Below are 99,494 nucleotides of genomic sequence, written 5' to 3' on the forward strand. Positions count from 1 at the left end.
ACTACAACGCGGGCAACCGCAACGCGGGCCACTACAACGCGGGCAACCGCAACGCGGGCGATTTCAATAGCTGCAATTATTCTTCTGGTACGTTCTGCTCGGAGGAGCCTCCGTTCCTCCTCTTCAACAAAGTCAGCCCGATCAGCCGTGACGAACTATACTGGCATCCTGGCTTCCGTGTCGCACGTCAGTTGCGCGTCGTGGACGATGAAGGCAAAGGCATCGACTATAAGCAGGCGTGGGCGAACCTCTGGTCCGGTCTGTCGAACAGGGATATGATCGCGGTTCAGTCGTTACCGAACTTCGATGCCGACGTGTTCGAGACGATCACGGGGCTGCGCGTATGATCGGCGGATCACGTAAACCACGCAAGCTCGAAAGTCGGTTACGTAGCCACTTGATACAAATCGTTCATCTCCAACCTGAGTGCGAGGTGTGCGGCGTCCGTATGGACCCGCATTTCCTCCGGCCATGGAACGATCGGCAAACGTGTGGGTTCTGCATTTCGACATACTCAGCCGAGGTGACGACACATGAAGACTACGAATACGCCCACTAGAGATTTGGAAGCGGATCTCGCGATCTGCGAGGCTGCGACGCCGGGCAATTGGGAGACGGATGGATTCTCGGTCTTTACCGAAATGAAACCAGACTATTCGGGTGGGTACAGCATCTTTCATTCGCATGAGGGTCCTAATCGCGAGAACGATTGCGAGTTCGCTTCCGCTGCCCGCGCAGGTTGGCCGTATGCGATTCGGCGGGCGATGGAAGCCGAGAACGAGATCGATCGGCTGCGGAATGAGCTGAACATGCTTCAAGAGCAATTACAACAGCAACACCGTAGCGCTTGCTACGACTAATCATACATCAGGAGGCACGATCATCATGTCCGTACAAATTATCGTAAGTGGCGATACCGCCGAAGAAGCACTCATCAAAATTGCAGCACTAGCCAATGGCTTGAAGACCGGCCAATTGGAGCCCGTCGCTATTCCTGCCGCTGAGCCCGAAAAGCCGAAACGACCGCGCCAGTCGAAACCGGAAGAAGTGAAGCAGCCTGAGCCCCCGGTCGTTGAGCCTGAGGAAGAAAATGACGATGACTATCTCGGCGAAGAGCCATTAGCCGAACCGATTCCGACTGATGTCCAGCTCCGCGAGATCGCGAAGTCGAAGAGTGACGCTGACACAGCTGCACGTGCGGCGATTAAGGCCCTGCTGACGAAGTACGGGGTCGCGAATATCACAGGTGTACCAGAGGCCAAGCGCATCGCATTTAAGCGGGAACTGGAAGCTCTATGAAAAACGGATTCGAAATCAGGGGCAATGTTGCCGCCATCCTTCTGCATCGAAACGATGGAGCCATTTTTGAAACCACCATTGATTTTAATGATCTTGAGAAGGCGGCAGAATTTCCGAACACCTGGTATGCAAGTTGGAATCCCCCAACACAGTCCTTCTATGTGTACGGTAAATTGCCAGCAGTCAGTGGTCGCCGTCAAACTGTTCAGCTCCATAGATGGCTAGCTGGCGCAAGTCATACTCAGCAAGTCGATCATATCAATTTGGATACACTTGACAATCGACGTTCGAACTTACGACTCGCGTCGCCTGCTGAGAATGCTCAAAACAAAAAAGTCCAACGTCGAAATAACAAATCTGGTTACCGGGGAGTTTCTTGGTGTAGCACTAATCAGAAATGGATTGCGCAGGTAATGGTCGGGCGTAAAAACAAGTTTATAGGTTATTTCAGCAATAAGCACGAAGCTGGTAAAAAAGTTGCGTCCGCGCGAGCAACACTCATGCCTTTTTCTAGGGAGGCGCTATGAGCCATCATTCGGAACGTAAACATGCTCTTCTTGGGGCATCTAAAGCAGGTCAATGGCTGGCATGTCCGCCGAGTGCCCGGCTGCAAGAGGGGATCGAGGAGAAGCGCAGCGAGTACGCCGACGAGGGTACACTCGCGCACGAGCTGGCGGAGGTCAAACTCCGCCGGCGGCTCCTTCCATGTAATTCAGCGGAACGGAAGCGCCTTGAAGCCAAGCTGAAAGAGATCCACGCCGACACTCGATATGGTCCCGAGATGGAGAACGCCGTCCAGGATTACGTCGAGATCGTCGAGGAGCGGTTCATGGCAGCCAAAGCACGCAGCTCCGACGCCGTGATTCTGTTGGAGGAACGTCTCGATTTCAGCGAATGGGTGCCTGACGGATTCGGGACCGGCGACGTCGTGCTGATTGCCGATGGCATTATGGAGATCATTGATTTAAAAATGGGTAAAGGCGTCCCGGTCAGCGCTACAGGAAACCCGCAGATGCGGCTGTACGCGCTCGGCGCGATTAACGGGTACAGCTTCCTCTACGACATTCGAGAGGTGCATATGACGATCGTGCAGCCTCGTCTCGATAGCGTGAGTACGGATACGATTTCTACCGACGGGCTGCTAGAGTGGGCCGATTCAATTGTTCGCCCGGCGGCTGCGCTGGCCGATGCCGGCGAAGGCGAGTTCAAGTCGGGAGACCATTGCCGTTGGTGCAAGGTCAAGGCAACCTGCAGGGCACGTGCCGACGCGAATATGGCTTCGCTAGCTGATGAATTCCGTAATCCGGCATTGCTGTCGCTGGAGGAGGTTGGAGCGATTCTCTTTGTCGCTCAGCAGCTTAAAACGTGGGCGAACGACGTCGAGGAGTACGCCTTCGAGCAGGCAAAAGCCGGGCGACGTGTTCCGCAGTGGAAGCTGGTAGAGGGGCGTAGCAATCGAGCCATAACGGATAAGGAAGCCGCAAAGACGAAACTGATCGAGGCCGGCTACGGCTTGGACAAGATCATGAAACCGCAGGAAATGCAAGGGATCACCGAGCTTGAAACGAAGATTGTTGGTAAAAAGCTGTTCGGCACTCTCATGGACGGACTGATTACGAAGCCGCCGGGCAAGCCGGTTCTAGTACCGGAGACCGATCCGAGGCAAGAACTGAACAGCGTTTCTTCTGATTTCGCTAACGAAAATTTTGATACCTAAAGGAGCAATCACATCATGGCAAACGACAACACGACAACGAAATTGGTAACGGGTAAGGTACGGCTCAGCTACGCGAAGGTCTGGGAAGCGGAGCCGGATGACTTCGGAAATCTGTGGTACAGCACGGCGATCCTGATCCCGAAAGAGGACAAAGCAACGCTGGCGAAGTACAAAACGATTATTGACGCGCTCAAAGAGCAGGCAAAAGCTAAGTACGGCGGTAAGCTGCCGAAAGACTTCCACACGCCGCTTCGCGACGGTGACGAAGAAGCGGAAGACAAAGGCGAAGCCTACGTCGGACACTACTTCTTCAACGCCAAATCGAAAAACAAGCCCGGTATCGCGAAGCCAATCGGCAAGGATACGGAAGGCAAAACGAAGTTTCAGGAGATCACCGACACCACGGAAGTTTATTCCGGCGTCTATGCGAAGGTATCCGTAAACTTCTATTTGTTTGACACGAAAGGCAATAAAGGCATCGCCGCGGGCTTAAACAACATCGTGAAAGTGCAGGACGGTGAATCGCTCGGCGGTCGCGCCAGTGTGAAGGATGATTTCGCGAACGAAGAGTTCGACGATGCGGATGATGTCGAGGACGACGATTTCTTGGGTTAATTGCTGCTAAAGGGGATTCAGAAGGATCCCCTTTTCTTATCCAAGGGAGGGAGTAAGCAATGACCATTCTCCGTATCGACGTCGAAACTTTTTCATCCATCGACTTAAAGACCTGCGGCATGCACCGCTACATCGAGTCGCCAGACTTCGAGATCCTACTGTTCGCCTTCGCTTACGACAACGAGCCCGTGCGTGTAATCGACCTTACCGCGTTCGAGGATCTACCAGACTACATCATTCACGACCTCACCGATCCGGGAGTCATCAAAACGGCATTTAATGCCGTTTTCGAACGCGGGACGATTTCGAAGCACTTCGGCATCACCTGCGACCCGGTCCAGTGGAGATGTACAGCTGTTCACGCGCTGGCACTCGGTCTGCCGGGATACCTCGAAGGAGTGGCCGAAGTGCTAAAGCTGGAAGCCCAGAAGGACACCAAGGGTAAAGCGCTGATCAAGTATTTCAGCGTCCCGTGTAAGCCGTCGAAGGCCAACGGGCAGCGTACCCGCAACCACCCGCATCATGAGCCGGAGAAGTGGGCCGAGTACATCGAGTATAACCGGCAGGACGTTGTCGTCGAGCGGGAGATCGCGAAGAAGCTGGAGCGCTTCCCGGTGCCGGCGCATGAGTGGAAGCTGTGGGCACTCGACCAGCGGATCAACGATCGCGGCGTCCGGCTGGATCCGGTTCTCGTACAGGCGGCTATCGAGTGTGCGGGGTTGTACACGGAGCGCCTGATCGCGGCGGCGAAGGAGCTGACCGGGCTCGACAATCCAAATAGCTTAACCCAAGTCAAGGCTTGGCTTGCTGAGAAAGGGCTCGAGACGCCGGAAGGATTAGGGAAGGACCTCATGCCTGTACTGATGGACGCCGCTCCCTGCGATGATACGAGACAGATGCTGGAGTTTCGCCAGGAGATGGGTAAGACCAGCAACAGCAAATACGATGCCATGGCGAGGGCGATATGCTCGGATGACCGGGTGCGCGGGATTCTCCAATTTTGCGGGGCGAATCGGACATGGCGCTGGGCCGGCCGGAATGTGCAGATGCATAACTTGCCGCAGAACCATCTCGATGACTTGGCTCTTGCGCGGGAGACGCTTAGAAGTGGTGATTATGAAATGCTGGAGCTGCTTTATGGTCCGCCGCCTTTCGTCCTCTCTCAGCTCGTGCGTACCGCGTTAATCCCTTCTGATGGCTGCCGATTCATTGTCTCGGATTTCAGCGCCATCGAGGCTCGCGTCATTGCGTGGCTGGCTGACGAGCATTGGGTGCTCGACGTATTTAGAGGGCACGGGCGAATATATGAAGCAACAGCGTCCCGCATGTTCTGCATCCCGTTCGAGACGATCGTCAAAGGGCACGAGAATTACAAATATCGGGTGCCGGGTAAGGTAGCTACGCTCGCCTGTGGATTCGGTGGCGGAGTGGCGGCGCTGGAGAAGATGGATAAGAAAAAAGAAATTCCAGCTGAACAGTACGATTCACTCGTCAAGCAGTGGCGTCAAGCGAATCCGAACATTCGTAAGCTCTGGTATGCAACGGAAGAAGCCGCCATGAAAGCTGTTCGCGAGAAGACGACCGTCAAGCTAGCCCATGGCGTCCGGTATCGGTACGAAGCCGGCATATTGTTCGCTGACTTGCCGAGCGGCCATAGTCTGGCCTATCCGCAAGCCGCGATCAAGTATGATGCAAAATTCGACAAGGATGGTCTTGTGTTCTACGCGCAAGACGACCGGAACCAGTGGTCGCAGCAGCGGACATGGGGCGGGACGCTCGTCGAGAATCTGATACAGGCGATTGCCCGGGATTGTCTGGCGGAGAGCTTGATGCGTCTGGATAAAGCGGGATACGAGATTGTATTGCACGTACACGATGAAGCAGTGCTGGACGTACCCTGGGGGACCGGATCCGTGGAGCATGTGACGGAGATTATGAGTCGTCCGATTGATTGGGCGCCAGGGCTCCCGCTCTCTGCGGCCGGGTTCGAAACGGAATTCTATATGAAGGATTGATGGAGATGAGCCACTATTTTTATATAACGCCTGAGGAGTACGCTCGTGCTGCGGAGATTGGTGTCGATAATCAAACTCTGGATCGACGCGTCCGTGAAATGGGATGGAAAAAGGAACGTGCCATTACTACACCGATTCGTTCGCTCGATAAGGGGCGGAGCTATTGGCGGAAAGTAGCCGAACAGAACGGAATATCGTTTTCAGCCTTCCATTCGCGTCTATCGCGCGGGTGGAGCGCCGAAGAGGCAGCAACCAAACCGAAGGAGTCCCAAGAGGACATAAGATCGCACGCCCTGCAAGCCATGGAAAGGGTAAGAGTACATCCGGAAAAGTACCTCAGAATGGCCGAGCAAAATGGGATCCCCTACCATACTTTTCACACTCGCGTGAAGAATCTTGGTTGGGATTACGATCGCGCAGCGTCGGAACCGGTATGGTCGAAGAAGCAAGCAGGACACAAAGGGGCGAAGGCTCTACGCGATCGTGAAGGGGATTGGGCGGCTCAGATTTTTGGAAAACGGCAACTCAAATCATGAGTAAGGGAGCGTATCGAAAACCATGAAAACTAAAACTAAAATCAAAATGTTCATCTCAATCGCCCTGGTCGTTCTACTGGTAGCGTGTTCGGAAGCAGATACCGTGTCGAACAATATTTCAAAAGCCGCTGATTCGTTTGAAGTTCAACGCAGAATTATCTTCTTTAACGGGATTACGGATAAGTATTTGCTCACTATTGAGGGCCTTTGTTCGCTTGGAAATAATGATCAACCAGGAAGGCTATCGGTTACATGTAAGGTGGGTCCAACCGTGTATAAGAAACATTTTCTTGGCTTAAGCGACAACGTGAGTTTCCTAGTAGAGCAAACGGATGCTGTGAAAGCCGATCCGTTTCACTATCGCATTTTGTTCCGACCGGAGTCGATTATTCCCGATATTGATTTGCAAGTATCAAAATGAATAGACCTTTGCATCACGGAAAGGAGTAGATTTCATGCAATTTGTACAACCAATTCGGGATACAGAGAAAATCGAGCAGATGAAGAAGGCGCTGCTCACTAGATCTAAACGCGATTGGTTCATCTTCGTGTTCGGCATCAATACCGGCCTGCGGATAGGTGACATTCTTCGGCTTCACGTCAAAGACATCCGCAACCGGACGCACGTCAGCCTGATCGAAGGCAAGACGCGCAAAAAGAAATGGGTTCCGATCAATGCGGATCTGAAACGGATCATTGACGATTACACGGCAGGTATGAAACCCAACGACCCATTGTTCAAGTCATATCGGACTAAGCAGAACCTGGGGCGCGTTCAGGTGTATCGAATCCTTAACATGGCTGCTGCCGAATGCGGCCTAGAGGAAATCGGCACTCATACCCTGCGCAAGACGTTCGGCTACCACTTCTACCAGAAAACGCATGATGTTGCGATGCTTCAAAACATATTCAATCATGCTTATCCTTCGCTGACCATGCGGTATATCGGCATAAACCAGGACATGATCGATGAAGCGGTCAGTGAATTCACACTATGACATGTGCCCACTCACTTAAACCGCATGACTTACCGTTGCAAAGAAATGCGCTTCGGGTTGAGATTATGACGCCCGATCATCGATGTGCGATGTTGCCGAAAACCGATCAGTACGGTCGAACTATTGATATTTTCAGATGGGTTTTTTCTGGTGGGGATCCTACAGCGGCAGCTCATCCGTGTGTTGGCGGAGACAGTCCGCGTTGCCCTCGTAATGTAGCAGCAGAAGATTCGTTCATGAATGACGGCAAGAGAGGGCCGTGTCCGAATTGTCAGACTTTCAACCGTCGCATAGGATACGGACCAGTCACATGCAGGGATTGCGGCTATCTATTCAACCTGATTAGTGATGTGAACATCTGAATAACGAAGGACATGAGGAGGTTGAAGGAAATGTTGACACGTGAACAAATTATGGCGATGAAGCCTGGTCCTGAGATGGATCAGATCGTGAACAAAAAGCTATTCGGGTTTACTGTACGTGCACATAGAGACATTGCCAAACTCGGACTGCCATTTGATCGGTCGGACTTTTTACCCTCTTCGTTTTTGCCGAACGCCTGGGAAGTGGTTAAAAAGGTTCACGAAACGATCGGTCCTATGATATTGAGTAACAATGATTATCGCGGATGGTACTCTTGTGGATTTTATCTTGACGATGTAACGATTGTCGAAACGGAAGCAGAGACAGCGCCTCTTGCGATTTGCAGGGCTTTTCTTTTAGCTGATTTGGAACGGAGCGAACGTCAAAGCGAAGAAATTGAGGAGCAAGACTGAATATTTAGTTGCGTGAGGGAGGTAGCCCCGATGTGCAGTAGCAACACGTGCAAGTGCGGCAGACAACTTTGTGACCTCTGTAGGAAGGTACGAGCAACAAAGGTCATGAAAAACAAGCTCAACGGCAACAGACTGAACTGCTGTGACGGCTGCTATAAGGAAGTCTGGGATCAAAAAGCCCTATAACAAAGCAGGTGATTCAATGTTCGAACTAGACATTTCATTCGGCAAGCACCGCGCCGACACATCATGGAAACCTGAATACCTGAGCTGGGATGAGTTCGTCGAGCGACTGCGCAAGGTCCGCCGGACGCCGGAGACGATGGCCCAGTACGACGCGATGAGTGTCCCGAATAAGGGCAAAGCAAAAGACGGGTCCGCCTTCGTCGGCGGGCTCATCCGGGGCGGCCGGCGCAAAAAGGAGAACGTCGACTCGCGCAGTCTGGTCACGCTCGACGCAGACTTCGCCGACGACGGCTTCCTATGGGCCGTAGAGCTCGTTCTGGGCGGTACGGCATACGCGATCTACTCCACACACAGCAGCCGGCCGGGTAAGCTCAAATACCGCCTGATTGTCCCTCTTAATCGCCCGCTCAGTCCGGACGAATACGCCGCCGTCGCCCGCAAGCTGGCGGAGCTGATCGGCATGTCCTACTTCGACAAGACGACGTTCGATGTGCAGCGGCTCATGTACATGCCGAGTTGTAGCAAGGACGCCGAGCCGCTGCTGGAGGTTTGCGAAGGCGACGCGCTGGACGCTGACGCTATGCTGACCACTTATGACGACTGGCAGGACGTGGCTGCATGGCCGCGCCATCCAGACGAGGCGAAGGCACTCCGCGTGGCCGCTACGAAGGCACAAGACCCGCGAGAGAAACGCGGCACGATTGGCCTGCTCTGCAGGGCGTACGACATCGAGACCGGCATCGACACGTTTCTAGCTGACATCTATACGTCTGGCACGATGCCGAACCGGTACACCTACATTCACGGATCAAGCGCTAATGGTTTGGAGGTCTACCTGGAGCAGGACCTCGCCTTCTCGCACCAGGACAGCGACCCCGTCGCTGACGGCAGGACCTACAACCTGTTCGACCTCGTTCGGGTACACAAGTTCGGCCATCTAGACGAACGAGTCAAAGAGTTCACGCCAGACGCCAAGAAGCCGAGTCACATGGCAACGGAGGCCTGGGCGATCAGGCTGCCGGAGGTAAAGCGGCTGGCCGGGGCTGAGATGCAAGCCGACTTCGCAAGCGAGTCGTTTGATGATGACGGCACCGATGACCCGGAGGATGACTCTTGGCTGGATGAGCTGGAACGACATCCTAAGACGAGCAAGGCCCTCCCGACGGCGAAGAACGTGGAGCTGATCCTCTCACATGGCATATTTCATGGCGTACTGGCATATGACGCGTTTGGGAATACGGAAGTGATCCGGCGCCCGCTGCCGTGGCGAAGTAGTGAGCGGCCGAACAGACCCTACGAGCCGTGGCTCGGTGCGGATGATAAGCGAATGCTGCATTGGTTCCAAAAGGCCTACGAGATCCGTGGCGCAGCCATGATCCAGAACGCTTTTACGGAGGTCGTCCACATGAACAAATTCCACCCGATTAAGTCTTACGTTGAGTCTCATACGTGGGACGGCAAGGGGCGCGTGGATAATCTATTCGTACTCTATCTCGGCGCTGATGACAGCCATTACGTGCGTCAAGCGACCCGGAAGATGCTGGTAGCTGCCGTCGCCCGACTCTATCAACCCGGAGTCAAATTCGACGAAATGCTCGTTCTGGTAGGTCCGCAGGGGGCCGGGAAGAGCTCCATTCTAGCGAAGCTGGGGCGCGAGTGGTTCAGTGATTCCTTACGGACGTTCGAAAATAAGGAAGCTGGGGAGCATTTACAGGCCGGATGGATCTTCGAAATTGGTGAGCTGTCGGCGCTGAAGAAGTCCGAAGTCGACGAGGTGAAGGCGTTTTTGTCAAAGACTGAGGACCGTTATCGGGTGGCCTACGATCGGCAGGTTTCTGAATTCCCGCGCAAATGCGTCTTTTTCGGCACGACGAACACACGGGATTTTCTTCGGGACGAAACCGGAAATCGGCGATTCTGGCCGGTCGATGTGGACCCTTCACGGGCGCAGCGTAGCCACTGGGACCATCTCACAGATTACGAGGTTAGCCAAATCTGGGCGGAGGCTTTGCACCTGTTCAGGGCGGGGGAGCCGCTAGCGCTGGATCAGGAGGCCGCTGAGGCGGCACGACGGCAGCAGGCTGAGCACTTGGAAATCGATCCGCGAGAAGGCATCATCCAGGAGTGGCTAGATAAAGAGCACACGGATGAATTCGGGAGCGAACCGTACCTGTTGAACAGAGTGTGTGCGGCAATGATTTGGGCGGAATGCCTAGGCGGCAAATCAGGAGGCGCGATTCCGAAATGGGAAGGGCGCGCCATTTGTGACATCATGCGACGCATGCCAGGGTGGTGTGAACTCGAAAACCGGGCACGTGTCGGTGAATATGGTGTTCAGAAGGTGTTCCAAAGAGCGAAATCTTAACACAACATGACCCAACATTGCCAACACCCACATGTTGCTACTGTTGCGTCATGTTGCTTCAAAAAACCGGTCTAGCACAACACCAAAAACCGCACAGTATCAAGCATTTCAAGCTGTATGTTGCTAATGTTGCATCAAATATCATATTTAAGATAAATAAGAAATTAACCTATATATAGCCTATAAGAATATAGGTTAAACGCATATACGTCTATACGCGCGATATGTGAACACAACAACACGAAGGGGGCGTCAGCATATGCGCGAGTCAACGCTGGAACGACGTTTGGTGCGAGAGGTCAAACGGATCGGCGGGGTGGCCCCCAAGTGGACGAGTCCGGGGAATGGTGGTGTGCCTGATCGACTTGTCATCCTGCCGAACGGTCGGACTGTCTTCGTCGAGATGAAGGCACCGGGCAAAAGCCTTACACCACTTCAGGAACGATGGGCGCAAATTCTGCGAGGGCTGGGGCACCGGGTCTACAAGCTAGATAGTATCGAGTCGATTGATAAATTCATAGCGGAAGTGAGCGCCGATGAGAATTGAGAAACGTGGTCGAGGTTCGGTTATGATCGTCAGCTGCGCATTCTGTCAATCTGAAATAGTGAGACCAGCTTATTCTCGTTATCTTGAGGCGAAGCGACATTTTTGCAATCGAACATGTAATTTGAAAATGATGAACAGTGAACTGAATCCTACGCGAATGCGGTATGAAACTCGGTTAAAACTTCAAAAAGCGCGTTTCGGAAAAGGTTCCGGGAAGTCGTACCCGAAACTATTTGGCCGGCACATGCACCGAGTGATTGCCGAAATGAAAATGGGGCGTAGGTTAAAGCCAGGCGAGGTAGTTCATCACAAGGATGAAAACAAGCGGAATGCGAGCCCGGGCAATCTGGAGGTATTTGAATCCCAGCGTGAACATGCCCGTTGGCACGCCTGCAAGAATCGAGGTGATGCCCAATGAAGTACATCCCGCACCAGTATCAGACGTTCGCGACTCAGCGAATAATTGATCAGCCGTTTATCGGCCTTTGGCTCGAGATGGGCTTAGGTTAGCAAAACGGTTAGCACCCTGACCGCGATTGACTTGCTGCTGAATGACTACTTCGACGCCAGCCGCGTACTGGTCATAGCACCACTTCGGGTAGCTGAGGATACGTGGGCACGCGAAGTCCAGAAATGGGATCACCTGAAGCACCTACGGATCAGCAAGGTGTTGGGCAACGCGGACACGAGGAGAATGGCACTAGCCGCGCCGGCAGATATCTACGTGATTAACCGGGAGAATGTACCTTGGCTCGTTGCTGAGCTAGGTAGGAAATGGAACTTCGACACGATCGTGATCGACGAGTCTAGCAGTTTCAAGAATCCGAATTCACAGCGGTTCCGTGCCCTTCGCCGTGTTCGCCCACTGGTTAAGCGAATGGTGCAGCTGACAGGCACGCCAGCCCCGAACGGACTGCTGGACATCTGGGCGCCGATCTACCTGCTTGATCGCGGCGAGCGGCTGCACCAGACGTTGACGGCTTACAGGGACCAGTACTTCCACACGATCACCAAGGACTCGATTAGCAGCTACCGGCAAAAGAAAGAGTCAGAAGGCCATATTTACAAGGCCATTGCAGACATTACCGTGAGCATGAAGGCCGAGGACTGGCTGGAGCTCCCAGAGCGAATCGACCGGATCGTAAAAGTGCCGCTTAGTCATGAAGCACAGGCGTTGTACAAGAAACTGGAAAGAGAGCTGCTGCTACCGTATGCAGACGCCGACGTTGTGGCGACCACCGCAGCCGTCTTGAGCAATAAGCTGCTGCAGATGGCCTCCGGCGCCGTGTACGACGAAGAGCGCGGCGTCAAGTTGATCCATGATGCCAAACTTGGCGCGTTGGAGGATCTGATCGAAGCGGCACAAGGGAAACCGGTTATGGTGTTTTATAACTTCAAGCACAGCCTTGATCGGATCATGCAGCGATTTCCCCAAGCACGGATACTGCGGAAAGGCAAAGATGGGAACGAAGATATTCGAGCTTGGAATAACAACGAGATTCCGCTATTGCCTCTACATCCGAAGTCAGCTGGACACGGTCTCAATCTACAAGAGTCAAATTGCCAGTTCGTCGTCTGGTATGACCAGATTTGGAGCCTGGAGGAGTTCCAGCAGGCGAATGCCCGTGTCCACAGACAGGGCCAAACACGACGTATCTTCGTGAAACGGCTGGTGGCCGAAGGGACGATGGACGAGGACGCGGTCGAGGTTTTGGAGAAGAAAGCCGCAGGACAGAATGCATTGATGGACGCTGTGAAAGCCCGCATCGAGAGAATAACATCAGGAGGCTGATGGACGGATGAAAGTATGCAAAGTACCCGGCTGTTGTGAGTGGGCGACGCGGACGTGGGCGACCGTGCCGCTGTGTCAAGCCCACCGCGATGCGATCGAGCGAGAGCACGTGAAATACTATTGGGGGCACATCACCGCGGACAACCGGGTCACCTACAAACTGATTTGGCGGTATACGCCTTGGTATAGACTCGAGGAGCGGAGGCGATCGCGTGACTTGGGTCGATAAGCTACTACGGGAATACGGAGCCGGCAAGAGTCAGTTGGTCGCCTATCGCCGGAGGTTGGAGGAGCGGAAGCAGGTCGCGGCGTCGGATGAGCTGGACCAGGAAATCGAGACGGTGTCGGGCATGGTCTCAGACCTGAGTTACGGGATGGAGTACATGCGGACGGGGCGTCGGCCGGGGGCTGTGCGGGGCTACGACTCAGCAGACGCGTACAGGTATGCCGAGCTACAGGACATGGACCTGTTACCAGCGCTGGACCTGCATGCCCCGGAGCCGGTGATCTCTGACGAGCAGAAACTGAAGCTAGTGCGCGAGCTGCTGAAGTTGTCGAAGCGTGAGCGAGAATGCTTCCTGCTGCATGCGGTTCAGGGTAAGAGCTGGGCGGAGGTCGCGACCGAATTAAACCTTTCGAAGAACTCCGTCCAGAAGTACATCGAGAGAGCGAGAACCAAGGTGAGACAAGCGATTTGAGCGATTTTGTCGTGCGGTTGTCGTGCGATTTGGCATTAATAATAAGGGGATCTATTCCGACTCCGGACACGCGGTAGGCCGCAACAATTAGCCGGGCGATGTCGGATAGACCCAACATACAGTGAGTCGTCCTTAACAGGGCGGCTCTTTGTCATTCAAACCGAGAGAGGGATGATCATGGATGCCAGACTTTACCTTACGAGACACGCCTACGAGAGATATCGACAGCGGGTAGGCGCTATTAACCGACGAAAGCTTCAGCAGCGTTGTCAAACGGCGGTTCTGTGTAACCTGTACCAGTACGGCGAGGGCGTGATCAAGCTATACGGCGTCTGGTGGGGCTGCGCACTAAAGGGTCAGGATATTACGCTAACGACCTGCTATGGTCGACAGGATCATGACATGATTGCAGCGAGAAGAGCAATAGGAGGCGAGGTGCGATGAAATGGCCGAACACAAGTTAACCGAGCTGCAGAAGAGATTCGGCGATGAGTACCTTGTCGACCTGAATGCCACTGCGGCGTACAGGCGAGCAGGGTACAAGGGTAAAGGCAATGTGGCGGAAGTTAACGCGAGTCGATTACTCAGCAATGCTAAGGTTCAGGAGTACATCCAGACGCGCCAGAAGGCCCGCGAGAAGCGGACTGAGATTACTCAGGACATGGTGCTGCAGCGTTGGTGGGCAATAGCGAACGCAGATCCGAACGAGCTGATTTATCACCGTCGTGTGTGTTGCCGGCATTGCTTCGGTGTCGATCACGCCTTCCAGTGGATCGACGAGGAAGAGTATAAACGGGCAGTCGAGTCCGCTCGTTTCGTGGCGAAGCAGAACAAGCAGAAGCCGGTTATCCCTTTGAACATTGGTGGTTATGGCTTCGACCCGACAATCCGGCCACATCCGAAATGTCCCGCTTGCTACGGCGAGGGGCACGGCGACGTGAAAGTGATGGACACTCGTGACCTGACGCCAGAAGTCCGGATGTTATATGCAGGTGTCAAGGTGTCCAAGGAAGGTATCGAGGTTAAGATGCGAGATCAGGACAAAGCGTTAGAAAATGTGGCGCGGCACCTGGGTATGTTCAAGGATCGATTGGAGTTAGAAGGCGGCATAACTGTAAAAAAACTGGAAGATTTACTGTGATTTTATGCAGGATATTCACGGTTTACGCAGTAAGAGCTGCATGAGTATACGGATTAATGCAAGATTATCCAGCAGCACAACATACAGCGCAATGTTCTGCACCGAGACACAACATGCAGACATGTGCACAAAATGTAGATTTTATACGGTATGTCTGGAGGTGATCTGATTGGACCCAACTTTAGCATTCTACAATGTTCGCCACACGGTTGCAGCACATCTCAAACGATCTAATCATCGGGTGAAACCCGCTCGAATTACTGTCACACCTGACGTTTACAGAGCGACTCTGGACTCAGAAGAATACAGAGGGATGATGCCGTTCGTGCGAGAAACGGTCACGTTCATGAATATCCCGTTTGAGATGGATCCGAAGCAGGCGGAGGATGTGCTCGTGCATGACCCCGCATAGTATTACCTGCCAGCGCATTATCGACCGCCGTAAAGAGCTGTGGGAGCAGGACGGCAGCATCGAGCGTGACCGCGAGTACCGCGACGCTGTAGCACAATACATTCTCGATCACGAACACATCCGTCAGGAGATTCTGGAGTATCCGGAGCGCCTGATCGAGATGTGTTTTGTCATTGTCGACAAAGACAAAAATGTCGTCCCGTTCTTTCTCAACGAGGTGCAGCTCGACTTCGTCGCACGGCTCAACCGAGCGATTAAGGATTACAAGCAGGGTAAGCGGCTGCAGCTCAAGTTTTTGATCCTGAAAGGCCGGCAGCAGGGCTTTACGTCGTTCATCACGGCTTATCAACTCGCCTGCACAATTACGCGGAAAAACTTCGAGGGCTTCACAGCTGCCGATGAGGACGGCAACAGTAGTGCCATCTTCGAGAACAAGGCCAAGCACCTATACAACCTGCTTCCGACCGCCGTGAAACCCACCGAAAAGTACAACAACCGCAAGCAGCTGCTATTCGAGAAGCTGCACAGCTCGTGGGAGGTCAAGACAGCCAGCCGCAACATGGGCCGTTCCCGGACGATAAACTTCTTCCACGGCTCCGAGGCGGCGTTCTGGCGCGACGGCATCACGGGCACACAGGCCGGCATCGGCGAGGCGCTGACGAAGGACTCCATCCAGATCTACGAGTCCACAGCACATGGCTACAACGAGTACAAGGAGCTATGGGATAGTGGCTCGTGGGATAACTGCTTCTACGAGTGGTGGCGAACGCCGGAGTACGCGGTCAGCTTCGAGAGTGAGGAGCGCGCGGAGTGGTTCAAAGCTGAAGTGGCGACCGGGAAGCCGCGGAAAGACGAGAAGCAAGCCAGTATTGCGTGGATCTGGAAGCGATGTTACTGGCTGATTCACACGATCAAGCTGACATGGCCGCAGGTCTACTGGTACTACCTGAAATGGGCCGGCTACCTCGACAAAGATCTGATCAAGCAGGAGTATCCCTGCAGCGCGCTCGAGGCGTTCCTGGCGTCCGGTCGCTGCGTGTTTGACCAGGAAGCAATCGTAATGCGCGTCGAGGTGTTGAAACGCCTGTACGAGGCCAATCCGCCCCGCAGAGGACGCTTCCGGTTCAAGTGGAACGATCCGAAGACACACGACCGCATCCTGGACGAGTCGATCGAGTGGGTGGACGACCCGAACGGCTGCATCACGATCTACGAGGAGCGCAAAGAGCGTTACCCGTACGTGATTGGCGGCGATACAAAGGGTGAGGGTCGAGACAAGTTCGCTGCTACGGCGATCAACAACATCACGGGTAAGCGTGTCGCGACGCTCCACCTGCAGGCGACGAACAGCAAGCCTTTCACATGGCAAGTGTATTGCCTTGGAAGACACCTGAACGACGCCCTAATCGGCATCGAAATGAACTTCAACACCGCGCCGATCGAGGAGCTCAGCCGTTTGAAATATCCGAAGCAGTACATGCGGGAGCAATACGACAAGATATCCAAGCAGGTGCAGCTCAGGTATGGCTGGAAGACGGACGGCAACACGCGACCGCTGATCATCGACAAGGAGATCGACTTGATCGAGAACAATATCGAGCTGTTTACGGATCTGACGTTCTTCAGCGAGTGCCTGACTTTCGTGTACGACGAAGACGGGCGTCCGGACGCAGATTCCGGTAAGCACGACGACGTGCTGATCAGCGACATGATTGCGAACGAGATCCGCTCGCAGCAGTCATTTGAGCTGCTGGAAGAGGTTGTCGAACGTAAGCGGCGGGGGTTCCCGTTCCAAGACAAGGATTCTGACGAGGAGGTGTATGCGGATTGGAGCTGATTGAGTCCATGGAGCGAATAGCGGCGCTCCTAGGTACACCCGGACTGGAGCCGGAAACAGCCAAGCTGCTGAATGAGACGCTGCGCAGCATGATTCAGGACTACAGCAGCCGCGGCCCGAAGCCTGTACCGCCTGAAGGAAATCAAGCCTTTATCCATCCTAGCGTGTTCGCGGAATGGCTGAACGGGGCGCAAGCGGCAGAGAGAGGAGATGGTTAACGTTTGGCTACGATGCGAAATATCGAGTCGATCACGCGTGATGCAGAGGATACGACCACCAAATACAAAGACGGACTAAACTATCACAAGCAAGTCGGCTATCAAGTTGAATGGCCGATGTATGAACGCTTCAAGGCGGGGGACCAGTGGCCGACGGCAACAGAGAAGACCCGATCCTTGCCTCGTCCAGTTTTCAACATTATCGACCTGATCGAGTCGCTGAAGGTCTCTACCGTGATGAACGAACAAATCATGATGCGGTACAGCACCCAGGACAGTGGCGATGACCTTTCACTCGAGGCGGCTGACGTGTTCACCCGATACAGCGAGACCGTGTGGGAGGACATCAAGCAGAACGAGCTGAACGAGGAGATGCTCGAGATCGCGGCCAACGTCGGAACCGGCATCCTGCACTATTACTGGGACAGCAACTACACGGGCGGCAACAAGATCAAGTTCGCCGGTCGGATGTGCGGGGAAGTGCTGGATCCGATTAACGTGTTTTTCGGCAATCCTCAGGAGCGCAACGTCCAGAAGCAGCCATATGTCATCATCTCGTACCGGGATATGCTCTGGAACGTCCGCAAAGAGGCCCAGCAGAACGGCCTCAGCAAAACACTACGGTCGTTCATCAACGGGGACGAGGCTAAGGTAGACGAGGGCTACGACTCGGCACAGGTTGAGGTGTCAGGCACGGAGAAGGTGACGGTCCTGCTCCATTACTACAAAGAGGGTGACCGGGTTTTCTTCAAGAAAGTGGCTTCCGGCATCACCTTCAAGCAGGCTACCGACACGAATATGTCGCTGTACCCGCTCGCCGTTTTGCAATGGAAGCGGAGACGGAAGTCGATTCACGGCGTAGGCGACACGAAAGGGCTTATCCCGAACCAGCGCGCCATTAACTTCCTGATCGCCATGTCGATCCTGTCCGCGCAGCTGACAGGCTGGCCGAAGCTGGCGATTGACCCGCAGCGCGTGGTCAAGAGTAAAATCACGAATACGCCTGGCGAAGTGGTCGAGGTGAAGGACGCAGCCACACTCGGGATAAATAACGCGATTCAGTTCCTCAACCCCGGGCAGATCAGCGGCCACGTGAACGACCTGGTCGGTCAGATCGTCGATTTGACTCGCTCCATGACCAGTGCGAACGAGGCGTCCACCGGTGAGGCACCGGGCGCGAACATGTCGGCAGCGGCGATCATTCAGCTACAGAAGGCGAATGGGGTGCCGATCGAGTCCGTCAAACGGCGATTTTACCAGTGCATGGAGGACGTCGGCCGCATCTGGGAAGAGTTTTTCAAGGTGAAGTACAACATGACTCGCGAGGTCAAGGTTAAGGACGACGAGGGCGAGGATGCGTTCACCGACTTCCACGGCACGAAATACGCGGACACGGATCTCAGCTTGAAGATAGACGTAGGGCCATCGTCGCAGTACTCCGAAGCGCTCATGATGGCGAGTTTGGACAACTTCCTTGAGAGGCAATATATCTCGTTCGACCAGTATCTCAAGTACGCGCCAAGCAATGTCGTGCCGTTCAAAGAGCGGTTGATACGGGAGATGGAGAAGATTCGGGCAGAGCAAGCAGCGCAAACGGTGACCGATCCGATTTCAGCCATACCGCCGGAGCAGCAAGCGAAGTTCGCTCAGCTGCCGCCCGATCAGCAGCAACGAATATTACAACAAGCCCGACAAATGGGCCAAGGAGGAATGGGTAATGCCGGAGTGGGATAGCACTGGCAAGCCGAAGCGCCAAGTATTGGCGGTTGACGGAGGTCCGATCGACATTAGCGCCGATCAGATGGAGCCCGGATCGGTTAGTACAAGCCAATTAGCAGCTAAGGCGGTGACGCTGGCTAAAGCATTGGTGTTCGTTTCGGCTGAGCAGACCGGTACAGGCTCGGCTCAGAACGTGGCTCACGGTTTGGCCGTAGTGCCGGCAGCAGTACTCGTAGTGCCTACAGACCTTACACCGTCTACGGTTGGTCAATATTCCGTCGTCGAGGGTACGCACACGAACACGAATGTCGTGTTAACCGTAACCACAGGCAAGAAGTTCAAAGTACTGGCGTGGGGGTGATCGTGTGGGCTACTGGAACGCACAAGGAAATTGGGTATCCGGTCCGACGCTGATCCTAACCGGACCGGGCGGAACAGCTGAAGTCGGCGATGTGCTGACCGGGGAGACCTTCACCAACGGAGACGGCCCTCAGACAGGCACGATGCCGAATAACGGCTCGCTTGGAACGATCACACCAACAACGACGAGCCAGAACATTCCCGCAGGGTACACGTCGGGCGGCACCGTCGCTGGAGACGCGGAGCTGTTGCCGGAAAACATCAAAGAGGGTGTCACTATATTCGGCGTCCTCGGCACTTACACGGGAGCCTAACAGGCCCTTCGCAGAGCAGCGTCGGGCCTAACTTTTACAATCTTCGGCGTTGATGGTGGAGTTGCGCCGCCCACCAGGAGGAATTGAATATGTTCACATGGATGCTGCCCCTCTTCGACCAAGAAGGGGTTATTGGTGCTGCTTCAGGAGCAGCAGAATCGTCGGCGCCGCCTAGCGTTGCGGCAGGAGCTGAGACTCCGGGAGCAGGGACCGCCCCTGCGCCAGCTCCGACGTCAGGAACTACACCCGCTCCGGCGGCTTCTCCGGACGTTACGCAGCAAGAGTCGTTTGCGGCTCGGCTGAAAGAGGAGCGCACGAAGCTCGAAGCTGACTACGCACCTCATAAGGCGACCGCGACCCGGTTGGAGAAGATCGCCAAGAATGCAGGCTTCAAGAATACCACGGAGTATCTCGCGGCCCTGGACAGCCACGTCACCGCTACGCTCGCGGAGGCAGAAGCCGAACGTCTTGGAGTGGATCAGGAGACGTACAACAAGTTCTTCGCCCCTGTGCATAGTGAGCTCGAGTCAACGAAGTCGCAGTTGCAGAAGCTCCAGCAAGCTGAGATTCACAGGCAGATCAAGGCGGACTACGAGGGCTTGAAGCAGCAGTATGGAGCTGATTTCGAGAGCATCCAAGACAAGGTCTTCGACCTGGCGGAGCAGCGGGGTTTGCCGCTCGTTGACGCCTTCAAGCTGCTTTCCTTCGACACGCGAGTGTCCTCGGCCAAGTTGGAGGGACAAGCTGCAGCCGTCGCAGCCATCAAGCAGAATGCGCAATCTTCGACCGGAGCTGCGGGCGGGGATGCACCTGACCAACGATTTGACTTCACAAAACTTACGCCTGATCAACGTCAGGCCTACTACGAAAAAGCGAAGCGCGGGGAACTAAAGAGCCTTCGCTAAGGAGGACTAGTCCATGTTCGATACACTTTTCACCGGATCTCGATTCGGCGCGGCCATTCGTGAGCCGCTTTACTTCCCAACGGATACGCAGACGTACACCAACGCCGGCGCAGGCTCGAACCAACTGCCGGAGGAGAACGCCACGTTCTACAAAACGGCGATGCTCGATCGGCTGCTTCCTGACCTGCACTACATGAAGTACGGCGAGAAGAAGCGAATCCCGCGCCGGAGCGGCGCGTCGGCCCAATGGCGCCGCCTGAACAGCTTGGCCGTTGTTACCACGCAAATGACTGAGGGCGTAACGCCTGACGGAGTTAACCTCGACATCACGCCAGTTACTGCAACCGTCAAGGAATACGGTAACTGGACGAAGATCTCCGAATACCTGGACTTGGTCGGTATCGATCCGATCCTGACGGAAACGTCCGAGCTGATGGGCGAGAATGCCGCTGAGTCGATGGACACGATCGTGCGCGACGTCGTCAACGCTGGCACGAATGTCCTGTACGCGAACGGTCAAACCGCGCGCGAGGATCTGGTCCAGAATACGGACAAGATCAACGGTTCCGATATCATCAAAGCCCGTACCATTATGAAGCGCAACAAGGTCAAGCCGATCAAGCTGCCTGACGGATCTATGGGCTACCTCATGTTCATCCATCCGGATGTCGGTGCAGATCTCATGCGTACCGATGATTGGAAGGCGCAGAACACCTACGTCAGCGTCGATAACCGCAAATCTGGCGACTTCGGCAAGATGTACGGGGTTTACTTCCTCGAATCCGTGAACAATGCGATCGTGGAGGAAGCCGGAGCCGACGACGCCAACGTGTACCTGAACTGCATCATCGGCAAAGGCGCGTATGGCGTGCCGGATATCGAGGGCTCTGGCTCCCCCGACATCATCGTTCACGGTGCAGGCTCCGCCGGCACAGCCGATCCGCTGAATCAATTCAACACAGTCGGTTGGAAAACGACTTTCACTACTACCCGTTTGCAAGAGCTGGCTATTCTGCGCTACGAGTGCACCGCGACACAAATCTAATCCAGGCGGGGCCTTCGGGCCCCTTCCTGATATAAACGGAGGTTAAGGAAATGAGTGACGACGCAATTGTGAACGTGGAAAGTGGTAAGGCATCGCGGCGATCAGGTAAAGCTTTAACGACAGAACAGAAGACGACTCTCGCTAAGCTCCAGGCACGGAAGAAGAAGACCATTCTTATTCCGGAAGATCCAATGAATCCAGACGATTTAGTCGTCCCTGTAGCGGTAAATGGTGTGATCTACACGATCCCGCGGGGCAAGGAGTACGATGTGCCGGACACCATCTATAACATTTGGAAAGAATCATACGAGAAGACGCTGGCCGCGCGGCGCCGAATCGTCGTTCGCGAAGATCGCAATTTAGTTGTTCGATAATCGGAGGTGAGCTGTATGATACTCGGCGATATTGTGGAAGAGATTTTAGAGAAGGTCGGTAATGGCCCAGGGCGGGACGTCTCGATGCGATCCATCGTTCGGAAGGTGGACACCAAGCACAAAGAGATTCACCGCCTGTACGGCAATAACAGCGACGACATGGCCGTGCTTGATATCTTGGAAGGTATCGCCGAGTATCCGCTCCCTTGCGCTCAAGGAAACATCACAAGCGTGTACGTGAACGATGTGCGCATCCCATTCCGTGCGCGCAATGACTACACAATGGTCACCTATTACTACTTGATCGATCAATCTATAGGGCTTTATTTGTACGGCAACCTGCTGCCTTCGCAGGCGTGGGAGCAGGGGTTGAAGATTTTCCACAAGCACGTGCCTGCAACACTAACCGTTAACGACTTGAATGCAGAACCTGACTTAGAAGAGACGTACCATATGCTGCTCGTGTATGGAGTTTTAATAGATATCGCCGAGCCATCGATAGCCGGCAAATACGAGAAAGCTTACCGGGAGCTGCTGGCGGACTACATCCAAGCGACAAGGGACCCGGAATCTAATGCGATTAGTGAGGTGTTCTCCCTATGACTGTACGGTATTTTCCGCCAGAGTTCCCTAGTGTGCAGTTCGATCCGATCCCGCAGCAAGCACAAATCACGTACGAGGACTATAAGAAGATCAAGGGATTCGAGGACGTCGGATATTTCCTGATTAGCTATGTCGTGAACGGTGGCGTAGCCACGGCCAACGTTACCCGGAACGATCAGATCGATGTGACGGATATCGTAGTTTCGTTGAACAACGACATTATGGCTCGCACCGGTACGAGCTTTCGGACACGCACTGCCAGCACCGCATACTATTTGGACTTTACCAAAGATGGGGATTGGTCCTGGGGGACGGCACACGCTGAAGGAACCGTGAATGTTGACTATCTGGCCGTGGCGGAAGTAACAACCGATAGCAATAAGAACATCGACGACATAATCGATCGAGCGGATCCGCGAGGGGGGTTCCGTCTCGGCGAAGATTACCCATTGCCGGATCTTGTTGCATTTGAGGCGGAAACAGAACAGAAGTTCAGTGAAGTCGACTCGGAGATACTGGACCTGCAAGCCGATAGCGCGGGGCAACTAGCTAGAATCGAATCAATCGAATCGGATGTCGAAACCCTTGAAACGAGTAAGGCTGATCAGTCGCAGGTTGACAGTTTGGCAACGACGAAGGTCGGAACCGGGGTGCTTGCGTCGATGGAGGACCTAGGCAACGATGTAAAAGAAGCGATGACGGGCGGTAGTGTTGCTGTCGTAGGCAGAGGGAGCGTTACTAATATTACGGTGGGTGAAAGCCAAATCACGGCTAATAAGCTTACTAAAGTTATAACTATTAATAAAACTGACATGGAGATTCTGGAGAGCGGTAAATATGTGAATACGGATGGTACATATACCACCTCCGCTAGTTTCAATGTTCGAAGATATCGGATTCCTGATGACTGCAAGAGGATCGTATTTAATGGTTCGAGTGATCTTATCCCAAATGGCATTTTGCTGTATGACGATACAACAAAGCAAACATTCCCCATAAACGCAAACTATAACACCCATTACTGTTACGTGCTGCTCAATGAGCAGATCGCAACGTCGAATGGCATTACGTCATTAACATTGACGTTTTGCGAAAAAGGGTACAAGGAGCCGGCTAAGTTTGATGTTGTAGGCAAGGCCGAGCTTGTCGGTAATGGTTACGTGAAGGATAATACCGTAACCTTTAACCGCGGATTCAGCCGATATAAGATTCCGCTAAGCAGCAGCTACCGATACCAAGCAACTCTATCGGCCATTACCGGATTTATGGGGTGCTTCTACACAAGCGGGGACTCGTATATCGGTAATGTCACTGTGTCAAGCGGCTATCTAGTCGTACCAGACAACGCTGCTTACGTGGTGCTCAACCTTATCGGAACGGATGAGGTGTATGCGATACCGAGGGAGTACGAAGCCGCGCAAGTATATGCTGACTGCGTAAACAAGCCATATGTATTCAGCGGGAAGACGAGTCTATGGTTTGGCGACAGCATTACGGCAGGGTACACTTCCGGAGTGACCATAACGGCCAACGGATTCCCGAAATTGTTCTCGAACAAGGTCGGGATGACGTTTACTAATGAGGGCGTAGGTGGAGCGCTATTTACGAGTGGATACAACGTGGTAGAGACGATTCCTACCACGATTGAGAGTACCACTCTGAACACAGACTTTGTTTTCATTGCTGGCGGAACAAACGATTTCGGGTTAGGTGCGGATATAGAGGATTTCGAACAGACGATATCTGATCTATGTGATTACTTGGAAGCCAATTACAGCGGCGAAGTGATCTTCATTACCCCGATTAATCGGGTAACTCCGAGCAATAATGAAGTTGCTCCACTTGACGCGTACCGGAATATAATTGCCGAATACGCGTGCATGTACGGTTTTTCCGTCGTTGACGGAAGCAACTTTAATTTCCCTCTTGAAAGCGGAGTGTACAAAACGGCAGTCATGAATGACGGATTGCACCCCACGGAAGACGGATACAAGGTGTATGCGAAAAATCTAGCAACGGTTCTGTGCTAAGAGAGGTGACTCATGCTAATCCAAGAGATCATCACCGAAGCCGATATCCTCGTCCCAAACGAAGTCACGACAGCCGACAAGGTTGTCGTGCTGAACGCGCTGAACCAAGACTTCTTCAACATCGTGAAGATCCCAAAGATCGTGCGCTTCAATGCCGTCCAGGGACAGGCGGGGTACACGCTCGCAACGGACGTCCGTGAGAAGAACATTGATCTGGTCATGGTCGGGCTGCTGAAGTACAGGAACCTGGACAATGAAGTTGTCAACCCGACGCAGAACGTGTTCACCTTCGAAGATACAGACCACGAACTTACGCTATCCCCTGCACCCTATCAAACAGGCCTGCAGGGGATTGTTCGCTCTCACCGGATCGCGACCACGACGTTCACGACCGGCGGCGTTGGCACGCAGACGCCGGACGCCCCGACGGAGTACCACTGGACGTTCGTGCCGGCGCTGGCTTCCTTCCTAGCCTACTCGCAGGACGACGCGGGCAAGGGTGGGAACTACGAGACGCAGTACAAAGCAGGCTGGAGCGTGGCGGCTCAAAACTATCAGAAGGAGGGAGGCACGTGAAGCCGATCCGCTATCCGCAGGTCAAGGCGCAGCCTCTCTCCGGCATGCTGCCGCCACAGTCGATCCGGGAGTTTCGCGGCGTGAACAGTTTTGATCCCTATTCGATTGCTGAGAACTATTTCACGGACATGCTGAACATGACGAGCGACGATTACCCAACGGCATCCGTTCGTCCAGGCTACACCGTGTTGGGGAGCGCAATCGGTACGAAGGTGCTGGGGATGGGGGTCTGGAAAGACACAGAGTTGCATGCGGTATTCCAGGACGGCACATGGAGGAAGTGGAGCGGAAGCGCATGGAGTACACTCAAGTCCGGGCTGAATACTACCGCCATGTGGAGTTTTACAAATTTTCAAGGAAACTTAACAGATGTAAACTTGGTCGGCTGCAATGGGGTTGACGGTTTGCACCGGTACGACGGCTCTACGGTTCAGACTTTTGGTGACGCACCTACCAATATTAACTACATTACAACCTACCAGAATCGACTATGGGGAGCGTCCGGTAAAGAACTACATGCATGCAAACTCGATCAACCTGCCAGTTGGAACGATTTCGGCGGTACAGACGAGGACAGTTTCGCAAAAGACATGGAGAGCACACGCGGCGAGAATATCAACATGCTATCAGGCAGCCTGAGCAAATTAACAATTGGCATGCCGAATAGTTTGCATGAGTTGTACGGGGGGCTTCCATCCGACTTCACTGTTCGGCTTATTACGGAGCGCGAAGGGACGGCTAATAACCGTGCGGCAGTTGTACAGGAATCGTCCCTGCGGTTCATGCACCAGACGGGGTTATTCGAGTATTTAAGCGGCGGAATGTATCCCGAGAAAGACTTTGCGGATATTGTGGAAGGCTTTTTCCGAGGTAGCATTTCGGCGAACGCGGTGACCGGTACGGACAACTTGAAACTATATTTTTACGATGGGACCAGTCAGATTCTAGTGTATGACCCGCGTACAGGTATACAAGCATGGTCGATTTGGAACGGCTTTACCCCCACCTGCTTTACCGTGTTTCAACACAAACTGTATATAGGTGATGCTTCGGGTCGAGTGTTGAGGTTGGGAGGAGCCGCGGACGACGCGGGAACACCTATTACATGGTCGGCGGTAACTAAGCCATATACGAATCCCTCTGCTGCTCAGCGACAGCGTTGGATTAAATTGTGGGCAATGATGGAGTTGGTCTCGGGTAGCACTGTGAACGTGTCTTTGTCTAAAACCGCTGATGGTTCAGACTGGGAGTTAGTCCATACGGTAACCGGAACAGGGACGCAGATTCAACGGATTCTGCTTCCGATCCCGTCCAACTTCGCACTAGCCAATATGATTCGCGTGAAATTTGAAGGAACCGGTTGGGCGAGGCTGCATGAGCTGACACGACAAGTTCGGCAGTTGCCTCTACACTAAGGAGGATATCATATGGGTCTCTGGCAAGGACAACAAGTTTCACGGCCGCCGACGATTCCGCATTTTGTCGAAGCGTCACCGGAAATGGTCGCCATCTACAAGTATGTGAAGGAAATGGCGAATGTCATGACGGCCATGAAAAATGACTTGGAGTTCGCGATAAACGGCCATTTGGATGCGAAGAATATCCGGGCCAACAGCATCGAGGCGAAGAACATCAAAGCCGGAACGATCACAGGTAATGAGATTGCCGCAGGAGCTATCACGGCGGATAAGATTGATGTCAACCAGTTGTCGGCGATTGCGGCTGACCTGGGGACGATTATGGCGGGAACTATAACAACTAACGCTACGATCAACGTAGGAACAGACGCAAGGATCGGTAATGTCCTTTACCTCAATGAGACAGATGGAACGAGTCAAAAGGGCATTGTCTTTTCGGATGCCTTAAGTGATAGTGTTAGCTTAGAAGCCCTACAAGGCGATTTAGAAATCCGAGTAGATGGATTTATCACCTTCACAATAGGAAGTCCGTTCGGTCTCGTAGTAAATAAAAAGGTAGTAGCGCCTACATTTTCAGCGACTGTAAGGATGGATATAAATGGTGAAACTGTTGCGACTGTAACAGAGCTGTTAACTGGACTCGCCGGCAAAGCAGATATTTTCAGTGGTTATACAGGGAGTTTTATTTCCGGATCACAAACAGTTAATGTTTCAAATGGAATTATCACTAGCGTGGTTTAATTCGTGGTATAATATCCCAAAATGCATGGAGGGATATTATGAGAAAATATCTGATTGGATTAGTGGCAGGAGTCTGTTTAACGATAACAGCTACTTCTTACGCAGACGACATCTCTGATCTGATAGGTAAAAAAATTGAGAATACATTTCCAGTGTATGTTAATTTGAAAGAGGTTGAAGCTAAGGCTGTTGTTATCGATGGAACATCATATCTCCCAGTGAGGTCTATAGGCAATGCTATAGGCTACGAAGTTTTTTTCGATGAAACAAAAAGAGTCGTAGCGCTAAATTACGCATCAGTAAAGAGGTCACTTGAAGATATCCGAAGCAATGTTGAGTCTTTGAAAAATACCAACGAAAGAAGTAAAGCGTCAATTAAATCGATTGATGAACGTTTACTTACAGATGAAAATTTGAAGGAAGAGGATAAAAATATTCTGCTGGAAAATAAACAAAGATATGAAAAATCGGTTTTTATTAATGAAGTTATGATTAACAAGATGCAGCAACAGATTGATGACGAACTTTTATTAGAAGAAGCGAAAAAGAATAGAGCATTGGAACAAAAATGAAGCATGAAATAGAAAAATCGCCGAAGCAATAAGCACCATCAGAAAGGAGTCCTCCAAGTGAGGGCTCTTTTATTTTTACCAAGGAGCGTGAAGACATGGCTCAGAAAATCGGGTACCGACAAGCGTTGCGAGACGCGGGCTATAAGGATGAGGAGATTGGGTACGATCCCGCCGGACGTGTAACTTTGCAGGGGAAGACCTTTGCCTACGCCACGCCGGAAGCTGATGGCAGCACGTATGCGCCGGATCAGAATGCTTTCGGTCAAGCGCTACGATCGTTCCGGCAGAACGAGCTACAAACGCAAGCCGGGCAAACGCTCGGGACCCTACAGCAGGCTGCCGCAGCCCCGGCCCGCACGTTCTCGGCACCCGCTCCGTTTCAATACAACAAGGACGCGGATCCTAACTACGCAGCGGCGCTCTCTGAAGCGCGACAGAATATCACACAGCAGCAGTCAGATACGAACGCGAAGCTTCGCGCAAGCGGTCAGGGGAAGTCCTCGTATTCCGATACAGTTGCACACCAGATCGGTGCCAAGGAAATGGCGCGAGTTGCTACTACCGTTCTACCGGCACTGATTGACCAGGCGTATAGGCAATACAGCGACAATGCGAACCGTCAAATGCAGGTGGACCAGGCGAACTACGGTGCTGAGCAAGACCGCTTCTCAAACCTGGCAGGCATCCTATCGGCAACAAGCGGGCAGTATCAGCAAGGCTTCGAGAACGACCGTGCGCTGTCACAGGACGCCTTACGAAATAAGGAATCGAATCTCAATGCGGCAGCTACCGTCGGCCAGCAGATGGGCCGGGTGCTCCAACCGACGCAGGATTGGGGCCTGCTCTACGATCAGCCTGGTGCTCCGCTGAATATGGATGCCCAGCAGCAAGCAATTGCGCAGCAGCAGTACATTCAGAAGTTCAATGAGGATGTGCGGCAATTCGGGCTACAATACGCCCTCCAAGCAGCCGATCAGGCCTTCGGCCAGAACATCGAGCAGCAGAGACTCGGCTTAGCCCAAGACGATAACAACCGGCAATGGACCGCGCTCAACTACGAAATGTCTCAGCCGAATACCGCGAAGTATAGTGGCTTGAACGCGAACCAAGTACTTAGCGCTGTTCGCAATAACTACACGACGCCGGTCTTGGACAAGTTTGGTACTACCCGAGTAGGGGACGAGCTTACCACGGATCCGAACCGGCGCTACCAGATGTTCCTGGATGTTATTGACTCCGGATTACCGAGCGACGCGGAGACGAATCAGGTGTTGACACTGCTTGGTCTTACAAAGCAAGAGATAGAAGGGTATAAGGCGCGGGCCATGAAAGAGTTTGGGGGGTAAACCTATGTCAGAGTATGATGTTATCCGTAAGCGAAAGCAGACAGGTCAAGGGGAGTACGACGTTATCCGGAACCGGAAAGTGGCCCCTAAACCGACATTGCAGCAGCGTATTGATTCCGGAGCGCTACCGCCTGTCAGCATACGTCAATCCCCTATCCTCTCGGCTGCACCTGCACCTGCACCTGCACCTGCTACCCCGCCGCCTGTGCCGAAGGTTGAAGCACCCGGTTTCCTTTCGCCGTTCAAAAGTATCGTAAATCGGCCCAAGCAGGTCGCACAGAAGGCGCTCGACATCGTAGGGCGCCCGTCCGAGATTCTGGCCGAGTATCTCACACCAGACGCGCCACTCATCGGCGGACCAGAAGCCGGTAAAAATGCGAGGGAATCATTTTTGGAACGAACCGGACAACAGCCGGCAACAGGGATCGCTGAGAAAGGTTTCGGTTTGATTGGCTCCAGCCTCCATCCGTTAACCGGCGCGGCCCCGTTGCGTTTAGAGCGTGCAGCGGCGAACATCGTTCAGCGTTTCCTTCCTCGACTAGGGGGGAGCTTACCGGGACGGATTACGCGCGGCGCTCTGACCGAAGCTGCAGCTGAAGCACCGCTCGCAGCGGGGCAAGAGTTGGCAACCGGCAGCGGGGACCTGAGCGAAGCCGCAGAGCAAGCGGCAATTGGCGGGGCTTTAGGTGCTGGCATTGGCGGTGCTATCCCCGCGATCGGTAGGCTCAAGAGCATAATCAAAAAGAAGCCATCTGCGACATCGCCGATTGCGCCGACTCCAGCTGTTCAGCAACCACTCCCACAGGTGGCAGAAGCTGCTGTTCCTCAGATCATGCCGGTTACACCACCTGCCAAGCCTGCTCCGACTCCAATCAAAGCAAGGCGAGCAGAGAAGCCTGCTCCACCTAAGAAAGAGCCAACCCGGCTCTACGACCTGGTACGCTCCAAGGGGCACGCCGAGGTGACACCGGAGACGGTCGCGCAGACGTATAACTCAAAAAACTGGTATCATGGTACCGGCACAGACAAATTGACGAAAGAGACTCTGGATCCGTTCGTGGGATCGCATGAGTCTCTTTTTGGTCAGGGTGTGTATTTGACGGATAACCCAACTATTGCGGAAGGGTACGCAGGCAGCCGCAGCAAACGCTCCAAGACGCCTACCGTGTATGAGACCAATGTCAATATGAACCGGGTGCTTGATCTCGAGAAGCTGATTACGCCAGATGTGGCTGACGCCATTCTAAAAGCAGCTAAGCCTCTGGATTACTACGATGACGGTTATATTTACGGTGTCATCCGTGAGGAAATAGAGAAACTTGGGGCTACGCCGGAAAAGGTCATCCAGAAATTGCGGAGTGAAATAGCGGACCTCTCGCAAGAGCAGATGGTTTCGTCGAATGAATTCGTCGAGAACTTCCAAGACTTAGCCATCAATCTTAAAAAAGCTGGATACGATGGGTTGACTCACACCGGAGGCACACGGACAGGCAATGACGCGCATCGCGTCCTGATCCTGCTCGATCCACAGGACACCCAAGGGGCTGGCATAGGGCAAGTGTCGAAGCTGGACAAGTACGTCAAGCCTGAGCCTCCTGCGAAGCGTCCTGTCACTCCTACGGTGTTTGCTAATGCGAAAGCCAGGCAAGCGCCACCGGTGACGTCTCCGGTCGCTCCCCCGGAGGTTCCACCAGTTGCAGATACATCCGCTATGGACGTGTTGAAGAATGCCGGTCAAGTCGCGAAAGAGACGATTCAAGAGATCGGCGATGTGATGACTGGCGGGAGGAATTCCGGTATTTCTCCGTTCCGACGCACGAATCCTTACTCGAACCTGAAGACGGACACCAAGAGTCAACTTGTGTCGCGCTCCAAGCGGGAGCCTAAGCCGACAGGGGGGCGAAAACTGGACTGGTACACCGATCTAGTCGATGACGTTTATCGGCTGAAGGAAGCGGACCAGATCGCGGAAAGGGCGAATAAAGCTCCGCTGAAACAATCGGAGAGCGCCTACGAACTCGCGCTTGCCAGCCGGTACAGCGATCAAATATCCAAGCAGAACCTTACTGACAAGCTGGTGGATGCAAAAGGGAACGTTGTCAGCGGTTCGCTGAAGGATGCGCTGTCCGACTTGGAACCCGGCAAGATGGTGGACTTCGAGGACTATCTACTAAACCGTCACGCGATTACCCGGATGGAGGATCGCGGCGAGAAGGTGTTCGATGACAAACTGGAATGGACGCCGGACATCGGGCGGGAAAAGGTAGCCGCATATGAGGCGGCCAATCCTAAATTCGCGGAGATGGCCGACAAGGTCTACGAGTTTCAAAACAATATGGTTCAGCATTGGCTCGTGGATACGGGAATCATCACTCAGAAAACAGCCGACGCCTGGAGAGAGGCCAATCCGTATTACGTCCCTAACAAACGGTATTTCACGGAGCTGGAGAAGCAGAAGGGTGGACGCGGGCTGACGAAGCGCGGCTATGCCGGCCAAGCTGTGCCCGTACGGAAGTACGAGAAAGGCGGATCGCAACGTAAGGTAATCAGCCCGATCGAGTCCATGATTGAGAACGTGGATGCCTTCGTCAAGGCCGCCAAGCGGAATCAATCCATGCAGGCCCTTGTCCGTAATGTGAAACAGCATCCAGATGAATTCGAGGGGCTCTTAGAAATCGTGGAGCCGCCGAAAAAGCTAGATGATGTTGCTGACATCGACCTATCGAGCGCGGAGGGCCTGGAGGATGTCCTCGCACGACTGGAACAAGACTTTTCCCACGCCATGCAAACAACGCGGAAAGATCGCGACAACATCGTGCGCGTGCTGATGGACGGTGAGCCGGCTCACCTGAAGATCAACGACAAGGGTCTGCTTCAAGCCGTTACGGCCATGGGACCGGATCAGGTAGGCAAAGTGTTCGGTGCCATCGGGAAAGTCACGAATTTCATGAAGACGCTGACGACGGGAGTCAATCCAATTTTCGTCTTCACTCGGAGCCTGCTGCGCGACATTCCGCAGGCTTATATTGCGTCGAAGTCGACGAACAATCCGATTGAGTTCGGAGCAGACTTGTTCGAAGCTGCCTGGTCGATCATGGCGAACAAGGAGTTGTACAAGCAATTCAAGCGGATGGGCGGCGGGCACACCGCGTCCGTGGCGGCTGACCGGAATTTGCTCGCGCAGAGCAAACGTAAGATTCTTCCCGCGAAAGGCGGTCGCCTGGCCGGAGCCGTACCGCGAAGCTATGACTTCCTGCAAAACGTTTTGAACGCAACCGAGAGCGCGACCAGGTTAGGCGAGTTTAAGCGACTCGGCAAGAGCGGGGACGTTGACGATCGGCTGCTCGGCTTGTTCGAGTCGCAGGAGGTGGCGACCAACTTCAAGCGCCGCGGCCGGCTGACCCGCGAGCTGGATGCGCTGTTCCCGTATTTCAACGCAGCTGTGCAGGGGCTCGATAAGTTCGTGCGGACGTATAAGGACAATCCGAAGGCGGCGACGGTGAAGTCCTTCCTGGCCGTCACGATTCCGACGATGGTCGCCTACGCTTTCAACTACGACAATCCGGATTATCAGAAGCTCAGTAATGCGACCAAAGACAACTTCATCCTGATCCCGCGCGGAGATGGTACGTTCGTCCGGATCGCGAAGCCGAAGGAGATCGGGACCGTGTTCAGCGACATCCCCGAGCGGCTTTTGCGGCAATTCTTTCAACAGGATCCGGACGCTTTCCGGAAGTTTGCCAACCAGCTGCGCGAGACGTTCACGCTTCCCGGTATCAATGGGGCGATACAAGGCTTCGGACAAGAGGGCATAACCGGAGCGCTCTCGGGTTTCGTGGGTGACAGCATAGCCGGTCCTGTTGTTGGTGCCGCCATGAATGAGAATTGGGCCGGAAGTCCGATCGTTCCAGGTTATTTGCAGAACGCATCACCGAAGCTGCAATATGATTCGAAGACAAGCGCTCCTGCGAAAATTGCAGGCAAGCTGACAGGGACATCCCCGATGAAACTGGACTACGTCGCGAAGCAGTACCTGGGCGGCGTTGGGCAAATCGGCATACCGGCACTCAGCGCTGGAGGCGGGACCGGGGTTGCGTTGGAGCGACAAGTCACGGCAGATCCCGTTTACTCCAACGACATCATGGACAAGTTTTATTCCGCCAAGGAGAAGTTAGACCGGGCGAAGGCCGATGCGAACATTAGCGGTGACCTTCCAAAATGGTACAACGACGGTCAGCGTAAGCAGTACGATCGCGTTTCGGATGCCATCGGCGCAATGCGGAAGAGAATGCGCGAGATCGAAGAGGACTTGAGCATTCCGGCTGCCCGAAAGCGCGAGCAGCTCCGACAACTGCGAGAACAGATGAATCAGCTCGCAGAGCGAGTCATCTCGACCAGTCCAATTAATAAATAGGCCGGCAAGGCCATAGGAGGAGATCGCCATCAAAACTCTAATATCCACGATCACAACGGCAGCCGCAGCATCAAGCGGTAAGGAGGCGGCGCTAGGCGGATGGGCAGCGGCAGCTGGTGTAACCCTCTCCGCAGCGCTAGGCGGCTGGGACAAGGCGCTGCAAGTGCTGCTGACGCTCATGGTGGCTGACTACATCACTGGCGTCTTGGGGGCGTTCAAGACCAAGACCGTTAACAGCGATACGATGTACTGGGGCGGGATCCGAAAGGTGACCGTCCTTTTTGTTATCGGTTTAGCGGCTCTCATTGACGGTTGGGTGCAGCCAGGCGTGCCGATCTTTAGGACGGCGGCCATCTATTTCTACGCTGGCCGCGAGGGTTTAAGTGTCATTGAAAACCTCGGGACACTCGGCACGCCGCTGCCGGCTAAGCTACGGCAGTACCTGGAGCAGTTGCAGGATAAGGGAGGAGGCAACGGAGGATGACGATTTGGAACGAAGCCATCATACCGATTAACCCGTTCAGCCGCCCGGGCACGAAGCGGCAGCTGACGCGAAACATCGTATGGCACTACACGGGCAACCCAGGCGCGACCGCTCGGGGACACTATGGCTACCTCGGCCAGACGTTAGCCCGACAGGATCCATTTGACGACAAGGCAGACACGTACGCATCGGCACACCTCTTTATCGATCCTACGGAGTCGCTGCTCATCATCCCGCTTGATGAGGTCGCCTATCACGCCTCACAGGCCAACCCGTACAGCGTGGGCGTGGAGTTGTGCATTGAGCCCGATTGGAGCTTTCACCCGGCGACCTATGAGCGGGCCGTGCAGGTCGGTGTAGAGCTGTGCCGACTGTACGGCCTGACACCGGCCGATTTTATGCGGCATTACGATGTGACGCGCAAGGTCTGCCCGAAGCGTTGGGTCGAGCATCCGGAGGAGTGGGAAGCGTTTAAGGCCGAAGTTGGTCGGAGATTGAAAAATAAAGGAGGAGCCAAAGTGCCAGACTGGACAGATCAACAATGGAACGAATTCACGGCCGCGCTGCAGCGTCTGTATGAAAAGAGTGTTAAGAGTGAGTTGGATCGGCCAGTACTTGCCGATTACACTTTCGTCGAGAAGGCGTATAAGCGTGAATTGACACAGGACGAAACGCTATGGTTGCTGGGCGTGATGTTCGCCCGGTCGCAGCGAGTTTAGCAAAAAGCCCCGTTGGCCTATCTGGCTGGCGGGGCTTTTATTCTTATTAGGCGGATTTATTTGCGTCCATCGCGGTAGTCTTCAATTTGCTTGTACGTCCAGATCGGTCCGCTTGCAAGCTGGCTCAGCGGTGCCGGGAATGATCCGCGCTGAATGTAAGTGCTGACTTTCCGTTTATCCCACCCAAGAATCTCGGCAGCTTCGGCTAACCCGACAAGAGGAGGGATAACCTTGCCCGCACTCTCTGGACGCTTCTTCCCCTTTGTGTCAAAAAAGTTTTGAAGGAAGCCGATTACCTCAAGAGCGAATTTCTCATTCGCGATCCGACTTGCAAACTCTTCGTCGTTCGCCGTTTTGATTTTCACCTCGTCGTATCCCTTGTAGAATAAGTCCTTCCCAAGCTTCACAGTCCAGTACTGCCAAGGAGTTTTCCCGTCTGGTTGAAACCCCTTGTGCTCGATTGCGGTGTACTCAGTGATAGTCATATTGATCATCCTTTCGTTTTGTATGTTATTATCATACAACCGATGTATGATAAAGTCAACATAATTATTTCTTGATTAATTATTAACTGTTCGTATAAAATAAGAACAAATGTTCCTATATAAATACGAACGGAGATGGTACTCAAAATGAGCAAGTTGGATGGTAACGAGCGGTGGAAATCGAAGATGATGCTAACCGAGCACCAAGAGCAATACGATTCGAGAAATGTAGAAAAGGTCTCAAGCGTGCCGACGGAGGAAGAGTACCATATGATCCGTGATTACGTACTCTTGCCTCATATGCTGACGATGGTACAGAAAGGCGTAGACGAGCTTCAGGGCTCAACTGGTGTCCTCAAGAAGTTGCACCTCGTTACTAGTAAACTGGTCATGGATCGCATAAGTAAGGATATCTATGACCTAAGACGGGAAATGAGCCGCAGGAACATCAAGGTGCTCCAGGATGATCAGGTCGATCTGGTGGTGTATTACAAATATATTTGCCGTGGTTACGAAAATAAAATGGGCTTTGTTCGAGAAGTGATGAGAGCCGAGATAAGCAAAAGGTTCACCGCCTATATCCAAGGCATTATTGAGCAATTGAAGGTCACGAAGGAGACGCGGAAAGCAAAATAGGCTCGATTGCCTGGATACCTGATTCGCCAAAACCTCTTAAGATTCTTCGAAGGATTCGACAAGCAGCTCCGTCGAAAGTGTTTGGAGAGGTGAAAGGGATGCTACGGGAAGGGTACGAATGCAAACTCAAAGTTATATTGGCTGAAACCGGTATTCGCCAGAAAGCTCTATGCGAACCGACAGGATTGAAGCCGCCGGCTATTAGTGCGATCGTGAACGGAGATTCGGATCCACACGTAACAACAGCGCTAATAATTGCCGAAATCGTCGGCAGGCCAATTCAAGAAATTTGGTTAAAACAAATTAATTCGAAATAAATGAACTATTTTCCGGTTATCCTCATACACTGTACTATCAACCGATAAGGAGATGGTGCAGATGCAAGACCGTCAAACCGTTTACCGCATCCGCTACACGCTGGACGGACGTCCCAAGGCCGTGTACGCCACGCAGGAGCGGGTGAGCGACCCGAGGAGGCAAACCCTTGCCGCGTGGTACGTCGTCGTGCTTGGCGCTCTGGCGTGCGTAGGGTGGTGGCTGTTGTGGATCTGAGCGACAGCCCGATTATCAACCGCCTCGCCCAGCTTCGTGTCGCTCAAAAGGCGCGTGGGCTTGATCCGGTCCAGCTGCAGGAGCTTAAACTGTGTTTGGACTGGATCGTCAACTATTGCTGGCGGCAGGCGATGCTCAAGAACTTGTCGCTCATGGCTTCGATGACTAATGACGCAGATTGGCTGCATGAGATTTGCCGCGACATGGACAATCTCGGAACGACAAAAAAGCCGGGCCACATGGGCACCGACTAAGGAGAATAGCTCCATATTGTATGTTTAAAAATAGAAAATAATACTAATTTCATATTGATTATGGGAAGTTATGGTCTTATCATGATCTTACACACCATGTCATATCTACCAAAATTCCGACAATATATTGTTAGAGAGAGGTGGTTTATAGAGGAAAGACACGAGAACCTATAGGTTCCGATATCTTGCAGGAGTGCGGAAGTAATCCGCGCCTGCTTCTTCTCTAATCTTCGATCCAGTCATTAAGCTGATCCATCCCAACATTCAATATCATCGCGAATGTGTATAGAGCTTCCGGTGACATTTCCTTCTCATCTCGGCAGAAGTAAGATATCATACGCGGCGACCATCCACGATCAGGTTTCTCCTCAGTCCAACCTGATCGACGTGATAGTTCAGCTTGACTCATTTTTCGTTTACTAAGCCAAAATTGAAGCAGGCTCCTCCCTTGGGAGTAAGCCACGTCAAATCTCCTTTAAATAAATGATGCAATGAGGCTGTTTTCTCCATTATACACAAAGGATGGGGTAATGATAATGGATATCATAAAATGGCTAGAACCTTCAATTAATAGTAGCGTCGATGACGTCACTGCTCTTTGCGACAAAGAAAGAGAAGAAGTCGACAAGGAGTTTAGGGAATTGTGCAATCTAGTTGTTTGCAGATATCCCGATGTAGCGGGTGATATGATTGAACTAAGCGATTTATATTTCGATAGGCGCGGCATCGTCAGTAAATCATACAGATCGGGTTTCTTTGACGGACTTACGATCTCAAATATTAATACGCCGAAAAGGACAGACTGAAACAAGAAACCAAGCAGACGATTATACGTAGCTTGGTTTCTTGTTTTCCCCACACATTACCCACATTCAATGTGAACTATGATAAACTAAAGCGAACGGATAATTTGAAAAAATCCTTAATTTATAAGGGAAAGGGGACTACGTTGAATGGGCATGAACTTAGAATTCAATTCCGTTTGCAAATTCAAATCGGACCAGGAGCTGTACGAATTGCTGGAATACGGCCGGGGCAAAATGATGAAAAGCGGCTTCCGCGTGTTCCCGACGGGGCAGAAGGTCATCGCCTACACCCCGCAGAACAAGGCGATTGCTATCGTCAAGATCGTAGCCTCGATTGCGGAGATCAATTTCCAAGGCGAAGAAGTGACGCAGGTGGAGATGGTGCTTATCCGTCGGTTGACCGACGAAGAAGCGAGAGTGCAGACCGAGCTGGCGCAGGAAATGTTTTTCGGCGAGCAGCAGTAAACCAAAGATCATTACCGGCTATGAAGACGAATCACCTGCCCGAACGGACAGGTGATTTTTTTTCGTGCGAAAGATGATGGCGGACTAGAACAAATCCATGATATAGGGTAGTCGGCTCGATCGGGCTTCGTTCAAGCGGTCAACGGTCTCCGGCCGGCCCTGCAGCCTTCCCAGCTCGTACATGCGGGTCGGGGACTGGCAACCGATCAGGATCGTGGACAAGGTTTGGATATCGCAATGAAGAGACTCGCTGTCCGAGTCCGGCCCAGCAGTCGAACCTGCTGGAGCATTGGGCTGAATTCGAATCACATGCGCCTTCTCTTCAGCACTCAACTGCACCTGGAAGATGCCTTCGTTCCAAGGAGCGTACCGATCCGAGATATGGAAGACGAACTGCTCCGCCTTGCCGGATGCTTTCCACGGATATTCCCTTAAGAAGCGTTCCGCATCCACAATGCGAAACATGAAGTTCGTCCTCACGGTCCGTTCACCGGTCTGGTCTGGAAACCGGAAGAAAAGCGGACTGTCCGCAGGCGCCTTGAACTCGACTCCGTGGATAGTGGAATCATGATGGCGAATAAACTGCCACAAGCCTCTCTCCGCTTCCTCGTCCAGCGTTACCAGTTCATGAATCTGCATCCACTTGTCCTTGAAGCTGTATAACATATATCCGCGCGGGCCGTTCCCGTATGCACTTTCATACAGGGCTATGGTGCCGGGCGTGCGCTTTAGCAAATGATGGCGGACCCAGCTTTCGTCGCGGATCAGAATTCCGTTATATCGTTTGGCGTAAGCATCGTAAACCTCTAGCATAGCTTGAAGGCCATCCGTGTCAGCCTTTTCGCCGGTATAAACTCTTCTCACTCGCCCCCCGGCCTCCGGCAGCTTCGGAAGAGCGGCTGTCTCCATACAGCACACTTGCATTTCAGAGAAATAGTCCCATCCATATTTCCGATAGAACGAGCTCAAGAAAGGATTCAGCAGCGACACCGTCTGGCCTGCTTCCTTCATTACCAAGAGCGCATGCTCCAATAACCGGCCCACCATGCCCTGTCTGCGGTACTCCGGATAATTCGCCACTTGTGCGATTCCGCCCATCGGGAAAGGGCGGCCTTCGATATAGACTTGCAGCGGGAGTACGGTCAGCACGGCTGCCAGGTTGCTCTCCACATAGTAGCCCCATACCTGCTCACGCTTGAACTTGACGCTTCGATCCCGGTACTGATCGTTCGTGAAGGTGACGGTGAAGGCCGTCTGCACCAGATCCAAATAAGCATCCAGCTCGTCCGGGGTTAATGGTCTGATCATTGGATGTTGTCCCACCTATCTGTCTATTCTTTAACCGAACCGATCATTACGCCTTTTACAAAATGCTTCTGCATAAACGGATAGACCAAAAGGATCGGTACGACCGCCACGATAATCATGGCGTACTTCAATTGCACGATGTACATGGATGCATCGGCATCCAGCACTCCCTGCAGCATTTCGTTGGAGCCGCGGACGACGATCTTCATCAGATACAGGGACAACGGCTGCAGCTTGGCGTCCGGCAAGTAGAGCAAAGCCGGGAAATAGCTGTTCCAATGGGACACCGCGTAGAACAGGCCGAGTACCGCCACGATTGGCTTGGACAACGGAAGCACGATACGGAATAATACCAGCAAATCGTTTGCGCCATCCATCTTGGCCGACTCGAACAGCTCCTCCGGAATTCCCTGAAGGAATGTACGCGCCACTATGATCAGAAAGGCGCTCGCCGCCGTTGGCAGCAGAATCGCCCAAGGGGTGTTGTAAAGTCCCAACTCCTTGATCAATATGAAGTTCGGGATCAGGCCGCCGCTGAAGAACATCGTAAGCACGATCATCATCATGATCGGCTTGCGCATGCCAAAGCTCCTTCTCGCTAACGGATAGGCGGCAGTAAGCGTAAGCGCTATATTGATTAGCGTTCCGGCACCTGTGTAGTACAGGGTATTCGCATAAGATCGCAGCACGTCAGGATTCTCGAAGACCCGCCGATAAGCTTCCAGTGAAAAACCTCTGGGCCACAGCCATACGGATTGGTCGATAGCGTGGATCGGATTGCTGATCGACATGCTGGCGACATAGACAAACGGATAGCAGGTTATCGCAATCACCATCCACATGATGGCGTACAGCACAAGATCCGCTACCCTCTCGCCCGGAGATCGGCGATATTGCAACATGGCGGTCCCTCCATTACCACAAGGAAGAGTCGGTAACCTTGCGGCTAATTGTGTTGGCGGCTAACAGCAGTACGAGATTGATCAGGTTGTTGAACAGGCCGACGGCAGCCGCGAAGCTGAATTCGGCGTTAATGATGCCTTTCCGGTATACATAGGTGGAGATGATGTCAGCTGTTTCGTAGGTGGTCGGATTGTACAGCAGGATCACTTTCTCGAAACCAACATCCATCAATTGGCCCACATTGAGAATCAAGAGAATAATGATGGTCGGCATCAGGGCGGGCAGCGTGATATAAAGTATCTTGTGCAGCCGCCGCGCTCCGTCCATCTCAGCGGCTTCGTACAGCTGCGGGTTGATGCCCGCAATGGCCGCCAAGTAGATGATCGAGCCCCAGCCGAACGACTGCCATACGCCGGAGGAGACATAGATCGTCCGAAACCAATCCGGCTCATTGAGGAAAATGATGGGCTCGAAGCCTAGCACGCGAACCAGCATGTTGACGATCCCGTTCTCCGAAGTGAAGTTAACGATCATGCCCGCCGTCACCACAATAGAGATGAAGTGAGGCAGGTAGCTGACCGTCTGGACTACCTTCTTGAACAGCTTCTCCCGCAGCTCGTTCAGCAGCAGGGCGAATAAGATTGGAGCGGGAAACCCCCAGAGCAGCGAGTACAGGCTTAGAAGAAAAGTATTGCGAAGCAGTCTCCAGAAGTAAATGGAGTGAAAAAACTGATCGAAATATTGAAAGCCTACCCAAGGGCTGCCCCAGATGCCTTTCAACGGTTGAAATTTCTTGAACGCGATGATGACGCCGTACATGGGCACATAATGAAAAAGAATAAAGTACAGAACAGTCGGCAGGATAATGAGCAGTAAATATCGGTCCCGCTTGAGAGCTTTGAGCAATGTGACGACTCCCTCCCGCGTTCGGAAATGAAGGGAACGGCAGCCGCCGGTCATGGGGGCGGACACCGTTCCCGATACGCTTTATTTTTGCTTGAATCGGTCGTACTGCTTCTGTTTCACGGCAATAATCTGATCGATGCCCATCGATTTGAGCGTTGATTTGAATTTATCCCAATTGATAGGCTCCTGACCGGTAATGAACTTGGCCATCATTTCGTCTACATAGGTGTTGATGTCGGTCTGGAGCGAACCAATCTGCTCCATCTCGCTTATAGACGGCATGGCGAACGGGTTAGCATCAGTCAGATAGGGCTCCACTTTTTTGGCTAGATCGGCTACCGGCGACACCTTGATCTGAGCCTGCGGCAGCTTGGAGGTGAAGCCTTTGTCATTTGTCAGCCATACCGTTGTCGGCATAGCCCCAATGCTGCGGAGCGCAATATCCAAACTCAGGCCGTCCGGATTTTTGGTTACCCAATCGCTCAGAGCCGGCTCGCCGTTTACGATGCTGTAGCTCTTGCCCTCGATGCCGAAGGAGAGGATCCGATTGCCTTCCTCGCTGGCATAAATGTAGTCCAGCCACTGGATCGCCACCTCGGGATTTTTCGAGTCCTTGGAGATGCCGTGCCAGCCGTCGAACGGTCCGTAGCGTTCGTAATTGCCCTTGTATCCCGGCCCGCTCGGCGGCAGCGTCATCGTCCAATTGACGGAGGCAAGACCAGCCTCTTTCTGAAGCGAATTGTAGCGGTTGACGTTGTTCAGCGATCGGATGGAAGCACCGGCTATATTTTTGGTGACTTTGGCCAGTATATCGTTCCGCGTGTCCGTCATGAACGACTTATTGATCAGCCCTTCCGCATACAGCTTGTTCAGCCAAGTGACCAGCTGCTTCATACGATCGTCCAGAAATTCATATTGCACCTTGCCCTTATCGTCCGGGAAAAAACCAGCGCTGAAAAATAAATGGAGTCCCAGCGCACTGCCGAAGGGATACAGGCCGCGCAAGGTGAAGTTGGGCAGGAACACCTCATCCTTGATCCCGTTGCCGTTCGCATCTTTTTCCTGGAACGTCTTTAGTGCAATGTACCAGTCGTCCAGCGTCTTCGGCTCCGACAAGCCGTATTTGTCCAGCCAATCCTTGCGAATGAACAAGCCGTACGGGTCGGTCTGGGCATACCCCTTAACGATGTTTGGCAGCGCATACATTTTGCCGTCCGACGATTTCATCAAACTATGCAAGTCCGGGTTTTCCTTGAGAAATTTCTCGATGTTAGGAGCGTATTTTTTGATGAGATCGTCGAGCGGCATGAGCAGGCCGTTCCCCGCCAGTTTCACGGGATCGGGATCAGGCAAGCTGAAAATATCGGGCAAATCCGAAGCGGCGGCCAGCTTGACTTGGATCGCTTGTTTGTATTGGTCCGCAACGGCTACTTCCCATTTGATCTTCACTCCGGTCCGTTTCTCGATTTCTTGCCATACCGGCAAATTCTGCGTGTAGCTGGCCGGCTCGTACAAGTTGTCGTACGTGGCGTACCTGAGGGTGACAGAGCCGTTTGGAATCGGCAGCATCGGTTTGTCGTTGGCCTGCTGTTTGTCCGTTCCTCCGGTATCCGTTCCAACCGAGGAGCAACCGGTTACAAGAGTTGTAAAGCTGATTGCTCCGCATAAGGCCCATACAGTCCATTTTTTTGGCATAGTTTGGAATTGACCTCCTTTTATGGGTATGATTTGTGAGATTTACGTTCTTCTCGACTTTATGGTACTGTAGAGGAAAAAGGGTTTCTTATGATTCCTTGCTGATTTGTGAAGGCGTTTTATGATTTATTGCTATTCAGCCTCATGTAGGGAGGGCGGCGAAGCGGTTTGAAGAAAATGGATTTCGAATGGTTGTTCGATCATTTTTATATTTCCAAGGTTAAGCTGCTCGGTCGCAAAAATATTCCCTGCCATCGACATGAAAGTTACGAGATGTATTATCTCTCTTCCGGCCAAAGGACATTCTATATCGGCGGCACGAACTACCATGTGAATCAAGGAGAGATCGTGTTGATCGATCGGCTGGAGATACACAAGGTGATGGATTTGGCCCGTACGCAACGGACCGGATTTTTGTTATCGTTCGAGGAAGACTTTCTTGAGCCGATTTTCAACGAGCCACAGCGGAAAGAGCTGCTATCAGTCTTCAAGCACAAGGTGATTCGATTTACGGAGGTAGAACGAGTCCGGCTGGAGCAGCAGTTGAACAAGCTGCATCGGGAGGCGTATGCCCGAGAGGATCAGTTCGGCACCTACGCCCGACTGCTTCTCGGAGAGCTCTTCATCATGCTGGGGCGCAGATGCCGACTGACTGAGGAAGCCGACCTGATCAAACATGAGCCGAAGAACAGAAAAATCGAGGAAGTCCTGGCATACATTCACGCTCACTATCGAGAGAAGCTTTCGCTCGAGCAACTGGCCCAGCTGTTTTTCATAAGCAAGTATCATTTGAGCAGAATGTTCAAGGAAGTGACCGGATTCACGTTTGTTGATTATGTGAGAAGCAGGCGGATTCTTGAGGCGCAGAGACTGATGGAGCTAGGCGGCCGCAGCATTACGGAGATTGCCGAGCAGGCCGGCTTCGACAGTCCGACCCATTTCAGCAGGGTGTTCAAAGAGTACACCGGCATTTCTCCACTGCAGTTTCGCAAACAGTTTCTTAAGTAAACGCTGGATTGTACTCGTGCGGATTCTTTAGCGCTTCTTGCTATGTGCCGAGCCGATGGCGTATAATCAAGCTAACAAATTCACATCGACAATGAGCCTATGAAGAGCATCCAACTCGGAGGCGTTTGCGTCCCGACCGGCCCTGCATGGTGCCGTCGACAAGCAAGCCGGATCCCGTCCCGTTACGGCGGAACCAAGCGGATCGATTCCCCGGAATCGGTCAAATTGGGTGGCACCGCGAGCGAATACAAGCGCCCCTCGTCCCAAACGATGAGGGCGCTTTTTGTATTTTTCCGGGTAACGGAGGAAGGGAGCGCGGGTTAAGATGTTGGATATGAAGTGGATTCGGCAAAACGCAGGTCAAGTGCAGGAGGCTGCAAGGTGTAAAGGGATCGCGGTCTCGGTGGCGGAGCTGATCGAGGTCGATGACCGACGGCGGGAGTTGCTGGCCGAGACGGAGCGGCTGCGCCAGGAGCGCAACCGGTTGTCGGCGGCAGTGGGGAAGACAGGCGGGCGTGGGCAAGCGCGGGAGCAGGCGAGGGCGCTGAATCGTGCAATTGCCGAGCTGGAGGAGCAGCTCGAGGAGGCGACCCGGCGGCACAAGGAGCTGCTGCTGCTCGTGCCGAACGTCGTCTCGCCCGACACGCCGGTTGGTACCGGCGATGCCGACAACGTCGAGGTGCGCCGCTCGGGCGAGCCGCCCGCATTCGCGTTCGAGCCGCTCGACCACGTCGCGCTCGGGGAGCGCCTCGGGCTGCTCGATCTGACCCGAGGCGTGAAGACCGGCGGCAGCCGCAGCTACTACTTGCGCGGCGCCGGCGTCAAGCTGCACCGCGCGGTGCAGCAGCTCGCGCTCGATGTGCTGGAGCGCGAAGGCTTCACGCTGCTGGACGTGCCGCTGCTCGTGCGCGAGGAGGCGCTGTACAGCACCGGCTTCTTCCCCCTCGGCCGCGACCAGACTTACGCGCTCGAGGACGGCGACCGCTGGCTCGTCGGCACGTCGGAGGCGCCGCTCGTCGCCTACTACGCCGGCGAGACGGTAGACCTCGCCGAGCCGGTGCGGCTCGCCGCCGCCTCGGCCTGCTTCCGCAGCGAGGTCGGCTCGGCCGGGCGAGATGTTCGCGGGCTGTACCGCGTCCACCAGTTCGCCAAGGTCGAGCAAGTCGTCCTGTGCCAGGCCGATGCGGAGCTGTCGGAGCGGCTGCTGCAGCATATCACGGCGAACGCCGAGCGCATCCTGGAGCTGCTCGAGCTGCCGTACCGCGTCATGGCGGTGTGCACCGGCGACATGTCGCAGAAGACGTACAAACAGTACGATATCGAGACTTGGATGCCGAGCCGCGGCAGCTACGGCGAGACGCACTCGTCGTCCAACCTGCACGACTTCCAGGCGCGCCGCTGCGGCATCCGCTATCGCGATGCGGACGGGAAGCTGCAGTACGCGCACACGCTCAACAACACCGCCGTCGCCTCGCCGCGGATTCTTATCCCTCTGCTCGAGGTACATCAACAAGAGGATGGCTCGGTGCGCATCCCGAAGGCACTCCAACCCTACATGCACGGGCTGGAGCGGCTGGAGTAGAACCCTCCGGACCTCTACGAGAATGCAAGACCCATTCCAGGGTACGCTAACAGGGTGATAGACGAGATCAACCGGAGGTGCCCCCAGATGATCGTAAGATTCGGATATGTCGCCATGTCGACGATCGTCGAGAACGCTTCGCCTTCGAGGACGATGACCGCCACCAACTTCCAGAAGCTCGACGACCGCGAAGCCGCCGTCCGCCGGTTGGAGCGGATCGCAGAGGAGAACCTGCGCAACACGCTGCGCCTGCTCCGCCATAACCGGGCGCACGACGTACATCTGTACCGGCTCTCCTCGAAGCTGATCCCGCTTCTCAGCCACGAGCTGCTCAGCGGATGGGATCCGTTCCCGGTGCTGGAGCAGCCGTTCCGCGATATCGGCGATTATGCCAAGGAGCATGGCATGCGGCTCAGCTTTCATCCCGATCACTTCACGGTGCTGAGTTCGCCTCGCGAGGAAGTGCTGCGCAATTCCTATCTGGACTTGGACATTCACGTCCGTATGCTGGAGGAGATGGGGCTCGACGAACGGGCCAAATGCAACATCCACATCGGCGGCGCCTACGGGAACAAGGAAACGGCGGCCGCGCGGTTCGTCGACAGCTTCAAGCGGATGACCCCCCGCATCCAGAGGCGCATGACGCTGGAGAACGACGACAAAACGTTCACCGCGCGCGAGACGCTCGAGGTATGCGAACAGCTCGGCGACGTACCGGTGCCGATGGTGCTGGACATTCATCATCATCAGGTGAATACCGGCGGCGATCTGCTGGACGAGGAGCTATGGACTCGCATATGCCGTACGTGGGCAAACCAGCGAATTCCGCCCAAAATCCACGCCTCGAGCCCGAAAAGCGAGAAAGACCCGCGCGGCCACGCCGACTACGTGAATGCAGACCAAGTATTAACGTTCCTCCAACTGGCCAGCCAGACCGGGACCCCCAAGCTGGACGTCATGCTGGAAGCGAAGATGAAGGACGGCGCCTTGTTCCGGCTTATGGACGACTTGAGGCAGAAGGAAGGGCTTCGGCTCCTCGATCAAGCGACAGTGGAAATCCTTTGAGAAACTAGTCCCGGCGTCGACAGGAACCCCCTTGCGCGATTGGACAAAATCGGGTACGTTTGAATGGTACCAGGTACCAATCGGGGTAGCTATTAGCTGTGGGAGAGGGGATTACGAACATGAGTCAACTGTTGTCAGGGAAAAATATATTGGTAATGGGCGTAGCCAACGACCGGAGCATCGCTTGGGCGATCGCGCAATCGCTGGCGGCGCAAGGAGCGAGACTGGCGTTCACGTTCGAGAACGAGCGCGTGGAGGAGCGGGTGCGCAAGCTGGCGGAGACGATTCCGAACAATCCGCTCGTGCTGCCGTGCAACGTAACGGTAGACAGCGAGATCGAGTCGCTGGCCGGTGCGCTTCAGGAGCATTTCGGCGTGCTGCACGGCTTCGTACATAGCATCGCGTTCGCGAAAACCGAAGAGCTGGAAGGGTTGTATGTCGACACTTCACGCGAAGGCTTCGCGCTGGCGCATGACATCAGTGCCTACTCGCTCGTAGCCGTGGCCAAGCGGGTATATCCGCTCATGACCGAAGGCGGCAGCATCATGACGATGACGTACCTCGGCGCCGAGCGCGCGATGAAGAACTACAACGTCATGGGCGTGGCGAAGGCCGCCTTGGAGGCAAGCATCCGCTACTTGGCGGGCGATCTTGGTCAATTCAATATTCGCGTCAACGGCATCTCCGCCGGTCCGATCCGAACGCTGGCAGCCAAAGGCATCAAGGACTTCAACTCGATCCTTCGCCAAGTGGAGGAGAAAGCTCCGCTGTGCCGCACGACCGAGACGGCCGAAGTCGGCGATACGGCGATGTTCCTGATGAGCAACCTGTCTCGCGGGATCACCGGAGAAGTCATCTACGTGGACAACGGCTACCATATCGTTGGGGTTTAACACAGCAGCAACCACATACTACGCATGCGGACTGCATCCGTTCGACCGCCTGTCGGACGGATGCTTCTCTGCGTTTAAGCGAAGCAGGCAAGGAAGGAGCACGGTTATCCGATGTCAGTATTAGCATTTCTCACACTTCTGTTGCTGGGGGCGATATCCGCTACATTCGGCAGTATCGTCGGGCTCGGCGGAGGCATCATCATCGTCCCGGCGTTAATCTACCTCGGCCCGCTTCTATTGGACCAAGACATCTCTACGACGCTCGCCGTCGGGACATCGCTGACCGTGTTGATTTTCACCGCACTGTCTTCGACGCTTACGTACATGAAGGACAAAAAAGTAGACTTCAGGAGCGCATGGCTGTACTTCGTCACGAGCGGTCCGGCGGCGATTCTTGGCGCCTCGCTGACGAAGCTGTTCGATCCGCAGCAATTCCAGCTCGTATTCGGCGTGTTCATGCTGTGCATCTCGCTGCTGCTTATTGTCCGCAACCGACTGAAGCCGTCCACCCGCGAATGGCGCATCCAACGAACGTTCACGGACGCTCAAGGGGTACAAGCCCAGTACGGATACAATATTCCGGCTGCGCTTGTGGTCGGCTTCGGGGTCGGCCTGATCTCCGGTTTGTTCGGCATCGGCGGAGGTTCACTGTTCGTCCCGGCGATGGTGCTGATGTTCCGGTATCCCGCGCATGTGGCGACCGCCACTTCGATGTTCGTCATTTTTCTATCCTCTATCTTGGGGAGCATGACGCACTGGTACAACGGCGATGTCGGCGGCTGGCTCGTGCTGGCGCTGGCCCCGGGGGCTTGGCTGGGCGGCTGGCTGGGAGCTCGAATCGTCCGGCGCATCAGTGGGAACGGCTTGTTATGGCTGCTGCGAGTTACGTTGTTCGTGCTGGCGTTCAAGCTGATCTGGAGCGGTCTTAGTTAACCGACAAAGCCCTTTGTGTCGAAACACAACCAATTTTGGGTGAAACGACAAGGATTTTATAACGTAAATATAATATAGTAGTAGTATCGCAATCATAGGAAAGAGTGAGTTGCCCTTGAGTAATGATCAGAAAGAAATATATACGATTGGTAGCAAAAGCTATACGGCGGTAGCGATCAACACGGCGGCGAAGGCTGGCGAGTGGATCAAGCTGAAGCTCGGCGCCCACGCCAGACTCGATCTGAAGAGCTCGTCGCAGGATCTCGTGACTGAGGTCGACCGGGGGTCGGAAGCGTTGATCCGCAACTTGATCAAGACGCATTTTCCCGACCATGCGTTTCTGGGGGAAGAAGGCGTAGGCAGTGGTCCTGAGGCCTCGGTGAAAGCGCTGCAAGAGGCGATCGGCGAGGACTATTTATGGATCGTCGATCCGATTGACGGCACGACCAACTTCGTGCATGGCTTCCCGTTCTTCTCCGTCTCGATCGCGCTGGCCCACAGAGGCGAAGTGATCGTAGGCGTCGTCTATGATCCGATTCATGACGAGCTGTTCGTCGCGGAGAAAGGCAAAGGCGCCTATCTCAAAGGCAAGCCGATGCGCGTCTCGGCGGAGGCCAGGCTGTCGGACAGTCTGGTCGCGACCGGGTTCCCGGCGGGGACGCATACGACGCTGCCTGTCAATATGAAAGGCTTGCAATCGATTGCGCCGCATGTCCGCAACATCCGCGTAGTCGGCTCCGCTGCGCTGCACATGGCGTACGTCGCAGCCGGAAGGCTGAGCGGCTTCTGGGAAATCGGCTTGAACAGCTGGGACTTGGCTGCGGGCGCGCTGCTTGTGAAGGAAGCGGGAGGCGAAGTGACCGACACGATGGGCCGGTCCTACAGCTTGCCTGTCCGCCACGTGTTGGCGACCAACGGCGGCATCCACCGCGAGCTGCAGCTGCAGCTCGCGGCGGCCGATGCCACCGGTTACGAAGCTTGACCCCATACACATACGAACGACAACGAAGCCCTCGTCCACCCGGACGGGGGCTTTGTCTCAATTCAATATCCCCGTACCGATAATCTTCACACGGATATGGGGCTGAAACTGGACCTTCGCATAGTCTTTCTCCCAATCGAGCGACTTCCACAGCCGCGGATGGAACGATTGCAGCCGCCTCGACAGGCCCAGCGCGTCGCAATTCGCTTGCTGCAGGTGCTTGAACACTTGGACCGCTTGCTTCTCCAGCTCCTTCTCGTACGCGACCTCCAGCTCGTGCAGATCGGCGGATTTCTCCATATAGAAACGTTCCGGATATTCAACCAGCTGTACGCGCAAGTCCATGTCGACCGAAGCCAGCACTTGACCGCCCTTCATGCTGACTCGCACCTTCGAGTCGGCACCGACGACATTCGAGGACAAAAAGCCGCGGATGCCAGATATATCGCTGGTGTGGGTTTCGATGCGCATCGCGTTCTTCAGCTTATTCCGCATCAGAATGAGCATTTCGCTTTCCCGCAGTGTCAGCTTGCCGTGTAAGAACTCCCTGTGAAACATGGCCGAACCGGTGACCACCACTTCGTCCTTGTCGTTCACCGCCAAATACGGGATAACGGCGTCCGTGCCATCGTCCGAGATGAGCCGGTTAAGGTCTTGCACGTCGATAACCGGGCTGGAGGACACCTCCTCGGAGGAGACGAACAGCTTCTCGATTAGCAGTCTCGTAGACTTGGTAGAATAGAGCTTCAGCAGTCGTTCGGTCGATCCTTCCACAATGCCGATTTTCGCGTTCAACGCACTGATGGGGTCCCGGTAGAAGACGTCGAGATACGGGTACACCCCTTTCTTCGCGGCAGCGTCGGAGATGAGAATCAGCCTGTTCTTGGAGGCCTCCACATTGCCGGCCAGTCGCTGATTGGCGTTCATTTTCGTATCGCGCGGCGTTAGTCCGTTCACGGTTACCACTTCAATCTTGTTCTCCCCGCTGACGAGATATAGCGAGCTGCTGAGCTGGCCGGACTCGGACAGATCGATGCCATAAGCCAGCATAATGATCGAATTGCTCAGCAGCTTCTGATCCCAGCAGCCGGGGAGAAGCATGAAAGCGAGAACGATTCCTAACACTCGACGAGCACCGCGCATCTCAAGCGCCTCCTGCCGAAGAAGATGAGGATGAAGCGGGCTTTCGGAACAAGGAGACGAGCAGCAGCAACAGAGGAATCACAACAACCGCCGCATAAGACGCGAATTCCACGCAGATGCCTAGCTGCTCGATAAATTTTTGCTTATAGGTAAAGATGTTCAGCACATAACAGAGAAGGACGATAGCCAGAATGTTCCATTTTCGCTTGAGTCCGATCCCGCGCTGAAAGGCGACTGAAGCCAGGAACAAGTAGCCTATCGTAGTAGCCAGGATGACAACCGACCAGACGGTGAAGAAAATAAGATCAGGACGTTCGAAAATGTTGAAGGACACCGATTTGAGCATATAAAGAACGGGCTCCGGCACCATCTGAAGCTCTTTGTGGCTGAACGTCATAATGCCGACGACCGTCAGGAACACATAATACAGCGTCACGAAGCCATTGGCGAGAGACATCGATCCGAGTTTCCGGAGAGAGGTGCCGTTTGCCTTGCAATAGGCGATAAAAATAACCTCAAAGCCGAGCAAACCGAGGTAGGCGTCCTTCGAGCCCTTGACGATGTTCCATACTCCGTTCTCGCCTATCGGCAGCAAGTACAGCGGCTCCCCGTTGAGCAGCGGGATGATGGCGAGAAGGATCGGAGCTGCGAGCATGCCCAGGGTCAGAATCAGGAAACGGACAAGCGCCGAGAACGGTTCCGCGGCCAACATCGCCATAGTGATGGCGGGAATCAGCATCAAGGCCCAGTTGGGAGTCAGCGGCAGCACCCACACATGGATCAAGCGGGTAAATTCCAGAAACATGTAGACGAGAGCGGCTGTAAAATAGACGGCGCATAGGAAGCTGATGAGCTTGCCGCCTGTTTTGCCGAGCAGGCGGCCTGCGATCTGGAACAAGTCTTGACGGGGGTAGCGCTTCAGCACGGTCCAAGTAATGGTGATGATAATCTGAGCGAGGACGCCGGCCAATAGGACAGATATCCACCCGTCGTGCCCGGCCGTCTTGTTGGCGGAATAAGGGATACGCAGCGAGGCGAAGCCGATCTGATATTGGATGATGACTATGAAAAGCTGTGTTTGGCTAAGACCGCCGTTTTTTGGAGCTTGCTTGGGCTCGCTGCTCATCCTGCACCCACCCTCTTGTTGTCGTTTGTCTCCGCAACCGCCGCGGATGCAGGAAGCTGGGACGTTTGTTCAGCATCCATAGCGGCAGGCGGAGCAGTGTATCCTTGAAGGTAGAGCCGCTGAAGAAGCCTCCCAGGTAAGGGACGCCGAACGACTCCAGCCGACAAAGATTGGAGAACAGCAGCGTCATGCCGAAAGAGATGCCAAGAAAGCCGAATTGGGAAGCCAGCACCATAAAAGGGAAGCGGACGAGTCGAATCGCCATGCTCATTTCGTTCGAAGGCACGACATAAGAGGCGATGGCCGTCAAGGCCACCACGATAATCATCAGGCTCGACACAAGGCCGGCTTGTACGACCGCTTCCCCGATGACGAGACCCCCCACGATGCCGATCGTTTGGCTGATGGGGGTCGGCAGGCGGACGCCCATCTCCCGGAGCAGCTCGATCGTCAGCTCCAGCAGCAGCGCCTCCACGATGGGCGGGAACGGCACGAAACGGACGGCGTTCTGGGCCGGCAGGACGAGATCGTTCGGCAGCACCTCGAGATGGAACGAGATGACGGCAATATAGACGGCGGGAAGCGTGATCGCCAGGAAAAAACCGAAAACGCGGAGTATGCGGAAGAAGCTGCCCACCATCCAGCGCGCATTAAAGTCGTCGGGCGATTGGTAGAACGAAATGAAGCTGACCGGCATAATCAGCGAGGTGGGGGAGCCTTCCATGAGCACCGCCACCCGGCCCTCCAGCAAATTGGCGACCACGCGGTCCGGCCGTTCGGTATGCAGCAACTGCGGGAACAGCGAGAGCGGGTTGTCTTCAATCAAGTCTTCGATGAAATCGGCGGAGAACACCTCGTCGGCGTGAATCGCCTTGATTCGTCGTTCCACGCGGCGGACGAGCTTCGGGTCGACGATTTCGTCTATAAAAACCAGGGCGGTTTTTGTCTTCGTTTCGGTGCCGAGGTAGTAATATTTGACCGTCAGCTTCGTGTTGGTCGCCCTGCGCCTGATGATGTTCAAATTAATATTGAGCTGCTCGACAAAGCCCTCGTGCGAGCCGCGTACTACTTTCTCGTTCTGGGGTTCCGCGATGCTGCGGTTGAACGAGCTGTCGACTTGTACGGCGGTGCCCCAAACATCGCCCGCTTCATCCAGCTCGGATTCGGCCAGCACGAGGCAATACCCGAGCAGGATCAAGTCGGCTGCATGCTGCAGCGAGCGGATATGCGTCACATTCAGGCCGACCAGCTTCGAGGCGACAAGTCCTCAGGGGTACTGCGACAGGGGGAGGATCACGGATTCCCGCATTTTGTTGGAGTCGACCAGGGATTCCAGGTAGAGGAGAACCGTCTCGCCGGTCGAGGTGCCAGAATCTGAGCCGGTAGAGGCCGGGAGCACATCTTGCAGCAAGTCGTCGGTCTGATGAAACGTATGGCGCAGCTGCTCGACGCGTTCGCGTATGGTCGCGGACTGAATCGTTTCCATGAGATCCCTCCTCCGGGTTAGTGTGGCAGAGGAGGAGAAGTTTCATGCATGAGAAACGGCACCTGCCGGGGATGAACCCGTCAGGTGCCGTTTTATGGTTATTCCGCGTCGCCCTCCCAGAGGCGTCGCATCTCGTCGCTGGCGACAAGCAGCTCATCGAGCTTGCCTTCCGCTTCGACGCGTCCGTCTTTCAGAACGATGATATGGTCGGCGTAGGCGAGCGCCGCTTTGCGATGGGAGACGACGAGACATGTTGCCTCGCGGCGCTCGAAGAGGCGCTCCCACAGCTTGCGCTCGGTCTCGACGTCGAGCGCGCTCGACAAGTCGTCGAAGACGAGCAGCTCCGCGCCGCGGACGAACATCCGGGCCGCCGCCGTCCGCTGCGCCTGGCCGCCGGACAGCTTGACGCCCCGCGGCCCGATCATCGTCTCGAGCCCGTTCGGGAGCATGGCGATGTCTTCCTCCATCACCGCGGCCCGGATCGACGTCGCGAGCCGCTCCGGCGACTCCTCCTCGCCGAGCAGCACATTGCGTTTCCAAGTGTCGCTGTAGAGCCGCGGCACCTGCGGGGTGTACGCGCTGCGCGGCGGCACGAAGAAGCTGCCGGCGTCGGCGACCTCCCGGCCGTTCCAGGCGATCGCTCCCGCATCCTTCGGGAGCAGCCCGAGCAGCGTCCGGACGAGCGTCGTCTTGCCGGACCCGATGCGCCCCGTCACGACGGTGAACGAGTGGCGGGGCAGCCGCAGGTCAATGCCCTCGATGCCTCGGCCGTTCTCGGGATAACGGTACGTCAGGCCGTTCACCTCGAGCCGATCGAGCCGATCGTCCGGCGTCCGTACCGGCTGCTCCAGCGGCGGCATGGCGCCGCGCAGGTAGAGCGGATGCGGCTCGACGAGCTTCGACGCCGGCGCATGCTGCATCAGCTCGGCCATCCGCTGTTTGGACACTTCGCTCTGCTTGAAGAGGGTCAGAAACTTACCGAAGTTCTGAATGAACTGCGTCACGAAGTTCAAGTAATAGACGAACAGCGCGAAGTCGCCCACGGTGAAGTCGCCGCGCTGCATCGACTTGGCGCCGAGCAGCAGGATGAGGCCGGTGCCGATGTTGACCGTATTGGAGAACACGGACTCGAGCAGCTGGTTCATCAGCTTATCCTTCAGCATCGCGCTGCGGCGGGTGTCGTTCAGCCGGCGGAACCGGCCGATGACGCGGTCCTCGGCGCCGGCGACCTGAATCGCCTGCACGGAGCCGAACATCTCGGCGATCGCGCCGGTCACCTGGCTCGTCGCTTCGCGGCTCATCGCCCGGTACTTCTGCAGCATGGCCGTGGACAGCTGCGCCGCCGTGACGACAACAACGAGCGGGACGAAGACGAGCAGCGTCAGCGTCACGTCGATCCGCAGCAGGATGAAGAAGGAGGCGGCGGCGAACACCGTCATGCCGAAGGCGTCGACCGACCACGACGTCGTCTCCTCCATCTGGTCGACATCGTCGCGGAAGTTGCTGATCGCCTCGCCCGGCGAAACCGGAATCGCTCTGGCGCCGGGCTCCTTCAGAATATGGCTCAGCATGTTGCGCCGCAGGAAACCTCCGATGCGGGCGCGGAACTGCACGTCGGTGACGAAGCCGACGAGGATGAGCGCCGAACGCCCGAGTGCGGCGGCCAGCAGCAACGCCACCAGCGACCAGACGCCCAAACCGGCCGCCGCCTCGCCGGAGAGCAAGTCGAAAAACTCCTTCGTGATCAACCCCGGTACGATCGGAGCCAAGTAAATGAGCGACCAGGCGGTCGCATTCATCGCATACATGCCGCCCCGATAGCGAATGGTGCGCCATAAGAACTGGAACGTCGTCATACGAGCATCTCCTCCATTCCCGCGGCCAAGATGCGGCTGTACCGGGAATCCGGATTCGCCGCCAGCTCGGTGCGTTTGCCGAACTCGGCGATGCGCCCCTCCTCCAGAATAAGGATGGCGTCCGCCCGCTGAACCGTCGCGAGGCGGTGCGCGATGATGATGCAGGTCCGGTCGCGCAGCAGCCGCCCGATGGCGGCTTCCATCTTCATCTCCGTCGCCGGATCGAGCCGCGAGGAAGCCTCGTCGAGCACGACCAGCCCCGGGTCGGTCAGGAAGACGCGGGCGAAGGCGAGCAGCTGCGCTTCGCCGGCGGACAGCCCGCCGCCGAACGATTCCAGCTGCGCCTCGAGCCCGTTCGGCAGCGAGTGGAACCAGCCAGCCAAGCCAAGCTCCTCAAGCACCCGGACGATTCTCGCATCTTCGATCGACTCATCGAAGAACGTCAAGTTGTCCCTCACGGTCCCTTGGAAAATCTCGATGTTCTGCGTGACGAGCGTCACCCGTTGGCGCAATTGCTTGAGCCGGGCGTCGCGGATCGGCACGTCGCCGAGCAGAATCGCCCCCTCTTGCACATCATAGAAGCGCAGCAGCAGGCGCGCGAGCGTCGACTTACCGCTGCCGGTCCGGCCCAGCACGCCGAGCACCTGCCCCGGCTGGACGCGGAACTGCAGCTCATGCAAGTTCCGGATGCCTTCCTCGTAGCCGAAGGAGACGCGATTGAACTGCACGGACAGAGGTCCTGCCGGCAGCGGCGTACCCGGCCCGTCGTCCGGGATGGCTGACTTCGTCTCGAGCAGCTCGCGCACGCGTACGATGCTGGCGTCCGCCTTCTGCAGATCCTCCATCTGCGTGCGGATTTTCTCGATCGGCTTGGCCATCAGCTCAGTATAGTAGAAAATCATGTACACCGTCCCAAGCGTGATGGAGCCGGCCTTCCACATCGAGTAGCTGACGGCGAAGGCAATCGCGTTGCCGATGGCGAAGACGATGATCGTCGAGATCCACATGTAGCCCCAGCCGAAAAAGGCGCGCATGCGGATCGGCAGCCATTTGCGAATGAGCAGATGGAACTTGTGCATGACATAAGCCGTCGCTCCGTTCGCGCGAGTGTCTTCCGTCCCTTCGAGATGCTCGCCCAGGAAGCCGTAAAATTCAGCGCTCATCTGACGATGCTTGCTCCAGAAAGGGACGGCGAATTTGCGTATGTAATTGATGGCGAGAATGGCGGCAATAACGAAAATAGTCATCGCGCCGCCGATCACCCAGCCTTCGAGAAACAGCAGGACGAGAATACCGACTACTAGAAAGGCGTTGCTCATCAGGGTAATGACGAAGTTGGAGAAAAAGTTGGCCAGCGCGTTGATGTCGCCGTCGACTCTTTCGATAATGGCGCCTGCCGTATGCGATTTATGAAACGACAAGTCGAGGCTCATGCAATGGGCGGCCACGTCGCCGCGCAGCTTGTTGGTCGCCACCCAGCCGACGTTCTCGCCGATATAGGCGGCTATAACCGTCACGACTTGGAGCACAAGCGACACGCCGATGAACAGTCCAGCTGCGATCAAGAGGGGCTGCAGCCGGGATTCGGATTGCGCCGTATCGAGAAAGTACCGAATGATCTGAGGGTTGATCAGCTGCATGGCGAGCGAAGCCACGAGCAGGACGGTGAGCAGCAGCATGCTGCGCCATTGCGGCCTGAGATAGCTGTAGAGCAGTCTGACATATTCGCTTAGCGGGATGTTGATGCCTTTCATTGCTGTGAACCATCCTTTCTGGCCGAGCTTCCGATTAGAGTACATTACCCGATTCGGGGCGGGCCGTCAACGGATAATTTGACTACAGGCGAACCGTCCGCCGACCTCTATAGGATTCGCCGGACGACGGTTGTCGAACCGCCCTTTTTCCGTTAAAGTAGACAACAGCGATAACTAGCCAAGGAGTCTTCATACGATGGAATTTACGATTCGTTATTTATCTTTTTTCGTCATTCAGACCGAAGGAACGGACAAGTTCTTCAAGCATTACCAGACGATGGACCGGGACGCCTATGCGGGGAGCGAGATCAAGCATTTCCTCGACGGGGAGTTCGCCCGCATCAGCAAGCGCAAGGTCGAAAAGCACCCGAATTCAGAGCATGCGCCTACGAAGATCGGCCGCTTCATCGTCGAGCCGGGGTACGACCTTGCGAGCAACCCGAATGCCGCGTTGTTCCACCGGCTGCGGACCGAGACGGACAAACAGCATTTTTTCGGCTATGCCGACGAGCTCGTGCGGATGTACATGGGCACCAATTCGGTGCGCGGCGGGGCGCTGATCGTGGCGCAAGCCCAGGCGCCGTATGTGACGGAGGAGCCGTTCGTGTTCGTCATGAAATGCGACTTCGAGCAGAAAATCGCCAGGATTGCCGATGAGCACACGCTAGTGAATGCCGTGGAGATGGCGATCAGCGCGAAAAATATGAAGTCGATCCAATACCCGCACATGCCGGAGGAGGGGATGCTCGAGCTATGGGAGCTGAAAGTCCATCAGGCTTCTCATGCCCGGTATTTCGAGGATTTCCTTAAGTTCGTCACGTACGAGAAATCGATGCCGGAGCTGATCAGCCATCAGGTGATGGATATGGTGCAGGAGTATATGGAGACGAAGTGGCAGGGGGGAGGCGTGTTTAGCGCCGATTCTTCGTTAACCGCTGCGGGCGCCGACGGGGGTGCCGGTGCCATGTCACCGGAGCCTGCGCTGCACGAGACCGCCGATACAACGGCTGCTCCGGCCCGCTACAAGGATGTACCGTATTATTATGCGGAGCAACGGGAACGGGAGGAGAAGGAGCTCGAGTTCTGGGCGGCGAGCGAGAAGCGCGATCTGCAGCAGAAATGGAGCCCCGAGCAGGTGATCGACGCCTCTTCGCGGTTAATCGATGAGCTGCCCGACCTTGACCTGAAATTCAAGCTCGATGGGACAACGATCAAGACGAAGCTGGCCGAATTCGGCGTCAGCCTGCACATCGCCCGCCATCAAGGCCGGTATGTGGTGCTGCTCGAGGGCGATGCGTTCCAGTTCGACAAAGGCTTCTCGCCGATCGAGCTGCTGCAGCCCGAGGAGCTGGAGACGGTCGTGCGCCGACTGGGCGAGCGGGAACGATCTTCGGATCGGTAATGGCTAATAGGGGGAGTCTGTAGGCGCGAAAAAATTCGGCTTCACGATTTCGTTCGCGTACGCATGTCCCCACACCGGCGTGGTTGCCGGCGAGACGGGCGGGATGAGCCAAGTCCAGTCCCCTGTGACGGCCCGTCCCGCTTGACGCTCCTGCTGCTCGAAGCGCATCAACTGCTCGGAGGCCGTGTGATGGTCCACGATGCTGACGCCGGCCGACTTGAACGAGTGCAGCACGCTGGCGTTCAGCTCGAGCAGCGCCCGATCCTTCCACAGGCTGACGTTCGTGGACGTATCGAGGCCCATCCGTGCCGCGACAATCGGCAGCATGTTGTAGCGGTCCGCGTCCGCGAGGTTGCGCGCCCCGATCTCCGTACCCATGTACCAGCCGTTGAACGGTGCGCACGGGTAGTGGATGCCTCCGATTTCGAGTCGCATGTCCGCAATCATCGGCACGGTGTACCAGCGCAGCCCGAGCGACGCGAACCAGTCCAGCTCGGGATGGTGGAGCGGCACCTCCAGGACGAGCTCCTGCGGAATCGGAAACCATCTCGGCTTCCGAGTTCCGATCTGGACGATCAACGGCAATACGTCGAAGGCGGTGCCGGCCCCTCGCCAGCCGAGCTGCTCGGCCGCTCGGGTGAGGCGAATGGAGGCGGGATCGCCGATCACGCCGTTCTCGGTTACGTAGCCCGCATAGCGGATCAACTGGTGGTTCCAGAGCCGCACCCGATGCTCGGACCCTTCCGTGTCTGCGGCGAAAAGGCTGAGCGTAGGGAGGATGTTGCCCTTATTCGTCGCGAAGTCGATATGCTGCAGGAGCGCCTCATATATGTCTTCTTCGCGAGACAGCTGGCGGAAGTCGAGTAGCCGAAGCGACCGCCAGAACAGCCGCCCGATACAGCGGTTGCTGTTGCGCCATGCGAGGCGCGCACCGTACTCGGCTTCCTCCCGGGTATGCTCGTACCGTCCGAGGAGGCCGATGTCGGAGGCGATTTCGCGCAGCCGCGAGCCGATCTCGTCCGTTCGGCCCCATTCCGTGTATGCTGTGCGGATAAAAGTCTCCGCTTCATGCAGCAATCGAGTAGACGTGTGAGGCATCTCGTCAGCATCCTTTCAACTTGGCGAACAATAGATGATGTCAGTCTATCCATCTAGTTTTCATTGTATCGTTCGTTTCGCCGCAAAAGCCATGTCAAGCCTGTGACAATCTATCGACAGAAAGAGGGATTCTCATGGAATACGTACAAATTACACGGATCGACGATCCGAACTTCGCCGCCATGCACAAGCTGATGGGGCAAGTGTTCCCCGCCGAGGAAGTGCTCGAGGCTAGCGCCTGGGCCGAGCCGCTGCAGGATCCGAGCATTCGGGTGTTCGTCGCGGTTCACGAAGGCGAGGTTGTAGGCGCCACCGAGTACCGCTACTACCCGGACCTGCAAGTCGCGATGACGGACTTCACGATCATCGGCCGCGAGGGGCTAGGCATCGGAGCGTTCCTGGCCAAGCGCCGCCAGCAGGACTTGTTCCGCATTGTCGAATCGAGCGGAGGTGTGTTGACCGGCATGTTCGCTGAGATCTACAATCCTTACTTGGTCGAAGATCACGGTTTCGGCGGAGTCAAGCCGATGAATCCGTTCGTTCGGCGCGAAGTGCTGTCCCATCTGGGCTATCGCCGTCTGGACTTCCCGTATGTGCATCCGTCCTGGCAGCAGGACGGGGAAGGCGTGCACGAGCTCGATCTGTGCTTCCTCGCTTACGACGAGAACCGGCAAGAGCTGTCGGCCGAGCTCGTCGTTCGCTTCCTCCGCAAGTATTATGCCGTGCTGGAGCCGAAGCCGGAAGCCTGGTACGCGATGGTTCGGGAGCTGGATTCCCGTGCGACGCTTGCGCTGAAGCCGCTTTAATGCAGCTGCGAGCCGGCGGAATGAGGGGGTTGGGTGCATGCTCGCAAGCGGACAGGCGTATACTACTCCAGTGCCAATGTACAACAAGAGCAAAGGAGCGGGCCGCATGTCAAACAAATACAACAACAGCACCCACGATGCCCAGCCGGACGACAAGCAGACGCCGCAGACGAACTCGATCGGCGAGCTGCGCAACGGGCGGAAGAGCGTGATCAAGAATTCCAATCCGACGGGCGACAGCACGCAGAACGAGTACTTGAACCATGTGGAGCACTCCCAGAACGAATAGCATATCCAGCTCAGAACGGCCCGCCGGTGCATGCAACCGGCGGGCCGTTTGGGGTTAGTGAAGGTAAATCAATCAAATTTATGGTCCCACAGGATCGTACACCGCGCCGACGAACAGCACCGTTCCGGTAGTCCGCTCCTCGATCGCGACGAGGAACGGGCGATTCAGCTCCATGCGGAACGGAGCGTCCGGGTTGACCTGTGCCGATCCGGCTAAGAGTTCGATAACGGTAACCGCCGCCGCCTCGCTGCCGGTCTCGTCGACGTTCAGATACGTCTTCTGCTTGACCTTCGAGACGAAAGCTTCCACCGGCGGCTGAGCCATAGCCCCGAACTCCGCCTGGCCTTCCTTGAACGCCTTCTGCATGCCCAGCGCCTGAAGCGCATCGTTCAGACCCGCCTCGTACTCCAGCTTGAACCGCGGCAGCAATACTTCGCCGGGCTTCGACTGAAGCGCCGCTTTCATCCGCTCCCATTCGCCTCCCGCCAGCTTCTTGCCAAGCGCCGCCGGACCGACGCCTTCGTCCGGCAGCAGCAGCACCATGCCGTAGTTTCCGCCGCCGTAGGGAAGCCGAACGGCTTGATAGCCATCCTGTTTGGCATACAGGTACGAGCCGCCGCGGCGCATGAACGGAGCTTGCTTCTCCTTGGCGTCCTCCAGCCGAAACGGCTTCTCCATCGTCGCTGCAGCTTGGAAAGGCGTCGTCCAGGACCCTTTGAAGTAGACGGCATTGATCAGGAACATAATGGTGTCCGAGTTAATCGGGTTGTCTACGATGGTTTTGATTTTGCCGCGAGTTTCGTCGCTCACCCAGAGGTTGATCGTATCCGCGGCCTTTGGGCTGGCGAAATCGAGGACGGTTGTTCGGGCCTTGTAGTAGTCCAAATTCGTTTTCAGAAATGCATCGTGGAACACGATCCCTTTGCGCGCCCAGAGCGAATTCGCCACCGAAACCTCTACCTTGTCGTCCGCATGAAGCAGCACATCGCGCAGTATGTCAGCCCCGCGGTTCGCCTCGTCAGCCGACCGGTCCTGGACGTGCAGCAACTTGGCGATTTCGTCTCGCGTCGAGCCGACCGCTCCGTTCATCAGCATCGACAGGGCGAACGCGGCGCTGGACGGGGATATAAACACATTCCCCTGTTTGCCGTTTTCCTCCAGCTTTCCAAGCAACTCGAAGCCGAACGCGTTGTAGCCTTGAACGAGCTGTCGATCCACGTCCGCCGCTGCGTAGCGCGCCTGGCTTTTCTTGTCTTTCCCGTTTTGTCCCGGCACAATGCCGCACCCCCCGACTACTGCTGCGATCAGCAATCCTGCCAGCCCTGTTTTCCACAAGGAATGACTCGTTCTCACCCTCGCTCCCGTTTCCATCCCTGTTCTCGAAATCACCCGCATGCCCAAAACCCCCTAATCGGCCCTTTGCAGGCACAGACGAGGGGGCGGCTTCTAATGTTGCAAGTAGTTGCCGTTCGGGAAGCTCCGTCCAAAAATTTATTTGTCTCCGCGGTCGATATGGCCTCTCGGGGAGTCATGCTTCGTATGCTCCGGCACAAGCCGATTCATATGCGGATGCTCGGTTTCGCTCGTAGTCGTATCTACCTCGTACCGGACCAGCTGCCATGCGGTTTCGCCCAGCATCGGGTCGTGATCGAACACCTGCCCTTTCGCATAGTACTGCTCCCGTCCCCACTCATTCGAATATACGCCGGTGATTTCCACAGATTCGCCGGAAATCGGATTCATCGCGCGATCGGAATGTTCACTCATCGTTTTGCCTCCTTCTTCATCATTCCTTCTTCATCGTTCATGCCTTTGTTCATGCCAACCTAGTGTGCCCCAATATTTTTGACCCGGAGGAGGAAATTGTTCCTGATTTTCGAATACATATTTGATGTGAATAGGTATGAAGTCCCAGAAATTGAATCGGAGGCTGCGGGTATGAAATATTTGGTGTTGCTCCATGTGTTGTCGGCTATAATCGGGGTAGGCCCGACGTTTTTCGGCCATGTGTTGTACCGGAAGAAGCAGACGGCGAATGAGTTGCGAGTGTCGGTGAAGCTGATGGCGATGCTGGAATTTTTCCCGAAAATCGGAGGTTCGATTGCCGTCTTGAGCGGCCTGCTGCTGTTTTTTCTGAACGACTATTATGGTCCCTTCACACAGGTATGGTTGTTGGGGTCGCTCATCTTGTACATCCTGATCCAGATTGTCGTCATCGGCCTCGCCACGCCTCCCGCCAGGAAACTGGCCGCTTGGCTGAGCGATCCCGCGAACAAGAACGTCCAGGACAGCTTGCCGGAGGAGCCGAAGCTGCTGCTGCATCGGGTGAACGGGCTGTTCTACCTGGCATCCGGCATGGGGACGCTGTTATTTATTTTTATGATTTTGAAGCCGTAGCTGGAGGACATTGTTCTGAAAAGGGTGCTGGAAGCGTCTATCCGCCGAAAGGGGAAGGGCGCTTTTTTTCGTCTGCTTGACAGGAACCGATTCGCGCATGTCGAATTTCTTCTACTAAGAAGTCACTGCACAGGCACAGACGGTATCCCCCGAAAGAACGAAGCTCTTGCGAAATGTATCCCGACAGCACGTTGTCGAACGATGGCATGAAGGGAAGGTTGAATGCGATGAAAGTGGGAACATGGGACATTAGAAAATGGCTCCTGCTGGGGCTGCTAATAGTGCTTGGAATCGGAAATGCCGCATGGCTGTCGCCTTCCGAGGTTGGGGCGGCGGAAACGTCGGGGGCATCCTCCTCGCTGGTCAAATTCAGCGACACGGACCGGCATTGGGCGCAGGAAGCGATCGGCTGGGGCGTCGCGAACAAGATTGTCAACGGCTATGAGGACGGGACGTTCCGTCCGGACCGCGTCGTGACGGAGGCGGAGTTCCTCGCGCTGCTGTTGCGCGCGTTCCCGGTGACGAACTCCGGCTATGCGGAGTCGCTGAGCCCCTGGTACGGCATCTACTTCACGTACGCGGCCGGGCAGAACTGGCCGGTCGTGCCGGCGCTCGCGAACGAGCCTTACTCCCGGGGCGAGGCCGCGCGCCTAATCGCCGCGACTCAAGCGCAGTCGCTGCCGGTGGACGGCGCGATCGAGTTCCTGCTGCTGCATGGACTGGCGCAGGGCAAGACAGCGGCCACCGTCGAAGGGTTCGGCAAGTACGATACGCTGACGCGCGCCGAGTCGCTCCAGTTCATCCGCAACCTGGTGAACAAGAAGCTCACCTTGTCAGCGGCGCCTCCGGGCAATCCCGCGGACAGCGGGCCGCAGGTGTCCTTCGCCGTGCGCGGCGTGACGATCGGCGACTTCGAGAGCACGGTCGTCAATAAGCTGGGGCAGCCGCAGCGCAAGGATGCGAGCGAATACGGCTTCCAGTGGTACATCTACAATTCGGATTACGCGAACTACGCCCAGATCGGTATGCAGAACGGCCAAGTGGTGGCGCTGTTCTCGAATGCGGTCAACTGGTCGACCGACACCGGCATTCGCACCGGCAGCACCGGGACGGAGCTGGCTAACGCCTACGGCGAGCCGATGAAGTACATGACCAAGGGCAACACCCGGTTCAGTATGTCGGACACGGACAAGGAGCCGACCTACGAGCGTAACGGCAGCTTCGTGACGTTCTTCATCGATCTGCACGACGACAAAAAAGTAACGGCGATGCAGGTGATCGACAAGGGTGTAGAGTACAGCAAGCCGGGTTATTACGGCTCGCCCAGCGAGGAGCTGCGGATCGCGTACGAGAAGGAGCTGCTCGACCTCGCGAACGTAGCCCGCGCCCGTGTCGGCAAACGCGCCTACACCTGGGACGACAAAATAGCCGACACGGCGCGCAAGCATAGCAAGGATATGGCGGACAACGACTTTTTCGCGCACAAGAACTTGGCCGGGCAAAGCCCGTTCGACCGGATGCGGGCGGACGGCATCTTGTACAGCCGCGCGGCGGAGAACATCGCAGCCGGCCAGACGAGCGCCATCTTCGCGCACAGCGGCTGGATGAACTCGGATGAAGGGCATCGCGAGGCGATTCTGGGCGATACGGTACGGCTGGGGGTCGGGGTGTACTTCGGCGGCAGCATGAAAATTTATTACACGCAAAACTTTTATACTCCCAGGTAATAGTAAGAACGAAGAATCAATTTCAAGAGGAGAATGTGAAGTGACGGATGAATCGCGCAAAATCTCGCTGGCCGAAGCGACGAAGCGGAAGCTGGCGGAGAAAAAGGCAGCCGGCGACGGGAAGCAGCAGAAGCAAAAGCACGGCCTTAGCGGCAACCAGACGATGAAGAGTCAGTTGACGAAGAAGCCGAACAACCAGAAAAAGCGGACGGGCGTTTAGCATATGTTGATGTAGGAGTGGTGGCGGATCCTTTGGGAGCCTGCGAGCAGCAGCTTGCGGCAGCCCGGGGTCCGTTTTTTAGTTGAGCCAAGGGACCAGTCCCAGATCGTTCACTTTCGGCAAAGAGGAGCGGTTTTTACTCGAATCGATGGATAGAGCGGCGGGTACGCGGGGAAAATGGAGCCATACATAGACAAAATCAGATTGGATTTGGACCGGGATCGGCATCGGCATTTCATCCGGGGAAGAGGCAATCCTTCATGTACATTTGTTCGGAAAACACACTGTGGAAAGCGATCGCTCCACCGCCTCGATCTTATCCGATACTAGAGGAAGATCTGGAATGCGACGTGCTGGTTATTGGAGGCGGTATGTGCGGGGCGCTGGTCGCTTCGCTCTTGATGGAACAGCAGGTCGATACGGTTCTGGTAGACAAACGCGGGATAGCGGAAGGAAGCACCGCCGCCAACATCGGCTTGCTCCAGTTTTCGAACGACAAGTCGCTCTCCGCCTGCATGCGGACATTCGGCGAGGAGCGGGGCTTGCGGTTTTACCGACGCTGTGCGGAGGCGTTGGACGAACTGGAACGGCTCGCAGCGGGGCTGGCCGACCGGGCTGATTTCGTGCGTCGGCCGAGCTTGTACTTCGCGAGCGAGGCCAATCATCTCCCGGCGCTGCGGGAAGAGTACGAGACGTTGAAGCAACATGGGTTCGCCGTAGACATTTGGGACCAGGACCGGATCACCGAACATTACGCGTTCTCCAAACCAGGGGCCATCTACTATCACGACGACGCAGAACTGGACCCGTACCGGTTCGTGCACGGACTATTGGATGCGGCCCGGGATCGTGGGCTGAGGATCTATACCCATACGGAAGTGTTCGGTCAGGCAGAAGACCGGGATGCGCTCGTCTTCCACACAGGCCGCCACCGGATCAGAGCGAAATATGCCGTATGTGCGGCAGGGTGCGAGGCGCAGCAAATCAAGCGCACGCCGAACGCGGAGGTGACGAGCACGTTTGCGATCGCTACGCCTTCGTTGCCGGCCGAAGCGTTCAAGGGCTGGCACGCCCGCAGTCTGATCTGGGAAACGGCGAGGCCGTATCTGTACCTGCGTACTACCGCAGACAACCGCATCCTCGTCGGCGGACTCGACGATAGCTTCACCCTGCGCAGCGAATGCGAGCGCATGCTCCCGCGCAAGCGCGAGCTGCTGCTCGAGGCGATGCGGCGGCTGTTCCCTGCACTCGGCGAGGTGACCGCCGAGTATGCCTGGTGCGGCGCCCTCGGCAGCTCGCATGACGGGATGCCGATGATCGGCCGCCAAGCCGGCTTTCCGGGTCGCTGCTATTTCATGCTCGGTTACGGAGGGAACGGTACCGTGTACGGCATGATCGGGGCCAAGCTCATCGCCGATTGGATCGTGGAGGGACAGAGTCCGGACGCCGATTTGTTTCGTTTCGATCGATAGTCGCGACTAGGTTAAGCTAGGACGTATACCAGCACGTTTTGTTTGATCCCGAACTCCCGCGCTTCGCCCAGATCATTCATGAAGACGTCGATTCTCGCGCCGCGGATGGCGGAGCCGATGTCCTCAGCTTTGCGGACGCCGATGCCGTCGATGAAGACGGTCGCTCCAATCGGAATGACCCGGGGATCGACGGCGATCGTCCGGCCTTCCGTCGCGCTGCTGCCGCTGTATGTAGTGCCGTAACCGGGATCGGAGGGGCGTTTGCCCGTCGATTCGACCCCTGCCGTATACGCCGTCAAGGTGGACATGAGCACTTTGCTGACGACCGGAGCGGAGCCGGTTGGCATGCTCATGTCGATCATTTTCGGAATAACCAGCTCTTGGCCGATCTTTAGCGAGTTGGCATCTTGGATGCCATTAACGGCAGTTAAGTCGTTCACAGTCACTCCGAACGTTCTAGCGATTCGATAGAGCGTGTCTCCCGAATTGACCTGATAGACGATAGGCTGAGAGGTGAGCTCAGGCTCCTGTGTCTGCACAGGTGCGGGCGCTTGGTAAAAGTGCCGTTCGGCGGCGTATTGGGGGTCGCATTCATAAGAGCCGCAAGCATCGTCATAGAACGAGGCTTCATACGCGTAGGCCGCCGTTCCGCTGGAGTACACATGGACGGTCAAGGCGATGAAACCGATGTAACCGATGAATACAAGCAGAAACCATTTATTTGCTTTCCGGGATAGACGTTGCATGGGGAAGCCTCCTATTCTTGGCTACTAGAATTGTGTTGCATGGCTAGTAACTAGAATGGCCACCTTCTATCGAAAATAAACATGAATCTAGCAAAAAGCGTACTCGAGGCCGATAGAAAATGCCCCCGCTCGACTGGATTCGGGCAGGGATAGGGGTTTCCGAGCTGAAGCAGACGCATGGCGAAATCGAGCTAGCGAAGCTACAGCCATTGCCTCAGCTCCGCGTAGCTGCTCACCACGGGAGGTGCGGGCGACGGCTTCCAGTTCAAATATTTGTCCGCATGCGACGTGTGGAATAGCACGACGGATTCGCCAGCGGCGATCCAGCCGCTCTCTCGCAGCTGCAGCAGCGCCGCCAGCGTCGCTGCGCTTTCGGACGAGGAGGAGAGGCCCTCGAATCCGAACTGCCGCTGGGCTCTGGCGATCTCGACCGTCGTCACTTCCACGGCGGTGCCTTCCGACTCGCGCAGGATCGAGGCGATCAAGTCGCCGTCCGGCGGGTTCGGCACGCGCAGTCCGGTCGGCGACGACGTGACCGGCTCCGGCACGGGGCGCACGGAGCCGCCGTCGCGCAGCGCCGACACGAGAGGGGCGCATCCGGCTTCCTGCACGCTGACGAGTCTCGGCAGGCGGCGGTCCGCCAGCCATCCGAGCTCCCCCAGCTCGCGGAACGCCTTCCACAGCCCGACGATGCCGGAGCCTCCGCCTGTCGGGTAGATGATGACGTCGGGCAGCTTCCAGTCGAGCTGCTCCGCGACTTCCAGGCCCATCGTCTTCTTGCCCTCCACGCGGCCGGGCTCCTTCATCGTCCCGGCGTGGAACCAGCCTTGCTCGGCTTTGCCTTGTTCGATGATAGCGCCGGCATCATGAATAAGCCCGTTCACCTGGAACGTGCTTGCTCCGTAACGTCGGCATTCTTCCATAATGATGCCCGGGCAGTCCCGAGGCACGATGACGTACGCCTCCATGCCCGCTCTGGCGGCGTAAGCGGCCATGGCGGAGGCGGCGTTGCCGTTGGACGGGACGGCGACCCGGGTAATGCCGTATTCGTGCAGCATGGAGATCGTGGAGGAGAATCCTCTCGCCTTGAAGCTGCCGGTCGGATTTTGCTCCTCGCGCTTGACATGCACTTCACTCAGGTCAAGCCGGCGTTCGAGGCGGGGCAGCCGAATGAGCGGCGTCCAGCCTTCGCCGAGCGTTACGATTGACTCGTACGAGGCGAGGGGCAGCAGCTCCCGGTAGCGCCACATCGAGGCGATGCGGCTGTTCAGCGCGTCCCTGCTCAGGGTATGCGCGACCTGCTCGAGGTCGTAGTGGACGAGCAACGTGCCGCCGCAGGCGCAGCGACCCGTCAGCTCGAATTTCCTCTTTGTGTGGCAGCGAGTACATCGCAAGTAGAATCTGTCCATCGAGTAGCCTCCTATCCAGCATTCCACCATTAACATACACATTCGCCTTTGGTTGGGAACGGCTAAGACCTAGAACCGAGTCGGGATTGGGCGGCGGCCCAGCAACAAACCCGGGCGGTGTCATAAGATGGATAGACGCTTGCAATGAGGAAGGAGTTGTACGTCTTGCAGAGATGGATGTGCAAGGGGAAAATACATCGGGCGACCGTGACTGAGGCGTGGCTCGACTACGTGGGGAGCATCACGATCGACACTCTGCTGATGCAGCAGGCCAACATCATGCCGTATGAGATGGTGCAGATCACGAGCCTGCGCAACGCCACCCGGTGGAAAACGTACGCGATTCCCGCTCCGGTCGGATCGGGTAAAATATGTTTGAACGGGCCGCCGGCCCATCTGTTCGCGCCGGGCGACATCGTCATCATTTTGAGCATGGGCATGTACTCGGAGGAAGAGGTCGAGAAGCTGCAGCCGACCGTCGTCTTCGTCGACGGAGACAATCGCATCACCGGCGTGGAGCGGCACGATCTCGTCGTGCATCGGCAGGATGCGGCGCTGGAGGCAGCGGAGGCGGAGGCCGACGTGTTTACGGGGTAAGGTTGGTTAGTTGGGGGCGAAAAGCCGATCCGGAAGCGGTCCATTGCACCCAGACGTTTACGTAATCCGAAAAAGTCGGACTAGAGAGACGGTTGTCATCCGGATGTGCTCCCTAGTCCGAATGAACCGAATTGGAGAGGCTTTTCCGATGGGGGTGCGCGAAAATGGCTTTGCAAGTGGGTGAAATCGGACTAGGGAGGACTTCACACCTCGCAGGCGCTACGCAGTCCGAAAAAGTCGGACTGCATGGGAGTAGTGAATGTGAAGGAGGTAGGGAGCAGGGCAGGGCAAGGGCAGGGCAGGGGCAGGGAATGGGGGAATGGGGGAATGGGGGAACTTGGCAGAAAGGCATGGTTACTGGCTGGGTACGGCAGTGTTGTGCTGGAAAGATGGGGTCAGAGCTGAGAGTAACTTTAGATGCAACAGAACCGGCCACCCTCCAAGTAACCTTGCTTGTTTCGCAGTCCGAAAAAGTCGGACTAGAGAGACGGTTGTCATCCGGATGTGCTTCCTAGTCCGAATGAACCGAAGGACCGTACGCCAGGACGGTTCTCTCACCGGGAAAAACGGACATACCTAATATTTCCCTTGAAGCGGAGGAAGAGGTGGCGTAGACTAGAAACGCAATCTTTTCGCCAATGAGCAAGGGGGTAAACAATGAAACCAACCACAACAGAAACGAAACCTGCTCAACCGTCAATGGGAGCGTTTCTGCGCAATCCGTTCGTCCGTACAATCCTGCTGTCCGGCTTGTTTCTGCAAATAGGCATCTGGGTGCGCAATTACGCGATTCTGCTGTTCGTTATGGAGCAGACCAACGAAGATCCGTTCGCCGTCTCCATGATCGCGGTGGCCGAATTCGCGCCGATCTTCATTTTCTCGTTCATCGGAGGCACGTTCGCCGACCGCTGGCGGCCGAAGCGGACGATGGTCTGGTGCGACATCCTGAGCGCCGCCTCGATCTTCGCCGTCATGCTGGCGTTGTTCATGGCCGACTGGAAGGTCGTCTTCTTCGCGACGCTAGTCTCCTCGATTCTATCGCAGTTCTCGCAGCCGGCCGGTATGAAGCTGTTCAAGATCCACGTCCCGTCGGAGCAAATGCAGGTAGGCATGTCGATGTATCAGACGATGTTCGCGTTGTTCATGATTCTCGGTCCGATTCTAGGGACCTTCGTGTACCAGACATTCGGGATTGAAACCGCCATCGGCATTATGGGCGTAGCCTTCATCTTATCGGCCGCCGTGCTTACATTCTTGCCGCCGGACCCGGCGCAAGCGACGGATAGGCCGAAGACGACGCTCCGTCAAGAGATGGCCGACGGCTTCCGCTATGTAGTGAGGAGCAACATCCTCTTCAAGCTCGGAGGCTGTTTCGCCGCTGCAGGGTTCGCCCTGGGGCTCATCCAGCCGCTGACCGTCTTCCTCGTCACCGAACGGCTCGACTTGCCGAAGGAAAACCTTCAGTGGCTCATGATGGCCAACGGCGTCGGTATGATTCTCGGCGGCGGGCTGACTATGGCGCTAGCGAAAAAAGCAACGCCCCAAAAGCTGCTCGTGCTGGGCATGTCCGTCAGTGCGATAGCCTTGCTGATCTGCGGTCTGTCCACGAGCCTGCCTCTCACACTGGGAGCCGAATTCGTCAGCGGGATGGTATTGCCGTGCATTCAGATCGGGATTAATACGATGATTTTGCAAAATACCGAGGGATCGTTCGTGGGCCGCGTCAACGGCATCCTGAATCCGCTTTTCATGGGTTCGATGGTCATCACGATGAGCTTGGCGGGTATGTTGAAAAAAGCGACGAGTCTCGTCGTCATGTTCGAAGCGGCGACCGTACTGTTCTTGATCGGCATTCTGTTCATTTTGCCGCTCTTGCGTCTGCCGGCTCAAGCCGTTCCGCAAGCTGCGGGAGCTCCAGCCGGACAACCGGAATCGACGTCCTCCAACTAGAAAATGCAAAAAACCCGGTCGGATTTTCTCGGCTGGGTTTTTGTTTTGCCGCCGGTCGATCTACGCAATCATCAGCGTGATTCAAGTGTTAGCCCCACTGTAAGTGACACTTTCCTCGCCTTGCATCCAGCTCCACAAAAAATCGGTCATTTTCTGCATGTTCGTCACATTGTTCTCGTCCTTGCTCTTGCTGCAAAAATAATGCGGATGCCCGCCCCGAATCGGCAGCCGAACGCGAATCTTAGCCGGACGGAACCAGTGGAATGCGCACCTGGAAATCCAGTCCCCCCAACGACCGCTATGCTCTACGGCCAGCACTTTGTCGCGGCAGTCGCGGCAAATCGGAATTTCCGGCGAGCCGATCATGAAGACGCGTCGCACCGGGTAGCCGATCCGATTCAGCAATTGAGCGGCTTTATACGAAGCAATCCCGCCTCCGCTGTGCCCGATCAGCACGATGCCGCCTCCATTCACCGGATCATACGCTTTGCGAATGTCCTGGAACAACGTTTGTCCGCCGATCGTATGGGCCGCCTGCCGATAAATATCCATCCCGACGGTCAGCACCTGTTTGGCGATAAACCGCCTTTGTTTGCTCAGCGGAACCTCGTCCATTGTCCCGTAAGGGTAAAAGCAGCCGAACCGAACCGTCTGCAATCCTTTCTCCCGGTAGCGCCGTTCTATGTCGTTCATCGCGTCGTGGAACATCTTGCTCGTGCGCATCATGCTGATGCCGGCTGCGAAGTATACGGATACCGAAGACTCACTTGCGCGCATCCTGAAGCCGCCTCCTCCGTCTGTACAAAAAAGAACCGCATGTGTAGTATGTCCGGATTCGCTTTCGTCATTTGCGGGAAGCGTTATTAAAAAAACGCCTCCTCCGGCAAAGTCGGAAAAGGCGGTCCATATGTTGGCAGCGTGATGGAGAGAACGTGTAACGGGGACGCTAAAACAAATCGCAATGCCGGTCAAGCGCTCTTAGCTGCGGGTTCCTTTCCGGACGGACATCAGGGCGGTGACGAGCCAGACGATGCTTGCAACCACATACACGGGAACAACGACAACGCCCAGCATGGCGAGATTGGACAAGTCCTCCCAACCGTCGGTCGGACGCAATTGATTGTACAGCATCGCCAGACAGCCTGCGACATACAGGACAAATGCAATCCAGCGCTTTTTCATGGCCGTAATGATCGGGAAAATCAGCAGGATGGCCCAAATGAATACATATACGATAGGGTTCATTTCGGATCGAAGCCTCTCTTCCATGGAGTTTAAGCGCTTGTAGCCCAACGGTAGTGCAGCGCTTCTTTTATCATATCAGGTTTTAAGCGGCAGGGCATGCCAATTTGCTCTGGCGTTAGGCGTGAGGACAAGCTACACTTGGAGATGAAACGATGACATTTTGTATGGGACAAAGGAGGATTTATAAGGAAATGTGGAAAGAATTTAAGGAATTCGCCATGAAAGGCAATATGGTTGATCTGGCGATCGGGGTCATTATCGGTACGGCCTTCGGCAAAGTAGTCACGTCGATTGTGAACGATTTGGTCATGCCGCCGATCGGGCTGCTGCTGGGCAAGGTTAATTTCTCCAATTTGTACATCAGTCTGAATGGCGAGTCGTATGAAAATTTGGATGCTGCCAAAAAAGCTGCCGCCCCGACGTTGAACTACGGCCTGTTCATCAACACCTTGCTCGATTTTCTGATCGTGGCGTTCGTTATTTTCATGGTCGTGAAGCAACTGAACCGCCTGCGCCGCAAGAAGGAAGAAGCGCCGAGCAAGCCAACCGTCAAACCGTGCCCCGAGTGTCTGTCGGAAATCCCGATCGCGGCCAAAAGATGCAAGTACTGCACCACGGAGCTGAACGATCATGCAGACGGGAAGGCCGGGTCGCTAGCTTAAACGTCGGTTGCCGTTCGCAATTCGTAGCCGGAAAGTTCATGTTTTTTGCATTTACTTCATGTTCTGGGTACCAGCTTTGTGATTACATAAGAGTTGTGTTCATTTTGAAAAATGATAGGGAGGCTGTTATTAACAATGGCAAAGTTGAGAATCGGCATTATCGGTACCGGAGGTATTGCAAACGGCAAGCATATGCCAAGCCTCAAGCGACAAGGCAACGTAGACATGGTAGCGTTCTGCGACATCGTGGAGGAGCGCGCGGTTAAGGCGGCTAACGATTTCGGTGCGGAAGGCGCGAAGGTATATACGGATTACAGGGAAGTTCTGAAGGACGGCAGCATCGACGTCATTCATGTATGTACGCCGAACTACAACCACGCGGAGATTACGATCGCCGCTCTGGAAGCCGGCAAACACGTCATGAGCGAGAAGCCGATGGCGATCTCGTCCGTAGAAGCTCGCGCGATGGTGGAAGCGTCCAAGCGTACCGGCAAGAAGCTGACGGTCGGCTACAACAACCGGTTCCGGTCGGACAGCCAGCACCTGAAGAAAGTGTGCCAAGCCGGCCAACTGGGCGAAATTTACTATGCGAAAGCGCATGCGGTTCGCCGTCGCGCCGTTCCTACATGGGGTGTGTTCCTGGATGAAGAGAAGCAAGGCGGGGGCCCGCTCATCGATATCGGCACGCACGCGCTTGACCTGACGCTGTGGATGATGGACAACTATAAGCCAGTCAGCGTAACGGGCTCTGTATTTCACAAGCTGGGTAGCCGTCCGAACTCCGCGAATGCTTGGGGTCCTTGGGATCCGGAGAAGTTCACGGTGGAAGATTCGGCTTTCGGCTACATCAAAATGGAGAACGGCGCGACGATCGTGCTCGAGTCCAGCTGGGCGCTGAACACGCTTGATGTGAAGGAAGCGAAGACGACGCTTTGCGGAACGGAGGGCGGCGCCGACATGGAAGCTGGCCTGCGTTTGAACGGAGAAGCTTTCAGCCGGATGTGGCAGCAAGATGTTAATTTGAAATCGGGCGGCGTGGCTTTCTTCAGCGGTTCGGAGGAGAAGGACAGCGATCTGGAGATGCGCGTATGGATTGACGCCATCTTGAACGACACTGAGCCGGTTGTCAAGGCGGAGCAAGCGCTTGTAGTCACCGAAATTCTCGAGGCGATCTACGAGTCCGCCAAGACAGGCAAGACCGTTTACTTGAACCAATAATCATAAATGAATAGGGAAGAGGTGCGGACTCTATGAAGCTTGGGGTATTCACCGTATTGCTCGGCGGCAAGCCGCTCGAGGAAGCACTCGACATTATTGCGGCGAAAGGGCTGCAAGCGGTCGAGATCGGGACAGGCAATTGGCCGGGCAACGCGCACTGCGATCCGGACGCGCTGCTGGCCGACGAAGGCAAGCTGAAGGCGTTCAAGCAAGCGGTCGAGTCGCGCGGCTTGATCATCAGTGCTTTCAGCTGCCACGGCAACCCGCTGCATCCGCAGAAGGCGATCGCGAAGGATTTCCACGACACGTTCGTGAAGACCGTCGATCTCGCGCAGCGGCTGGAAGTGCCGGTCGTGAACACGTTCTCCGGCTGCCCGGGCGACAGCGACGATGCGCTGTACCCGAACTGGCCGGTCGCTCCGTGGCCGAACGATTTCCAGGACCTGCTCAAGTGGCAGTGGGAGGAGAAAGTCATTCCGTATTGGACGGAATGGGCCCAGTATGCGGCGGAACGCAATGTGAAGATCGGCCTCGAGCTGCACGGCGGTTTCTCCGTGCATACGCCGGCTACGCTGCTTCGCCTGCGTGAAGCAGTCGGTGAAACGATCGGCGCCAACCTCGATCCGAGCCACATGTGGTGGCAAGGCATCGACCCGGTGCAGGCGATCCAGATTCTCGGCCGCGCCGGCGCGATCCATCACTTCCATGCGAAGGACACGTCGATCGATCCGATCAACGTGAACCGCCACGGCTTGACCGACATGCAGTCGTACAGCTTGATGCTGGACCGCGCCTGGCAGTTCCGCACGGTCGGCTTCGGCCACGACCTGAAGACTTGGGCGGACATCATGAGCGCGCTCCGTCTCGTCGGCTACGACTATGTCGTCAGCATCGAGCACGAGGACGGGCTGATGTCGATCGACGAAGGCTTCTCGAAGGCCGTCAGCAACCTGCAGCAAGTGTTGATCACCGAACCGCTCGGCCAGATGTGGTGGGTGTAAGGTGTAGATAGAAAGGCCCGCCTCCGGCTTTGCAGCCGGGGCGGGCCTTTTTTAATCCTGCTCCTCGCTGTCCGCATGCCGGAACGCCTTGGGCGACATGCCGTAGCGCGATTTGAACATCCGGTAAAAATATGTGTAGCTGTTGAACCCGGAAGCCTCGGCGATTTGCTCAAGCGACATTTTGCTGAACAGGATGCGCTCGCGGGCGATAGACAAGCGGATTTGCAGCGTATACTGCATGATCGATTGGCCGAAAATGGATTTGAACAAGTGAACGGCGCGCGACACGCTAAGGCCCACATGCTGTGCCACGTCCTCGAGCCGGATTGGAGTGAGTGCATGCTCCTCGATGTAGCTCTTCATCTGCACGGCGAGGAACGACTTGCCCTTGGTCGAATAAAATTGTTGCTCGGACAAAATCCGTTCGATGCTCAGGCACAGAATGCGCAAGTAGTAGTCGGAAATTTCCTTATAGCGTCCCTTCACCCGCTGCTGCTCGAGCGAGGCGTGGCGAAGCAGGTTGAGGATGTCCTCGCTTAGCGGAATGTGGGCTTTCTGCGGCTTGGGCGACTTGTTCCACCACTGATCCAGCCACGACCCCCGGCAAAAAAAGTAATAGTCGCCGCTAAAAACGGCCGTTTCTCCGTTCGCCTGCTGCTCGGTATCGACGCGGAGGTCGTAGATATCCCCGGGCTTGTACATGAGCAGGTCGCCCGGCTGAATAAGCTCGAGCTGCCCGTTCACGAGCGCGCGGCAGCGGCCTTCCGTTTGGAAGCGGATGAGATAATTGCGGAGCCCCTTGCGGGAAGCGGCCTGGAACGGCTTCGTATGATGGGTATAACCGGCCGACAACACTTCGCAGAACGTGGGCGATAACTCTTTAGGCACCTGGGGCCTCCTGGGACAAAAGTGGCATTTATGGTTCCAGTATAACCGAATTGAGGCGTCCCCGACAGATTTCCACAAAATCCTTGTTGAAAAAGGGAGGAAACCGGACGAAGCGCCCGAATTGTATTTAGGAAGGAGTGAGTAGCCAATGAAAATTGTGATTTTGGATGGATTTACGTTAAATCCGGGGGATTTGAGCTGGGCGAAGCTGGAGTCGCTGGGCGAGCTGACGATTTACGACCGGACGCCGGTCGAGCTCATCGTAGAGCGTGCCCAGGGAGCGGATGCGATATTGACAAACAAAACGCCGGTCCGCGCCGACAAGATCGCCCAATTGCCGAATTTGAAATATATCGGCGTCCTAGCGACCGGTTATGATGTAGTAGATGTGGATGCGGCCGCAGAGAGGGGCATTCCGGTTGCGAATGTACCGGCCTATTCAACGCAGTCCGTAGCGCAATTCGTGTTTACGCTGCTGCTGGAGCTGTGCCATCGCGCCGGGGACCACAGCAGCGCCGTGCATGGCGGCGGCTGGGCGGCAAGCCCGGACTTCTGCTTCTGGAACTCGCCGCTCGTCGAGCTGCAAGGCAAGACGTTCGGCGTCATCGGCCTCGGCCGCATCGGCGAGCAAGCCGCTCGCATCGCGCAAGCGTTCGGGATGGACATCGTCGCGGCGACTCGCACGCCGAAGCCGGCACCGATCGAGGGCATGCGCATGGTGTCGATGGACGAGCTTGTCGCAACGGCGGACGTCATCTCGTTGCACTGCCCGCTGACACCGGAAACTTCCGGTCTCGTGAACAAGAGCTTCCTGGAGTGCATGAAACCTAACGCGTTCTTGATCAATACGTCGCGCGGCAAGCTGATCGTAGAGCAGGACTTGGCCGACGCGCTGCGGAACGGGACGATTGCTGGAGCGGGGCTGGACGTCGTGTCCGTGGAGCCGCCATCCGCCGATCATCCGCTTGTCGGGCTGACGAACTGCATCATTACGCCGCATATCGCTTGGGCGACGAAGGAAGCGCGGATCCGCCTGATGGAGACGGCGACCGCCAATTTGGCTGCTTTCCAGGGAGAAGCTCCCGTGAATGTAGTGAACGCGGGGAGGTTGGTTCGATGATCGAAAGCAAGTTCTCGGTCGTGGTGGCGCCGGACTCTTTCAAGGGCAGCTTGACTGCCGTGGAAGTGGCGGCGGCGATCACGCGCGGCTTGCAGCGCTCCGGCTTGGCGGCGGACATCCGGCAGGTGCCTATGGCCGACGGAGGCGAGGGTACGGTCGACGCCGTGCTGACCGCCGTGGGCGGGGAGCGTCGCGTCTTGACCGTGACCGGCCCGATGGGCGAGCCGGTTGAGGCGTTCTACGGCGTGCTGGAGGACGGCACGGCGGTCATTGAGATGGCGGCGGCATCCGGCCTGCCGCTCGTGCCCGAGATGAAGCGCAACCCGCTGCAAGCGACGAGCTACGGCACCGGCGAGCTGATCCGCGACGCGCTCGACCGGGGCAGCCGGCGCATCCTGCTCGGCATCGGCGGCAGCGCCACGAACGACGGCGGCATGGGCATGGCCCAGGCGATCGGCGTGCGCTTCATCGATGCCGCCGGGCGCGAGCTCGCCACAGGCGGGCAGCAGCTGGAGCGCATCGAGCGCATCGATGCGAGCGGGCTGCACCCGCGGCTCGCCGCAGGCGAAGTGCCCGTCACGGTGTGCTGCGACGTGACGAACCCCTTGTGCGGCCCGAACGGCGCCAGCGCCGTGTACGGCCCGCAAAAGGGCGCGACGCCCGCCATGGTCGAGCGCCTTGACAAGGGCCTGGACCATTACGCCGTGCGCATCGCGATGCAGCTCGGCCTTATGGTCCGCGACGTGCCGGGCGCCGGCGCGGCCGGCGGCCTTGGCGCGGGCTTGCTCGCGTTCTGCCGGGCGGAGCTGAAGCCCGGCATCCGCGAGGTGACCGCGCTCACGCGCCTCGAGGACGCGGTGGCGTCGGCGCAGCTCGTCGTCACCGGCGAAGGCCGCACCGACGCGCAGACCGCGTTCGGCAAAGTGCCGGCCGGTGTCGCGGCGCTCGGGCGCGAGCACGGCGTGCCGGTCCTGTGCTTGAGCGGCGGGCTAGGCGACGGCGTGGAAGAGCTGTACGCGCACGGCATCACGGCGCTGTTCAGCATCGCCAACCGTCCGCTGACGTTGGACGAGGCGATGCGCGAAGGCGCAGCGCTGCTCGAGCAGGCGGCGGAGAACATCGGCCGGCTGTACGCGGCGGCGGCCGCCGCTGCTCATCAGCAGCAGGGATAGACGCGGGAAGTGGCAAGCGGGAAGGTTGAACAAGCAGAAAAGAAGCTCGCCCTGAAGCCGATCGTTCACGGCTTTCAGGGCGAGCTTCTTATCGTTTCAGAAATAACTGCTCACCGCGATTTATTCGATAGGAGAACTAACTTTTTTGCGCCAACATCCTCATTAGTACGGTAACAGCCTCTGCCCTTGTTGTGCCGGCATTAGGGTCGAATTCATTTGAGCCTTTACCTTGTATAAGGCCAAGCTTCTTAATGGCTGACACTGCATCCTTCGCCCAGGCCGGGATATCCCTGTCGTCCGCGAAGCCGGTTGCGGTGTTCGCTTCGAGAGACAAACGCGATGCGCTTGCAAGCATCATTGCCATCTCGGCACGCGTTATTTCTTCATCCGGGTGGAAACTGCCATCCTCATAGCCGCTAATAATTCCTGCCTGCACAGCCTGCGCGACCGCCTTCTGCGCCCAAGAGCCGATCTTCGCTGTATCGGTGAACGTTAGTGCCGCTCCTTCTCCTGGCAGCTTCAGTGTATTCATCAGCATCACCGTAAATTCAGCGCGAGTCACAGTACGGTTCGGTTTGAAGGTACCATCCGGATAGCCCGCGACTATACCCATACGAGCGGTTTGCTTGATGTATGCCTCGGCCCAGTGTCCAACAATATCAAGAAATGTAATTATCGGGTTCGTATCTGTCGGGGGCACTTCTGTTGAAGGTTGCACGGTCGAAGACTCTTCTGTCGATACATCCGGCGGGTGGTCCCCACTTGGTACTGTTGGCGGTTCAGTTGAACCGCCATTGCTACCCTCACTGCCATCCTCACCGCCATCATTGGATGCGCGGTTCACTGTAACTACATAGGTCTTCGTTGTACCATCCTCTGCTGTCACGACCAGGTTAATCAAATTGATGCCCACGTTCAGCGGGAGTGATGGAGACACAGCACCGCTTGTCAATGGGATCGGGCCGCTGGTTATCGTCCCCACGTTGTTGTACACTCTAGCCGTAACCGTGGCATAGACGGCATCGCGCACTGTCGCCGTTACCGTGATGCTGCTCACGCTTTTGGTCACGTTGACCGTATAGCTTGTTGTAGTTGCGGCAAATATTGGGTTCAGCGTACTGCCCGGCAGCGTCAAACCGCTTAACTCCGCGTTGTTGCTTTTCCACTTCGCATACAGCGTAACGTTGGCGGTTCCCATAGTGAAGATAGCTTCTGCCGCGTAGTTCGTTCCGTTTCCATCTGCTTGCGTGTTCCAGCCTGTAAATGTGTAGCCCGTTTTGCTTAAATTTCCCGAGTTACCGTACACCGATACCGCAACTCCTTGCGCATAAGACCCGCCATCTAGGGGCGTGCTTCCTTCCGTGCTGCCGTTGCCGCTATACGTCACTGTGTATCCAGGCACTGTCGTATCGCTGACCGTGATGGTCAGCGTCTGATCCGCCCCACCGCTGAATGTAAACGTCAGGCTTGCCGTGCCGACCGATTGCGCAGCTAAGTAGCTCTTCGTGATCGTCACCGTGCTGCCCGCCACCGTATATTCCGTGCCGGACACAAGCACTGTAGCTCCGTTGGTGATACCAGCCAAGGTGTGACCGTTCAGCGTCATCGTCGCTACGATATCCGCTTGGGCGGCCGTTTTCTTATCGAAGCTGCCGGTATTCGGGCTGATCATGCTGTTCGGCACTGTCGTATCGCTGACCGTAATGGTCAGCGCCTGATTCACCCCCGCGCTGAATGAGAAGGTCAGGCTAGTTGTACCGATCGGCTGAGCAGCCAGGTAGCTCTTCAGGATCGTCACCGTGCTGCCGGCCACCGTATAGTCCGTACCTGACAGAAGCGCGGCAGCTCCGTTGCGGATCCCGGCCAATGTGTTGCCGTTCAGTGTCATCGTCGCCACGACATCCGCTTGAGCGGCTGTCTTCTTATCGAAGCTGCCAGTATTCGGGCTGATCGTACTGTTCGGCGGCGTCGAGTCACTGACCGAGATGTTCAACGTCTGATCCGTCCCTGCGCTGAATGTGAAGGTCAAGCTCGTGGTGCCGACCGGTCGAGCGGCCAAGTAGCTCTTCAGGATCGTCACCGTGCTGCCCGCCACCGTATAGTCCGTACCTGACAGAAGCGCGGCGGCTCCGTTGCGGATCGCGACCAATGTGTTGCCGTTCAGTGTCATCGTCGCCAAGACATCCGCTTGGGCGGCTGTCTTCTTATCGAAGCTGCCCATATTCGGGCTGATCGTACTATTCAGCGGTGTCGTGTCGCTGACCGTGATGGTCAGCGTCCGATCCGTCCCCGCGCTGAACGTGAAGGTCAAGCTCGTGGTGCCGACCGATTGAGTAGCCAGGTAGCTCTTCAGAATCGTCACCGTGCTGCCCGCCACGATATAGTCCATGCCTGCCGCAAGCGCGGCGGCTCCGTTACTTATGCCGGCCAAGATGTTGCCGTTCAGCGTCATCGTCGCCACGACATCCGCTTGAGCGGCCGTTTTCTTGTCGAAGCTGCCTGTAATCGGGCTGATCGTACTGTTCGGCACCGTGGTATCGCTGACCAATATCGCCAGCGTCTGATCCATCCCCGCGCTGAACGTGAAGGTCAGGCTTGTCGTACCGAGCGATTGCCCAGCCAGGTAGCTCTGCAGGATTGTCACCGTATCGCCCGACACTGTATAATCGGTACCCGACACGAGCGTCTCGACTCCGTTGTAGATACTAGCCAAGGTGTTGCCGTTCAGCGCTAGCGTCGTTTCTACATCGGCTTGCGCAGACAGCTTCTTATCGAAGTTGCCTGTATTCGGAGTGATGATACTGTTCGACGTTGTTGTGTCACTGATCGAAAGGATCAACGTCTGATTCACACCTGCACTGAACGTGAACGTAAGGCTTGTTACTCCTAGCGGCTGCGCAGCCAGATAGTTCTTCAGAATCGTCACCGTGTTGCCTGCCACGTTATATTCCGTGCCGGACACAAGTGCTGTCGCGCCGTTACTGATTCTTGCCAACGTGTTGCCGTGCAACATCATCGTCGTTACGACATCCGCTTGTGCGGAAATCTTCTTATCGAAGCTGCCTGTATCCGGACTGATCGTACTATTCAGAGGGGTTGTGTCACTGACCGTAATCTTCAGCGTCTGGTCCGCTCCGCCGCTGAACGTGAACGTCAGGCTCGTCGTTCCCACCGGTTGAGTGGACAGATAGCTCTTCCGGAAGATCACGGTGTTGCCTGCGATCACGTAATCGGTTCCGGACACGAGCTCCCCTGCTCCATCGCTGATGCTGTCCAGCATATTGCCGTTCAGCTCCAGCGTCGTTTCCACATCGGCTTGCGCCGACATTTTCTTGTCGAAGCTGCCTGTATTCGGACTGAGGGTGCTGTTCAGCGGTGAATGATTCAATATGAAGCGGCCGGATACAGCGTATCCCTCATTGCCTGCCGTATCCTTTCCTTGAATGTGCAAGTACCAATCGCCATCCAAGCCTTCTTTCGTCAAGGTACTGCCATTATTCAACCGCTGCCAACCTGCTGTTGGTTTAGTTGTATTATTTTGCGTCCATACATATTCCAGTGTGGATTCTGCCATACCGCTGCCGCCGCTGTCGGCAACTGTTGCCGTCACCGAAGCGTCCCGCGCCGACGATTCATTGCCGTTCGGGCTGAAGGAAACTGTCGGCTTCGACTTATCCATATTAATTGCAAGCGGTACACTTAAGCTATTGCCGATTGCATCGGTCACCTTGAATAAGATCGAGTACGTCCCTTCTTGAAGCAGTGTAGTTGTAACTCCGGGAGTATAAGTCCATGCCTCTCCACCGTTCAATGACATAGTCGTGGAGACGATTGGGTGAACTCCGGTTTGCGTCGTGGCGCTAATCCGAACACTGCTGTTCGTCCATTCCCCGCTCGTATACACGCCGCCATCCGCCGTCCTCGTCATCGTTGGCGTCAGCTTCAAGTCACCGTGGCTGATTTTGACGGTGCGGCCGACGGACGTTACATTGCCTATTGTATCTTGCGCCTGAAAGATGATATTGTAAACCCCGGATTCGGTAAAGGTGACTGGCCCCGAATAAACTGTCCATGTGCTGCCGCTGTCAAGCGAGTACCTGAATAGTACGATGTTGCTTTGCGCATCTGTCGCTTCGGCCGTTACGACAACATCCTGGCTTGTCCAATCATTATTCGGATACGCATTACCGTCTTCTGTCTTCACAGTCATGCTTACCACCGGCGGTGTATTATCAATCAAGAATGGCGCTGAAGTCACATTCGCCAAATTCCCGGCATAATCCTTGGCGCGGATATGCAAATACCAGTTCCCGTCCGCCCCGGAGTGCACAAATTGGGATATAGATGTATAAGGAATGAAATAGAAGCGAGTCCATCCGGCTGCGGGAGCAGAAACCGTTTGTGTCCAAGCATATTCAAGTGTGGACGCATTCACGCCGCTCGTCGCATCCGCCACCTGAACGATCGTGCTAATCCCCCTTAATGGTACAGCGCTGCCGTTAGGGGATAAGGCGATCGTTGGCGGATCGCGGTCGCGCGATATCGTTAGTGTATAGGTTTTCGCTGCCTTCATATAAGGTTCGACTCGAACCTTGATCACGGCTCCGGTAGTCGGAACTGAAACGACGACCGTCGAGCCGCTTGTTTGCAGCTGATCGTTGATATACAGTGCAGAATAAGCGGAATCGTTCAAAACCGCCTTGATATGAACACTTGTCGCCCCCGGCGCGATGTCATACTGATACGAGGTGCCGGAGGGAGAGAACGCTGGAGAGGGCGAGCCCTCCGTAACTGTCAGACTGCTTAATTCGTTGTCGCCCGGGACAGAGGTTTGCGATCCCCAACTGACAACGGTGCCATCGCGCTTCAATGCGAGAGAATGAGAGATGCCCGCAGATATGGCAACAACATCAGTAAGTCCTTCAGGAGGCGTCGCTTTTCCCCTGGAATTAGTTCCCCAACCGACAACCTTGCCATCACGCTTCAACGCTAGTGCGTGGTTATTTTGGGCCGATATAGCAATGGTTTGCCCTTGCAGCTCGCTCGGCACATTGAGGATCCCGTTCCCGTTATATTCCTTCCCCCAGGCGGCAATCGTGCCGTCCGACTTTAATGCCAATGCGAATAAATAACCGGCTTCAATCTCCTTCACATTGCTTAGACCCGCAGGCATAAGTGTTGCACCTGGTCCGTTTGATCCCCATTCGACGACCGTGCCGTTAAATTTTAATGCCATCGAATAATAATTACCTGCGGCTACCTTAGTAACCAAGCTTTTCGCAGTATCCGGCGGAACCGATTGTCCATCACCATTGTTCCCCCAAGCGACCACCCCTCCGGTGCCGGCTACAGAGGGGTCTTCTACCACCAACAAGGTGTTCATTCCGCCGCTTGCCATGGAGATTACTTTGGTCAAACCGCTCGGGATATCCCTTTCTCCCACATAGTTAGCACCCCACGCAACAACCGTACCGTTCGATTTGCGAGCAAGGAAGAGCTGGCTTTTGGCGTATATTTCAACCACATCCGTCAGCCCCTCGGGAGGTTTGGCCCAGGTGGTGACATTATCCCCCCATGCGATGACGGTGCCGTCCGATTTCAAAGCGATGGAATTATCCTGAGCCGCTGCGATCTGAGTCACTTTGACCGTTGTCGTTTCCGCATTTGCCGTCTCCGTAGTCGGAAGCAATCCCAGCACCAGCACTACAGCCATGGACAAGAGTACCGCTAGACATCGCCGTATTCGTTTGTATGGATTCATATGTATTCCTCCTGTGGCATTTACGCTCTGCATCCTATCCAAATCTATTAATACTGTAGATATCCCCGGTAAAAATATCAATTAGCCTTGTATGACGTTTTGAGTATTTTTTTCATGCATTTTGAAGGGAATTCGGTTATCCTGCAAAAATAAGTATGATGTTTTTTAACTGGGATATTTTTAAGATACATAGAATCACCGGAAAACTCTCATACACAGATAATGTTTTTATGCTCAATTCAGAATAAACTATGATATATTGGAGAAAAAGAGGATTTTAATGAACAGTCATTTGTTAAACGAAAAAATCATGCCGGAAGAACTGCCTTCCATTTGCATACCAAGGTATGCGCTCTTGAATACCTTCGATCAATATGCTCAAAAGAGAACCGTTCTTGTATCCGCCCCCGCCGGTTTTGGCAAAACCGTATCCACTCAGCTTTGGATTGGGACTTCGGGGCGGAAAGGGATTTGGATTGGGCTGGATGAATATGATAACTCCCCGGCTGTTTTCTATAAATTGCTTTGTACCGGGCTTCTTTCTGCATTCCCAGACAGCAGAGCTTTGGCGGAGCTGCTCAAAAATCCGGCCTTCGCAGCCTTGCCTGTGGAGAATACGATCCACTTTTTGTCGTGCCTTGAGCTTGACACTGAAGCTTACGCACTGGTGCTTGACGGCTTACACCTGATCACTAATGAGGAAATCCAGAAATCGCTGCCCTTTATCCTGAAGCGGCTGCCCATGTCTATTATCACACTGCTTCTGACTCGCGAGGAGCATACCGGTTACATGGAACCTTCTATCAACGAGGGGAAGGCTGCCCGCATCACCTCCGAGGAGTTGATTTTCTCCGATTCTGAAATACAGAGATATTTCAAAGCCTACGGCCATTTTATTACGCCGGAGGAAGCTATTGCGGTCAAAGCCGTCACTGGCGGTTGGGCTATCGGTGTACATGTGGTCGCAACAAGCGGACAGACGGAGCCTGGGGGGAAGATTGATAAAGTCTTGGAGCGGTATATTCGACATCAGATTTGGGATCAATGCGACCGGGATTTGCAGCAATTCATGCTGAAGACCTGCACGGTGGAGGAAATGACCGCGGAGCTTGCTAACCGTCTGACCGGCCGGGAGGACAGCGAGGCTTACCTGGACAGGCTCTGTGCAGCCAACTCCTTTGTCAGCCGCAACGATGAGCAGCATTACCGCTATTACCATGTCTTTTTAGAATTTCTGAGAGGAATGCTGGAAGAGGACGCCGACTTGGACAAGGAGGACCTTTACAAGTCCACCGCCGCCTACTACAGGGAACGGGGGGAGTATTACAGCAGCATCCGTTTTGCGGTAAAAGCACAGGACTTTGAGGCCCTCACCGTAGATATGCTGGAAATGTACGAATACAGCACCCTTAGCGGAGCAACATCTGACAGTATCTCCATGCAGGATCTTTCCCAACTGGGAAACAGCATCCCTGAAAGCCTTGCGAGCCAAAAGCCCTATTTATTGATCAGTCAGAGCTGGTATTATTATTTGCTTGGGGACGCACAGCGGTTTTGCGCCTGTCTGGATAAGCTGTACGCCAAGCTGCCGGAAATCATGGAGCAGTATAAGCCATTCGTCAGATACGCTCTTTTCATGGCGGCCATTGATTTTCGCCGTCCGATTTTCAGTATATCGGAGCTTTTAACCCCCGAAACCATCGCAGATGCTGCTCAGTGCGGTGCCAAGGCGACCAGCCTGATGAAAGCAGTCCCCTTTATCCAACGCAGCCACCGGGATTACTCCGATTTCCTGCCAAGCATTGATCAAAATGTACTTATGGCGGAGCCGGTACTTGCCGTCCTGAATGGCACGGACGACAATCGCATATCGCTATTGCTGCGTGCCATGCTATATTATGAGAAAAATATGCTGAAAGAAGCGAATGCTTGCTGTGAACAGGCAATCGCGCTCCTGCCGCACCAAGCAATGCCTGAACTGTGCTTCAGTGTACAGTTGACCCGGATCGCCATTCTGTCCGCTCTTGGGCGAACAGATGAGGTGGAAGCGAGTCTCGCTCGGAATGAAAAGATTATTACAGAACAAGGATTCCTCTTCCTGCTGCCCAATTTCAAGGCGTATGAAACCAAGCTGCGCCTGTCTGACGGCGACAAGAGCGCTGTCTCTGAATGGTTTGAACATTATTTTGTAACACCCGCCGGAGATTTGGAGCTGTATAAAGCCTCCCAACATTTCACTACAGCCAGAGCCTATATGGTGCTTGGCAAAATAGAAGAGACCCTGCACTATCTTGTTCAACTGAAAAAGCTGGGCGAGGACTTTCGCAGACCGCTTGATATCGCAGAAGCAAGTATTTTACAGGCGATCCTGGAGTGGACGATGGGCAAACGGAAGGAAGCTCAGAATACGCTGGAGCTTGCGCTGTCCGCCGCCCAGAAATACGGCTATGTGAGGATATTTGCAGAGGAAGGCGCCGCTATCCTGCCTATTCTCCGTAAAATATCCCTCAAGGTTGAGCGAGAAGGCTATACAGGTGAATTGACGTCCAAATATATCCACGAGGTCACCTTTGCCGCCTATGAGCAATCCAAACGAAAAAAGGGACTTGCCGTTCCGCTGAGCCCGCAAGCTGTCAAGCTGTCCAAGCAGCAAAAGCATATTCTTTACCTGCTTGCAAAGGGCTATAAATATAAAGAAATTATGGATCTTACCGGGCTAACGATCCATACGGTCAAATCACATGCCGCCGCCGCCTACGGCAAGCTGGATGTAAACAATTCCATGGATGCCGTGTTGAAGGCGCGGGAACTGGGGTTGTTAGAATAGCTCTATCAAAAAGGAGTGGCAATTTGGATGCCGAGCCAGGCGATACGTACGATCTCATTTTGTATTACTCTTCCTGCTCGTGATCCTGCTCCGTTCCCCGGATCGTCCGCTCCGATTCTTCCTTCTCGATGACGTCGTTCACGAACGCCATATCCTGGTTCTCCGCCTTCATATGCGCGGTGCCTTTATAGTTGCCGGCATGCGTTTTGTTTTCCATCGTGTAGTGGCTCCTTTCATAGGAATTGTAAAAATACAGAACGAATCGCTCGCCCCTATACTGTTTGCAGCCGCCCAGGAATATATTCCTCATGAGGGGCCGAGCGCCGGCTGTCCACGGTTCCGACTGCGGGCTAGGCGCTCACCCACCTGCGTGTTACAATGAGAGAAATCGGCGAAAGGAGATCCCTCATGGATTTGATTCAGCCAAGCGAGACGAACATCGCCTATATGGTCGAGCAGATTAAGACGAAGCTCAAGGTGGTAACCGCCGCCTCGATCAAGCCGGAGCATTTCGGTATCGAGCGGTACGAAGACATTCGAGACATCTATGATCTGATCATGAGCAAGAAAGCGTTCAGCATCAGCGAGATCGAAGCGCTGTGCGCAGAGCTGAAGCAGCTGAAGGAGCCCGTTTAGCGCCGGAACCCGGAACTCGAAACACGAAACTCGAGCCATGAACCCGCAACGCGAGACACACAAACTTCATCGGACACCAAAAAGGAGGCTTGCGCCTCCTTTTTGTCCCGCCGAATAGGGCCGCTCGTTCGTTCACGGCTTCCGCTTCTTCAGCTCCCGGAGCGAATAAAACGTGCCCCGCCAATAAATGCCTCCCCGGCGGAGCGTGAGGAACACCGACCGGCCCAGCACATAGACGAGCAGACAGACGGTGAGCGGGAACACGATCGCTTCCCGGCCGGAATCTCGCGTCAGCCGCCGCACACACAGCAAGTACAAGCCTACCGCGATGGCGGCGCTCAGGATGTAAGCGAGCCGCGGCCAGCCGGGGACGATCCACAAGGCGATGAACGGGAAGAAGAAAAACAGCAGTTGGCCTAGCATGCCGGCGAGCGCATACGAGAACCGGTAGCGGAAGCCGGAGAACAGGTTTTTCTCCAGCCCCTGTACGGCGCTCTGCAAATTCGGATACCACTCCACCTCGAGGTGGTCGTTGCCGGTGACGAATCGCTGTCGGTAGCCATGTTTCTTCACCCGGTAGCCGAGCTGGAGGTCGTCGTCCGGGCGCAAGGCGAAGGTCTGATGCGTCCCGATGCCCTCATACGTCTGCCGGCTAATCAGGTTGAACGCCCCGATGCCCATCCCATGCCGATGCTGATGGTCGAGATTGGCCCGCCATGGCCGGATGAACAGGCAGAGCGAGAACAGAAAATAGTGTACAAATGCGCGCAGCCAGAACGATTGCGATTTCATATACGGACTCATCGTGACGTGGTCGGCCTCCTGCCGCTCCGCATAGGCGACTGCGTCGCGAATGGTCGTCGGCTGGAATCGGACGTCGGCGTCCGTGAACAGCAAATATTTGCCCTTGGCCTGCTTGTAGCCCTGGTATAATGCATGGTTCTTGCCGAGCCAGCCGTCCGGCAGCGTTGTGATATGGATGACCGTCAACGGCACCCGGCTCTCCGGCCGGCCTTCCGACCAACGGCGCAGCTCTTCGAGCTTGCGGCCCGTCGCGTCGCTCGAGCGGTCGTTGACGGCGATGATCTCGAAGCGCGCATAATCTTGTTGCAGCAGATGCTGCACCGTCTCGCGGATCGTCTTCTCCTCTTCCTTGGCGGCGAGAATGACGGAGACGAGCGGCGTCTTCTCCTTGCCTCTCGCACCGGAGCCGGCTTCGGCGCGCTTCGGCAGAGGAGGGAGCAGCCGCAGGCCGACGCCCATCTGCACGAGCATGAACGTCCAGTATAACAGCGTAATGGCGGCAGCGGCCTCAATAATGGACATAGGATCCTCCCAGCCCCCGACAACCTACGGGAGGGATGTTTTCCTCTCCATTGTACCAAGGATACCCCGATGCTTCCAATACAGACAGATGACCGGAAGAGAGGAGACGCGCCATGCGGTCCCCATCATCGACACAGCCCCCATACCGCCACAAGCTGACCGGCGAGCAGCTGTCCGGCTTTTTCCGCTCGATTCGCGACGAAGGCGTCCCGCTGGATAGCCTCGCCTTCTTATGTATCGGGACGGACCGTTCGACAGGCGACTCGTTGGGTCCGCTCTTAGGCACCTTTCTGGAGGAAGCCGGATATGCTCCTATCGTCGGCACGCTGAGCAGACCGTGCGACGGCAGCAACATGGAGGCGCGACTGGCGGAGCTTCCTCAAGACAGGATAGTAATCGCGATCGACGCCTGCCTCGGCAAACCGGTATCCGTAGGCTATTTCCAGGTGGCCAATCAACCGCTCGAACCCGGCAAATCGGTAGGCAAACGACTGCCTGCGGTCGGGCATTACTCCATTGCGGCGATCGTCAATGTCGACGGGCCGAAAAAATATTGGATTCTCCAGAACACGTCGCTGCATCAAGTCGTCCGCATGGCGAAGGAGATCGCCGGCGCCTTGATGGAGGTATTCCCCCCGGCGGCTCCGCGATCTTAAGGCAGCATATCTTTCGTCGCCTGATGCGATGAATGCTCCAGCCCCGCCTTTTTCTTGACAATGAACATCAGCGACTTCCCGAAATCCAGCGCCACCTTGCCGGTCTGCTCCGCGATGAGCGGGGCGAGCACTACCGCATTGACGCCGCATGACAGCAACGCGATATCGAACTGGTCCTTCTTCCGCTCCATCTTGACGAGCGCCCGCTCCATCTTCCGATAATGCTTGAAATTGATCGTGAACGCAATCTGCAGGTTGTAAGGCGGTCCCGATAAAATCTCGCTCACCTGATCCGCCCAGCCGCTGATGAGTGCGACTCTTTTCCCCTCCAGCATGGACCAAAACTCCGGTTTCTGCGCGAAAACGCGATTGACGAACGTATGGCACACTTGCTTGGGCCGCACATGGAGCGCCTCGAACGTTTTCTCCGTCAGGGCGCGCTTCAAGGAAGGATCGGCGATAATCGGATCGTTGTCCCAGAACGGGATGCCGACGATGTTCGCCTTGTTCAGGCATTCCACCATCTCGTCCCGCAGCTTCAGGTTCGGCAAGGTCACCCCCTTTTCCCCTTTGTTCGCTCCGATCGCCCATTTTGTGGCCAGCACTTCCTCCAGCGACATGACGCTATCTTGCGCGAGCACGATGTTTTCTCCGTCCCCCACACGCACGAGCGAGAACGGCTGCCGACGGTCGAGCGCACGCTGAATCGACTTCAGCACTTCCGCTACGGTCAAGAATGTTCGATCCGGTCCGGGCATCTTATTGGCTCCTCGTCTTTATTTTTTCCCAGGAAAAATATTGCTCCAGCAAAATCGGTTCGCTGTCCGCGGCGAATGGCCGAGGGACGGTCGTATCGTACAGGAAAATGCTGTTGCCGGGTATAGAGTGGCGAATGTTTTCCTCAAGCGGCTTCATCGTTAAATCGAACTTCCCCAGGATGCGGTAGTCGAGCGGCTTCGTTGTCAGCACATAGCGGCTGTAGCGGCTCGCTTGTTTCGTCCCGTACAAATCGATCGTGAGCTGGCTGCGCATTTGCCGTTCGAACAGGCGGCCCAGCCCGATATTCTCGAAGCTGGCGTCGTACACAACGCTCGCTCTGTCGTACGGGTCGAAGACGTATTGTTTCTTGTCGGCATTCGAGAGCGGGACTTGGAAGTGATGAGCCCGGTTTCTGAAATGCGTGCCGACGTCCCCGAAATTCGTGCTGTGCGAGACGTAAGGGTAAACGAAAACCTTGTTCTCGTCGATCATGTACTTGGCGTAATACTTTTTCCACGACGACTCCGGCCATCTCGCCACGCAGCGGGGCAACGCCTCCTTATCCCACTGCTTGTGCAGCAGGTTGTCGGCGTTGTCGTACCATGCCTTGTAGGCCGCCCATTGCGAAGCCGTCCATATTTGCCCCCAGGAGGTCGGCAGTTGGCCGAAATAGACGTCGTAGCGTCCCTGCAGCGGCTCGAACGGCAATTTGGCGCTTTCGTTGAAGCGGGGGGCATAGAGCGAAATGCCGGCGATACGCTTGTCATGCTCGTAATATTGGACGGCCTGAAGCGCATAGTTGTAATAGTCGGGGGAAACGAAGAGATCGTCCTCCAGCAAAAGGATGCGTCCGTATCGGAGCGCCAAATTGCCGCATTTCATAATATGGTTGCGCAGCCCGAGTCGTTCTTCGTGAGCGATTACCCGCTTGCGGCCGAACGGCCAGACGAATTGATGGGCCAGCTCTCGCACCGGACCGTTCGTCTCGCAGTGGTCGATGCTGATGACCAGTCTCACCTTGCCGGGGTAGGCCGCATGCAGCAGGGCGCGCAGACAGCGCTCCAACGAGTGCCTTCGGTTGAAGGCCGCAACTACGATCGTCAATTCGCTCATTGTATCGTGTCACCGTTCCTTGAGTCTATAATGTCGGGTGGTGTCGGGTATCCGTGATGATGAACGAGTCTGAAGCAATGCAGACGAGTCCGCTGGACCAAACGGCAGAGCCGGAAATCGTGCCGGCCGATCAGAACCGCCGGGTCGTGACGATTGCCGGTACGGGCTGGAAAGGACGGTTCGCCAATCAGTTGTTTCAATACGCTTTCGTGAAAGTATATGCCGCCATTCACAGGTTGCGTCTCGAGACGCCGCCCTGGATCGGCCAGGAGCTGTTCGGCCACCGGGATCCGCCGATATCGGTGCTGCTGCCGACCGTGTACGAGACGGAGCAGCGCAATCTGGCCGAGCTGTTCCGCGAGCCCGTTCCTCGGTACGTGAACGTCAATTTCGACGGATACTTCCAGTTCCACACCTCGCGTTATTCGCCATACCGACATTATTTCCGGGCTTTGTTCCGGCCTGTGCCGGAAATCCGGGGGACGCTGAGGGCCGGATGGGCCGAGCTGCGATCCCGAGGCGATGTGGTCGTAGGGATCCATCTGCGCCGCGGCGACTATGCCCGCTATGCGAATCGGCCGGGCAAGGAGCATCTGTTCATGGCGCCGACCCAGTGGTACCGGGATTGGCTGGACACGTTCTGGGATCGGCTAAACCGTCCGGTTTTGTTCGTGGCGAGCGACGATCTGAAGGAAGTGATCGGCGACTTTCGCCGTTATAATCCGGTCACCGTCTGGGAGCTGGACCTGATGCCGGCGTTCAAGGCGGCGCCGTTCTATCCCGACTTCCATCTCCTGTCGCTCTGCGACAAGCTGGCGATCTCGAACAGCACCTTCTCGTTCGCGGCGAGTTTGCTGAACCCGATGGGCGTCGAATGCGTCCGTCCCCATATGGAGCTCGGGAGATTGGTGCCCTATGATCCGTGGAACAGCCCGCCGCTGCTTCATAATGAGAAGGACTACTATTAGGAGGCTCGATTGGCCTGGAATTTAGTTATCGAAGGTTCAGCCGGACGTCGCTCTTCCATGGTTTGTACGGTACCAGCTTGCCGCTCTTATGCGGCCGCATGAACTTCCAGCAGCGCTCGTTGAGCAGGCTGGCGGCGAAGGAGAAGGAGCTGTTGGAGATAGCCAGCGCATCGCTTTGGGTCATGACGTAGAAGTCGGGATAGATCGACGGGTCGATCCGGACGAACTTCGGCTCCGAAGGGAACTCGGGGAACACATCTGCCGCGGTAACGGGCCGATAGGCGACGAAATCCGGCAACACCGCTTTCAGATCGTCGCTGGCGATGTAGAGCACCGGCTTGTTGATCCTGGGCCATAGCTCGGCCAGCCAGTTCAGGTACCAGGCGTTCGGAATCGGGAAGTTGCGCGGATGTTTGGCGAATCGGGCATTCAGGAAATCGCCTCGGCGCAGGTGAAGGGCAATGACCGTCTTCCCCTGCTTGCGCAGCTTTTCCATGCCCGCCTCCACAATGGTCGAGATCGGCGGCACCGGCTGGAACAGCGAGACGAACTTCGCTTTGTAGGGCTCATAGTTCTTCATGTTGCTCATGAACTGGCTGTTGAAGTCGGCGTCGACATGCGGCGGCTCCTGGCTGGAGAAGGCATTCTTCAGGTCGACCTGCGTGACGGTTGTGGGCGGCTTCTCCGTAATGCGAGGCTCGCTGTGGCCGAACAAGTATTGCCCGATCCAGCGCGGCGTCTGGAGCCTCAGGCCGTGACGGTCTGCGTAGATGCGCAGGAAGGCGTACTGGAACACTTGGTTGCCGAAACGGCCCCGGTGGCCCAGGTTGGCCATCGTGATCCTGCCGTTGTGTTGCATAGGGCCTTCGATTCCGATCACATCCCTTCGTAGGACCGTGTTTCTGTAATTTATGCAGGGAGAAAGGGACTTGACCGTCTATTTTTCGCAAACAAAAGCCCGGGCACTAAGCCCGGGCTTTGTTGTGTCGGCGGAAGCGGTCGCCGATCAACCCGAAGATCGCATAACTGGCGATCGTCAACAAGTAGATGGTGTAAACGCTGTAGTAGTGGATGTCCGAGAAAATCTCGATGATCCACACCGGCACGCTGAACATGAACAGGAAGATGTTGTCGGGATCAATGCCCGAATAATTGAACAAGCAGAGGGCGATGCCGAACAACGTGAGAATGAGCGTGGTCTTGTATCTCATGCGCGAGTGGCCTCCACCAGATGGGATATCTTGCGATGTCCTGCCATTTGCCTTTAGTTTGCATTGCGCCTTCGATTTCCATACACCGAAGCAATAATTCCCGTTCTGGTTCCTTTTTGCGAAAAGAACTTGTCAGTAAAACGGAACCAGATGTAAACTAAAAAAGAAGGATATACGATCTGATAGAAAAATGGAGGAGAGGATCACATGTCATATTCCTTTGCGGAGCTATATCGGAATGGCGTACCCCCGGTGCTGGAGGAAGGGATGAGCCGTGAAGCCTGGGAGGCAAAGCGCGAGCGGATTCGGGAGACGTGGACAAGGTGGATCGGCGGGGTGCCCGAGAAAGTGTCGGCACAGGTGGATGTGGCGGAAGAAACTCGTTTCGACGATCATCGCCGTTTGCGAATCAGCTACTCGACCGTCTATGGCGATCGGATTACGGCTTATTTGCTGCTGCCGAACGAGCTGCAAGAACGGGAGGATGTCGGGAAATGGCCGGCTGTGCTGGCGATGCATCCTACCCACGAGAGCGGCAAGGACAACGTGGCCACCCATGAAGGACGCGAAAACCGGATGTACGGCCTGGAGCTCGTACGCCGCGGATATGTGGTGCTGGCGCCTGATTTGCTGACTGCCGGCGACCGGATTTACCCGGGGCGGAGGGCGTACGACAGCACGCCATTCTACGAGCAATTCCCAGACTGGTCGACCGTCGGCAAGAACATCATCGACCATATTCAAGGCGTAGAGGCGCTCTGCAGCTTGGGGTATGTAGATGCGGACCGGATCGGGGCGATCGGCCATTCCTTCGGCGCGTACAACGCTTATTTCCTGGCCCCGTTCGACAGCCGGATCAAAGCAGTGGTTGCCAGCTGCGGCGTTTGCCCGTTCGCGCGTACGGACGAGCCGGAGCATTGGGGTGTGAGGCCGTTCCCCTATACGCATTTGCCGAGAATCAACGAAGAGCTGGCTCAAGATCGGGTGCCTTTTGACTTCAACGAGGTAATTGCTTTGTGCGCGCCGACGCCGCTGATGCTGTACGGCGCTCAAGCCGATCACATCTTCCCTCATTGGCAGGCTGTGGCGGAAACCCACCTGGATGTGGCCAAGCTATACAAATGGCTGGGCGTCGACGACCGGTATTTTGCCTTGATGGGAGCAGGGGGGCACGATTTTCCGCCTGCGATACGATTAACCGCTTACCATTTTTTTGATCGATGGCTAAAATCTTAGTTGACACTCCTCAAGGAATCGGCTAGGATAAGGTTGTAGATAGGAACCACAAGGGAACCAGTTAAAAGGAATGAAACGTGGTTTACATCCCGATTAACTCGGGGCGGTTGGGCAGGTTGAACGGATAGTTCCATATACATAAGACTTCCGTTCTTCATATCGCTGAGTCCCTTCAGGTGTACTTGTCTCATTTTTGTTATCCTATGTGATTGGAAAAGGGAGGCAAATGAAACATGATCAAAGAAAACAAGCTGAGGAAAGCTGCATTCCGCACCCTGCCGCTTACGGCGCTTACGCTGGCCGTTGCGCTCAGCGCGTGCGGCAAGTCCGAGGAGCCGGCGGCTTCGTCGTCCCCGTCTCCGGCCGCATCGCCGGGAGCAAGCGCGAAGCCGGCGCGCGAGAAGCTGACGCTGAACTGGATCATCCCGCAGCGCGACACCACGGCGAACCTGCCGAGCGACGGCTCGGATTTCGTCAGGAAGGCGATCGAGGAGAAATTCAACGTCACCTTCAACCTGGTCCTGCTGAACGGCGCCGACTACAACAACATCATCAACCAGAAGGTCGCGGCACGAGAGCAGATGGACCTGTTTTACTACGACGGCCGGGCTTCGAACGACCTTATCAAGGAAAATTTCACGAAGGATCTGACGAATTTCCTGACGCCGCAGAAGGTGCCGAATTTCTTCAAATGGGTGACGGAGAAAGAGCTGGCCGCTTACCAAGTGCAAGACAAGTTCATGCGCGCTCCGTTCCCATTTGGCCGCGAGATTCTGTGGTCGTATTATCTCCGTAAGGACTGGCTCGACAAGCTGAAGCTGAAGATGCCGACGACTTACGACGAGATGGTCGATGTGATGAAAGCGTTCACGTTCAACGATCCGGACGGCAACGGTAAAAACGACACGTTCGGCTTCTCCACCAACGGCAACGGCACAAGCATTCCGACCGAGTTCCCGGTTTTCATCAAAAACAAAATATACGCCGACTTCTGGGTGGAGGACGACGTGTTCCACGTAGGGCGCACGGATCCGAGATATCCGGCCGCAATCGACGATTTGCGCAAGCTGCTCGATCTGAAGGTGGTCGACCCCGACTGGTTCCTGAACAAAGGGTCGCAAGCGCTGGATAAGGCGGCTCAAGGCAAAATCGGCATCGTCTATGGTTGGGGCAAGGACGTGGCCTTCGACAACGCGACGAACAGCTTCCAGAAGAAAACCAAGGAAACAACAGGCGTTCAGACCGCAGAGTGGGTGCCGTTTAATCCGTTTGGCGATTCCCCGATGGGTGTCGGTCAAAATCCGGGCAACTTCAATCCGTTCCTCGTCAGTAACAAGTCTTCGGACGCGCAGGTGGAGCGCTCGATGGAAATTTTGAACTGGCTGTCCGGCGAAGAAGGGTTCCTGCTGTCGCACTATGGCAAGGAGGGCGTGCACTACAAACGCACGGGCAACAAGATCGAGCTGCTGCCGGACGCTTATAAGAAAGATATTATCGACAAAGGCAACTTCCTGGCGCTGTACTTGCCGATCGTGCCGAACGAGCCGACGATTCTCGGCTTCGATGTGATCGATCCGAAGGAAACCGACCGCGACCGCTCCATTCTCGCCAAGCTGCGCTCGTACAAGACGCTTCCGAGCATAGGGACGGCGCTCAGCGTGAAGGAAGGGATGGATTTGCCGAAGCTCTCGATGCAGACGACCGTCATTCAGACGAAGCTGCTGTTCGAGGACAAGGATTCGTCCAAGTTCCCGCAATACCGTCAGGAGCTGATCGACAACTATGGCTTGAAGACGATCATGGACTGGTATGCCGAGTTGGTGAGCAAGGCGCAAGGGAAAAAGATCGTTTGGAAATAAGCGATGAAAAAGTAGCGGCCAGCCCCTCTCACAGGGCTGGCCGAATTTGAAAGTGGAGGCCGGTTATGAACATAGCATTTGCAGCGGCTAATGAATTGGTGGCGCGCATCTTCCGGCCGGAGCATCTGGAGCGATTGCGTAAGATTGGCAATGTGAAGCTGTTCCCTTACGCCGACTACCCCCGGCCGGCGGAAGTGGCCGAGCTGCTGGGCGATACCGGCGCGGAGGTCGCGATCACGGCATGGGGCAGCCCGGCGTTCGACGAGGCGATCCTGCAGCGGGCGCCGCGCCTGAAGCTGATCGCCCATGCGGCGGGCTCCGTCAAGCCGCTCGTCACGCCTGGGCTGCTTGGCCGCGAGATCCGCATCTGCAGCGCGAATGACGCATTGGCGCGAGGAGTGGCGGAGACGACGCTCGGGCTAACGATCGTGTCGCTCAAGAACATCTGGCAGCTGTCCGCCGACACGAGGAGCGGACGCTGGGAAGAAAATCGCGGCAAGGTGCGAGAGCTGTACGGCGTGACGGTCGGCATCGTCGGCATCGGAGCCTGCGGCGCGCAGTACGCCAAGCTGCTGCAGCCGTTCGACGTGCGACTGCTCGTGTACGATCCGTTCGTCGGAGAGGCGGAGATCGCCGCGCTGGGAGGACGCAAGGTCGGGCTGGAGCAGCTGCTGCGCGAGGCTGATGTCGTCTCGATCCACGCGCCTTCGCTGCCGGAGACGAACGGCATGTTCAATGCCTCGACTCTCGGCCTGATGAAGGACGACGCGATCCTGATCAATACGGCGCGCGGCAGCCTGATCGACGAGCCGGCACTGGCTGCTGAGCTGGCGAAAGGCCGCCTGTGGGCTTGTCTCGATGTGACCGAGCCGGAGCCGCCTGAGCCGAACCATCCTTTTCGCACACTGCCCAACGTTACCCTGGTTCCTCATATTGCGGGGGCGACGAACAATGGGCTGCAGCGGATGGGCGACTATGTGGTGACTGAATTGGAGCTGTATGCGGCGGGCAAGCCGCTGCAGGGGGAAGTCGATCTGCAACAATTGCACACGACGGCGTGACGGTTGAAGACCTTAGGTCTTGGAGGTGAAAGCTTGAAGAGCAAAATTGACATTCCTCCAAAGGTATCGATATGATAGATAGAAGATTGTTTTTGTAGAGCCATATTCGGGGAGATGTAGCATGAGCGGCAGCCGCAAGACATTCCGTTCCCGGCAGGGTGAGCTGCTGGATCGTTTGAGAGACGACATATTGTCCGGGCAATTGAAGGTCGGCGACTACTTGCCCTCGGAGAAGGCGATCGCCGAAGATTACGGCATCAGCAACAAAACGGTGCGCAAGGTGCTGGACATTCTGGTCGCCGAGAAGCTGATCGAGAAGCTGCCGCGCGTCGGCAACATCGTGACCGGGCGCAGCAAGGAAGGCGTCGTGACGATCAAGCTGGGCTATCACGGCTCCACGCTGCACGAGACCGAGCTCAAGGAGCTGCTCGCTCTTTTCCACAAGGCGCATCCCAACATTGTGGTGCAGGACGTTGCGCTGCCGAACAACAGCCCTGAGACGCTGCAGCAATATATGGAGTACGGCATGTTCGACGTCATCACCCTGAGCGATACGGAATTCCGCCATTTCAGGGAGAACGGAAGCCTCCATTTGCTGTCGCCGATGGGGGTCAACCCGCAGATCAATCCGTTTCTGAGCAGAGCGTTTACCGATCAAGAGACGCTGTACTTGCAGCCTTTCGTATACTCGCCGAACGTCGTCTGTTACAACCGCGATCATTTCGCCCAAGCCGGGCTGCTTGAGCCCGATAGTGGCTGGACATGGGAAGAGCTGTTCGAGATGAGCGACAAGCTGACGGTGCCGAATGAGAGGATCGGCTTTAATTTCAACGCCACCCACCGCAACCGGATCAGCTTGATCCTGATGCAGGGCGGCTCCAAGTTCGAGCGCAACGCCGAAGGCAAGTATCGGCTGAACGGCTCGGGTATGATGGATTCGTTCCGATTCTACCTGGACATTCTGTCGCAGCGCATCGCCCCGTTCATTCCGGGCGGCAGTTGGGAGTTCAGCTCCGAGGAGCTGTTCGCACAAGGCAAAGTGTCGATGATCATCACGACCTATTTGAGCTTGAATCACCTTCGCAAGAGCAAAATCCATTACGAGCTGGCTCCGCTGCCGAGCCGCGACGGCAAATCCGTCACGCTGCTGATCGCGCTCGCGTTGGCGGTGAACAAGCAGTCGGCGCACAAGGACGAGGCTTACAAGCTGGTGGAGTTTCTGACGTCGCCCGCCGCGCAGATGATCATCCGTCAGAAGACGCTCAGCATTCCCGCATTGAAGCCGGCGGCGGACTGGGTGGGCAAGGAGAGCTTGTACCGGCCGTCGCGCTATAACCTGTACCGCGAGATTGTGCCGACGTTCCGACTGGGCAGCGAGCTCGGCTTGTCGCAGGCGCAGTGGCAGACGTTCGTGCGCGAGGTGGCGCTGTACTGGGCCGGCCTCGAGCAGGAGGAAGTGTTCAGCGAGCGGCTGGAGCGGAAGTTTAACGAGATGAGCGTGTAGAAGCTTGTTGAGTGGAGAGCAGTCCCTGGCGGGGCTGTTTTTTTTGACCTATAAGAAAGTTTACATCCGTTACTGTACTAAGCGTAAGGGGGTACGCTTGCTAAGCGCGGTAGGGTGAACCTGAACGATAACGTTACGCCATAACGCTACCTTGCGGAAATGGGGGAGCCGCCGGGAAATACACTACGGGATACTGTATTTGAGTATTTGCCCCTGCTCTCCCCGGAAAGGCTGTTCCGGCCCTCTAATATCGCCATGGCGTAACGCTAATTTGACTGAAACAGCGCCGGAACAGCGAAATAGCGGTATGCGGGAATATGCGGGAGCGTTATTTGTCTGAGGAGAGGAGCAGGTGCCTCTCTCAGAGTCCCCCAACCCAAGCGCCAACTATGAAAAAGGCAGTAACGCTCTAGTCCGACTTTTTCGGACTGCGTGTCAGGAGCGGAGGGAGGAGCGGTCTCTAGTCCGGATTTTCCCATTTGCAGAGCCATTTCCGTAGGTTCCCTCGGGAAAACGCCGCTCTAATTGGGTCGATTCGGACAACAGAG

At 55.7% G+C, this 99,494-nt stretch carries 94 protein-coding genes and 1 pseudogene; 69 read left to right on the forward strand and 26 right to left on the reverse strand.

The window, feature by feature from the left end; genetic code table 11:
- The 36 genes and pseudogenes from PKO02S_RS32245 to PKO02S_RS05970 all read left to right on the forward strand — a co-directional run.
- Nucleotides 1–347: hypothetical protein (locus PKO02S_RS32245; RefSeq protein WP_218033907.1), on the forward strand; the 347-nt coding region annotated here is incomplete at its 5' end.
- 186 nt (nucleotides 348–533) lie between these two features.
- A complete protein-coding gene (locus PKO02S_RS05800) occupies nucleotides 534–860 on the forward strand; it encodes a hypothetical protein (protein ID WP_127580158.1) in 327 nt (108 codons plus the stop codon).
- A gap of 25 nt (nucleotides 861–885) precedes the next feature.
- Nucleotides 886–1,299, forward strand: a complete 414-nt coding sequence (locus tag PKO02S_RS05805; protein ID WP_127580159.1) for a hypothetical protein — start codon at nucleotides 886–888, stop codon at nucleotides 1,297–1,299.
- Nucleotides 1,296–1,826, forward strand: a complete 531-nt coding sequence (locus tag PKO02S_RS05810) for an HNH endonuclease (protein ID WP_127580160.1) — start codon at nucleotides 1,296–1,298, stop codon at nucleotides 1,824–1,826. The genes PKO02S_RS05805 and PKO02S_RS05810 overlap by 4 nt, the downstream gene beginning before the upstream one ends.
- Nucleotides 1,823–3,016, forward strand: a complete 1,194-nt coding sequence (locus tag PKO02S_RS05815) for a DUF2800 domain-containing protein (protein ID WP_127580161.1) — start codon at nucleotides 1,823–1,825, stop codon at nucleotides 3,014–3,016. Before PKO02S_RS05810 ends, PKO02S_RS05815 begins: the two co-directional genes overlap by 4 nt.
- 15 nt (nucleotides 3,017–3,031) lie before the next feature.
- A complete protein-coding gene (locus PKO02S_RS05820; RefSeq protein WP_127580162.1) occupies nucleotides 3,032–3,631 on the forward strand; it encodes a DUF2815 family protein in 600 nt (199 codons plus the stop codon).
- 59 nt (nucleotides 3,632–3,690) lie between these two features.
- A complete protein-coding gene (locus PKO02S_RS05825; RefSeq protein ID WP_127580163.1) occupies nucleotides 3,691–5,646 on the forward strand; it encodes a DNA polymerase in 1,956 nt (651 codons plus the stop codon).
- 5 nt (nucleotides 5,647–5,651) lie between these two features.
- Nucleotides 5,652–6,182, forward strand: a complete 531-nt coding sequence (locus tag PKO02S_RS05830; protein ID WP_127580164.1) for a hypothetical protein — start codon at nucleotides 5,652–5,654, stop codon at nucleotides 6,180–6,182.
- Between the two features lie 22 nt (nucleotides 6,183–6,204).
- On the forward strand, nucleotides 6,205–6,603 hold the full coding sequence (locus tag PKO02S_RS05835) for a beta-sandwich lipoprotein (protein WP_246066855.1): 399 nt from the start codon (nucleotides 6,205–6,207) through the stop codon (nucleotides 6,601–6,603).
- Nucleotides 6,604–6,637: 34 nt separating this feature from the next.
- Complete coding sequence (locus PKO02S_RS05840; RefSeq protein WP_127580165.1) at nucleotides 6,638–7,180, forward strand: site-specific integrase; 543 nt, start codon at nucleotides 6,638–6,640, stop codon at nucleotides 7,178–7,180.
- Nucleotides 7,181–7,572: 392 nt separating this feature from the next.
- Nucleotides 7,573–7,956 carry a BC1872 family protein gene (locus tag PKO02S_RS05845; RefSeq protein WP_127580166.1) on the forward strand — a complete coding sequence of 128 codons (384 nt, stop codon included), beginning with the start codon at nucleotides 7,573–7,575 and terminating at the stop codon, nucleotides 7,954–7,956.
- A gap of 202 nt (nucleotides 7,957–8,158) precedes the next feature.
- Nucleotides 8,159–10,507, forward strand: a complete 2,349-nt coding sequence (locus PKO02S_RS05850; protein WP_127580167.1) for a virulence-associated E family protein — start codon at nucleotides 8,159–8,161, stop codon at nucleotides 10,505–10,507.
- Between the two features lie 259 nt (nucleotides 10,508–10,766).
- Nucleotides 10,767–11,054 (forward strand): VRR-NUC domain-containing protein, encoded by a 288-nt coding sequence (locus PKO02S_RS05855; protein WP_127580168.1) that lies wholly within the window; start codon nucleotides 10,767–10,769, stop codon nucleotides 11,052–11,054.
- A gap of 271 nt (nucleotides 11,055–11,325) precedes the next feature.
- On the forward strand, nucleotides 11,326–11,472 hold the full coding sequence (locus PKO02S_RS33810) for an HNH endonuclease (protein ID WP_373865196.1): 147 nt from the start codon (nucleotides 11,326–11,328) through the stop codon (nucleotides 11,470–11,472).
- Nucleotides 11,469–12,846, forward strand: a pseudogene (locus PKO02S_RS05865) (SNF2-related protein). The gene PKO02S_RS33810 and the pseudogene PKO02S_RS05865 overlap by 4 nt, the downstream one beginning before the upstream one ends.
- A gap of 7 nt (nucleotides 12,847–12,853) precedes the next feature.
- On the forward strand, nucleotides 12,854–13,075 hold the full coding sequence (locus PKO02S_RS05870; RefSeq protein WP_127580170.1) for a hypothetical protein: 222 nt from the start codon (nucleotides 12,854–12,856) through the stop codon (nucleotides 13,073–13,075).
- A complete protein-coding gene (locus PKO02S_RS05875) occupies nucleotides 13,059–13,544 on the forward strand; it encodes a sigma factor-like helix-turn-helix DNA-binding protein (protein ID WP_127580171.1) in 486 nt (161 codons plus the stop codon). The genes PKO02S_RS05870 and PKO02S_RS05875 overlap by 17 nt, the downstream gene beginning before the upstream one ends.
- Nucleotides 13,545–13,989: 445 nt before the next feature.
- Nucleotides 13,990–14,685 carry a terminase small subunit gene (locus PKO02S_RS05880; protein ID WP_127580172.1) on the forward strand — a complete coding sequence of 232 codons (696 nt, stop codon included), beginning with the start codon at nucleotides 13,990–13,992 and terminating at the stop codon, nucleotides 14,683–14,685.
- Nucleotides 14,686–15,083: 398 nt separating this feature from the next.
- Nucleotides 15,084–16,934, forward strand: coding sequence for a hypothetical protein (locus tag PKO02S_RS05885; RefSeq protein WP_127580173.1), 1,851 nt, complete (start codon nucleotides 15,084–15,086; stop codon nucleotides 16,932–16,934).
- A complete protein-coding gene (locus tag PKO02S_RS05890; protein WP_127580174.1) occupies nucleotides 16,925–17,152 on the forward strand; it encodes a hypothetical protein in 228 nt (75 codons plus the stop codon). Before PKO02S_RS05885 ends, PKO02S_RS05890 begins: the two co-directional genes overlap by 10 nt.
- A gap of 12 nt (nucleotides 17,153–17,164) precedes the next feature.
- Nucleotides 17,165–18,886, forward strand: a complete 1,722-nt coding sequence (locus PKO02S_RS05895; RefSeq protein WP_444980882.1) for a portal protein — start codon at nucleotides 17,165–17,167, stop codon at nucleotides 18,884–18,886.
- Nucleotides 18,870–19,232 (forward strand): hypothetical protein, encoded by a 363-nt coding sequence (locus PKO02S_RS05900; RefSeq protein ID WP_127580176.1) that lies wholly within the window; start codon nucleotides 18,870–18,872, stop codon nucleotides 19,230–19,232. The genes PKO02S_RS05895 and PKO02S_RS05900 overlap by 17 nt, the downstream gene beginning before the upstream one ends.
- 4 nt (nucleotides 19,233–19,236) lie before the next feature.
- Nucleotides 19,237–19,545: a hypothetical protein gene (locus PKO02S_RS05905; protein ID WP_127580177.1), complete on the forward strand. Its 309-nt coding sequence runs from the start codon at nucleotides 19,237–19,239 to the stop codon at nucleotides 19,543–19,545.
- A gap of 89 nt (nucleotides 19,546–19,634) precedes the next feature.
- Nucleotides 19,635–20,450, forward strand: coding sequence for a hypothetical protein (locus PKO02S_RS05910; protein ID WP_127580178.1), 816 nt, complete (start codon nucleotides 19,635–19,637; stop codon nucleotides 20,448–20,450).
- 13 nt (nucleotides 20,451–20,463) lie between these two features.
- Complete coding sequence (locus PKO02S_RS05915; protein WP_127580179.1) at nucleotides 20,464–21,495, forward strand: N4-gp56 family major capsid protein; 1,032 nt, start codon at nucleotides 20,464–20,466, stop codon at nucleotides 21,493–21,495.
- A 50-nt stretch (nucleotides 21,496–21,545) separates the two neighbouring features.
- Nucleotides 21,546–21,869 carry a hypothetical protein gene (locus tag PKO02S_RS05920; RefSeq protein WP_127580180.1) on the forward strand — a complete coding sequence of 108 codons (324 nt, stop codon included), beginning with the start codon at nucleotides 21,546–21,548 and terminating at the stop codon, nucleotides 21,867–21,869.
- A gap of 15 nt (nucleotides 21,870–21,884) precedes the next feature.
- Nucleotides 21,885–22,472, forward strand: coding sequence for a phage adaptor protein (locus PKO02S_RS05925; RefSeq protein WP_127580181.1), 588 nt, complete (start codon nucleotides 21,885–21,887; stop codon nucleotides 22,470–22,472).
- Nucleotides 22,469–24,502, forward strand: a complete 2,034-nt coding sequence (locus PKO02S_RS05930; RefSeq protein WP_127580182.1) for an SGNH/GDSL hydrolase family protein — start codon at nucleotides 22,469–22,471, stop codon at nucleotides 24,500–24,502. The genes PKO02S_RS05925 and PKO02S_RS05930 overlap by 4 nt, the downstream gene beginning before the upstream one ends.
- 12 nt (nucleotides 24,503–24,514) lie before the next feature.
- Complete coding sequence (locus tag PKO02S_RS05935; RefSeq protein ID WP_127580183.1) at nucleotides 24,515–25,078, forward strand: hypothetical protein; 564 nt, start codon at nucleotides 24,515–24,517, stop codon at nucleotides 25,076–25,078.
- Entirely contained in the window at nucleotides 25,075–26,493 is a 1,419-nt protein-coding gene (locus PKO02S_RS05940; protein WP_127580184.1) for a hypothetical protein, read from the forward strand. The genes PKO02S_RS05935 and PKO02S_RS05940 overlap by 4 nt, the downstream gene beginning before the upstream one ends.
- Before the next feature lie 12 nt (nucleotides 26,494–26,505).
- Entirely contained in the window at nucleotides 26,506–27,237 is a 732-nt protein-coding gene (locus PKO02S_RS05945) for a hypothetical protein (protein ID WP_127580185.1), read from the forward strand.
- A gap of 38 nt (nucleotides 27,238–27,275) precedes the next feature.
- Nucleotides 27,276–27,809: a stalk domain-containing protein gene (locus tag PKO02S_RS05950; RefSeq protein WP_127580186.1), complete on the forward strand. Its 534-nt coding sequence runs from the start codon at nucleotides 27,276–27,278 to the stop codon at nucleotides 27,807–27,809.
- A 95-nt stretch (nucleotides 27,810–27,904) separates the two neighbouring features.
- Nucleotides 27,905–29,155: a hypothetical protein gene (locus PKO02S_RS05955; protein WP_127580187.1), complete on the forward strand. Its 1,251-nt coding sequence runs from the start codon at nucleotides 27,905–27,907 to the stop codon at nucleotides 29,153–29,155.
- A gap of 4 nt (nucleotides 29,156–29,159) precedes the next feature.
- Nucleotides 29,160–33,569, forward strand: coding sequence for an LPD38 domain-containing protein (locus PKO02S_RS05960; RefSeq protein WP_127580188.1), 4,410 nt, complete (start codon nucleotides 29,160–29,162; stop codon nucleotides 33,567–33,569).
- A gap of 49 nt (nucleotides 33,570–33,618) precedes the next feature.
- Nucleotides 33,619–34,053 carry a phage holin family protein gene (locus PKO02S_RS05965; RefSeq protein WP_307720009.1) on the forward strand — a complete coding sequence of 145 codons (435 nt, stop codon included), beginning with the start codon at nucleotides 33,619–33,621 and terminating at the stop codon, nucleotides 34,051–34,053.
- Complete coding sequence (locus tag PKO02S_RS05970) at nucleotides 34,050–34,772, forward strand: peptidoglycan recognition protein family protein (RefSeq protein WP_127580190.1); 723 nt, start codon at nucleotides 34,050–34,052, stop codon at nucleotides 34,770–34,772. Before PKO02S_RS05965 ends, PKO02S_RS05970 begins: the two co-directional genes overlap by 4 nt.
- A gap of 56 nt (nucleotides 34,773–34,828) precedes the next feature.
- Here PKO02S_RS05970 and PKO02S_RS05975 read toward each other — a convergent pair whose 3' ends face one another.
- Nucleotides 34,829–35,257 (reverse strand): hypothetical protein, encoded by a 429-nt coding sequence (locus tag PKO02S_RS05975; protein WP_127580191.1) that lies wholly within the window; start codon nucleotides 35,255–35,257, stop codon nucleotides 34,829–34,831.
- Nucleotides 35,258–35,404: 147 nt separating this feature from the next.
- Between PKO02S_RS05975 and PKO02S_RS05980 the strand changes: the two genes are divergently transcribed.
- The 5 genes from PKO02S_RS05980 (at nucleotide 35,405) to PKO02S_RS06000 (ending at nucleotide 37,970) form a co-directional block, all read left to right on the forward strand.
- A complete protein-coding gene (locus tag PKO02S_RS05980) occupies nucleotides 35,405–35,893 on the forward strand; it encodes a YhjD family protein (RefSeq protein ID WP_127580192.1) in 489 nt (162 codons plus the stop codon).
- 98 nt (nucleotides 35,894–35,991) lie between these two features.
- Nucleotides 35,992–36,210, forward strand: coding sequence for a helix-turn-helix domain-containing protein (locus PKO02S_RS33815; protein ID WP_127580193.1), 219 nt, complete (start codon nucleotides 35,992–35,994; stop codon nucleotides 36,208–36,210).
- 61 nt (nucleotides 36,211–36,271) lie between these two features.
- Nucleotides 36,272–36,445, forward strand: coding sequence for a hypothetical protein (locus PKO02S_RS32250; RefSeq protein ID WP_164821316.1), 174 nt, complete (start codon nucleotides 36,272–36,274; stop codon nucleotides 36,443–36,445).
- Complete coding sequence (locus tag PKO02S_RS05990) at nucleotides 36,436–36,699, forward strand: DUF7667 family protein (protein WP_127580194.1); 264 nt, start codon at nucleotides 36,436–36,438, stop codon at nucleotides 36,697–36,699. The genes PKO02S_RS32250 and PKO02S_RS05990 overlap by 10 nt, the downstream gene beginning before the upstream one ends.
- Nucleotides 36,700–37,652: 953 nt before the next feature.
- On the forward strand, nucleotides 37,653–37,970 hold the full coding sequence (locus tag PKO02S_RS06000) for a hypothetical protein (RefSeq protein ID WP_127580195.1): 318 nt from the start codon (nucleotides 37,653–37,655) through the stop codon (nucleotides 37,968–37,970).
- Between the two features lie 84 nt (nucleotides 37,971–38,054).
- On the opposite strand, the gene PKO02S_RS06005 is transcribed toward PKO02S_RS06000, so the two are convergent.
- The 4 genes from PKO02S_RS06005 to PKO02S_RS06020 form a co-directional block, all read right to left on the reverse strand.
- Nucleotides 38,055–39,278 (reverse strand): GNAT family N-acetyltransferase, encoded by a 1,224-nt coding sequence (locus PKO02S_RS06005; protein WP_127580196.1) that lies wholly within the window; start codon nucleotides 39,276–39,278, stop codon nucleotides 38,055–38,057.
- A gap of 23 nt (nucleotides 39,279–39,301) precedes the next feature.
- On the reverse strand, nucleotides 39,302–40,180 hold the full coding sequence (locus tag PKO02S_RS06010) for a carbohydrate ABC transporter permease (protein WP_127580197.1): 879 nt from the start codon (nucleotides 40,178–40,180) through the stop codon (nucleotides 39,302–39,304).
- 13 nt (nucleotides 40,181–40,193) lie between these two features.
- Nucleotides 40,194–41,087 carry an ABC transporter permease gene (locus PKO02S_RS06015; RefSeq protein ID WP_246066856.1) on the reverse strand — a complete coding sequence of 298 codons (894 nt, stop codon included), beginning with the start codon at nucleotides 41,085–41,087 and terminating at the stop codon, nucleotides 40,194–40,196.
- Nucleotides 41,088–41,168: 81 nt separating this feature from the next.
- Nucleotides 41,169–42,782: an extracellular solute-binding protein gene (locus PKO02S_RS06020; protein ID WP_127580199.1), complete on the reverse strand. Its 1,614-nt coding sequence runs from the start codon at nucleotides 42,780–42,782 to the stop codon at nucleotides 41,169–41,171.
- Between the two features lie 177 nt (nucleotides 42,783–42,959).
- On the opposite strand from PKO02S_RS06020, the gene PKO02S_RS06025 reads away from it, so the two are divergent.
- The 6 genes from PKO02S_RS06025 to PKO02S_RS06050 all read left to right on the forward strand — a co-directional run bounded on the left by PKO02S_RS06025 (nucleotide 42,960) and on the right by PKO02S_RS06050 (nucleotide 49,245).
- Nucleotides 42,960–43,790: an AraC family transcriptional regulator gene (locus PKO02S_RS06025; protein WP_246066857.1), complete on the forward strand. Its 831-nt coding sequence runs from the start codon at nucleotides 42,960–42,962 to the stop codon at nucleotides 43,788–43,790.
- Between the two features lie 325 nt (nucleotides 43,791–44,115).
- Complete coding sequence (serS, locus tag PKO02S_RS06030; protein WP_127580201.1) at nucleotides 44,116–45,372, forward strand: serine--tRNA ligase; 1,257 nt, start codon at nucleotides 44,116–44,118, stop codon at nucleotides 45,370–45,372.
- Between the two features lie 87 nt (nucleotides 45,373–45,459).
- Complete coding sequence (gene uvsE, locus PKO02S_RS06035; RefSeq protein ID WP_127580202.1) at nucleotides 45,460–46,437, forward strand: UV DNA damage repair endonuclease UvsE; 978 nt, start codon at nucleotides 45,460–45,462, stop codon at nucleotides 46,435–46,437.
- 119 nt (nucleotides 46,438–46,556) lie between these two features.
- Complete coding sequence (gene fabI / locus PKO02S_RS06040) at nucleotides 46,557–47,330, forward strand: enoyl-ACP reductase FabI (protein ID WP_127580203.1); 774 nt, start codon at nucleotides 46,557–46,559, stop codon at nucleotides 47,328–47,330.
- Between the two features lie 111 nt (nucleotides 47,331–47,441).
- Nucleotides 47,442–48,263: a sulfite exporter TauE/SafE family protein gene (locus PKO02S_RS06045; protein WP_127580204.1), complete on the forward strand. Its 822-nt coding sequence runs from the start codon at nucleotides 47,442–47,444 to the stop codon at nucleotides 48,261–48,263.
- A 115-nt stretch (nucleotides 48,264–48,378) separates the two neighbouring features.
- A complete protein-coding gene (locus PKO02S_RS06050; RefSeq protein WP_127580205.1) occupies nucleotides 48,379–49,245 on the forward strand; it encodes an inositol monophosphatase family protein in 867 nt (288 codons plus the stop codon).
- A gap of 57 nt (nucleotides 49,246–49,302) precedes the next feature.
- Here the strand turns inward: PKO02S_RS06050 and PKO02S_RS06055 are convergent, their stop codons facing one another.
- From PKO02S_RS06055 to PKO02S_RS06080, 6 genes are all read right to left on the reverse strand, one after another.
- The gene (locus tag PKO02S_RS06055; protein ID WP_127580206.1) at nucleotides 49,303–50,388 is read right to left on the reverse strand and encodes a Ger(x)C family spore germination protein; all 1,086 of its coding nucleotides are present in this window, start codon (nucleotides 50,386–50,388) and stop codon (nucleotides 49,303–49,305) included.
- 1 nt (nucleotide 50,389) lies between these two features.
- Nucleotides 50,390–51,514 (reverse strand): GerAB/ArcD/ProY family transporter, encoded by a 1,125-nt coding sequence (locus tag PKO02S_RS06060; RefSeq protein WP_127580207.1) that lies wholly within the window; start codon nucleotides 51,512–51,514, stop codon nucleotides 50,390–50,392.
- Nucleotides 51,471–52,748 (reverse strand): spore germination protein, encoded by a 1,278-nt coding sequence (locus PKO02S_RS06065; RefSeq protein ID WP_164821317.1) that lies wholly within the window; start codon nucleotides 52,746–52,748, stop codon nucleotides 51,471–51,473. Before PKO02S_RS06065 ends, PKO02S_RS06060 begins: the two co-directional genes overlap by 44 nt.
- A 33-nt stretch (nucleotides 52,749–52,781) precedes the next feature.
- Complete coding sequence (locus PKO02S_RS06070) at nucleotides 52,782–53,000, reverse strand: hypothetical protein (protein WP_127580209.1); 219 nt, start codon at nucleotides 52,998–53,000, stop codon at nucleotides 52,782–52,784.
- 98 nt (nucleotides 53,001–53,098) lie between these two features.
- On the reverse strand, nucleotides 53,099–54,856 hold the full coding sequence (locus PKO02S_RS06075) for an ABC transporter ATP-binding protein (protein WP_127580210.1): 1,758 nt from the start codon (nucleotides 54,854–54,856) through the stop codon (nucleotides 53,099–53,101).
- Nucleotides 54,853–56,610 (reverse strand): ABC transporter ATP-binding protein, encoded by a 1,758-nt coding sequence (locus PKO02S_RS06080; protein ID WP_127580211.1) that lies wholly within the window; start codon nucleotides 56,608–56,610, stop codon nucleotides 54,853–54,855. The genes PKO02S_RS06075 and PKO02S_RS06080 overlap by 4 nt, the downstream gene beginning before the upstream one ends.
- Nucleotides 56,611–56,806: 196 nt before the next feature.
- Here PKO02S_RS06080 and PKO02S_RS06085 point away from each other — a divergent pair, with 196 nt between their 5' ends.
- Nucleotides 56,807–58,012, forward strand: coding sequence for a DUF3900 domain-containing protein (locus PKO02S_RS06085; RefSeq protein WP_127580212.1), 1,206 nt, complete (start codon nucleotides 56,807–56,809; stop codon nucleotides 58,010–58,012).
- Between the two features lie 3 nt (nucleotides 58,013–58,015).
- Here PKO02S_RS06085 and PKO02S_RS06090 read toward each other — a convergent pair whose 3' ends face one another.
- Complete coding sequence (locus tag PKO02S_RS06090) at nucleotides 58,016–59,110, reverse strand: nitric oxide synthase oxygenase (RefSeq protein ID WP_127580213.1); 1,095 nt, start codon at nucleotides 59,108–59,110, stop codon at nucleotides 58,016–58,018.
- A gap of 134 nt (nucleotides 59,111–59,244) precedes the next feature.
- Between PKO02S_RS06090 and PKO02S_RS06095 the strand changes: the two genes are divergently transcribed.
- Nucleotides 59,245–59,916, forward strand: coding sequence for a GNAT family N-acetyltransferase (locus PKO02S_RS06095; protein WP_127580214.1), 672 nt, complete (start codon nucleotides 59,245–59,247; stop codon nucleotides 59,914–59,916).
- A 106-nt stretch (nucleotides 59,917–60,022) separates the two neighbouring features.
- Nucleotides 60,023–60,205: a hypothetical protein gene (locus PKO02S_RS06100; RefSeq protein ID WP_127580215.1), complete on the forward strand. Its 183-nt coding sequence runs from the start codon at nucleotides 60,023–60,025 to the stop codon at nucleotides 60,203–60,205.
- Nucleotides 60,206–60,283: 78 nt separating this feature from the next.
- Here the strand turns inward: PKO02S_RS06100 and PKO02S_RS06105 are convergent, their stop codons facing one another.
- Nucleotides 60,284–61,600, reverse strand: coding sequence for a serpin family protein (locus tag PKO02S_RS06105; protein WP_127580216.1), 1,317 nt, complete (start codon nucleotides 61,598–61,600; stop codon nucleotides 60,284–60,286).
- A gap of 96 nt (nucleotides 61,601–61,696) precedes the next feature.
- Entirely contained in the window at nucleotides 61,697–61,972 is a 276-nt protein-coding gene (locus PKO02S_RS06110; RefSeq protein ID WP_127580217.1) for a hypothetical protein, read from the reverse strand.
- Between the two features lie 171 nt (nucleotides 61,973–62,143).
- On the opposite strand from PKO02S_RS06110, the gene PKO02S_RS06115 reads away from it, so the two are divergent.
- The 4 genes from PKO02S_RS06115 (at nucleotide 62,144) to PKO02S_RS06130 (ending at nucleotide 66,021) form a co-directional block, all read left to right on the forward strand.
- Nucleotides 62,144–62,602, forward strand: coding sequence for a DUF2269 family protein (locus PKO02S_RS06115; RefSeq protein ID WP_127580218.1), 459 nt, complete (start codon nucleotides 62,144–62,146; stop codon nucleotides 62,600–62,602).
- Nucleotides 62,603–62,829: 227 nt separating this feature from the next.
- Nucleotides 62,830–64,329 (forward strand): CAP-associated domain-containing protein, encoded by a 1,500-nt coding sequence (locus PKO02S_RS06120; RefSeq protein WP_164821318.1) that lies wholly within the window; start codon nucleotides 62,830–62,832, stop codon nucleotides 64,327–64,329.
- 40 nt (nucleotides 64,330–64,369) lie between these two features.
- Nucleotides 64,370–64,549, forward strand: a complete 180-nt coding sequence (locus PKO02S_RS06125) for a hypothetical protein (protein WP_174819881.1) — start codon at nucleotides 64,370–64,372, stop codon at nucleotides 64,547–64,549.
- Between the two features lie 260 nt (nucleotides 64,550–64,809).
- A complete protein-coding gene (locus tag PKO02S_RS06130; protein WP_127580221.1) occupies nucleotides 64,810–66,021 on the forward strand; it encodes an NAD(P)/FAD-dependent oxidoreductase in 1,212 nt (403 codons plus the stop codon).
- Between the two features lie 11 nt (nucleotides 66,022–66,032).
- Here PKO02S_RS06130 and PKO02S_RS06135 read toward each other — a convergent pair whose 3' ends face one another.
- Together PKO02S_RS06135 and PKO02S_RS06140 are read right to left on the reverse strand one after the other, a co-directional pair.
- Entirely contained in the window at nucleotides 66,033–66,767 is a 735-nt protein-coding gene (locus tag PKO02S_RS06135; protein WP_127580222.1) for a 3D domain-containing protein, read from the reverse strand.
- A 200-nt stretch (nucleotides 66,768–66,967) separates the two neighbouring features.
- Entirely contained in the window at nucleotides 66,968–68,176 is a 1,209-nt protein-coding gene (locus tag PKO02S_RS06140; RefSeq protein WP_127580223.1) for a threonine synthase, read from the reverse strand.
- Between the two features lie 165 nt (nucleotides 68,177–68,341).
- On the opposite strand from PKO02S_RS06140, the gene panD reads away from it, so the two are divergent.
- Both panD and PKO02S_RS06150 read left to right on the forward strand, forming a co-directional pair.
- Nucleotides 68,342–68,773 carry an aspartate 1-decarboxylase gene (gene panD / locus PKO02S_RS06145; RefSeq protein ID WP_127580224.1) on the forward strand — a complete coding sequence of 144 codons (432 nt, stop codon included), beginning with the start codon at nucleotides 68,342–68,344 and terminating at the stop codon, nucleotides 68,771–68,773.
- A gap of 657 nt (nucleotides 68,774–69,430) precedes the next feature.
- Nucleotides 69,431–70,723, forward strand: a complete 1,293-nt coding sequence (locus tag PKO02S_RS06150) for an MFS transporter (RefSeq protein WP_373865195.1) — start codon at nucleotides 69,431–69,433, stop codon at nucleotides 70,721–70,723.
- 81 nt (nucleotides 70,724–70,804) lie between these two features.
- Here PKO02S_RS06150 and PKO02S_RS06155 read toward each other — a convergent pair whose 3' ends face one another.
- Together PKO02S_RS06155 and PKO02S_RS06160 are read right to left on the reverse strand one after the other, a co-directional pair.
- Complete coding sequence (locus PKO02S_RS06155) at nucleotides 70,805–71,500, reverse strand: lipase family protein (RefSeq protein ID WP_127580225.1); 696 nt, start codon at nucleotides 71,498–71,500, stop codon at nucleotides 70,805–70,807.
- A gap of 201 nt (nucleotides 71,501–71,701) precedes the next feature.
- Nucleotides 71,702–71,968: a hypothetical protein gene (locus PKO02S_RS06160; RefSeq protein ID WP_127580226.1), complete on the reverse strand. Its 267-nt coding sequence runs from the start codon at nucleotides 71,966–71,968 to the stop codon at nucleotides 71,702–71,704.
- A gap of 191 nt (nucleotides 71,969–72,159) precedes the next feature.
- Between PKO02S_RS06160 and mscL the strand changes: the two genes are divergently transcribed.
- The 3 genes from mscL to PKO02S_RS06175 all read left to right on the forward strand — a co-directional run bounded on the left by mscL (nucleotide 72,160) and on the right by PKO02S_RS06175 (nucleotide 74,849).
- Nucleotides 72,160–72,630: a large conductance mechanosensitive channel protein MscL gene (gene mscL, locus PKO02S_RS06165; RefSeq protein WP_127580227.1), complete on the forward strand. Its 471-nt coding sequence runs from the start codon at nucleotides 72,160–72,162 to the stop codon at nucleotides 72,628–72,630.
- A gap of 135 nt (nucleotides 72,631–72,765) precedes the next feature.
- Nucleotides 72,766–73,848 carry a Gfo/Idh/MocA family protein gene (locus PKO02S_RS06170; protein WP_127580228.1) on the forward strand — a complete coding sequence of 361 codons (1,083 nt, stop codon included), beginning with the start codon at nucleotides 72,766–72,768 and terminating at the stop codon, nucleotides 73,846–73,848.
- A gap of 32 nt (nucleotides 73,849–73,880) precedes the next feature.
- On the forward strand, nucleotides 73,881–74,849 hold the full coding sequence (locus PKO02S_RS06175; protein ID WP_127580229.1) for a sugar phosphate isomerase/epimerase family protein: 969 nt from the start codon (nucleotides 73,881–73,883) through the stop codon (nucleotides 74,847–74,849).
- A gap of 51 nt (nucleotides 74,850–74,900) precedes the next feature.
- Here the strand turns inward: PKO02S_RS06175 and PKO02S_RS06180 are convergent, their stop codons facing one another.
- The gene (locus PKO02S_RS06180) at nucleotides 74,901–75,737 is read right to left on the reverse strand and encodes an AraC family transcriptional regulator (protein ID WP_127580230.1); all 837 of its coding nucleotides are present in this window, start codon (nucleotides 75,735–75,737) and stop codon (nucleotides 74,901–74,903) included.
- Nucleotides 75,738–75,885: 148 nt separating this feature from the next.
- Between PKO02S_RS06180 and PKO02S_RS06185 the strand changes: the two genes are divergently transcribed.
- Both PKO02S_RS06185 and PKO02S_RS06190 read left to right on the forward strand, forming a co-directional pair.
- Nucleotides 75,886–76,857, forward strand: a complete 972-nt coding sequence (locus PKO02S_RS06185) for a D-2-hydroxyacid dehydrogenase (RefSeq protein ID WP_127580231.1) — start codon at nucleotides 75,886–75,888, stop codon at nucleotides 76,855–76,857.
- A complete protein-coding gene (locus tag PKO02S_RS06190; RefSeq protein WP_127580232.1) occupies nucleotides 76,854–78,029 on the forward strand; it encodes a glycerate kinase family protein in 1,176 nt (391 codons plus the stop codon). Before PKO02S_RS06185 ends, PKO02S_RS06190 begins: the two co-directional genes overlap by 4 nt.
- A gap of 136 nt (nucleotides 78,030–78,165) precedes the next feature.
- Here the strand turns inward: PKO02S_RS06190 and PKO02S_RS06195 are convergent, their stop codons facing one another.
- Nucleotides 78,166–83,790, reverse strand: coding sequence for a X2-like carbohydrate binding domain-containing protein (locus PKO02S_RS06195; RefSeq protein WP_164821319.1), 5,625 nt, complete (start codon nucleotides 83,788–83,790; stop codon nucleotides 78,166–78,168).
- 280 nt (nucleotides 83,791–84,070) lie between these two features.
- Here PKO02S_RS06195 and PKO02S_RS06200 point away from each other — a divergent pair, with 280 nt between their 5' ends.
- Nucleotides 84,071–86,617 carry a winged helix-turn-helix domain-containing protein gene (locus PKO02S_RS06200; protein WP_127580234.1) on the forward strand — a complete coding sequence of 849 codons (2,547 nt, stop codon included), beginning with the start codon at nucleotides 84,071–84,073 and terminating at the stop codon, nucleotides 86,615–86,617.
- Nucleotides 86,618–86,681: 64 nt separating this feature from the next.
- Here the strand turns inward: PKO02S_RS06200 and PKO02S_RS32255 are convergent, their stop codons facing one another.
- Nucleotides 86,682–86,834, reverse strand: a complete 153-nt coding sequence (locus PKO02S_RS32255) for a hypothetical protein (protein WP_164821320.1) — start codon at nucleotides 86,832–86,834, stop codon at nucleotides 86,682–86,684.
- 191 nt (nucleotides 86,835–87,025) lie between these two features.
- On the opposite strand from PKO02S_RS32255, the gene PKO02S_RS06205 reads away from it, so the two are divergent.
- Nucleotides 87,026–87,253 (forward strand): DUF1128 domain-containing protein, encoded by a 228-nt coding sequence (locus PKO02S_RS06205; protein ID WP_127580235.1) that lies wholly within the window; start codon nucleotides 87,026–87,028, stop codon nucleotides 87,251–87,253.
- 132 nt (nucleotides 87,254–87,385) lie between these two features.
- Here PKO02S_RS06205 and PKO02S_RS06210 read toward each other — a convergent pair whose 3' ends face one another.
- A complete protein-coding gene (locus tag PKO02S_RS06210) occupies nucleotides 87,386–88,579 on the reverse strand; it encodes a glycosyltransferase family 2 protein (protein ID WP_127580236.1) in 1,194 nt (397 codons plus the stop codon).
- Between the two features lie 113 nt (nucleotides 88,580–88,692).
- Here PKO02S_RS06210 and yyaC point away from each other — a divergent pair, with 113 nt between their 5' ends.
- Nucleotides 88,693–89,235 carry a spore protease YyaC gene (gene yyaC, locus PKO02S_RS06215; RefSeq protein WP_127580237.1) on the forward strand — a complete coding sequence of 181 codons (543 nt, stop codon included), beginning with the start codon at nucleotides 88,693–88,695 and terminating at the stop codon, nucleotides 89,233–89,235.
- Here yyaC and PKO02S_RS06220 read toward each other — a convergent pair.
- Nucleotides 89,232–89,993: a GT-D fold domain-containing glycosyltransferase gene (locus PKO02S_RS06220; RefSeq protein ID WP_174819882.1), complete on the reverse strand. Its 762-nt coding sequence runs from the start codon at nucleotides 89,991–89,993 to the stop codon at nucleotides 89,232–89,234. The two genes, yyaC and PKO02S_RS06220, sit on opposite strands and share 4 nt — an antisense overlap.
- Before the next feature lies 1 nt (nucleotide 89,994).
- Nucleotides 89,995–91,107 (reverse strand): glycosyltransferase family 2 protein, encoded by a 1,113-nt coding sequence (locus PKO02S_RS06225; RefSeq protein WP_127580238.1) that lies wholly within the window; start codon nucleotides 91,105–91,107, stop codon nucleotides 89,995–89,997.
- 77 nt (nucleotides 91,108–91,184) lie between these two features.
- On the opposite strand from PKO02S_RS06225, the gene PKO02S_RS06230 reads away from it, so the two are divergent.
- Nucleotides 91,185–92,075, forward strand: coding sequence for an alpha-1,2-fucosyltransferase (locus tag PKO02S_RS06230; protein WP_164821321.1), 891 nt, complete (start codon nucleotides 91,185–91,187; stop codon nucleotides 92,073–92,075).
- Between the two features lie 25 nt (nucleotides 92,076–92,100).
- Here the strand turns inward: PKO02S_RS06230 and PKO02S_RS06235 are convergent, their stop codons facing one another.
- Nucleotides 92,101–92,934, reverse strand: coding sequence for an O-fucosyltransferase family protein (locus tag PKO02S_RS06235; protein WP_127580240.1), 834 nt, complete (start codon nucleotides 92,932–92,934; stop codon nucleotides 92,101–92,103).
- 106 nt (nucleotides 92,935–93,040) lie between these two features.
- The gene (locus tag PKO02S_RS06240; RefSeq protein ID WP_127580241.1) at nucleotides 93,041–93,286 is read right to left on the reverse strand and encodes a hypothetical protein; all 246 of its coding nucleotides are present in this window, start codon (nucleotides 93,284–93,286) and stop codon (nucleotides 93,041–93,043) included.
- Nucleotides 93,287–93,493: 207 nt separating this feature from the next.
- Here PKO02S_RS06240 and PKO02S_RS06245 point away from each other — a divergent pair, with 207 nt between their 5' ends.
- From PKO02S_RS06245 to PKO02S_RS06260, 4 genes are all read left to right on the forward strand, one after another.
- Complete coding sequence (locus tag PKO02S_RS06245; protein WP_127580242.1) at nucleotides 93,494–94,522, forward strand: alpha/beta hydrolase family protein; 1,029 nt, start codon at nucleotides 93,494–93,496, stop codon at nucleotides 94,520–94,522.
- Nucleotides 94,523–94,755: 233 nt separating this feature from the next.
- Nucleotides 94,756–96,381 carry an extracellular solute-binding protein gene (locus PKO02S_RS06250; protein WP_127580243.1) on the forward strand — a complete coding sequence of 542 codons (1,626 nt, stop codon included), beginning with the start codon at nucleotides 94,756–94,758 and terminating at the stop codon, nucleotides 96,379–96,381.
- 65 nt (nucleotides 96,382–96,446) lie between these two features.
- Complete coding sequence (locus PKO02S_RS06255) at nucleotides 96,447–97,442, forward strand: hydroxyacid dehydrogenase (RefSeq protein WP_127580244.1); 996 nt, start codon at nucleotides 96,447–96,449, stop codon at nucleotides 97,440–97,442.
- Between the two features lie 121 nt (nucleotides 97,443–97,563).
- Nucleotides 97,564–98,946 (forward strand): extracellular solute-binding protein, encoded by a 1,383-nt coding sequence (locus PKO02S_RS06260; RefSeq protein ID WP_127580245.1) that lies wholly within the window; start codon nucleotides 97,564–97,566, stop codon nucleotides 98,944–98,946.
- Nucleotides 98,947–99,494: the final 548 nt, after the last annotated feature.

This window comes from Paenibacillus koleovorans NBRC 103111 (assembly GCF_004000845.1).
Taxonomy (GTDB): domain Bacteria; phylum Bacillota; class Bacilli; order Paenibacillales; family NBRC-103111; genus Paenibacillus_AA; species Paenibacillus_AA koleovorans.

Bases quoted from the DNA above. Each gene is read 5' to 3' on its own strand.
- PKO02S_RS05800 (WP_127580158.1), top strand. From the start codon at position 534: ATGAAGACTACGAATACGCCCACTAGAGATTTGGAAGCGGATCTCGCG.
- PKO02S_RS05805 (WP_127580159.1), top strand. From the start codon at position 886: ATGTCCGTACAAATTATCGTAAGTGGCGATACCGCCGAAGAAGCACTC.
- PKO02S_RS05810 (WP_127580160.1), top strand. From the start codon at position 1,296: ATGAAAAACGGATTCGAAATCAGGGGCAATGTTGCCGCCATCCTTCTG.
- PKO02S_RS05815 (WP_127580161.1), top strand. From the start codon at position 1,823: ATGAGCCATCATTCGGAACGTAAACATGCTCTTCTTGGGGCATCTAAA.
- PKO02S_RS05820 (WP_127580162.1), top strand. From the start codon at position 3,032: ATGGCAAACGACAACACGACAACGAAATTGGTAACGGGTAAGGTACGG.
- PKO02S_RS05825 (WP_127580163.1), top strand. From the start codon at position 3,691: ATGACCATTCTCCGTATCGACGTCGAAACTTTTTCATCCATCGACTTA.
- PKO02S_RS05830 (WP_127580164.1), top strand. From the start codon at position 5,652: ATGAGCCACTATTTTTATATAACGCCTGAGGAGTACGCTCGTGCTGCG.
- PKO02S_RS05835 (WP_246066855.1), top strand. From the start codon at position 6,205: ATGAAAACTAAAACTAAAATCAAAATGTTCATCTCAATCGCCCTGGTC.
- PKO02S_RS05840 (WP_127580165.1), top strand. From the start codon at position 6,638: ATGCAATTTGTACAACCAATTCGGGATACAGAGAAAATCGAGCAGATG.
- PKO02S_RS05845 (WP_127580166.1), top strand. From the start codon at position 7,573: ATGTTGACACGTGAACAAATTATGGCGATGAAGCCTGGTCCTGAGATG.
- PKO02S_RS05850 (WP_127580167.1), top strand. From the start codon at position 8,159: ATGTTCGAACTAGACATTTCATTCGGCAAGCACCGCGCCGACACATCA.
- PKO02S_RS05855 (WP_127580168.1), top strand. From the start codon at position 10,767: ATGCGCGAGTCAACGCTGGAACGACGTTTGGTGCGAGAGGTCAAACGG.
- PKO02S_RS33810 (WP_373865196.1), top strand. From the start codon at position 11,326: ATGGGGCGTAGGTTAAAGCCAGGCGAGGTAGTTCATCACAAGGATGAA.
- PKO02S_RS05870 (WP_127580170.1), top strand. From the start codon at position 12,854: ATGAAAGTATGCAAAGTACCCGGCTGTTGTGAGTGGGCGACGCGGACG.
- PKO02S_RS05880 (WP_127580172.1), top strand. From the start codon at position 13,990: ATGGCCGAACACAAGTTAACCGAGCTGCAGAAGAGATTCGGCGATGAG.
- PKO02S_RS05885 (WP_127580173.1), top strand. From the start codon at position 15,084: ATGACCCCGCATAGTATTACCTGCCAGCGCATTATCGACCGCCGTAAA.
- PKO02S_RS05895 (WP_444980882.1), top strand. From the start codon at position 17,165: ATGCGAAATATCGAGTCGATCACGCGTGATGCAGAGGATACGACCACC.
- PKO02S_RS05900 (WP_127580176.1), top strand. From the start codon at position 18,870: ATGCCGGAGTGGGATAGCACTGGCAAGCCGAAGCGCCAAGTATTGGCG.
- PKO02S_RS05910 (WP_127580178.1), top strand. From the start codon at position 19,635: ATGTTCACATGGATGCTGCCCCTCTTCGACCAAGAAGGGGTTATTGGT.
- PKO02S_RS05915 (WP_127580179.1), top strand. From the start codon at position 20,464: ATGTTCGATACACTTTTCACCGGATCTCGATTCGGCGCGGCCATTCGT.
- PKO02S_RS05920 (WP_127580180.1), top strand. From the start codon at position 21,546: ATGAGTGACGACGCAATTGTGAACGTGGAAAGTGGTAAGGCATCGCGG.
- PKO02S_RS05925 (WP_127580181.1), top strand. From the start codon at position 21,885: ATGATACTCGGCGATATTGTGGAAGAGATTTTAGAGAAGGTCGGTAAT.
- PKO02S_RS05930 (WP_127580182.1), top strand. From the start codon at position 22,469: ATGACTGTACGGTATTTTCCGCCAGAGTTCCCTAGTGTGCAGTTCGAT.
- PKO02S_RS05935 (WP_127580183.1), top strand. From the start codon at position 24,515: ATGCTAATCCAAGAGATCATCACCGAAGCCGATATCCTCGTCCCAAAC.
- PKO02S_RS05945 (WP_127580185.1), top strand. From the start codon at position 26,506: ATGGGTCTCTGGCAAGGACAACAAGTTTCACGGCCGCCGACGATTCCG.
- PKO02S_RS05950 (WP_127580186.1), top strand. From the start codon at position 27,276: ATGAGAAAATATCTGATTGGATTAGTGGCAGGAGTCTGTTTAACGATA.
- PKO02S_RS05955 (WP_127580187.1), top strand. From the start codon at position 27,905: ATGGCTCAGAAAATCGGGTACCGACAAGCGTTGCGAGACGCGGGCTAT.
- PKO02S_RS05960 (WP_127580188.1), top strand. From the start codon at position 29,160: ATGTCAGAGTATGATGTTATCCGTAAGCGAAAGCAGACAGGTCAAGGG.
- PKO02S_RS05970 (WP_127580190.1), top strand. From the start codon at position 34,050: ATGACGATTTGGAACGAAGCCATCATACCGATTAACCCGTTCAGCCGC.
- PKO02S_RS05975 (WP_127580191.1), bottom strand. From the start codon at position 35,257: ATGACTATCACTGAGTACACCGCAATCGAGCACAAGGGGTTTCAACCA.
- PKO02S_RS05980 (WP_127580192.1), top strand. From the start codon at position 35,405: ATGAGCAAGTTGGATGGTAACGAGCGGTGGAAATCGAAGATGATGCTA.
- PKO02S_RS33815 (WP_127580193.1), top strand. From the start codon at position 35,992: ATGCTACGGGAAGGGTACGAATGCAAACTCAAAGTTATATTGGCTGAA.
- PKO02S_RS32250 (WP_164821316.1), top strand. From the start codon at position 36,272: ATGCAAGACCGTCAAACCGTTTACCGCATCCGCTACACGCTGGACGGA.
- PKO02S_RS06000 (WP_127580195.1), top strand. From the start codon at position 37,653: ATGGGCATGAACTTAGAATTCAATTCCGTTTGCAAATTCAAATCGGAC.
- PKO02S_RS06005 (WP_127580196.1), bottom strand. From the start codon at position 39,278: ATGATCAGACCATTAACCCCGGACGAGCTGGATGCTTATTTGGATCTG.
- PKO02S_RS06010 (WP_127580197.1), bottom strand. From the start codon at position 40,180: ATGTTGCAATATCGCCGATCTCCGGGCGAGAGGGTAGCGGATCTTGTG.
- PKO02S_RS06020 (WP_127580199.1), bottom strand. From the start codon at position 42,782: ATGCCAAAAAAATGGACTGTATGGGCCTTATGCGGAGCAATCAGCTTT.
- PKO02S_RS06025 (WP_246066857.1), top strand. From the start codon at position 42,960: ATGGATTTCGAATGGTTGTTCGATCATTTTTATATTTCCAAGGTTAAG.
- serS (WP_127580201.1), top strand. From the start codon at position 44,116: ATGTTGGATATGAAGTGGATTCGGCAAAACGCAGGTCAAGTGCAGGAG.
- uvsE (WP_127580202.1), top strand. From the start codon at position 45,460: ATGATCGTAAGATTCGGATATGTCGCCATGTCGACGATCGTCGAGAAC.
- fabI (WP_127580203.1), top strand. From the start codon at position 46,557: ATGAGTCAACTGTTGTCAGGGAAAAATATATTGGTAATGGGCGTAGCC.
- PKO02S_RS06045 (WP_127580204.1), top strand. From the start codon at position 47,442: ATGTCAGTATTAGCATTTCTCACACTTCTGTTGCTGGGGGCGATATCC.
- PKO02S_RS06055 (WP_127580206.1), bottom strand. From the start codon at position 50,388: ATGCGCGGTGCTCGTCGAGTGTTAGGAATCGTTCTCGCTTTCATGCTT.
- PKO02S_RS06060 (WP_127580207.1), bottom strand. From the start codon at position 51,514: ATGAGCAGCGAGCCCAAGCAAGCTCCAAAAAACGGCGGTCTTAGCCAA.
- PKO02S_RS06070 (WP_127580209.1), bottom strand. From the start codon at position 53,000: ATGGAAACGATTCAGTCCGCGACCATACGCGAACGCGTCGAGCAGCTG.
- PKO02S_RS06075 (WP_127580210.1), bottom strand. From the start codon at position 54,856: ATGACGACGTTCCAGTTCTTATGGCGCACCATTCGCTATCGGGGCGGC.
- PKO02S_RS06080 (WP_127580211.1), bottom strand. From the start codon at position 56,610: ATGAAAGGCATCAACATCCCGCTAAGCGAATATGTCAGACTGCTCTAC.
- PKO02S_RS06085 (WP_127580212.1), top strand. From the start codon at position 56,807: ATGGAATTTACGATTCGTTATTTATCTTTTTTCGTCATTCAGACCGAA.
- PKO02S_RS06090 (WP_127580213.1), bottom strand. From the start codon at position 59,110: ATGCCTCACACGTCTACTCGATTGCTGCATGAAGCGGAGACTTTTATC.
- PKO02S_RS06095 (WP_127580214.1), top strand. From the start codon at position 59,245: ATGGAATACGTACAAATTACACGGATCGACGATCCGAACTTCGCCGCC.
- PKO02S_RS06100 (WP_127580215.1), top strand. From the start codon at position 60,023: ATGTCAAACAAATACAACAACAGCACCCACGATGCCCAGCCGGACGAC.
- PKO02S_RS06105 (WP_127580216.1), bottom strand. From the start codon at position 61,600: ATGCGGGTGATTTCGAGAACAGGGATGGAAACGGGAGCGAGGGTGAGA.
- PKO02S_RS06110 (WP_127580217.1), bottom strand. From the start codon at position 61,972: ATGAGTGAACATTCCGATCGCGCGATGAATCCGATTTCCGGCGAATCT.
- PKO02S_RS06115 (WP_127580218.1), top strand. From the start codon at position 62,144: ATGAAATATTTGGTGTTGCTCCATGTGTTGTCGGCTATAATCGGGGTA.
- PKO02S_RS06120 (WP_164821318.1), top strand. From the start codon at position 62,830: ATGAAAGTGGGAACATGGGACATTAGAAAATGGCTCCTGCTGGGGCTG.
- PKO02S_RS06130 (WP_127580221.1), top strand. From the start codon at position 64,810: ATGTACATTTGTTCGGAAAACACACTGTGGAAAGCGATCGCTCCACCG.
- PKO02S_RS06135 (WP_127580222.1), bottom strand. From the start codon at position 66,767: ATGCAACGTCTATCCCGGAAAGCAAATAAATGGTTTCTGCTTGTATTC.
- PKO02S_RS06140 (WP_127580223.1), bottom strand. From the start codon at position 68,176: ATGGACAGATTCTACTTGCGATGTACTCGCTGCCACACAAAGAGGAAA.
- PKO02S_RS06150 (WP_373865195.1), top strand. From the start codon at position 69,431: ATGAAACCAACCACAACAGAAACGAAACCTGCTCAACCGTCAATGGGA.
- PKO02S_RS06155 (WP_127580225.1), bottom strand. From the start codon at position 71,500: ATGCGCGCAAGTGAGTCTTCGGTATCCGTATACTTCGCAGCCGGCATC.
- PKO02S_RS06160 (WP_127580226.1), bottom strand. From the start codon at position 71,968: ATGAACCCTATCGTATATGTATTCATTTGGGCCATCCTGCTGATTTTC.
- mscL (WP_127580227.1), top strand. From the start codon at position 72,160: ATGTGGAAAGAATTTAAGGAATTCGCCATGAAAGGCAATATGGTTGAT.
- PKO02S_RS06170 (WP_127580228.1), top strand. From the start codon at position 72,766: ATGGCAAAGTTGAGAATCGGCATTATCGGTACCGGAGGTATTGCAAAC.
- PKO02S_RS06175 (WP_127580229.1), top strand. From the start codon at position 73,881: ATGAAGCTTGGGGTATTCACCGTATTGCTCGGCGGCAAGCCGCTCGAG.
- PKO02S_RS06185 (WP_127580231.1), top strand. From the start codon at position 75,886: ATGAAAATTGTGATTTTGGATGGATTTACGTTAAATCCGGGGGATTTG.
- PKO02S_RS06190 (WP_127580232.1), top strand. From the start codon at position 76,854: ATGATCGAAAGCAAGTTCTCGGTCGTGGTGGCGCCGGACTCTTTCAAG.
- PKO02S_RS06195 (WP_164821319.1), bottom strand. From the start codon at position 83,790: ATGAATCCATACAAACGAATACGGCGATGTCTAGCGGTACTCTTGTCC.
- PKO02S_RS06200 (WP_127580234.1), top strand. From the start codon at position 84,071: ATGAACAGTCATTTGTTAAACGAAAAAATCATGCCGGAAGAACTGCCT.
- PKO02S_RS32255 (WP_164821320.1), bottom strand. From the start codon at position 86,834: ATGGAAAACAAAACGCATGCCGGCAACTATAAAGGCACCGCGCATATG.
- PKO02S_RS06205 (WP_127580235.1), top strand. From the start codon at position 87,026: ATGGATTTGATTCAGCCAAGCGAGACGAACATCGCCTATATGGTCGAG.
- PKO02S_RS06210 (WP_127580236.1), bottom strand. From the start codon at position 88,579: ATGTCCATTATTGAGGCCGCTGCCGCCATTACGCTGTTATACTGGACG.
- yyaC (WP_127580237.1), top strand. From the start codon at position 88,693: ATGCGGTCCCCATCATCGACACAGCCCCCATACCGCCACAAGCTGACC.
- PKO02S_RS06220 (WP_174819882.1), bottom strand. From the start codon at position 89,993: ATGCCCGGACCGGATCGAACATTCTTGACCGTAGCGGAAGTGCTGAAG.
- PKO02S_RS06225 (WP_127580238.1), bottom strand. From the start codon at position 91,107: ATGAGCGAATTGACGATCGTAGTTGCGGCCTTCAACCGAAGGCACTCG.
- PKO02S_RS06230 (WP_164821321.1), top strand. From the start codon at position 91,185: ATGCAGACGAGTCCGCTGGACCAAACGGCAGAGCCGGAAATCGTGCCG.
- PKO02S_RS06235 (WP_127580240.1), bottom strand. From the start codon at position 92,934: ATGCAACACAACGGCAGGATCACGATGGCCAACCTGGGCCACCGGGGC.
- PKO02S_RS06240 (WP_127580241.1), bottom strand. From the start codon at position 93,286: ATGAGATACAAGACCACGCTCATTCTCACGTTGTTCGGCATCGCCCTC.
- PKO02S_RS06245 (WP_127580242.1), top strand. From the start codon at position 93,494: ATGTCATATTCCTTTGCGGAGCTATATCGGAATGGCGTACCCCCGGTG.
- PKO02S_RS06250 (WP_127580243.1), top strand. From the start codon at position 94,756: ATGATCAAAGAAAACAAGCTGAGGAAAGCTGCATTCCGCACCCTGCCG.
- PKO02S_RS06255 (WP_127580244.1), top strand. From the start codon at position 96,447: ATGAACATAGCATTTGCAGCGGCTAATGAATTGGTGGCGCGCATCTTC.
- PKO02S_RS06260 (WP_127580245.1), top strand. From the start codon at position 97,564: ATGAGCGGCAGCCGCAAGACATTCCGTTCCCGGCAGGGTGAGCTGCTG.